Origin of the sequence: Haladaptatus pallidirubidus, assembly GCF_020700235.1 — an archaeon.
In the GTDB taxonomy this organism is placed as follows: Archaea; Halobacteriota; Halobacteria; order Halobacteriales; family Haladaptataceae; genus Haladaptatus; species Haladaptatus pallidirubidus.
Genome location: NZ_CP085305.1, coordinates 55,718 through 171,060, shown reverse-complemented (window position 1 = coordinate 171,060; position 115,343 = coordinate 55,718). Strand labels below are relative to the sequence as shown.

Annotated in this window: 109 protein-coding genes and 6 pseudogenes (1 of these 115 cut by a window edge); 58 read left to right on the top strand and 57 right to left on the bottom strand. The window is 52.5% G+C overall.

All coding sequences use genetic code 11. The annotated features are described in order from the left end of the window. From LIX15_RS27725 to LIX15_RS27715, 3 genes are all read right to left on the bottom strand, one after another. A protein-coding gene (locus LIX15_RS27725; RefSeq protein ID WP_227778455.1) for a hypothetical protein crosses the window boundary here: on the bottom strand, nucleotides 1-18 show its 5' end (the start). It extends 570 nt beyond the left edge of the window; the window shows 18 of its 588 coding nt (coding positions 1-18); it begins with the start codon at nucleotides 16-18; its stop codon lies off the left edge, out of view. Between the two features lie 115 nt (nucleotides 19-133). Further along, a complete protein-coding gene (locus tag LIX15_RS27720) occupies nucleotides 134-1,186 on the bottom strand; it encodes a Bug family tripartite tricarboxylate transporter substrate binding protein (RefSeq protein ID WP_227778454.1) in 1,053 nt (350 codons plus the stop codon). A 126-nt stretch (nucleotides 1,187-1,312) separates the two neighbouring features. Continuing rightward, complete coding sequence (locus LIX15_RS27715) at nucleotides 1,313-2,290, bottom strand: aminopeptidase (RefSeq protein ID WP_227778453.1); 978 nt, start codon at nucleotides 2,288-2,290, stop codon at nucleotides 1,313-1,315. Between the two features lie 160 nt (nucleotides 2,291-2,450). Here LIX15_RS27715 and tcuA point away from each other — a divergent pair, with 160 nt between their 5' ends. The 4 genes from tcuA (at nucleotide 2,451) to LIX15_RS27695 (ending at nucleotide 7,218) form a co-directional block, all read left to right on the top strand. After that, the gene (gene tcuA, locus LIX15_RS27710) at nucleotides 2,451-3,860 is read left to right on the top strand and encodes an FAD-dependent tricarballylate dehydrogenase TcuA (RefSeq protein ID WP_227778452.1); all 1,410 of its coding nucleotides are present in this window, start codon (nucleotides 2,451-2,453) and stop codon (nucleotides 3,858-3,860) included. Continuing rightward, a complete protein-coding gene (locus tag LIX15_RS27705; protein WP_227778451.1) occupies nucleotides 3,860-5,017 on the top strand; it encodes a 2-methylaconitate cis-trans isomerase PrpF family protein in 1,158 nt (385 codons plus the stop codon). The genes tcuA and LIX15_RS27705 overlap by 1 nt, the downstream gene beginning before the upstream one ends. A gap of 80 nt (nucleotides 5,018-5,097) precedes the next feature. After that, a complete protein-coding gene (locus LIX15_RS27700) occupies nucleotides 5,098-6,084 on the top strand; it encodes an aminopeptidase (protein WP_227778450.1) in 987 nt (328 codons plus the stop codon). Nucleotides 6,085-6,453: 369 nt separating this feature from the next. Then, entirely contained in the window at nucleotides 6,454-7,218 is a 765-nt protein-coding gene (locus LIX15_RS27695) for an IclR family transcriptional regulator (protein WP_227778449.1), read from the top strand. Between the two features lie 791 nt (nucleotides 7,219-8,009). On the opposite strand, the gene LIX15_RS27690 is transcribed toward LIX15_RS27695, so the two are convergent. Together LIX15_RS27690 and LIX15_RS27685 are read right to left on the bottom strand one after the other, a co-directional pair. Then, nucleotides 8,010-8,825, bottom strand: coding sequence for an IclR family transcriptional regulator (locus tag LIX15_RS27690; protein ID WP_227778448.1), 816 nt, complete (start codon nucleotides 8,823-8,825; stop codon nucleotides 8,010-8,012). A 351-nt stretch (nucleotides 8,826-9,176) separates the two neighbouring features. Then, nucleotides 9,177-10,427, bottom strand: coding sequence for a Zn-dependent hydrolase (locus LIX15_RS27685; protein WP_227778447.1), 1,251 nt, complete (start codon nucleotides 10,425-10,427; stop codon nucleotides 9,177-9,179). A 191-nt stretch (nucleotides 10,428-10,618) separates the two neighbouring features. Here LIX15_RS27685 and LIX15_RS27680 point away from each other — a divergent pair, with 191 nt between their 5' ends. Both LIX15_RS27680 and LIX15_RS27675 read left to right on the top strand, forming a co-directional pair. Next, nucleotides 10,619-12,142, top strand: a complete 1,524-nt coding sequence (locus LIX15_RS27680) for a sodium:solute symporter family protein (protein ID WP_227778446.1) — start codon at nucleotides 10,619-10,621, stop codon at nucleotides 12,140-12,142. Between the two features lie 204 nt (nucleotides 12,143-12,346). Continuing rightward, complete coding sequence (locus LIX15_RS27675; protein ID WP_345411335.1) at nucleotides 12,347-12,838, top strand: M20/M25/M40 family metallo-hydrolase; 492 nt, start codon at nucleotides 12,347-12,349, stop codon at nucleotides 12,836-12,838. A 703-nt stretch (nucleotides 12,839-13,541) separates the two neighbouring features. Here the strand turns inward: LIX15_RS27675 and xacF are convergent. Further along, nucleotides 13,542-14,990: a 2,5-dioxovalerate dehydrogenase gene (gene xacF, locus LIX15_RS27670; protein ID WP_227778445.1), complete on the bottom strand. Its 1,449-nt coding sequence runs from the start codon at nucleotides 14,988-14,990 to the stop codon at nucleotides 13,542-13,544. A gap of 308 nt (nucleotides 14,991-15,298) precedes the next feature. Between xacF and LIX15_RS27665 the strand changes: the two genes are divergently transcribed. From LIX15_RS27665 to LIX15_RS27655, 3 genes are all read left to right on the top strand, one after another. Then, nucleotides 15,299-16,531 carry a mandelate racemase/muconate lactonizing enzyme family protein gene (locus LIX15_RS27665; RefSeq protein ID WP_227778444.1) on the top strand — a complete coding sequence of 411 codons (1,233 nt, stop codon included), beginning with the start codon at nucleotides 15,299-15,301 and terminating at the stop codon, nucleotides 16,529-16,531. 81 nt (nucleotides 16,532-16,612) lie between these two features. Then, entirely contained in the window at nucleotides 16,613-17,494 is an 882-nt protein-coding gene (locus tag LIX15_RS27660; protein ID WP_227778443.1) for a fumarylacetoacetate hydrolase family protein, read from the top strand. A gap of 139 nt (nucleotides 17,495-17,633) precedes the next feature. Beyond that, nucleotides 17,634-18,404, top strand: coding sequence for an HpcH/HpaI aldolase family protein (locus LIX15_RS27655; protein WP_227778442.1), 771 nt, complete (start codon nucleotides 17,634-17,636; stop codon nucleotides 18,402-18,404). 272 nt (nucleotides 18,405-18,676) lie between these two features. On the opposite strand, the gene LIX15_RS27650 is transcribed toward LIX15_RS27655, so the two are convergent. Together LIX15_RS27650 and LIX15_RS33040 are read right to left on the bottom strand one after the other, a co-directional pair. Next, a complete protein-coding gene (locus tag LIX15_RS27650) occupies nucleotides 18,677-19,534 on the bottom strand; it encodes a mandelate racemase/muconate lactonizing enzyme family protein (RefSeq protein ID WP_265338466.1) in 858 nt (285 codons plus the stop codon). Continuing rightward, nucleotides 19,529-19,783 (bottom strand): annotated as a pseudogene (locus tag LIX15_RS33040) (mandelate racemase/muconate lactonizing enzyme family protein); the annotation flags it as partial. The pseudogene LIX15_RS33040 and the gene LIX15_RS27650, both read right to left, overlap by 6 nt. 229 nt (nucleotides 19,784-20,012) lie before the next feature. Between LIX15_RS33040 and LIX15_RS27645 the strand changes: the two are divergent. Further along, entirely contained in the window at nucleotides 20,013-21,107 is a 1,095-nt protein-coding gene (locus LIX15_RS27645; protein WP_227778441.1) for a Gfo/Idh/MocA family protein, read from the top strand. A gap of 159 nt (nucleotides 21,108-21,266) precedes the next feature. Beyond that, entirely contained in the window at nucleotides 21,267-21,998 is a 732-nt protein-coding gene (locus LIX15_RS27640; protein ID WP_227778440.1) for a fumarylacetoacetate hydrolase family protein, read from the top strand. Nucleotides 21,999-23,186: 1,188 nt separating this feature from the next. On the opposite strand, the gene LIX15_RS27635 is transcribed toward LIX15_RS27640, so the two are convergent. From LIX15_RS27635 to LIX15_RS27600, 8 genes are all read right to left on the bottom strand, one after another. Further along, nucleotides 23,187-24,638, bottom strand: coding sequence for an Nramp family divalent metal transporter (locus LIX15_RS27635; RefSeq protein ID WP_390185206.1), 1,452 nt, complete (start codon nucleotides 24,636-24,638; stop codon nucleotides 23,187-23,189). 196 nt (nucleotides 24,639-24,834) lie between these two features. Continuing rightward, nucleotides 24,835-26,058, bottom strand: a complete 1,224-nt coding sequence (locus tag LIX15_RS27630; protein WP_227778438.1) for an MFS transporter — start codon at nucleotides 26,056-26,058, stop codon at nucleotides 24,835-24,837. Between the two features lie 99 nt (nucleotides 26,059-26,157). Further along, entirely contained in the window at nucleotides 26,158-27,252 is a 1,095-nt protein-coding gene (locus LIX15_RS27625; protein ID WP_227778437.1) for a UxaA family hydrolase, read from the bottom strand. Then, nucleotides 27,249-27,554, bottom strand: coding sequence for a UxaA family hydrolase (locus LIX15_RS27620; RefSeq protein ID WP_227778436.1), 306 nt, complete (start codon nucleotides 27,552-27,554; stop codon nucleotides 27,249-27,251). The genes LIX15_RS27625 and LIX15_RS27620 overlap by 4 nt, the downstream gene beginning before the upstream one ends. After that, nucleotides 27,551-28,732, bottom strand: a complete 1,182-nt coding sequence (locus LIX15_RS27615; RefSeq protein WP_227778435.1) for a UxaA family hydrolase — start codon at nucleotides 28,730-28,732, stop codon at nucleotides 27,551-27,553. The genes LIX15_RS27620 and LIX15_RS27615 overlap by 4 nt, the downstream gene beginning before the upstream one ends. A 156-nt stretch (nucleotides 28,733-28,888) precedes the next feature. Next, nucleotides 28,889-31,093 carry an LUD domain-containing protein gene (locus LIX15_RS27610; RefSeq protein ID WP_227778434.1) on the bottom strand — a complete coding sequence of 735 codons (2,205 nt, stop codon included), beginning with the start codon at nucleotides 31,091-31,093 and terminating at the stop codon, nucleotides 28,889-28,891. Continuing rightward, nucleotides 31,094-31,405 (bottom strand): LUD domain-containing protein, encoded by a 312-nt coding sequence (locus LIX15_RS33480; protein WP_345411337.1) that lies wholly within the window; start codon nucleotides 31,403-31,405, stop codon nucleotides 31,094-31,096. Between the two features lie 1,400 nt (nucleotides 31,406-32,805). Further along, nucleotides 32,806-33,981, bottom strand: coding sequence for a mandelate racemase family protein (locus tag LIX15_RS27600; protein WP_227778433.1), 1,176 nt, complete (start codon nucleotides 33,979-33,981; stop codon nucleotides 32,806-32,808). 255 nt (nucleotides 33,982-34,236) lie between these two features. Between LIX15_RS27600 and LIX15_RS27595 the strand changes: the two genes are divergently transcribed. Next, on the top strand, nucleotides 34,237-35,001 hold the full coding sequence (locus LIX15_RS27595; RefSeq protein WP_227778432.1) for an IclR family transcriptional regulator: 765 nt from the start codon (nucleotides 34,237-34,239) through the stop codon (nucleotides 34,999-35,001). A gap of 780 nt (nucleotides 35,002-35,781) precedes the next feature. Beyond that, nucleotides 35,782-36,000, top strand: a pseudogene (locus LIX15_RS27590) (ATP-binding protein); the annotation flags it as partial. A 541-nt stretch (nucleotides 36,001-36,541) separates the two neighbouring features. Here LIX15_RS27590 and LIX15_RS27585 read toward each other — a convergent pair. The 6 genes and pseudogenes from LIX15_RS27585 to LIX15_RS27560 all read right to left on the bottom strand — a co-directional run bounded on the left by LIX15_RS27585 (nucleotide 36,542) and on the right by LIX15_RS27560 (nucleotide 42,767). Further along, nucleotides 36,542-38,500: an archaea-specific SMC-related protein gene (locus LIX15_RS27585; protein WP_227778431.1), complete on the bottom strand. Its 1,959-nt coding sequence runs from the start codon at nucleotides 38,498-38,500 to the stop codon at nucleotides 36,542-36,544. Nucleotides 38,501-38,657: 157 nt separating this feature from the next. Beyond that, nucleotides 38,658-39,278 carry a rod-determining factor RdfA gene (gene rdfA, locus LIX15_RS27580; RefSeq protein WP_345411338.1) on the bottom strand — a complete coding sequence of 207 codons (621 nt, stop codon included), beginning with the start codon at nucleotides 39,276-39,278 and terminating at the stop codon, nucleotides 38,658-38,660. A 1,151-nt stretch (nucleotides 39,279-40,429) separates the two neighbouring features. Next, a complete protein-coding gene (locus tag LIX15_RS27575) occupies nucleotides 40,430-40,813 on the bottom strand; it encodes a hypothetical protein (protein WP_227778429.1) in 384 nt (127 codons plus the stop codon). After that, complete coding sequence (locus LIX15_RS27570) at nucleotides 40,773-41,675, bottom strand: enolase-like domain-containing protein (RefSeq protein ID WP_227778428.1); 903 nt, start codon at nucleotides 41,673-41,675, stop codon at nucleotides 40,773-40,775. Before LIX15_RS27570 ends, LIX15_RS27575 begins: the two co-directional genes overlap by 41 nt. A gap of 12 nt (nucleotides 41,676-41,687) precedes the next feature. Next, a complete protein-coding gene (locus LIX15_RS27565; RefSeq protein ID WP_227778427.1) occupies nucleotides 41,688-41,870 on the bottom strand; it encodes a hypothetical protein in 183 nt (60 codons plus the stop codon). Between the two features lie 56 nt (nucleotides 41,871-41,926). Continuing rightward, nucleotides 41,927-42,767 (bottom strand): annotated as a pseudogene (locus LIX15_RS27560) (fumarylacetoacetate hydrolase family protein). A gap of 144 nt (nucleotides 42,768-42,911) precedes the next feature. Here LIX15_RS27560 and LIX15_RS27555 point away from each other — a divergent pair. Beyond that, entirely contained in the window at nucleotides 42,912-44,282 is a 1,371-nt protein-coding gene (locus LIX15_RS27555; RefSeq protein WP_227778426.1) for a nickel pincer cofactor-dependent isomerase, group 22, read from the top strand. Between the two features lie 63 nt (nucleotides 44,283-44,345). Here LIX15_RS27555 and LIX15_RS27550 read toward each other — a convergent pair whose 3' ends face one another. Continuing rightward, nucleotides 44,346-45,494 carry a Gfo/Idh/MocA family protein gene (locus tag LIX15_RS27550; protein ID WP_227778425.1) on the bottom strand — a complete coding sequence of 383 codons (1,149 nt, stop codon included), beginning with the start codon at nucleotides 45,492-45,494 and terminating at the stop codon, nucleotides 44,346-44,348. A gap of 157 nt (nucleotides 45,495-45,651) precedes the next feature. Between LIX15_RS27550 and LIX15_RS27545 the strand changes: the two genes are divergently transcribed. The 8 genes and pseudogenes from LIX15_RS27545 to LIX15_RS27510 all read left to right on the top strand — a co-directional run bounded on the left by LIX15_RS27545 (nucleotide 45,652) and on the right by LIX15_RS27510 (nucleotide 54,555). Beyond that, nucleotides 45,652-46,758 (top strand): Gfo/Idh/MocA family protein, encoded by a 1,107-nt coding sequence (locus LIX15_RS27545; RefSeq protein ID WP_227778424.1) that lies wholly within the window; start codon nucleotides 45,652-45,654, stop codon nucleotides 46,756-46,758. A gap of 185 nt (nucleotides 46,759-46,943) precedes the next feature. Continuing rightward, on the top strand, nucleotides 46,944-47,711 hold the full coding sequence (locus LIX15_RS27540; RefSeq protein WP_227778423.1) for an IclR family transcriptional regulator: 768 nt from the start codon (nucleotides 46,944-46,946) through the stop codon (nucleotides 47,709-47,711). A gap of 286 nt (nucleotides 47,712-47,997) precedes the next feature. Then, nucleotides 47,998-49,230: an ABC transporter substrate-binding protein gene (locus LIX15_RS27535; protein WP_227778422.1), complete on the top strand. Its 1,233-nt coding sequence runs from the start codon at nucleotides 47,998-48,000 to the stop codon at nucleotides 49,228-49,230. Nucleotides 49,231-49,408: 178 nt separating this feature from the next. Next, nucleotides 49,409-50,251, top strand: a complete 843-nt coding sequence (locus LIX15_RS27530; RefSeq protein ID WP_227778421.1) for an ABC transporter ATP-binding protein — start codon at nucleotides 49,409-49,411, stop codon at nucleotides 50,249-50,251. Continuing rightward, the gene (locus tag LIX15_RS27525; RefSeq protein WP_227778420.1) at nucleotides 50,248-51,096 is read left to right on the top strand and encodes an ABC transporter permease; all 849 of its coding nucleotides are present in this window, start codon (nucleotides 50,248-50,250) and stop codon (nucleotides 51,094-51,096) included. Before LIX15_RS27530 ends, LIX15_RS27525 begins: the two co-directional genes overlap by 4 nt. A gap of 1 nt (nucleotide 51,097) precedes the next feature. After that, on the top strand, nucleotides 51,098-51,967 hold the full coding sequence (locus LIX15_RS27520; RefSeq protein WP_227778419.1) for an ABC transporter permease: 870 nt from the start codon (nucleotides 51,098-51,100) through the stop codon (nucleotides 51,965-51,967). Nucleotides 51,968-52,144: 177 nt separating this feature from the next. After that, a pseudogene (locus tag LIX15_RS27515) lies at nucleotides 52,145-53,413 on the top strand (glycerate kinase type-2 family protein). A gap of 131 nt (nucleotides 53,414-53,544) precedes the next feature. Continuing rightward, nucleotides 53,545-54,555 (top strand): amidohydrolase family protein, encoded by a 1,011-nt coding sequence (locus LIX15_RS27510; RefSeq protein WP_227778418.1) that lies wholly within the window; start codon nucleotides 53,545-53,547, stop codon nucleotides 54,553-54,555. A 986-nt stretch (nucleotides 54,556-55,541) separates the two neighbouring features. Here LIX15_RS27510 and LIX15_RS27505 read toward each other — a convergent pair. Beyond that, nucleotides 55,542-56,048, bottom strand: a complete 507-nt coding sequence (locus tag LIX15_RS27505) for a DUF6788 family protein (RefSeq protein WP_227778417.1) — start codon at nucleotides 56,046-56,048, stop codon at nucleotides 55,542-55,544. 276 nt (nucleotides 56,049-56,324) lie between these two features. On the opposite strand from LIX15_RS27505, the gene LIX15_RS27500 reads away from it, so the two are divergent. The 3 genes and pseudogenes from LIX15_RS27500 to LIX15_RS27490 all read left to right on the top strand — a co-directional run. Then, nucleotides 56,325-56,732 (top strand): PPC domain-containing DNA-binding protein, encoded by a 408-nt coding sequence (locus tag LIX15_RS27500; protein WP_227778416.1) that lies wholly within the window; start codon nucleotides 56,325-56,327, stop codon nucleotides 56,730-56,732. A 388-nt stretch (nucleotides 56,733-57,120) separates the two neighbouring features. Continuing rightward, a pseudogene (locus LIX15_RS27495) lies at nucleotides 57,121-57,408 on the top strand (FAD-dependent oxidoreductase); the annotation flags it as partial. Nucleotides 57,409-57,546: 138 nt separating this feature from the next. Beyond that, nucleotides 57,547-57,797, top strand: a pseudogene (locus tag LIX15_RS27490) (glutathione S-transferase N-terminal domain-containing protein); the annotation flags it as partial. A 264-nt stretch (nucleotides 57,798-58,061) separates the two neighbouring features. Here LIX15_RS27490 and LIX15_RS27485 read toward each other — a convergent pair. Further along, nucleotides 58,062-58,688 (bottom strand): helix-turn-helix domain-containing protein, encoded by a 627-nt coding sequence (locus LIX15_RS27485; RefSeq protein WP_227778415.1) that lies wholly within the window; start codon nucleotides 58,686-58,688, stop codon nucleotides 58,062-58,064. Between the two features lie 116 nt (nucleotides 58,689-58,804). On the opposite strand from LIX15_RS27485, the gene LIX15_RS27480 reads away from it, so the two are divergent. Further along, nucleotides 58,805-59,173 (top strand): DoxX family protein, encoded by a 369-nt coding sequence (locus LIX15_RS27480; RefSeq protein ID WP_227778414.1) that lies wholly within the window; start codon nucleotides 58,805-58,807, stop codon nucleotides 59,171-59,173. A 376-nt stretch (nucleotides 59,174-59,549) separates the two neighbouring features. Here LIX15_RS27480 and LIX15_RS27475 read toward each other — a convergent pair whose 3' ends face one another. Beyond that, nucleotides 59,550-59,750 carry a hypothetical protein gene (locus tag LIX15_RS27475; RefSeq protein ID WP_227778413.1) on the bottom strand — a complete coding sequence of 67 codons (201 nt, stop codon included), beginning with the start codon at nucleotides 59,748-59,750 and terminating at the stop codon, nucleotides 59,550-59,552. Here LIX15_RS27475 and LIX15_RS34060 point away from each other — a divergent pair. From LIX15_RS34060 to LIX15_RS27455, 5 genes are all read left to right on the top strand, one after another. After that, nucleotides 59,679-59,876 (top strand): hypothetical protein, encoded by a 198-nt coding sequence (locus LIX15_RS34060; RefSeq protein WP_486327122.1) that lies wholly within the window; start codon nucleotides 59,679-59,681, stop codon nucleotides 59,874-59,876. The genes LIX15_RS27475 and LIX15_RS34060 overlap by 72 nt on opposite strands. Then, nucleotides 59,876-60,148, top strand: coding sequence for a hypothetical protein (locus tag LIX15_RS27470; protein WP_227778412.1), 273 nt, complete (start codon nucleotides 59,876-59,878; stop codon nucleotides 60,146-60,148). Before LIX15_RS34060 ends, LIX15_RS27470 begins: the two co-directional genes overlap by 1 nt. Continuing rightward, the gene (locus LIX15_RS27465; RefSeq protein ID WP_486327123.1) at nucleotides 60,126-60,728 is read left to right on the top strand and encodes a DUF8128 domain-containing protein; all 603 of its coding nucleotides are present in this window, start codon (nucleotides 60,126-60,128) and stop codon (nucleotides 60,726-60,728) included. The genes LIX15_RS27470 and LIX15_RS27465 overlap by 23 nt, the downstream gene beginning before the upstream one ends. Then, complete coding sequence (locus tag LIX15_RS27460) at nucleotides 60,728-61,885, top strand: type IV secretory system conjugative DNA transfer family protein (RefSeq protein WP_227778410.1); 1,158 nt, start codon at nucleotides 60,728-60,730, stop codon at nucleotides 61,883-61,885. The genes LIX15_RS27465 and LIX15_RS27460 overlap by 1 nt, the downstream gene beginning before the upstream one ends. A 68-nt stretch (nucleotides 61,886-61,953) precedes the next feature. After that, nucleotides 61,954-62,121 (top strand): BBE domain-containing protein, encoded by a 168-nt coding sequence (locus LIX15_RS27455; RefSeq protein ID WP_227778409.1) that lies wholly within the window; start codon nucleotides 61,954-61,956, stop codon nucleotides 62,119-62,121. A gap of 136 nt (nucleotides 62,122-62,257) precedes the next feature. Here the strand turns inward: LIX15_RS27455 and LIX15_RS27450 are convergent, their stop codons facing one another. Further along, nucleotides 62,258-62,647, bottom strand: coding sequence for a hypothetical protein (locus LIX15_RS27450; RefSeq protein WP_227778408.1), 390 nt, complete (start codon nucleotides 62,645-62,647; stop codon nucleotides 62,258-62,260). A gap of 783 nt (nucleotides 62,648-63,430) precedes the next feature. Here LIX15_RS27450 and LIX15_RS27445 point away from each other — a divergent pair. Together LIX15_RS27445 and LIX15_RS27440 are read left to right on the top strand one after the other, a co-directional pair. Next, nucleotides 63,431-64,429 (top strand): phosphotransferase family protein, encoded by a 999-nt coding sequence (locus LIX15_RS27445; protein WP_227778407.1) that lies wholly within the window; start codon nucleotides 63,431-63,433, stop codon nucleotides 64,427-64,429. Nucleotides 64,430-64,561: 132 nt separating this feature from the next. Beyond that, nucleotides 64,562-65,569 (top strand): thermonuclease family protein, encoded by a 1,008-nt coding sequence (locus LIX15_RS27440; protein WP_227778406.1) that lies wholly within the window; start codon nucleotides 64,562-64,564, stop codon nucleotides 65,567-65,569. Between the two features lie 6 nt (nucleotides 65,570-65,575). Here the strand turns inward: LIX15_RS27440 and LIX15_RS27435 are convergent, their stop codons facing one another. Together LIX15_RS27435 and LIX15_RS27430 are read right to left on the bottom strand one after the other, a co-directional pair. Further along, the gene (locus LIX15_RS27435; protein WP_227778405.1) at nucleotides 65,576-65,842 is read right to left on the bottom strand and encodes a hypothetical protein; all 267 of its coding nucleotides are present in this window, start codon (nucleotides 65,840-65,842) and stop codon (nucleotides 65,576-65,578) included. Between the two features lie 893 nt (nucleotides 65,843-66,735). Then, a complete protein-coding gene (locus tag LIX15_RS27430) occupies nucleotides 66,736-67,659 on the bottom strand; it encodes a manganese-dependent inorganic pyrophosphatase (RefSeq protein WP_227778404.1) in 924 nt (307 codons plus the stop codon). Between the two features lie 548 nt (nucleotides 67,660-68,207). Between LIX15_RS27430 and LIX15_RS27425 the strand changes: the two genes are divergently transcribed. The 8 genes from LIX15_RS27425 (at nucleotide 68,208) to LIX15_RS27390 (ending at nucleotide 73,295) form a co-directional block, all read left to right on the top strand. After that, on the top strand, nucleotides 68,208-68,741 hold the full coding sequence (locus tag LIX15_RS27425; RefSeq protein WP_227778403.1) for an Rrf2 family transcriptional regulator: 534 nt from the start codon (nucleotides 68,208-68,210) through the stop codon (nucleotides 68,739-68,741). Between the two features lie 376 nt (nucleotides 68,742-69,117). Further along, nucleotides 69,118-69,369, top strand: coding sequence for a hypothetical protein (locus LIX15_RS27420; RefSeq protein WP_227778402.1), 252 nt, complete (start codon nucleotides 69,118-69,120; stop codon nucleotides 69,367-69,369). A gap of 556 nt (nucleotides 69,370-69,925) precedes the next feature. After that, nucleotides 69,926-70,732: a helix-turn-helix transcriptional regulator gene (locus tag LIX15_RS27415; protein WP_227778401.1), complete on the top strand. Its 807-nt coding sequence runs from the start codon at nucleotides 69,926-69,928 to the stop codon at nucleotides 70,730-70,732. Between the two features lie 269 nt (nucleotides 70,733-71,001). Beyond that, on the top strand, nucleotides 71,002-71,175 hold the full coding sequence (locus LIX15_RS27410; RefSeq protein WP_227778400.1) for a DUF1059 domain-containing protein: 174 nt from the start codon (nucleotides 71,002-71,004) through the stop codon (nucleotides 71,173-71,175). A gap of 3 nt (nucleotides 71,176-71,178) precedes the next feature. Further along, a complete protein-coding gene (locus LIX15_RS27405; protein WP_227778399.1) occupies nucleotides 71,179-71,784 on the top strand; it encodes an OsmC family protein in 606 nt (201 codons plus the stop codon). A 14-nt stretch (nucleotides 71,785-71,798) separates the two neighbouring features. Then, nucleotides 71,799-72,566 carry a methyltransferase domain-containing protein gene (locus LIX15_RS27400; protein ID WP_227778398.1) on the top strand — a complete coding sequence of 256 codons (768 nt, stop codon included), beginning with the start codon at nucleotides 71,799-71,801 and terminating at the stop codon, nucleotides 72,564-72,566. Nucleotides 72,567-72,571: 5 nt separating this feature from the next. Next, complete coding sequence (locus LIX15_RS27395; RefSeq protein WP_227778397.1) at nucleotides 72,572-73,075, top strand: hypothetical protein; 504 nt, start codon at nucleotides 72,572-72,574, stop codon at nucleotides 73,073-73,075. 22 nt (nucleotides 73,076-73,097) lie between these two features. Further along, on the top strand, nucleotides 73,098-73,295 hold the full coding sequence (locus LIX15_RS27390) for a hypothetical protein (protein WP_227778396.1): 198 nt from the start codon (nucleotides 73,098-73,100) through the stop codon (nucleotides 73,293-73,295). Nucleotides 73,296-73,566: 271 nt separating this feature from the next. Here the strand turns inward: LIX15_RS27390 and LIX15_RS27385 are convergent, their stop codons facing one another. The 7 genes from LIX15_RS27385 to LIX15_RS27355 all read right to left on the bottom strand — a co-directional run bounded on the left by LIX15_RS27385 (nucleotide 73,567) and on the right by LIX15_RS27355 (nucleotide 80,046). Beyond that, a complete protein-coding gene (locus tag LIX15_RS27385; protein WP_227778395.1) occupies nucleotides 73,567-74,181 on the bottom strand; it encodes a DNA polymerase domain-containing protein in 615 nt (204 codons plus the stop codon). Between the two features lie 1,847 nt (nucleotides 74,182-76,028). Continuing rightward, nucleotides 76,029-76,463 carry a hypothetical protein gene (locus tag LIX15_RS27380; protein ID WP_227778394.1) on the bottom strand — a complete coding sequence of 145 codons (435 nt, stop codon included), beginning with the start codon at nucleotides 76,461-76,463 and terminating at the stop codon, nucleotides 76,029-76,031. A gap of 224 nt (nucleotides 76,464-76,687) precedes the next feature. Then, on the bottom strand, nucleotides 76,688-77,035 hold the full coding sequence (locus LIX15_RS27375) for a DUF6176 family protein (RefSeq protein ID WP_227778393.1): 348 nt from the start codon (nucleotides 77,033-77,035) through the stop codon (nucleotides 76,688-76,690). Nucleotides 77,036-77,418: 383 nt separating this feature from the next. After that, on the bottom strand, nucleotides 77,419-77,688 hold the full coding sequence (locus LIX15_RS27370) for a hypothetical protein (protein ID WP_227778392.1): 270 nt from the start codon (nucleotides 77,686-77,688) through the stop codon (nucleotides 77,419-77,421). Nucleotides 77,689-77,746: 58 nt separating this feature from the next. Next, the gene (locus LIX15_RS27365; protein ID WP_227778391.1) at nucleotides 77,747-78,112 is read right to left on the bottom strand and encodes a glycosyltransferase family 2 protein; all 366 of its coding nucleotides are present in this window, start codon (nucleotides 78,110-78,112) and stop codon (nucleotides 77,747-77,749) included. Between the two features lie 393 nt (nucleotides 78,113-78,505). Further along, a complete protein-coding gene (locus tag LIX15_RS27360) occupies nucleotides 78,506-78,700 on the bottom strand; it encodes a hypothetical protein (RefSeq protein ID WP_227778390.1) in 195 nt (64 codons plus the stop codon). Nucleotides 78,701-78,762: 62 nt separating this feature from the next. After that, nucleotides 78,763-80,046: a TIGR00341 family protein gene (locus LIX15_RS27355; protein WP_227778389.1), complete on the bottom strand. Its 1,284-nt coding sequence runs from the start codon at nucleotides 80,044-80,046 to the stop codon at nucleotides 78,763-78,765. A gap of 1,398 nt (nucleotides 80,047-81,444) precedes the next feature. Between LIX15_RS27355 and LIX15_RS27350 the strand changes: the two genes are divergently transcribed. The 4 genes from LIX15_RS27350 (at nucleotide 81,445) to LIX15_RS27335 (ending at nucleotide 85,378) form a co-directional block, all read left to right on the top strand. Next, a complete protein-coding gene (locus tag LIX15_RS27350; protein WP_227778388.1) occupies nucleotides 81,445-82,245 on the top strand; it encodes a YihY/virulence factor BrkB family protein in 801 nt (266 codons plus the stop codon). Between the two features lie 286 nt (nucleotides 82,246-82,531). After that, nucleotides 82,532-83,713: an AI-2E family transporter gene (locus LIX15_RS27345; RefSeq protein WP_227778387.1), complete on the top strand. Its 1,182-nt coding sequence runs from the start codon at nucleotides 82,532-82,534 to the stop codon at nucleotides 83,711-83,713. A 123-nt stretch (nucleotides 83,714-83,836) separates the two neighbouring features. Continuing rightward, entirely contained in the window at nucleotides 83,837-84,316 is a 480-nt protein-coding gene (locus tag LIX15_RS27340; RefSeq protein ID WP_227778386.1) for an AI-2E family transporter, read from the top strand. Nucleotides 84,317-84,760: 444 nt separating this feature from the next. Beyond that, on the top strand, nucleotides 84,761-85,378 hold the full coding sequence (locus LIX15_RS27335) for a GAP family protein (RefSeq protein WP_227778385.1): 618 nt from the start codon (nucleotides 84,761-84,763) through the stop codon (nucleotides 85,376-85,378). 216 nt (nucleotides 85,379-85,594) lie between these two features. On the opposite strand, the gene LIX15_RS27330 is transcribed toward LIX15_RS27335, so the two are convergent. The 3 genes from LIX15_RS27330 to LIX15_RS27320 all read right to left on the bottom strand — a co-directional run bounded on the left by LIX15_RS27330 (nucleotide 85,595) and on the right by LIX15_RS27320 (nucleotide 89,050). Continuing rightward, nucleotides 85,595-86,257, bottom strand: coding sequence for a DUF2238 domain-containing protein (locus tag LIX15_RS27330; RefSeq protein ID WP_227778384.1), 663 nt, complete (start codon nucleotides 86,255-86,257; stop codon nucleotides 85,595-85,597). After that, a complete protein-coding gene (locus tag LIX15_RS27325; RefSeq protein ID WP_227778383.1) occupies nucleotides 86,254-86,850 on the bottom strand; it encodes a hypothetical protein in 597 nt (198 codons plus the stop codon). Before LIX15_RS27325 ends, LIX15_RS27330 begins: the two co-directional genes overlap by 4 nt. 1,048 nt (nucleotides 86,851-87,898) lie before the next feature. Next, nucleotides 87,899-89,050, bottom strand: coding sequence for a S8 family peptidase (locus tag LIX15_RS27320; RefSeq protein ID WP_390185071.1), 1,152 nt, complete (start codon nucleotides 89,048-89,050; stop codon nucleotides 87,899-87,901). A gap of 168 nt (nucleotides 89,051-89,218) precedes the next feature. On the opposite strand from LIX15_RS27320, the gene LIX15_RS27315 reads away from it, so the two are divergent. From LIX15_RS27315 to LIX15_RS27305, 3 genes are all read left to right on the top strand, one after another. After that, nucleotides 89,219-89,932 carry a phosphoglycerol geranylgeranyltransferase gene (locus tag LIX15_RS27315; RefSeq protein ID WP_227778382.1) on the top strand — a complete coding sequence of 238 codons (714 nt, stop codon included), beginning with the start codon at nucleotides 89,219-89,221 and terminating at the stop codon, nucleotides 89,930-89,932. 135 nt (nucleotides 89,933-90,067) lie between these two features. Further along, nucleotides 90,068-90,304: a hypothetical protein gene (locus LIX15_RS27310; protein WP_227778381.1), complete on the top strand. Its 237-nt coding sequence runs from the start codon at nucleotides 90,068-90,070 to the stop codon at nucleotides 90,302-90,304. Between the two features lie 395 nt (nucleotides 90,305-90,699). Further along, nucleotides 90,700-91,824: a hypothetical protein gene (locus tag LIX15_RS27305; RefSeq protein WP_227778380.1), complete on the top strand. Its 1,125-nt coding sequence runs from the start codon at nucleotides 90,700-90,702 to the stop codon at nucleotides 91,822-91,824. A gap of 10 nt (nucleotides 91,825-91,834) precedes the next feature. Here LIX15_RS27305 and LIX15_RS27300 read toward each other — a convergent pair whose 3' ends face one another. Both LIX15_RS27300 and LIX15_RS27295 read right to left on the bottom strand, forming a co-directional pair. After that, nucleotides 91,835-92,122 carry a hypothetical protein gene (locus tag LIX15_RS27300; protein ID WP_227778379.1) on the bottom strand — a complete coding sequence of 96 codons (288 nt, stop codon included), beginning with the start codon at nucleotides 92,120-92,122 and terminating at the stop codon, nucleotides 91,835-91,837. A 4-nt stretch (nucleotides 92,123-92,126) separates the two neighbouring features. Beyond that, nucleotides 92,127-92,348 carry a helix-turn-helix transcriptional regulator gene (locus tag LIX15_RS27295; protein ID WP_227778378.1) on the bottom strand — a complete coding sequence of 74 codons (222 nt, stop codon included), beginning with the start codon at nucleotides 92,346-92,348 and terminating at the stop codon, nucleotides 92,127-92,129. Nucleotides 92,349-92,646: 298 nt separating this feature from the next. Here LIX15_RS27295 and LIX15_RS27290 point away from each other — a divergent pair, with 298 nt between their 5' ends. The 4 genes from LIX15_RS27290 to LIX15_RS27280 all read left to right on the top strand — a co-directional run bounded on the left by LIX15_RS27290 (nucleotide 92,647) and on the right by LIX15_RS27280 (nucleotide 97,145). Continuing rightward, nucleotides 92,647-92,988, top strand: a complete 342-nt coding sequence (locus LIX15_RS27290; protein WP_227778377.1) for a hypothetical protein — start codon at nucleotides 92,647-92,649, stop codon at nucleotides 92,986-92,988. A 24-nt stretch (nucleotides 92,989-93,012) separates the two neighbouring features. Continuing rightward, nucleotides 93,013-94,269 carry a TrbL/VirB6 family protein gene (locus LIX15_RS27285; protein WP_227778376.1) on the top strand — a complete coding sequence of 419 codons (1,257 nt, stop codon included), beginning with the start codon at nucleotides 93,013-93,015 and terminating at the stop codon, nucleotides 94,267-94,269. Next, on the top strand, nucleotides 94,260-94,382 hold the full coding sequence (locus tag LIX15_RS33035; protein WP_265338462.1) for a hypothetical protein: 123 nt from the start codon (nucleotides 94,260-94,262) through the stop codon (nucleotides 94,380-94,382). The genes LIX15_RS27285 and LIX15_RS33035 overlap by 10 nt, the downstream gene beginning before the upstream one ends. Before the next feature lie 612 nt (nucleotides 94,383-94,994). Next, on the top strand, nucleotides 94,995-97,145 hold the full coding sequence (locus LIX15_RS27280) for a multicopper oxidase domain-containing protein (protein ID WP_227778375.1): 2,151 nt from the start codon (nucleotides 94,995-94,997) through the stop codon (nucleotides 97,143-97,145). A 97-nt stretch (nucleotides 97,146-97,242) separates the two neighbouring features. Here LIX15_RS27280 and LIX15_RS27275 read toward each other — a convergent pair whose 3' ends face one another. Beyond that, nucleotides 97,243-97,956, bottom strand: a complete 714-nt coding sequence (locus tag LIX15_RS27275; protein WP_227778374.1) for a phosphatase PAP2 family protein — start codon at nucleotides 97,954-97,956, stop codon at nucleotides 97,243-97,245. Nucleotides 97,957-98,365: 409 nt separating this feature from the next. On the opposite strand from LIX15_RS27275, the gene LIX15_RS27270 reads away from it, so the two are divergent. Next, nucleotides 98,366-98,722 carry a hypothetical protein gene (locus tag LIX15_RS27270; RefSeq protein ID WP_227778373.1) on the top strand — a complete coding sequence of 119 codons (357 nt, stop codon included), beginning with the start codon at nucleotides 98,366-98,368 and terminating at the stop codon, nucleotides 98,720-98,722. Nucleotides 98,723-98,798: 76 nt separating this feature from the next. On the opposite strand, the gene LIX15_RS27265 is transcribed toward LIX15_RS27270, so the two are convergent. The 5 genes from LIX15_RS27265 to LIX15_RS27245 form a co-directional block, all read right to left on the bottom strand. After that, a complete protein-coding gene (locus LIX15_RS27265; protein ID WP_227778372.1) occupies nucleotides 98,799-101,186 on the bottom strand; it encodes an amino acid permease in 2,388 nt (795 codons plus the stop codon). Beyond that, on the bottom strand, nucleotides 101,176-101,373 hold the full coding sequence (locus tag LIX15_RS27260; RefSeq protein WP_227778371.1) for a hypothetical protein: 198 nt from the start codon (nucleotides 101,371-101,373) through the stop codon (nucleotides 101,176-101,178). Before LIX15_RS27260 ends, LIX15_RS27265 begins: the two co-directional genes overlap by 11 nt. 145 nt (nucleotides 101,374-101,518) lie before the next feature. Then, nucleotides 101,519-103,240, bottom strand: coding sequence for a SulP family inorganic anion transporter (locus tag LIX15_RS27255; protein WP_227778370.1), 1,722 nt, complete (start codon nucleotides 103,238-103,240; stop codon nucleotides 101,519-101,521). A 464-nt stretch (nucleotides 103,241-103,704) separates the two neighbouring features. Continuing rightward, nucleotides 103,705-103,962 carry a bacteriophage holin gene (locus LIX15_RS27250; protein ID WP_227778369.1) on the bottom strand — a complete coding sequence of 86 codons (258 nt, stop codon included), beginning with the start codon at nucleotides 103,960-103,962 and terminating at the stop codon, nucleotides 103,705-103,707. A 669-nt stretch (nucleotides 103,963-104,631) separates the two neighbouring features. After that, nucleotides 104,632-104,967, bottom strand: a complete 336-nt coding sequence (locus LIX15_RS27245) for a hypothetical protein (RefSeq protein ID WP_227778368.1) — start codon at nucleotides 104,965-104,967, stop codon at nucleotides 104,632-104,634. Nucleotides 104,968-105,321: 354 nt separating this feature from the next. Between LIX15_RS27245 and LIX15_RS27240 the strand changes: the two genes are divergently transcribed. From LIX15_RS27240 to LIX15_RS27230, 3 genes are all read left to right on the top strand, one after another. Then, nucleotides 105,322-105,831, top strand: coding sequence for a hypothetical protein (locus tag LIX15_RS27240; protein WP_227778544.1), 510 nt, complete (start codon nucleotides 105,322-105,324; stop codon nucleotides 105,829-105,831). Further along, entirely contained in the window at nucleotides 105,828-107,006 is a 1,179-nt protein-coding gene (locus LIX15_RS27235; RefSeq protein WP_227778367.1) for an inorganic phosphate transporter, read from the top strand. The genes LIX15_RS27240 and LIX15_RS27235 overlap by 4 nt, the downstream gene beginning before the upstream one ends. Before the next feature lie 393 nt (nucleotides 107,007-107,399). After that, a complete protein-coding gene (locus tag LIX15_RS27230; RefSeq protein WP_227778366.1) occupies nucleotides 107,400-107,936 on the top strand; it encodes a hypothetical protein in 537 nt (178 codons plus the stop codon). Between the two features lie 480 nt (nucleotides 107,937-108,416). Here LIX15_RS27230 and LIX15_RS27225 read toward each other — a convergent pair whose 3' ends face one another. The 8 genes from LIX15_RS27225 to LIX15_RS27190 all read right to left on the bottom strand — a co-directional run bounded on the left by LIX15_RS27225 (nucleotide 108,417) and on the right by LIX15_RS27190 (nucleotide 112,879). Continuing rightward, entirely contained in the window at nucleotides 108,417-108,599 is a 183-nt protein-coding gene (locus LIX15_RS27225) for a hypothetical protein (protein WP_227778365.1), read from the bottom strand. Then, complete coding sequence (locus tag LIX15_RS27220) at nucleotides 108,526-108,738, bottom strand: SprT-like domain-containing protein (protein ID WP_265338465.1); 213 nt, start codon at nucleotides 108,736-108,738, stop codon at nucleotides 108,526-108,528. The genes LIX15_RS27225 and LIX15_RS27220 overlap by 74 nt, the downstream gene beginning before the upstream one ends. Before the next feature lie 123 nt (nucleotides 108,739-108,861). Next, nucleotides 108,862-109,302, bottom strand: coding sequence for an NUDIX domain-containing protein (locus LIX15_RS27215; RefSeq protein ID WP_227778364.1), 441 nt, complete (start codon nucleotides 109,300-109,302; stop codon nucleotides 108,862-108,864). A 182-nt stretch (nucleotides 109,303-109,484) separates the two neighbouring features. Further along, the gene (locus LIX15_RS27210) at nucleotides 109,485-109,748 is read right to left on the bottom strand and encodes a DUF8118 domain-containing protein (RefSeq protein ID WP_227778363.1); all 264 of its coding nucleotides are present in this window, start codon (nucleotides 109,746-109,748) and stop codon (nucleotides 109,485-109,487) included. A gap of 149 nt (nucleotides 109,749-109,897) precedes the next feature. Continuing rightward, the gene (locus LIX15_RS27205; protein WP_227778362.1) at nucleotides 109,898-111,091 is read right to left on the bottom strand and encodes an inorganic phosphate transporter; all 1,194 of its coding nucleotides are present in this window, start codon (nucleotides 111,089-111,091) and stop codon (nucleotides 109,898-109,900) included. A 293-nt stretch (nucleotides 111,092-111,384) separates the two neighbouring features. Continuing rightward, the gene (locus LIX15_RS27200; RefSeq protein ID WP_227778361.1) at nucleotides 111,385-112,404 is read right to left on the bottom strand and encodes a DUF7972 family membrane protein; all 1,020 of its coding nucleotides are present in this window, start codon (nucleotides 112,402-112,404) and stop codon (nucleotides 111,385-111,387) included. Continuing rightward, nucleotides 112,405-112,611, bottom strand: a complete 207-nt coding sequence (gene sp36, locus LIX15_RS27195; RefSeq protein ID WP_227778360.1) for a Sp36 family protein — start codon at nucleotides 112,609-112,611, stop codon at nucleotides 112,405-112,407. A gap of 121 nt (nucleotides 112,612-112,732) precedes the next feature. Continuing rightward, nucleotides 112,733-112,879 carry a DUF1328 domain-containing protein gene (locus LIX15_RS27190; protein WP_227778521.1) on the bottom strand — a complete coding sequence of 49 codons (147 nt, stop codon included), beginning with the start codon at nucleotides 112,877-112,879 and terminating at the stop codon, nucleotides 112,733-112,735. Between the two features lie 231 nt (nucleotides 112,880-113,110). On the opposite strand from LIX15_RS27190, the gene LIX15_RS27185 reads away from it, so the two are divergent. Continuing rightward, nucleotides 113,111-113,815: a DUF2270 domain-containing protein gene (locus LIX15_RS27185; RefSeq protein WP_227778359.1), complete on the top strand. Its 705-nt coding sequence runs from the start codon at nucleotides 113,111-113,113 to the stop codon at nucleotides 113,813-113,815. A gap of 168 nt (nucleotides 113,816-113,983) precedes the next feature. Here the strand turns inward: LIX15_RS27185 and LIX15_RS27180 are convergent, their stop codons facing one another. After that, complete coding sequence (locus LIX15_RS27180; protein WP_227778358.1) at nucleotides 113,984-114,376, bottom strand: SWIM zinc finger family protein; 393 nt, start codon at nucleotides 114,374-114,376, stop codon at nucleotides 113,984-113,986. 175 nt (nucleotides 114,377-114,551) lie between these two features. Between LIX15_RS27180 and LIX15_RS27175 the strand changes: the two genes are divergently transcribed. After that, the gene (locus tag LIX15_RS27175; RefSeq protein WP_227778357.1) at nucleotides 114,552-114,791 is read left to right on the top strand and encodes a hypothetical protein; all 240 of its coding nucleotides are present in this window, start codon (nucleotides 114,552-114,554) and stop codon (nucleotides 114,789-114,791) included. A gap of 78 nt (nucleotides 114,792-114,869) precedes the next feature. Here LIX15_RS27175 and LIX15_RS27170 read toward each other — a convergent pair whose 3' ends face one another. Continuing rightward, entirely contained in the window at nucleotides 114,870-115,037 is a 168-nt protein-coding gene (locus tag LIX15_RS27170; RefSeq protein WP_227778356.1) for a DUF1931 domain-containing protein, read from the bottom strand. Nucleotides 115,038-115,343 lie beyond the last annotated feature (306 nt).

Below are 115,343 nucleotides of genomic sequence, written 5' to 3'. Positions count from 1 at the left end.
TAACTCCTGTACAGTCATGATAAACCTCGATATTTAATATATGACTTCATTGTTATTGTCCCTCATACCTAATCGTTGTGTTCTCCGCTAACCGCTATAAATGTAGTCCCCTCTGCAGACCACCGCTCTTAGCCTAAGCTTCATTGCGAACCTTTTCAAGATCCACGTTCTTGGGGACTTGCTCGAAGGCATCCTTGACCGCCTTCTCAGCAGCATCAGGCGAACCATATTCGACGACGTTACCAGTATTTTCGGACCATTTCTGGACGCGGTCGGTTTGGAGAGCTGTCTTGAGTGCCTCCGTGAGCGTCTGAACGACATCGTCCGAAGTCTCGGGAGGAAGGAACATGCCGCGGCTGAGCTGACCGAGGAAGTCAATATTCGGGAACCCTTGGTCACTAACTTTCGCAAGTTCAGGGAAGACACTGGTTCCTTCGCTGGAGAGACACACGATAGTGTCGACGCGATCGTCAGAAGCAGCGGCCTCAGCAGCGGTATCCGTACTGATCGAGATCGGGATCTCATCAGAGACGACCGCCTGCACGGCTGGCCCAGAGCCGTCGTATCCAACATACTGGTTCCAGGCAAGGTTGTAATCGGAATTACCTTTCATCAAGAGGGCCAGGACGTGATCGACGCCACCCCTTTCCTTCCCGCCGAATTTCTTGAGATCTCCGTTCTGGTATCGACTGATGAGATCGGAGAAATCCTTGATCTCGTATTTAGGGTTGGCGACGATGACGAACGGCGTCCGTGCATAAGTACCGACGCCGACGAGTTTCTTCATGTCATAGTCGGGCGGATTGACCATTGCCGAAACTGGCGTAGAGGGTGGATTGAATCCACCGAACGTCTGACCATCGGGCTTAGAGTGGTAAAGTTGGCCGGTTCCTCGGAGGGATGCCGCACCAGGAATGTTTTCGATTGCGATGTTGACGCCGAGTTCATTCGCCATTTCGGGAATAACCTGTCGAGCGTATGTGTCTGTCCCGCCACCTTCAGAGAACGGTACGATATAGGTAAGATCACCGGAAGGGTACGAACCATCCGATCCAGAGTTATTTCCACCAATGCCGGTGAGGCCGGAACAGCCAGCTAGGCCGCTGAGCGCCATTGTCGATGCTACCCCTGAATACTTCAGAACCGACCGTCGAGTCACGGAGCGGTCATTGTTTCCATTTGGCATACATGGGAAACCGATATTGCCCAACGTTATTAATCTTGCGCAACAATTATACAGATTGTCAATTAAAGAGTGTAGTTTAACAGTGGATAGACATATAGATATTCGAAAGTAGGGAGGAAAGACGCTCTAGAAGAACGTGAACTCGCCGTCCGTGAGCACGATCTCACCGTCCAGTTCAAGCGTTGGCTCAGCCATCATCGCATCGAAGTGAACGGGAGCGCGTGTTGTCCCACCAAGGTTGCTCGACGTCCCGATACCGAAGTGAACGTTGCCGTACCGTCCATGGTCGTTTGAGAACCATCCGTTAAATTCGGGGCACTCGGGGTTCATGCCGACCGCAAGCTGCGCGATATTGTACACCGCGGGGTCGTCATGCTCGGCCCAGACGTTCGCAATGCGCTCTGCCTCGCGTCCACCCTCAACTGACGTGACGGCACCGTCCTCGATCTCCATCTCGACCGGCGTCTCCAGCACGCCAATGTCGAGGTTTGGGATTGCTCCATCGAAGATGACTGTTCCGTCAGTTGTACCCTCGACCGGGGCGATGTTCGACTCGATATGCACAAGTGCGGTAAATTCACCTGGCTCGTCAGCGATACCAGGGTGAGCATTGCCGTCGCGGTCTTCGAGACCAACGGTCACGTCAGTTCCCTGCGGGGAAGTAATGCGGGCCTCGCTGGCCTGAGAGAACTTCCGTGCCATTTCCTCACAGTGCGGTCGCATCCCTCGATAGTCGGCATAGAGACCTCCACGGATCAGCTGTTCGCTCGTGAATTTCACCATGCTAATGACACGAGCCCCCTGCTCCTTTGCACGTGCGACGGCGCTAGAGTGAGTGATTGAACGGTGAACGGGCGTAATAATGACGTCGGCTTCCATCATTGCAGCGGCGACAGTTTCCTCGGGCTCGTTTCCGTCGTACTTGCGTGGATCCATGAGGATCATCGACACGTTCGCATCACGTTCCTTTGCAGCAGCGGTGACGCGCTCGGCAACATTCGCGACCTGCCAATCGGAGACGACGAGAACGTCCTCTCCGGGTTCGATAGCAGCACACGTTTCAACGACGATACTCGCACCTTTCATCTCCTGAACGGAGTTCATGTCCTTTAGACAAGGTTCATCGGGGTATATATTCGTTTCTCAGTACCACAATAATTCTCCGTTCTGCAACTTCTTTTCCATCCCGTATTGTAGGTTCCAGCAATTCTATCCAGGCTGCGAAACAGATATGTATTCGAGGCCACTCGAGAGTAAACGAACGATGAAGACAGTTAGAGATCACGACGTCATAGTCGTGGGTTGCGGAATGGCCGGACTCTCTGCCTCGAACCGTGCATCCCAGCTAGGTTACGACGTTGGGGTTCTTGAGAAGTCACCGAAAGAACACCGGGGCGGTCACACCCGCTTCAGCGAGTCGTTTCGCGTCCCCTCGGCAGACGTGGATTTTGAGAAGTATGGCTACGAGTTCACGATAGACGATTACACCGCAGACGAGTTTTACGACGACATCATGAAGCAGACGGATGGTCGTGCGAATCCAGCCCTCGCGCGCACTCTCGTGGACAACGCAGGCGAGACCGTCGAGTGGCTCACGGAACGCGGTGTCTCGTGGGACATGGAACCCTTGAACGTCGGATACACAGTTGCTCGAACGTTCTTCGACGGCGAGGAACTCGTCGCCGATCTCGTCGATGCTGCGGAGGAAGACGGCACGACCTTCTACTACGAAACGGAGGCCTGTGAGCTGGTCTTCGAGGACGACGGCAAGGTCGCTGGCGTACACGCCCGAACTGGCGATGGCCTAGTCGAGTACTTTGCCGACGCCATAATCGTTGGCGCGGGCGGGTACGAATCCAACCCGGAGAAGCGAACCAAATACTACGGCAGCGACTACGACGCGATGAAGGTCCGTGGAAGCCGGTATAACACGGGAGAGGCCATCGAGATGGTCGCTGATGCCGGCGGCAACACGGTCGGCCAGTGGGGTGGTGCACACATGGCCCTTATCGACAGCGAGTCGCCCGACGTCGAAGGCGGCGCAAACCGCGTAGATGGGTATCAGTATGGCGTCCTGATCAACAACGAGGGCAAACGGTTCTTCGACGAGGGCGAGGACGCCCGGGCCCACACCTACGCGAAACTTGGCCGCATCATATTCGAGCAACCGGGACATACCGCTTACATTGTGGTAGACGAGCCGTTGAAAGATCTCATGCGTGCCACTGGCCCTGGCGACCGAGTGAAAGCGGACAGCGTCGAGAAACTCCTTGACACACTTGGCTGTGAGAATCCCGAACGGGGCGCCGAAACCATCGAGACGTTTAACGAAGCATGCGATCCAGACGAGTTCGACCCTGATAGCCTTGATGGAAATGACACGGAGGGTCTGAACCTCGAGAAATCCAACTGGGCACTGCCGATCGACGAACCGCCGTACTACGGCTACAGCGTGACCGGCGGTATCACGTTCGGTTTCGGCGGCATTGAGACCGATACCGACGGCCGCGCGATCGACACAGTCGGACGTGCTATCCCAGGGCTGTACGTCGCGGGGAACACGACCGGTGGACTGTTCTTCGAGAACTATCCAGGCGGAACCGGCCTCCAGAATGCCGCCGTCTACGGCAAGCTCGCGGCCGAACACGCAGACGGGTACTTGAAAGGAGAATGATGGATCAGCAAACTCTTCGCTGTGCGATCGTCCGTGGTGGAACAAGCAAAGGCGTCTTCATCCCCCGATTGGAGGTTCCCGAAGAGGACACCGATGCGGCGATCCTCTCGCTGTTCGGCAGTCCCGACGACCGCCAAATTGACGGCCTGGGTGGTGCGACCTCAACGACGTCCAAGCTCATGATCATTGGTCCTCCCGACCAAGAGCCAGTCCCTAAGGATGTCGAGGTCAAAGCGATCCCCGACGACGTGGACGTCACGTACACATTTGGTCAGGTTGCAGTTGACGAAGCGGTCATTGATTACGGCGGCAACTGTGGCAACCTTACTTGTGCGATTGGTTCGTTTGCGGTTGACGAGGGCATGGTTGACGTTCCAGATGGAGCTGAAACGGCGGAACTCCGCCTCTACAACATCAATACAGATTCGGTGGTTGACCAACACGTCCCGCTCCATGAGGGAAAATCAGCAACAAAGGGTGATTTCAAGGTTCACGGTGTCCCTGGAACTGGTGCTCGTATCGACACCACCTTCCGTGATCCAGCAGGTTCCGTCACGGACGAACTCTACCCGCTCGGCGGCCCGACCATCGAGATGGACATTGAGGGGGAATCCTTGGAAATGACCATCCTGGACGTCACGACGCCGATTGCCTTTGTGCGTGCGGCCGATGTCGGCCTGACCGCGACCGAAGGTCGGGAGGAGATCGACAGTAACCCGGAACTTCTCGAACGACTCGAACGAATTCGCGGAACGGTCTGTGCGGAACTCGAACTCGTCGACGACCCAAATCGTGCGTCCGTAGAATCGCCGGGGTATCCGAAGCTCGTATTCGTGGCATCGCCGACCGATTACACGACGCCGGAAGGGGGCGACGTTGCAGCGGACGAGGTAAACCTCGTCGCCAGATACATGAGCATGCAAAAGCTCCATCCCGTCTACGCGGTCACTGGGGTCTCGTGCACCGCGGCAGCGGCGCTCCTGCCAGGAACCATCCCGCACGAGGTCGCCGAACTAAACGGCGAAACGGTGACGCTCGGCCACCCGAAAGGAACGATGTCCGCGACGGTCGAGGTCAATAAGGAGCACGTCGATGCGGTGACCGTCTATCGGACGCAACGTCGCTTGATGGACGGAACCGGCTACTACACACAATAGTCGATTCGTTCGAACCACTAGATCATTATATCAGAATTAATTACTAAATTATATAGTAGCGGAGCGATCATTGTGAAGTGATGGCACAGGATTTAGTCGACCTAGAGATGGCCAGTGCCTCACAGGCCATTGTCAAGAAGTGTATGAGCGTAGAGCCAGGAGAGGAAGTACTAGTGATCACGGATCCGAAAACTTTCGGCGTCGGGCGGAGCATTGCGACGGCCGCGAACGGCCTCGGTGCGGACGTAGTGACGTCAGTCATGCCACTCCTTGACAGTCACGGTAACGAACCGCTCGACGTTGTTGCCGAGGGAATGGCGACAGCGGATGTCGCGTTCACCTGCACAACTCACGCGATTACCCATACACGAGCCCGTCTTCGAGCTGCTCGCGAGGGAACGCGTATCGGAGTTCTCCGCGGAGTCACGGAGGAGATGATGATCGAGGGTGCAATGTCCGTCGACTTCGAGGAACTCCGCCGCCGCACGGAGGCTCTCGCTGAGATCATCACTCAGGCCGATCGGGCACACGTCACTTCCAAGCAAGGAACGGACATCGACTTTAGCATCGAAGATTGCCAATCGTTTTCGCTCGACGGCTACTTCCACGAAGAGTACGGATTCGCGACCCTCCCCCCTGGAGAGGCGCCGACCCATCCTAAAGAGGGAACTGCAAATGGGACTATCGTGGTCGACGTGTCAATGGACAATCTCGGACAGGTTGATGAGCCTATTGAACTCACCTTAGAAGACGGATTCGTCACCGACGTCACGGGCGGCACGCAGGCCGAGGATCTCGAAGAAACGTTCGAACAGCACGGTCAGAATGCACGGAATCTCGCGGAGTTCGCCATCGGAACTAACCCCGAAGCGAAGCTGATTGGAAATCTCGCAGAGGACAAAAAACGCGAGGGAACGGTTCACTTTGCCGTCGGTGATAACGAGTCCTTAGGTGGAACGACGAAGAGCGACATCCACCTCGATGGAGTTCTCCGAAGACCGACGGTCGAACTCGACGATACGGTCATTGTAGAAAATGGTGAGCTGCGTCGTAAACTTCTCGAGTAAATTCCGACCCGGTTTTTGTTTCTAATAAGTATCTAACTCTATTAGCCGCCGGTCAGTCCTATCTAGTGCGATACCAAAAATCCCGTATAATAGGATGTTTGTCATTCCGGGGTGAAACTACGAATAAACACCTGGTTGTCAATAAATATCGCGATTTTATCCTAAAATATCCCGATATACATTCATTTCCATTTCAAACACTATTACAATATCGATTAAAGGAGTATTCACTTCCGAATCCATAGATACGACGGTAGTAGGAGCGATCGACGGATGCTCATCGTCTGCATCCGTGTGAATTGGATGAAAACCGTCGATCATTATCCCATAATACGGGATTTTATATAGGATTAATACATCTCATTGACCATGAGTCGTATAACGAACAAATCAACTGTTTCGACGCTCAATACCGCACTGGCTATTATACACACACTTCAAGAGAAGAAAAGTGCGAGCATTGAGGAACTCGCAACCGAACTCGACCTCGCACAGAGTACGGTACACCGTCACCTCTTCACCCTCCGAAAGCAAGGATACATCGTGAAGAACGATGACTACCAACTCGGTATGCGGTTTCTCACGCTCGGCGGTCATGTCCAGTCAAACAATCCGAGTTACAATCTCGCCGTGGAAAAAGTGGATCAAGTTGCAAGGAAGACTGAAGAACGCGTTCAGTTTATCGTCGAGGAACACGGACGTCGATACTATCTCTACACGCAGACCGGCAAGAACGCCGTTCAAACAGATGCGACCATTGGGAAGTACGGATATCTACATGCCAGCGCGGCGGGAAAGGCAATTTTAGCTGCATTTCCAGACGATCGCGTAAACGAGATACTTGACGAACACGGTATGCCGGCATCAACTGTCAACACCATCACTGACAGGGACGAGTTGTTCACCGAACTCGAGGAAGTGCGTGAAACGGGGGTTGCATTCAACGAAGAAGAATCTACCATTGGGCTGCGCGCGGTTGGAACGGGAGTATGTGGAACAAATGGCCTTCCAGTCGGCGCTTTGAGCATTTCTGGTCCGGCACATCGATTTAAAGGGGAGAAGTTCCATAAGAAACTCCCAAACCTCATCCTCGGTACCGCAAATGAACTCGAGCTCAAACTACAGTTTGAGTGAGCGGCGCTATATTATTCTGCAAAGAACGAAAACAAGCGAAGCGTCGAATGAGTTTTCGGTTGTCGAATTATGATTTCTGAATCAAACAGCGCGAGATCGGACGGTTGAATTACGTACTAAGAACTTCGTAGTTTCTCGATGTTTCAATATTAGCATCCCCTTCGATGAAATTCATCATACATAGTTTCAGTTGATTATTTTAACTCCCGGAGTTTGAATCATAATCGGTCAATAATTCTATCGTGTTCTGAGCGTGTGCTCATCTTATTATCAATCAATTCGACTAAACGGATTCAAATTTAATTACATTAGCAGTCATGTAACGACCTCTTATTACAGTTCTAGATATGTAATGGGTATTGAGTCATAGTTGACAATTTGGATCACAAGCAGAAAAATAAGACAGGAAGACGGAAAGTTAGAAACCAAGTCAAATTTAACTGCTAGATCGGCAATTGCTCGTCGGCTGATCAACGATCGACTCCAGCCGGATTGCACCAATGGTCGAATACTTCCGTGAGTACTCATGCCATCTCGTGGCTGTGCTATTGAAAGAGGATGTCGCGATTCTCAACGATTCCTGTGAGCGCGTGGCTGAAATTTGACTGTTTCTCCACCGACACCGTCGTTTCCAATATTCAGATCGAGGCACCTGACGAATTATGCGTCCAGCTGCCGTTAGCCGAGAGAATAAAACCCATCAAAGTACCGACCGAAGGTGCGCGCCACACAGAATATCCCAGCCGTGTAGATACAACGAAATACATTACAATTCTAGTCTTGTAATGATTCTATAATGGCCCAGTATCCGAGGAGCGTTCGACCATGTTTAGGTTCACTTCGATGACGTTCGCTGTACGCATAACCAATTCTGGAACGTGCTCGTGGAACTGATCACCGCTTAGTCGCGTTTTCGGTGCTGAAACGCTCAACGCACCGAGAACAGATCCGTTCCGGTCGTGAATTGGAGCACCAACGGCACGGAGACCTTCAACTTCCTCACCGTCATTGACAGCGTAACCTTGTTCCCGGATCTCTCTGAGTGATTCAAACAACGTTTCACGATCAGTGACCGTCGAATCAGTCATCTCCGGAAGTCCGTATCGGTCAATAATCCACTCTACTCTCTCTTCCTGAAGGAATGCAAGAATAGCTTTTCCCGTTGCCATCGGATGAAGATAGTTCGCACGCTGCTTTTTCGCAATCTGATAATCGTTCCCGACGGCATGTTCACCGCGAATCTTACAGAGGTTGATTCCGAGTCCGTGTTGCTCCGTCGTCAAATGTGTGTATTCACCCGTCTCGTCCGCTAATTTCTCTATCTCCGGCTTGCCGATGCGGAAAAGTGGACTCTGGTTTCGAACGTGTTCTCCTAGAAGGAGGAATTGAAGGCTAAGTCGATAATCGCTGCCATCCTTCACGACGTATTTTCGCTCCTTCAGCGTGTGGAGGTGTTTGTACACTGCACTCTTAGAAAGATCAAGATGATCGGCTAACTCCGTCACACCTGTACCGCCAAGTGTCTCGAGTGCGTCGATTACATCGAGGGTTGTGGTGACGGTTTGAAGGCTTTGTGTTGACCGCGTATCCTTGGGTTCATTTGTCATATTCACACACAATACACGCTAGAAACATAGTCGTTTCCATATTGTGGAATTCGATGATTTTGAGATGAGTAGTATTGAGCAGTCTACGGTACGAATGGATATATTCGAAATCGCCGTGGTACCAATATTGTAGCAGATATTGGCATAGAACGCTGATAGACTAAGTATGATTTATTTCCCAAACGTGGAACCACCGAAGCGGCTGGAAATGGGGTGTTTCGAACCGATCGACGCAGATAGAAGGGAAAATCCGTGTTGTAAACGTTTCCGAGGTAGATAGTTCTGGAGGAACAATCACAATGTGATACCGAGGATTCAATCGCAAAAAGGTATTACCTGTAACTGGTGGAGCTATTCGTTCGAGAGGCTGAAAAGCGAGCTAGCGAGTACGCTGGTACACTTGGCACAATCTTCCCAATCGGTCCATTCGAGTGGATTATGAGAGATACCGTTCTCTGACGGTGCGAACAGTAGCCCGACATCGGTCAACGGCTCTAACCGCATCGTGTCGTGAGCTGCTCCGGAATGAAGATCGGTGGCGGAAATTCCGGCATCCATTGCCGCCTCGTGAACCGCCCGGCGACACCGTTCGCTCATCTTCCTGGGCTTCCGATGTCGAGGCAAAGAAAACGACGTTTCGACGCCGCGTTCGGTCTCTACCCGCTTCAAACTTGCACGAACCTGGTCAACGAGTTCCGTCATTGACTCGCGAGAGACGTCCCGGATGTCCACAGTAAAATCGACTCGTCCGGGGACAACGTTCGGTGCATTCGGCGAAACATCGAGCGAACCCACAGTCGCTACGGCCGTCGGTGCGTCGTTCTCGGAAAGTTGAATCGCCGCCGACTCGATGTCATGAACGACGGTGTTCGCCGCGGCGAGTGCGTCAGTTCGCTCGGTCATCAACGTTGTACCCGCGTGATTCGCTTCGCCAACGATGCTGACGGTACATCGTGCAATTCCCGTTATTGTTGTTACAACTCCGACCGATAGGCCCTCGGATTCGAGCCGTGTATCCTGCTCGATGTGAAGTTCCAGCCACGAATCCCACTCTTCCGGACGGATTCGTCCTCCACCGAGGAATCCGATCGAATCGAGCGCGGTTTCGAGCGTCGTCCCGTGTTCGTCGGTGAGCGCGTGTGCATCATCGATGGAGAGTGATTCCGTCGCGACGGCTGACCCTAATGCACCGACGCCAAATCGTTGACCTTCTTCTTCCGTGAAACAGACAATTTCAATTGGACGGCGGGCGGGGAGGTTTGCGTCCTGTATCGCACGAACCGCTTCGAGACCGGCATAGACGCCGAGTGGGCCATCGAAGATACCACCCTCGGGAACGGAATCGAGGTGACTCCCAGTCACGACGGGTTTTGAATCAGGATTTGCGGTTTCTGGAACCCATTGTCCGATTATATTTCCGACTGCGTCGAATCGAACATCCATTTCCGCCTCACGAAGACGACTCACAAAATACTCACGAGCGCGTTTGTCCGCATCGGTTCCCGTCAGCACCGTGCGTGCGTGTCCGTCATCGACATCAACCAAACCGAACTGTGCGTTCCTCTCCAGGTCGTACTGGAGGCGTTCCGCATCAATCTGCATAGTCCAAGGGACAAAGGGTGTGTATTTGTGTCTTTCCCATACTGACCAAAACTACAATATTCGAGAATAGTTCAGCCGGTGGGAAATAATGATTCTAATTATATATATGGTTGTTATTCTAGGACGAATAACTCATTATCGATGAGAAAGAAAAATATAAATAGTGAGGGTGAGGCCGTTTTTCTATAGGCATGCTACGGTCATACATAGCAGGTATTGTCGTTGCGTACATCATCGGGATGTTGGGCATCGGCGTGTACTTCCACAAAAAAGGGATGAAAGACCTCGAAGATTTCTTCCTCGCGGGGAAAGGCGCACCATGGTACCTCGTCGCGCTGTCGTTCTTTGCGACAGCAATCGGTGCAGGAGGAACCATCGGTCTATCGGCATCGACGTATGATGGACAGAGTATTACTGCGTTCTGGAGCTTTGGTATATCTCTCGCGAGCTTTTTCGTCGTCGCGGTGCTCCTCGGACACAAACTCCCGAAGACGACGAATATTACGATACCAGCGATGCTGGAGGATCGCTACGACGGGAAGACGCGGTTCATTGCTTTACCGTTTTACATCCTCCGATTCGTCAGTACGCTCGGGGCACAATGGTTGGCGGCAGGAACTATCATCAGCTTCCTTCTCGGCGATATCATCACCATTCAGCAGGCGGCGATTCTCGGTGCACTCGTCATCACCGCCTATACCATCCTCGGTGGGATGGCCGCCGTTATGTGGACAGACTTCGTCCAGGGAATCATTCTCTTCGTCGGGCTTTGGATGTTGGCGATACTCGGCATCTTCGAATTCGGTGGCGTTCCCGCGATGACCTCCGAAGTAACCCAGCGCGCACCACAGGCATTCGACCTATTTGCGATGAAATGGACACTCATCGCAGGATATGTTGTGACGCTTGTTCCGAGCATGCTTGTCCGGCAGGGATACCTCCAACGAGTGATGTCGGCACGTAGCCCCCGTGATGGCTTCATTGGAACGACTCTCAACGGCATTATCGGGTTCGCTTACATTCCGGTTCCACTGATTGTCGGTGCGATGGGTATCGTGATGTACCCCTCGATTGCCGACTCTCAACTCTTAATGCCGACGATGGCTGTCGATATCCTGCCGACGTGGCTCGCCGGAGTTCTCCTCGCGGCACTCGCGGCTGCGGTCATGAGCAGCGGCGACAGCTTTCTGCTCTCGGGTGCATCGAATTTCGTCGAGGACATCTACATTCGGTATATGAACCCGGACGCTGACAGCGAAAAGCAACAACAAGCGTCACGGGTGGCCGTCCTCGGACTGATGATACTCTCATTGGCGCTTGCACTTGTAGTCCCCGGAATCATCGACCTCATCGTCTTCGGTGCAGTTGCACTGACCGGTGGTGTTCTCGTACCGTGGCTCGCAGCATTTTACTGGCCGCGCGGGACGTCCGACGCCGCATTTTGGAGTATCGCCTTCGGTGCTGGCCTCACGGTTGCGTGGTGGTGGGCAGGATGGTTTTCAGACACCGCCGAGTTCATGGGACTGCACCCAATCTTCGTCGGACTCCCGGTTTCGATCCTCCTGTTCTTCGGGATTTCGCTCGTGCAAGAGCCCGAGTATGACAAAGTGCTGGCGGCCGCGGATAAACACAATCTCGATAGTCTCAAACAGAAGACCCAACAGGCCGTGAACGAACAACCGTCGAACGATGATGCCGTGGTGAACTTAGACTGATGGCCGGTTTCAACGAAAACATCTGCTCACGGAAACGATAATAGTAGAATACGACGATTCAGTGTGGAACGGCCTCGCTTGTAGAGATTCGGCGAGACTTGCACGCACATCCGGAAGCCGGATGGAAAGAGTTCCGAACCACCGCACTCGCCGCAACAGAGCTCGATCGACTGGATTTCACACTCAACCTGGGAGGCGTTGGCAGTGGACAAAGGACTCGGCGTTCCGGATGAGCATGAACTCGCCACAGTGCGTGCCCGTGCTCGCGATGAAGGTGTCCCCGAGGAAATGTTGGGAGAAATGGGCGACGTCACCGGCCTCGTCGCAGGGCGAATTTACGGCGATGGTACTGAACCAGTGGTTGGCGTTCGCGTCGAATCGGGCGCGCTTGAACAGATGGAAGCTCGCGACGAGTCGCATATTCCGATGCGTGATGGGTTCGTCAGCCGCCATTCGGAGGAGATGCACGCCTGCGGGCACGATGAACACACGGCCGTTGGAATCGGCCGTGAACGCGAATTAGATGAGTCCGTTTTCAACGGGACGCTAAAGCTGTTCTTCCAACCTGCGGAGGAAGGCGGTCGTGGCACAATTCCCATGAGTAAGAGCGGCGTGGATGATCTCGACGCCACACTACGGCTCGGTCTCGATAACCGAACCGGGAGTCATTGCAGGATACGATCGTCCCCGGTGTAATTGCAAGCTTCTCGTTCGATTTACTGGGCAATCCGCACACGCCGAAAATGCACCACAGGAAGGTTCAAACGCACTACGAGCGGCGACGAAAAAGTTCGTGCTGCGGTTCATGGAGTCATCCCCCAAATCATAGATAATATATTAGAAATAGCTAACCAGATAAGCGTTCTCTAATAAGGAACGAATAATGCAAATATACATTAAATACCAAGTGAAGATATTTGTGCCAACACCACTCTAATGTCCCGGAATCGGCTAGGAGGGACATCTACAATACATTACCTGGTAGATGATTTGGTCAAACAATGTTCTGTATCATACTATCGTCTCCCGCACTCACGATACCAATGAACCACTCGATAGGTTGCCGGATTTATCCCCTCTACATGAGTGTTGTGACTATTCATACCTGAAATTTGCAGTAATATCGATCTAAGACGACAGCTGAAATCATAGCGCGGAGACTGAGCTCCGCTAGCTAAATCGATTATCGAACGGGAAAATCGAAATTATTCGCAATTCCATTCTGTAATGCAGAACGTATGAGTTGAGTTTGAAACGCCATCAGTGAACCCTTTCCAGTTTGAAATCCGTCGACGAACATTTGCTATCAAATCAGACAGTGTGGAAAGAGAAGAAACGGGTACTACCGCTACAAGAAAGCAACAGTCCCAAACATCATGTCAGAACTGATTAATTTCAGTCAGTAACTGTCGTACACAGTTTTTTGGATCGTGTAGAAGTCCAGTCCTGCATCACCTTGTTCGCGCCACGTCTCGCTGGAGGAACGCTTAAACCCGCCAAATGGGACGTGAAGCTCCAGACCAGTTGTCTTGTCGTTGACCTTCACGACACCAGCCTCCACCTCGTCGATAAAGCGATTGGCTTCCGTGTGGTCGTCGGTGACAATGCTCGCTGAAAGTCCGTAAGGTACGTCGTTTGCCACTGTAACTGCTTCGTCGAAGTCACTCACCTTGATGACCGCGATGACTGGACCGAAGACCTCCTCCTGTGCGATGCGCATATCGGAGTCCACATCGGTGAATACAGTCGGTTCAACAAAGTATCCCGACTCGACTTCTGAACCTTCGGGGACGCTGCCACCTGCTGCGAGCGTGGCTCCCTCGCGCTCAGCGATCTCGATATACTCAAGCGTCGAATCGAGTTCGTCAGCGCTGACTTGTGGACCCATTTCGTGATCTGAACCAGGACCGATGTCGGTAGATTCAGCCCGGTCGACGAGTTCGGCGACAAATTCATTATAAATATCCTCATGAACGATCGCACGGGAACAAGCCGTACACGATTGACCGGTTGTTCCGAACCCACCGTTTGCGATGATATTGGCTGCCTCTGCCGCATTAGCCGAATTCGAGACTACTGTCGGGTTCTTCCCACCAAGTTCTGTCTGAACACGCTTTCCGGCGTCAGTCGCCTGTTCGTATACCATCTGACCAACCTCGCTACTGCCGGTGAACGAAACTGCGTCTACCGCATCGTGTCGGATGAATTCACCGCCCACGGTGCTTCCTGACCCCGTAACGACGTTCAGAACTCCGTCTGGGAGTCCGGCTTCATCAAGCGCTCGGGCGATTTCGATAGCAACACCGGGTGCAGCCGACGCCGGTTTGAGAACGACCGCATTACCAGCGGCAAGTGCCGGTGCAAGTTTCCACGCTGGAATGGCTATCGGATAATTCCACGGCGTGATGAGGGAGGTGACGCCGACTGGTTCTTCGATGGTGTAAAGATTCTGGTTGGTGGCACTTGAACCTTTGACAGTTCCGCCGAGGTCAGCAGCCTTTCCGGAAAAATAATGGAAGATATCGATCGCACGCTGCACCTCGCCGTTTGCTTCGCCATATGCCTTGCCCTCTTCGGCAACGAGGAGATCGGTCAGCTCTTCTTTACGCTCGGTAAGCAGGGTTCCAGTTTCACGGAGGATTCGACCACGCTCCGGGCCGGGCGTCGCTGCCCAGCCGTCTGCTGCGGCAGCAGCGGCTTCGACGGCAGCGGTTGCGTCCTCCGCATTGGAACTCTGGTAGCTTGCGACGACTTCGCTTGGATTCGCGGGGTTTTCGACTTCGATGACGTCGCCGGTCTCCGATTCGACCCACTCACCATTCACGTAGTTTTGGTTTATTTCCGACATCGTGTGTTTGTTCTCAGTTTACCCATACGACTCTTACGGTACATCGAAAAATTGACAGCACTGAACCAGGCGTGAACCGCTCCAGGGTCAGACATCAAGGCACGTCGCTTCGTAACTCCGTAGAGATTGTGCTTTCATTTTTGGGTCGATCCTGTCCTCGGAGGTACTGCACAATCACGTTATGAGACGGCAATCCCAAATACGAATTCGTCAAAATCGGTGAAGCAACAAGCACAGAATCGTTTTGTGTTGTCTGAACCATGAAATCCGTAACGTTTACTACATCCCATCTGAATCTTGTTGATGCAATGGTTGATTATGCGAAGATTCGCGATCCGAACGCGGAGTATACGATGCGCGATCTCTCGGCCGAAACGATGGGAGTCTCCAATCGCCGTGGTGGCATTCGCGACGCGGAAATCACCGACGTTCAGACGACGATGGTTGACGGAAACTATCCGTGGATTCTCGTACGTGTGTACACTGATGCCGGCGTCATAGGAACTGGTGAAGCATACTGGGGTGGTGGTGACACGGCAATTATCGAACGGATGAAACCCTTTATACTTGGTGAAAATCCACTTGATATTGACCGACTATATGAACATCTCGTCCAGAAGATGTCCGGCGAGGGCTCCATCTCTGGGAAAACAATTTCTGCAATTTCTGGCATAGAAATCGCGCTTCATGACGTTGCTGGAAAACTCCTTGAAATTCCGGCGTATCAGCTTGTCGGTGGAAAATACCGTGACGAAGTTCGCATCTACTGTGACTGTCATGCCGGCGATGAATCTGAACCCGAATCCAATGCGGCCGAGGCCGAGCGCGTTGTCTCTGAACTTGGTTACGACGCGATTAAGTTCGATCTCGACGTTCCATCGGGACACGAAAAGGATCGTGCGAACCGCCATCTCCGAGGTCCCGAAATCGATCACAAGGTCGAAATCGTCAAACGGGTCTGTGAGACAGTCGGTGACCGCGCAGATGTGGCGTTCGATTGTCATTGGTCGTTCACTGGTGGCAGTGCAAAGCGCCTCGCCGCCGCGATTGAAGATTATGACGTTTGGTGGCTCGAAGACCCAGTGCCGCCAGAGAATCACGACGTCCAGGAAGAGATCACCAAATCGACGACGACACCTGTTGGCGTCGGCGAAAACGTGTATCGGAAGTATGGCCAACGGACGTTGCTCGAACCACAAGCAGTTGACATCATCGCACCAGACCTGCCTCGTGTAGGTGGTATGCGAGAAACACGAAAGATTGCTGACCTCGCGGATCTTTACTACATTCCGGTTGCGATGCACAACGTTTCCTCGCCGATTGGGACGATGGCTTCTGCCCACGTCGCAGCTGCAATACCGAACAGTCTGGCCGTTGAATATCACTCCTACCAACTCGGTTGGTGGGAGGACCTCGTTGAAGAGAACGATCTTATCGAAGAGGGTCGGATGGAAATCCCCGAAAAACCTGGTCTCGGCCTCACGCTTGACCTTGATGCCGTCGAAGAACACATGGTCGAAGGAGAGACACTCTTTGACTAATTAATAATTGTATACGGCATTATATTTTACCAATCTTTGATGGCGATACATTTTTAACGGTATCAACTCACTATTTATGTAATGCGCTATTACCGACTCCCAGGTGGAGAGCGTTCAGCTACGGATATCCTCATTGTCGAAGATGAGGACGGAACCGCATACGACTTGACTTTTGCATCACCCGACTTAGCCTCGTTCAAAGCACTCGCACGAGTGGCAAACGCAACCAACGAGGCGATAGATGATGTTGCACGCAAACGCCTAGATGACGCTGACCAGGTTGATCTTGATACAGTTGATGGGAAACCTCTTCAACCAGTCATCGCCGACGAAGTTTGGGCAGCCGGTGTTACGTATCAAATCAGTGAAGAAGCGCGCGAAGCAGAGAGTGGAAAGCCCGAAGTGTACATCGATGTTTATGATAATGAACGCCCTGAGCTATTCTTGAAGGCGACACCGTCGCGAACGGTCGGTCCGTCGGAAGATGTCGGTGTACGTGGTGATTCGGACTGGGACGTTCCAGAACCGGAACTTGGCGTCGTCCTACATCGAGGCGAAACCGTCGGCTACACTATCGGCAACGATGTTTCCAGCAGGGATATTGAAGGCGAAAACCCATTGTATCTTCCGCAGGCGAAGGTGTACGACCGCTGTTGTTCGATCGGTCCCTGTATCGCTACGGCGGAGACCATCGAGGATCCACATGATCTCGAAATGTCGTTGACGATCGAGCGTGATGGAGAAATCATGTATGAGGAATCGACCTCAACGAGTGAGATGGCGACCACGTGTGATGAACTCGTATCCTATCTGGATCGACACAACGCCCTTCCTGAAACGCTCGTCTTACTCACCGGGACGGCACTCGTGCCGCCCGAGTCATTCACCCTCACTGAAGGCGACCAAGTTACGATCGATATCGACAACATTGGAAGTCTCGTGAACGGTACCGTTACGGTATAAACGGACAGCACGCTCGTAATCAGTAGTGAACCGCCTCGAGGAAAATCTCCAAGACATTCGATCTACCCCTATGTCGTTTTTCTCGAAAATCAGGCGTCCGCACACAATATTTATTACATAAGGATGGGCATCTGTTAATATGTCTGCAAACTCGTTTCGAGACAGACTGCTTGATGGCGAAACGTCCGTCGGTACGTTTCAGTTACTAGACTCAGCCATGGTTTCAGAGATGATCGGCGTTGCGGGAATGGATTTCGTAATCTATGATCAAGAACACGGTCCGTTAACTGCTGAAACAACGCTCAAGCTGACAGCTTCGGCACAGAACAAAGATCTCGCGCCAATCGTTCGCGTTCGTGAGAACCGGGAAGCTGAAATCCAACGTGCCCTCGACTTAGGTGCGGCGGGCGTGCAGGTTCCACAGATCGAGACGCGATCAGACGCCGAAGCGGCAGTCGAAGCGGCCCGTTTTGACCCACTCGGAAGTCGGGGACTCTCGCAGTACGTTCGTGCCGGTGAGTATACCGGAAGCGAGAGCTACACGCAAGAGCAAAACGAAGAGCGACTTCTGGTAATTCAGGTTGAAGGAAAGCGTGGAGTCGAAAACATCGACGAGATTCTTGAAGTCGAAGGTATCGACGTTGTGTTTCTGGGACCATATGACCTTTCACAGTCTCTCGGAATCCCCGGAGAGGTAACCCACGAACGTGTTGAAAAACTCATGCAGCGCGTTTGTGAGAGTGGTGTCGAAACGGATACCATTGTAGGTGCGTTCGCAGACAATGCCGAAATCGCGAATAAATGGATCAATGCTGGCGTCCAGTATCTCACAGTCGGTGTAGAGGCCGCTCATTTCACCAAATATCTCGAAAATCTCGTCGAGGATATTGATATCCCTTCAACTGGATGAGCGACCAACGATTGCCGACTCAACAGCTTAGGATATAACCCGGTTGCACCCTCCGATTGTCAATTAATTGCTTTGATGGCTGGTGGTCGTTAGGGTCTACTCGTCGCTCAGGTACAGATCCACGCCAGAGAGCATATGACCGGCGGGATAATACCTTTCTTGTTCGCGTTAAGAGGATATTACTCATATACTAATATATAGACTGCTGCAAACAATCTGTTATTTAATAGTTAACTGTTCTATTTCAATAGATCTGAATTGGTGAAAGTCGCTCAGTCGACTAATGAACGGGTTTCCCAATCTTTCTCGAAAAGGTTGATCGTGTGTACCTCGTCTTTAACACTAGAGTATGAATGTTCCACGACGACGTCTTTGTCGAGTTCAACCCCAAGACCGGGACGCTGTGGGATTTCAATATGACCGTCTTCGACGACGATTGGATCCACTAGCAGGTCGTTGACCCACTCTACATCATACATTTGTAAAATATCTTGAATCATAAAGTTAGGCACTGCAGCGTCCACATGTGCGGAAATCGCCGTCGCGACAGGGCCCTGTGGATTGTGTGGAGCAAAGCTCACGTGTTCTGCCTCGGCTTGTGCGGCAAATTTCTTTGCTTCAGTTATCCCACCAGTATTCATAATAACCGGTTGAATAATATCGACATCTGTATTCGCAAGAAGATCGCGGAACTCGTACTTGGACACCAATCGCTCACCGGTTGCGATAGGAATCGGAGATTTGTTCGCGACTTTTCCGAGACTGTTGATGGAGTCTGGCGGGCAAGGCTCCTCAAACCAAGTTGGATGGTACTCAGAGAGCGCGTTCGCGACTTCAAGGGCTTGTCCAGCAGTAAATCGACCATGTCCCTCAATGAGGAGATCCACGTCAGGACCGACGGCTTCCCGCACTGCACGGACAATATCAACCGAATGATTGAATTTTTCGCGATCCATCCGTTGCCACGATTTTCCGAACGGATCGAATTTCATCGCGTCGTATCCATCGTCAACGACTTGCTCTGCTGCTTTCTGCCACGTCGCTGGATCGTCGGTCGTTTCCGTATACCATCCGTTGGCATATGCTCGAATCGTGTCGCCATGGACGTTCCCTCCGATGAGTTCGTACACCGGTCGGTCCTGCGTCTTGCCTTTGATATCCCAACACGCCATATCAACGGCTGAGATAACAGTCGTATTAACGACGTTCTTCGAAAACCATTCATCGCGGTACATCTCCAGCCACAAACGCTCAGTTGCGAATGGATCCTCCCCGATGAAGAAGTCGCTCATCTCCTCGATGGCGGCAGCAACAGTCTCTGGTTTACTATGCGTTTTCGCCTCGGCAAGTCCCTGAATTCCCTTATTGGTGTCTAACTGAACGAAAACCCAAGGTTACCATGGATTCGCTACGATATACGTCTCTACGCCGGCAATACGCAAGTCCGACATAGTTATCTATTTCTCAAAGGATGTAATAATACTTCTTGTTAAGTCAGATAGTGTCTCAAAATTAGATGATGATGATGGCGGCATTTATTCTGACTTAAGATATATATCTAAACCGAACCACCGAATTACTCAAGTGCATAGGATTACGTCTAATCATATGGTCTTTAGAGCAGGAATTATCGGAACCGGCGGAATCGCTGGGATGGGAATCCTTGGAATGCACGAGGAAGCAGATATTGGTCGGAAGAAATTCAAAGCCAGTCACGCAGGAGGCTATGAGGAAACGGAGGGAATCAAGCTCGTCGCTATCGCGGATGTAGACGACTCAAAACTCAAGCGGTTCGGCGAAGCGTGGGACATTCCTGAGAAGCATCGCTATAAGGGACACGAAGCGATGCTTGAGTCGGAAAACTTGGACGTCATCTCTGTTTGTACTCCATCGTATCTCCACCGAGAACACGTAGTATCAGCCGCACGTTCATCGTCCGATCCCTCTGTCATCTGGTGTGAGAAGCCGATCGCAGCGAGTGTTGCTGAAGCTGAAGAGATGAGTAGTATCTGTACGAACACAGATACCAAATTAGTTGTCAACCACTCATTTCGATTCACTGAAAAGGTACAACAGCTTCGGCGTGCGATTACTGACGGCATCATCGGGGAACCAAAATCGATTTCTGCTAATTTTCGACGGGAGTTGATGCGTAACTCGACACATCTACTTGATCTTCTGATATATCTACTTGACGCTAAAGCCACGCAGGTTAGCGGTTATATCAACGAAGAGAATGACGCTGTCGATGCACTTGGAGGAACCCAAGAAGTAACTGACTCCGGCGGTGGTGGTCACGTTCTCCTCGACGATGGTACGTTTGCTACCATTGACTGTACCGTAGCCCGCGATATTTCTTCCATGTGTCTCCAATTTATTGGAACAGAGGGGAAACTGTATCTGAACAATGATGATGGTGAGTGGCGATACTGGGCGCTTGAAGATGGTGTTCACATCGAGGAACAGGTTCCAGGTGTTTCCGGGGCGTGGTCATGGGATGTGGATTATGAACGAGCATTTCCGAATGCCGCTAACCACATCGTCGACCTGTTGGACGGTGATGCAGAAAACCGCTCTCCAGGTATCGAAGCGACTCGGTCGCTGGAAATCATCATTAGCTTCTATATCTCCCATTACACCGGTAGTCACGTTGACTTGCCACTCGAAACGCCACTCAAAAATGTTTGTATAACCTCGTGGTAACAACCAAATGTATCGCGTTCTCTTTTTGACCGCAGGGGTTTAAAAAGTAATTTGACAATCGACATCGATCCTACTCTAAAAGACGGGGCTTTCTCCTCGAATCTCTATATCTCTGCCGCAACGGTAACTGTTTTTAGTGCTGCTCAGAATTCTGAGTACATGTCACACGTAAGATTTCGTGACGCAGCAGGCTATATTCGTGACGGTCTTTGGACAGACAATAGCATCACCTTTGCCGCCGATACTTACGACCCTACCGAGGTAGATATCCTCCCACCAACGGAACCAACCAAGGTCGTCTGTGTCGGACTCAATTATGCAGACCACGCGGAAGAATCAGGGATGGAAATTCCGAATCGCCCATTGCTATTTTTGAAACCACCGAATTCAGTAGCTGGGCACGGTGATACGGTTACGCTCCCTGCAGGGAAAGAGCAAGTCGAATATGAGGCCGAACTCGGCGTTGTTATTGGGCGACAATGTCGAAACGTCGCTGCAGCGGACGCCGAAGCAGTCATCAAGGGGTATACGTGTGTCAACGATATCTCAAACCGTGACGACCAGATGATCGAACAGAACTGGATTCGAGGAAAAGCGTTTGATGGGTCAGCTCCTATCGGACCAGTTGTTGCCCCACCAGAGGCGGTACCAGACGATGCAACTGTTGAACTTCGGTTAAATGGAGAGGTTAAACAACGATCGTCTCGCTCGGAGTTCATTTTCTCTGTTCCAGAAATTATCGAGGAAATCACCGCTTACCTCACGCTCGAACCAGGAGATGTTATAATCACTGGCACGCCCGCGGGTGTTGGTCCACTCTCCGATGGAGACCAAGTCGAAGTTGAGATAGAGGGTATCGGAACCCTCAAACACGATGTCACCACGGATTAGAAATCCCGACATCGGATTTTTTAGGTCCATACGACCGAGTCGACCAATAAAATCGACCTACACGGTGAATTTATTGCGTATACCGACGACAATTCCTATGATCAAACCCTCTAACGTCGCCGATTACCGGTGTCACACTGGAGAGAATCCGCTCTGGCAGCCAATCGAAGAATACCTATACTGGGCCGACATCCCGAATGGGATTTTACCATTCGAGAACGCTGACACAATCGAAACGTGAGAAAAATGGGGTGGCACAAACTGTCGTAGAGAAAATCGAGGCCGAACGAAATTCACGACTCAACGACGTTATTGCCGACCCACAAGGAAGGTGTTCTGTGGGACACTGCCCTCGATGACCGCCTCGGTTGTCTGTACCGTTTCGATGTAAATAGAACATTATTAGAATCACAGAGGGTATTGACATTCCGAATGGGAAGGGATTCATGCCGTATCAAGATAATTGATATTCTGCTTAAATTAATGTCGGCATAATTTATCGTTCCGACTACGAAGCAGCGACCGGAGAATTCACCAATCGGACGGTATTCATCGACACAGCTGTTGTGAAGGCAGGTCGCAGCCCATTTATTGACCACCCTTCGAAGGTATTCGTTCAAAAATTTCGCTCGTTCGATCAAAACACTAATTTGGTGCTCGGTGTGTGTATGTGTGTATGTCACACGCGAAATCGAACGGACGCAACTCTGAATTGCTCTGGGGATCGCTCGCTATTGGCGCGTTTTCAATCACTATCTTGGTATATCTTCGGGTGGGATTCGCCGAGAGTTTCCTGCCACTACTCATTGGGATCTTCTCATTGCGACGCTCTATGGCACAGCGCATGAGAGATGGGCAGGAGAATCAACAGCCAAGAGATCGATTGGTCGAGAAATACGGCATACCAAAAGATGGAGCTGTCACACAGAAAGAGCGGATAGATATCCTCACTGATATCCACTCTTCATTCAGAAAAAAACGAGCGCTCTGGGGCGTACTTGGAATCGTTTCGGTAATTCTCGCGTACGTGTTCATTTCGATTACGGCGCTCGTGACACTTACCAGTATGATCGTCGGAGTATACTGTTTCTACAGTTTCTACCAAGCGCACAAGACACTCCGGTATCTCGACCGAGTTATTTCCGAGTTGTCTACATAGCTGTCGACAAATAAACGTACGCAGGTCGTTTAGAACGACACGAGGCCGAGATATTCGATGATGGAAATAAACCCAGCACCGGTCAGGAACACCCCAGCAATGACGAGTCCGACGGTGAATTTCCAACCACTACGAAGTTCTTCAGGAAGTGCTGTTCGTTCGGTCCAAAGCATCGCCCAACACCATAGTCCGCATCCAAACACACCGCCCAGTATGGATGCCGGAGTAACGATCGCGACAGCTGATAGATCTGACCACATCAAAACCAGTCCAATCCCACCAGCATATGCCATAGTTAGCAAGCGCGCCGTTCCCATCCGATTGCGTTCCAAATTTCGTGCAATTTTCGAGAAGGGCTTGAACGTTTCCAACCACGTCCAGGTGTATCCTTCCCACGTCGCGTAGAGCGTTCCGAAAATCGCAAAGAACACACCGATCTTCCAAAGGATCGTTAGCCCTGGATGGATAGCAGCGAACCACTGTGCTTGAAACGTGTAAAGATCGAGATCTGAAGGGATGAGCTGCGCCTCATGGAGGCTCTGAGCGCCTAATACCATCGCGGCCGAGGTAAAGAAGGTGATTGCCGCAAACGAAATCAGCACGTCGATCTGCGGAGCTTTCAACCACGATTTTGCACGTTGAAGATTCCCCTCGCTTACGTCAAGCGGAATCTCCTTTCCAGGTGCAAGCTCGCGAACGAGGTTAGAAACGTTTTCGGAATCAGAGCGTCGAAGTATGCCCCAGCGACGTTTTTTCGAATAACCGACGTAGCCGATGTAGTCGTATATACCACCGCCGACTGCACCCATATAAGTAACAACTTCGATCCAGACGGATCGGCTTGCTACAGTCGGATATTTATCATAGACAAACGGTGCGTAATCAGAAGGCATGGACGGAACCAACCCACCGAGTACACCGAACAGCGATGGCTGAGCAGCAATCGCAAGCACGGCAATGGTCGCCGAGAGGAAGGCGACAATGACGATCTGTGCGCGCTCGACATATTCGTAACCACCCACGAAGACCAGTCCGGCGGTCGCGACCATCAATATGGTTCCGATCGACGCGAACATAGTATCGTTCATTGGGAGTCCGAAAATCCACGCCGTGATTTGCCCGAGCATTTTCGCCAATCCACCGACCCATGACGGGAAGGCAACGATTGCAATCCCACCCATCAAGAGCGTGAACCATCCTCGGGGCCCTGGTAGCTTCGCCCAGCGGGACATCACATGCTCGCCGGTAAGAGTGTAATATCGTACTCCAGAATACGTCATGATTCCCTTTACGAGTCCTGCCCAGACCAGTGCCCAGATGATTGATAAACCGAATATAGCACCTCCGCGCGGGGCGAACAACGTTTCACCTGAGCCGAGTGTGACGGATGCAACGATCGCACCCGGACCAAAGTATGCGAGTAATTTCTTCCAGTCTCGAGAACCCGACTGGAGTTCAGCCGGTGGTTCTGGAAACGAAATTCCATCTTGACTCGGTGAGACGGTTTCTTCAACCGTACTGTGCTCTGTTTGTGGTGGTTCTTGCTCTACCTTAGCGCACATATTCTAGCCTCTACAACCTTGTTAGGTAAACCCATACATGATTAATAAACATTTCTATTCCGAAGGTGAAACTAATATTTTTGTTTCTATATTTTTAACCAGTATATTATATCATTTACATTCCAGTGTCAACACGTCGGAGTCGCTCTGAGACGATAGCTGCGACGACGGCAAGCACTGCCAGAACGACGAAGAGCCACGAAAAGCTTGCCTTTGTGAGGATGTATCCAGCGATAGTCGCACCCAACGCTCCAACGCCAAAGACACCAACGTACGTATATCCATAACTCAATCCGCGTGTGTCGGAAGATGAATAGTCCGCGACGGTAGCCTGCATGAGCGGCTGCTCACCGAAGAGAAACACGCCAAGAAGAATACTCAGAAGGATAAGATTCCACACACTTGGTTGCGTGATAGCTGCAAACATGGTCGATATACCGGCCAACCCAAGAAAAACGAAAACGAGTCCACGGACAGGACTGACTCGATCGACAAGCCATCCGCCAACGTACTGGCCAAAGACGCCGACGAGCAGTAATCCGCTATATAAGTACTGAGATGATCCACGAAACAAGTCCGTTGTGATCGCCGTCTCCGATGTGACTGCCGTATCGAAGACGTCAGGGAGAAAGGTCAGGACACCTCGATAAAACAACCCTTCTAAAACGACCAATAGGAATATTACGGCGAACCCACGAGCGAAGAGCCGTTTCGATGAGGCACCGAACTCGGTAATCGAGAAGCTCTCTTGTGAATCCACAGCCACACCCCCATCGCTATCACGCGAAGACTTCTCTATAGGAACAAGAAGTGTAAATATACCCACTAATACAGCCGGAATGACAAGAAGTGAAGCGACGTATCGCCATGACAATTCCAAGAGTAAAACTGAAACGGCGAGTGGGCCAACAGCAGTTCCCAAGTTACCCGCCACACCATGAAACGCGAAACCACGGCCACGTTCCGAAACGGTGCGACTAATCAGCGAGAGCCCAGTTGGATGATAAATACTCGCCGCCCCACCCCAGATAATTAGACCGGCAGTGAGAGCAAAAATGTTCGGTGCGAGACTTACAACGACGAAGCCAACACCCATTCCCAAAACACTGATAGCTATGAGTTTGCGGGTATCATACCTATCGGCGAGAATACCGCTCGGAAGTGCTCCGATGCCAAACAGCACGTAACCGACAGTGACCACGAATCCTATCACTGCCGTATCAACGGCGAATGTCATCATCCAGATCGGAATGAGGAGTGGAATTGTGAGTTCGTATGTATGCACTAAGCCGTGTGCAAACGATGCAACAGCGACGGTTCGTCGGTCGTTGCTGTTCATCGTGAATACCGTCTCCTGATGGCAACACGGATGTGATGAATCGAGCAGCGACCAGAAGTCGTGATCGATGGCTTGATATGCATAAATATCATAAATAGATCACATCGAGGGACCGACCCGAGTAATCGCAAATTCCGTCAAACCATGCTTGCCTGCCGCACAGGGACGTCCGTCCCCGACGTTTCGAATCCGCGCCAGTAGGTCGTTTTTCGTATCAGTTGTTGCGTCGATATCGATGTCCTCGGCAAGTGCCGTAACTGTCGACTCTTCTCCGGAGACCTTGATAACGGGGGCTATCGGATGTCCGGCCGGAATACCGTCCGCTGTGAGGTGGATGAGGATGTTCGCGCCGGCGGCGACCAGTCCGGTTGCTGCCTCTTCGAAACGTGATGGTGCATTGACAATCCCAACACCGGTATCATGGGATGCAGCAGATCCGTACTCTAAAATTTCTTTGATATCGCTCGATCCCCATTCACGAGTTATCTCGTCGAAATCGCCCGCGGTGGCACGCATCCCGACGTGCGTCGCCCGTGGTGGCTTTTCTCGATGGCGGGAAAGCAACGCATCAAGGAGAGAATGAGCTTTTGGGACAGTTCGAGTGCGTGCGGTTTCCGGATGCGCGACGAGAGGCTCGATTCCTGCGACGACAACCCGAACATCCATCCCGACTAATTTATCGACTACGTCACCGACGAGGGGTGCTGCGACCTCGTGAGTACTCTCACGAAGGTCGCTCGAAATCACGCCGATCGTCAGTTCTCCGAATGAGACTGATTTCTCGCGTACGTCTGCCTGCATCCATAGCTCTCGAGCCAGTTTGATACCCCGCTCGACACACGCTTCAGTGCCTCCGATATCCTGAATCGAAACTTCGCGGATGGGAATCCCTCGTCTGGAAAGAGAGGCGGCGACCTCGGTACTCTGCACCTCTTCACAGCCGAGCCCGACCACGACGACACCTGCGACATTCGGATTGGTCCCGATACCAACAAGCGTCCGTGATGTTTGCTCGTTGTCTGCACCAAGCTGTGCGCAACCGTGGTCGTGGGGGGTCGCACGAGCGTACGGAAGTTGTGCTGCAATTCGGTCGGCAACGTGATGAGAACAGATAACCGTTGGAACGATGAGAACGTGGTTGCGTATCCCAATATCTCCGTTTGGACGTTCGTATCCTTGGATAGACTCTTTCATTGTTCTGCCTCCTGTCGGTCACCCCGACCACGAGTACTTTCACAGTTATGTGTATGTACCCAAGCACCCGAAGGAACGTTTGTCGTTGCACGGCCGATAACGGCTCCGTATTTGTAAATCTCCTTTCCGCACTCTACCGAGTCGAGTGCAAATTTGTGTCCAAACGGGATCTGGTCGGTGAGCACCACTTCCCGACTGTCAAACTCGAGCACCCGACCGGCGTCGAGGTCTTCAAGTGCGGTCGCAACGGAGTCCCGACGATCCATGAGAAGGGCAGTACCCTCAATCACATCTCCTTTCATATCGCGCCCTCCAATTCTTTTGGTTGAATCTCGTTAATTGCGAATTCCTGAAGCTGTCGTCGTTCCGCGTCCGTTTGTTGTCCGTTTGCGACAGCTCTGATGGTCTTGTATACTCGTTCACCGACTGCGTCGATCCCTTCTCCTTGAATAATTGTCGAGGCGTCCACGTCCATGTTATCCTGCATTTTCTTCCACGTACCTGGATTACCCGTGACTTTGATGACCGGTGCAATCGGATTGCCTGTTGTTGACCCTCGACCGGTTGTAAACACAACAATCTGCGCTCCACCAGCAACTTTTGCGACGACGCTCTCAACATCGTACCCGGGTGTATCCATAAGAATGAGACCGCTGCCTGTTGGTAATCTTTCTCCATAGTCGACAATGCCTCGTATTGGGGTTGTTCCACCCTTAGCAATTGCTCCGAGGCTCTTTTCTTCGATTGTCGTCAGCCCGCCTTCCTGATTGCCGGGGGTAGGTTGTGCCCCCCGTAGGTCAACACCCATCAATTTCGCTTGTCTCTCACGCGCTTCGACGCGTTCTAGAAGACGTTCACGAGTCTCTTCGTCAGCACAACGCTCGGCGAGAATATGTTCTGCTCCGATGAACTCCGGCGTCTCGCTAAAACAAACCGTTCCCCCCGCGGAGATGAGCCGGTCTACGGCGTTTCCTACCGCGGGATTGGCCGCTATTCCGCTTGTTGCGTCACTACCGCCACATTCTACGCCGTAGATTAGCTCAGACATGTCCGCATCCTCTCTTCGTGCCTCCGAAATACTCTCATACAGGCTCTCGATAAGATCTTGGCCGGCACTGAGCGCTCCCTTTATCCCTCCACAGTCACGAATCGAGAGCGTTTCAACTGGCTTGCCACTTGTCGCAATCTGATCGGCGAGCGATTCGGCGTCGATATCTTCGGTACCGAGCTCGAGTACTACGGCAGCACCGACGTTAGGATTTCGACCGACACCGGCCAAGACGCGCTCGGTTTGCTTGTGTGCTGGTTCGGGTTGCGTTGTCCCCATTTGATGGGGTGTGGCACGTACCCACGCTTCAGATTCGGCCGCAATATGGCGGGCAACGGGACTGGCCGCTACAGATGTTGGAATAATGGCGACGTAATTACGGACGCCGACCTGGCCGTCGTCTCGGCGATACCCGCGAAATGTTGTACACATACGACTTCTTCATTCTCAGCGTGGTGCAATAGGTTTTACTCCGCAAGATAGGAAAATGGGGCTGGAACCTTATCTGAAGAGAGTAATATAATTACTCCCTTTTCCTGATTAACGTTATTTTCTATCATTTAAATTCGAGTTAAAAGAGTAATCGCGTCAGGGTTCGTCGGATGCAAGTATTTCAACCGGGTGTTTCACACCACTACCCAGGAGGTCAGTGAGTTGTTCAGTACACGAGGTTCCAGAGGCAACAATCGTTCGGTCTGTCTCTTCGGTAAACTGGTCAGCGAGAGTTGAACCCACGTCCATACTCAATTCGTAGTACTCTGATTTATACCCAAAGCTACCGGCCATGCCACAACATTCGACGTCGGACGTGATAACATCGTAACCGAGGCGATCAAAGACTGCTTCGGTGTACGCATCGAGTCCTAACGTCCGTTGCTGGCAATGACTATGGTAGGCAAGTCTCGAGTCAGCACTGGAGAGGGATTCCGCATCGGCACCATTTTCCAACAGGCCGAAGACGTACTCAAGGATCTCATAGCTGTTTTCAGAGAGTATATTGAACGCATGCATAGGGAGCAACTTTTCGTAATCATAGCGGAACATCACAAGATCGCTTGGCTCGATGACAACCACATCAGTACCTGCGTCAATATAGCTTCGGAGCTGATCAAAAACTTGCCTGGCTTTTGATTCGGCGGTGTCGATCATTCCTTGTGAAAGCGGTGCGCGTCCACTTCCAGAAATATTCGGGATAATAACCTCGACACCGAGTGATTCGAGAACTTTAACGGCATCCTTCCCACGCTCTACAAGAACATAGTTCGTGTAAACATCCGGGTAGAGTACGGCAGTACGGTTGGCGCTACAAACTCTACTGCCTCCCCGAGCCTCGAACCAGTCGACGAGTGACTCGCGCTGGAATGAAGGAAATTTGCGACGCTGGTCGATACCCACAAACCGGCTCAGCACGTCTCTGACAAGGGACGAATCAAGCATCCAGTTCGAAATAGGCGCCGTTTGACTCGCGACCTTCGCCATTGTTTCGAAGTTACCAAACGCTCGTTTCTGGAGATCGAGCCCCGCAGGTTCTTCGTCAGGAGTTAATCCTTCGACGAGAAAATCGTATTCCGCACGATCATGATCATGATTGATCCGGTTGCGAACGACCGTGTTGATCCACGGAATGTCGATTTTCACTGGACAGGCGGTCACGCAGCGCGAACACCCTGTACAAAGATCATTGAACTCGGTCGAACTTTCAATGCCGTGAACGCCCGTCTCCCAACCGGTGGCGATACCGCCAGTGTAGGTTTCCCCGCCGAAGGCATGGCCGCCAACGTGCTGGAAGTTTGCACAGGAGTTCGCGCAGGCACCACACCGGATACAATATAGCGTCTCTCGCAACTGCTCGTCCTCTCGCATCTTCAACCGGCCGTTATCGATGAGAACAAGGTGGAACGAGCGATCTTTATTCGATCCGAATACCGGCTCGTCGGCGTTCTTGAAATCCAGCGTGGGAGATTCAGTTGGCGGGCTGAACAGCGACACGTACTGAGAGATGTCCTGCCCGGTGGCTGAACGTGCAATGAGTTCAATAAACGGTCCAAGGTCGGAAAGTGACGGAATGATTTTCTCGACACCGGTGACTGCAATATGAGTATCAGGTGTCACAGCACATTTTCGCGCATTTCCCTCATTGGTAACGAGCGTAATCGTGCCCGAATCAGCGAGTACGAAGTTTGCGCCAGTCATCCCGACATCAGCGGCTCGGATCCGATCACCAAGATAATCCCGCGCAAACTCCGTAAGCTGTTCTGCCGTCTCGAATGGTTCCTCAGGGTCGAAATATCGGTTGAAGAGGTCGGCTACATCATCAGTAGTCCGATGTAGCGATGGCCCAACGAGGTGCGATGGTGCTTCGTCTGCAACTTGGAGGACAAACTCCCCAAGATCCGTTTCCCAGACATCAACACCGTCTGCTTCCAGTGCCTCATTCACCTCGATTTCCTCTGTCGTCATCGACTTACTCTTCACGACGGAGTCTCCACCGACTTCACCGACGACATCTCGGATATACGCATTGGCATCTACAGCGTCATCAGCGATGTACAGATTGCCACCATTTTCTTCGATAGAATCACGAAGCGTTTCTACGAGTTCTGGAAGTTGCTCAATGGCATTCTCCTTGATCGCGCGAGCCTCCGTACGAACCGCCTCGTAGTTATCGAACTCTTCGACAGCATCGTATCGTTCTTCGTTGAAGTGAGTCGTGTTCTCTTGAACGCTTTCGCCTTCAGTCTCTAGAAGATGGCGGATTTTTGTCGCCTTCCGACGGCGAGTATCGCTGCTCATCTATCTATCCTCCACGATAATGACACAGGTGGCTGCTGGACCGTGAACACCTTCAACAAGTGCACCCATATCGCCAGTAGCGCTGACACCAGTTGCGAAGACGGCGGATCGCCGTCCGTCGGCGAATTCATCATCTAACCATTCGAGTGCGTTCCGAATATCCGGAACAATGTCGCTTTCACGAACTACGGCAACGTGACGGGGTGGATAGAGACTAACTGGTTCAGTACCCTTGGGCGAAGATTGTAAAAGTAGACTGCCCTGGGCTGCAACACCGAGTGCGGCGGGAGTAATGCCGGTTTTTGCGTTCATGAGTTGCTCCGATGACGGAGAAAGTGTCACACTTATTTTTTCGAATGAGATATCGTCAATATCTAGTGGAACGCCCACAGCAGGCGGTTCAATAGATTCACTGAGTGCTTCGGTAAACCCATCGGGGGTCGTCCTTGTACACCGAATATTGAGATTCCGCAACGACGATTCGAATGTTGCGACCGAGTTTGTTGCCATACATTCAAATTGTGAATAGAACGTGATAATCATTTCTTATCGTATTGAGTGACGTTCACACTGTTTGTATCATCAAATTCACCACCAGAAGAGGAAATAGTCACCGAGTCATGGGCTAAACGCATGTCGTCGCGATCGCGAGCAGCTTTGATAAGCGGTTCAGAGTCTAATAGATAGCGAAGGTGGCTCGTGTCTGTTGTCCGAATCAAACGTGCTTGCTCGGAAGGAACAACACCAATTGTTGAGAGGCAGGCGAGTAATTCTGCAGCGTCGTTTTCAACAGTCAGGGAAATCCGAATTGAACGCGGAGAAGTTGCTGTAAGTACGTTGATAAAGGTTTTTGCGAATCAATCGCTGCCAGGAGATCAGCATGGGTAGAATCGGCAGATCCGATACCGTGCGACGCTTCGGTCAATTTGCGAACGAATATTCATTGATTTCTGATGCTTTCAGTTCAAGTTCGGTGAGACCGTACACGAGCCGACCGATAACATTTGTATCCATTCTTACACCCGAGATATCCTTGTCTATACAACCAACACTAATATATCGAAATCGTCGAACGGTAACATCGGTAATAGATCGTAAGAATGCTCTAATAGCTGAGCTTCACGCTCGAGAAAGCTGCTTGCCGATACCCTTTCGATTATTGCGGTATCATCATTCTGGTCTTTGACGAGAGCAATCCCCCGATAACTGATAGCGCTTCGATCAAAAGTGCAGACAATTCAGGAATCACCCGCCGTGACTACCCACTGCAGGAAAAATAAACGGATTGTAGTCGCGCTTTTTCAACTCTGAAATTATTTCTGCCACAATTATCAGTATATTTGGTATACCAAAGCCCAACACTGACGGCGACTGCGCTGCAAGCCGCGGGGAAATCAAGTGAATCAACCGCATTAGCTGCATGGTTCTGAATGTCTGTTTCGGGGATTGGATCCGTGTTCCAGAGCTGCTCGATGGCTTTCATTTATGGAACCGATTTATCAATGCATGCATTATGTATCGTCGTCTCAAAAATAACAATATTTGGCGTAGAATCGCGAACCATACTATACCCATTCAAATTGCCTACTTAAATATGGGGGGGAAAACCTCTATTCGAATTGTAACGTGAATACACATCCACTAACGCGCTTACTCGGAAATCCCGGTAATGGGTTTTCAAAAATCAGAGAGGGAAATATTGCGGCAGTCGTTCACTCGTAAGTGTGGACACTTCCAGTAGTATTTGACTCGATGTAGTCCCAATCATACTCTACACCGAGACCGGGTTCATCCGGAACCGGGATCGTCCCGTTACTGTCAATTGCGTCTATCATATCGGAGTAATTTCCGTGATACACGGGGGGCTGCGTGTTTTGACACTTCGGATGAACGAGAGCGAGTTCGTAGTAGTTCGAGTTCCGTGTCGCCGCGATACAATGCCGCTGGGCAGGGCCGGGTGCATGAAATTCGACGTCAAGTCCAAACCCTTCTGCCACTCTGGCACGCTTCATTGCACCAGTGATACCACCATCGTACTCAGGATCTGCTCGTACGAAATCGGTTGCCTCGTTTGCAACGAAGTCAGTGGCGATCTCGAGACCGCGGACATGCTCAGTCTGTAGAATTGGAGTATCGAGCGCCTGTCGAAGCTTTCGATGTGCATGTTGAGAAATTCCACCATCGCGGAACGGGTCTTCGTACCAGAAAAACTCTTCTTCATCAAGCGCACGTCCTAATTTGAGTGCATCTCCGAAGGTCTCTAACTCACAGGCTGGGTCGTGCATAAGATCCATCTCATCACCGATGCGTTTACCAACTGCGTGTACGGCTGCTATTTCGCGGTTGAGATCCCGGGCTGTATCACCGCCTCCCCAGCCATGAATTTTGTATCCAGGGAAACCACGATCATAGCATTCTTCAGCGAAATCGGCGAATGCTTCTGGGGAATCTAGCCCGCCGTTTTCGTCTCCGTGATAGGTAGATGCGTAGACTGGTATTCGCTCTCTATATGTTCCAAGCAGTTCGTGAATCGGTGCGTCGTAATATTTTCCTGCGAAATCCCAGAGTGCGATATCGATTGGGCCGATTCCCATCCGATCGTACTTTCTAAGAGCACGTTTGACCTCACTCCAGTGTTTTTCACGTTTCAGTGGGTTCTTACCGATGAGATAATCAGCGACGGTATTGTACTGAGCGGCCCCTGGTGAGTTGCCACCAATATACTCTCCAGTGATACCGGTATCAGTCTGAACCTTAATAGCGAACAATTTTCGCTCGGTGGTTGCTCCCGGTTCGTATACGAGATTGAAACCATGTGTATCAGTACCAACATCTTCTAACGGATACTTGAATTCCGTGCTCTCTATCTTCGTTATTTCTGGTGCCACAGTAACGGATTCTGATGCCACAGTATAAATTTTTCTGGATGTGACTACTCTCGCGTATGACTATGAAATGACTACAATCGACGTTTTAGCTCGAACTGATGGGTTTCGTTCTCATTACGAGAATATGAAGAGTGGAAAAAGGGGATAAACAAAGCGACAATACATGGCAAATACGAATTGTGTCCATATTTTTATTAGCTAACCTGTTCTCTATATCAGAATAAAATTTTAGTGTTTGCCATGATAGGGCACATCATGGAAAAAACAGCAAAACACCCGGTGCAAACTACCGAAAAAACGATCCGGCTCGTCGAAGAACTCAAAAACAGCGGTAGTTGTGGAATTACTGAACTCGCAAACCGCCTAGATATGGGTAAAAGTGCAGTACACAACCATTTGGCTACGCTAGAACAACATGGCTACGTAGTTAGTGAGGCTGGAACGTATCGACTAGGTTTGAAATTCCTGGATATCGGTGGTTACACCCGGAACCAGATGGAATTGTACAAAACCGCGGAATCACAAGTGAAGCTGTTGGCAACGGAGACCGGCGAGCGGGCAAACTTACTGACCGAGGAACATGGTATGGGAATCTACCTATATCGTGCAAACGGAGACCAAGCGGTTGATTTGGATACTTATACTGGCGTTCGAACTTATCTTCATACCAGTGCGCTTGGAAAGGCGATTCTTGCAACACTACCTGAAGAGAATGTCGAAGCTATCCTCGATCAGCATGGGCTTCCGGCAACCACTCCAGGGTGTGTAACTGATCGCAGCGAATTATACGACGAATTAGAAACGGTTCGTGATCAAGGCTTTGCGATCGATGATGAGGAACGTATGGAGGGTCTCCGCTGTATTGCGATGCCAATAACATCAACGAAGGGGAATCCATTGGGAGCTATCAGTATCTCCGCGCCATCCAGCCGAATGAAAGGAGAGCGGTTTCAAGAGGAAATTCCAGAACTGCTACGTGGTGCAGTAAACATGATTGAACTTAATCTCAACTACTCCTAGCCACGGATATTCTCTATTCTATTCGACTTAGAATTGGTATTACTGGGGAGAAAAACCCCTCTATAATAAGAACAAAACCCTATTCGATACTAATACTCGTTCTCTATTTCGTGAGCGGTTCGAGGAATGTCATTGGTCAAACTCAGCTTGTGGTACCATCAAACGTGTTCGATCCTATTCGGTGATCCGGCCTTAGTTGTTTGCTGTACTTGCCTTCTTCAAGATTGAGCCTAATCTTCGAGGATATAGACGACTGGTCGCTAATCATGATAGTTTTCACACAAGTAAGAGAATTCCACATATTTAAGACAATTATAGTTCTGGCGTTGTAATATAAGCAATGTAATTGATACCGCAATTGCTACTGAAAACCAGCAAAAGTTATATTATATGTTTGGAACAGTCATGGAAGAACTCAAGCAAAGTCAAACGAGTGAGTCGTAAATATGGATTAGACGGAATGGGTGAGACACTCGAGACCTATTGAATCGGTGAGGCAGGAGGTTGTGATTGCATGATGTAAATCTAACCACGCTCGCCACGTAGCTAAGCGATCGAGTCTCGGTTAAAGTGATGTCGGCAAAAAATCGGTCGAATTCACGGCTGCACATCACTGAGAAACATAATATCTTGATTGAATCTTGATGCAATAAATGTCGATTGGAAATTAGCAGAATTGCTGCCTACACTAATGGCTAATCAGCCTCCGTTACGATCCTGCTATCGTGATAGTGGATGTAGTAAGGAAATTCCTTTATTCTCATGGCAGATGTGATTTATATGAAACCATCACAGAAGAATTCGCACCAGATCCAGTTAACTACAACCAACATCGGAGACATCCATCAGTCCAAAGTTACATTTTCTCCTGGTGTTACTATTCTTACCGGCCAAAACGCAACCAATCGAACCTCGTTTCCCCAAGCGATCACGGCTGCTCTTGGCAGCGACCAAGCTACGCTCAAGGGCGATGCGGAAGAAGGATCAGTAGAACTCACAATTGTCCCTAGAGTTATTATCCCTTCGTTAGGAAGCGTTACAATCCTATATATGTAACAACCTCATGATCCATGGACGGTCATCGAATCGTTGCTAGTCGGATACTCGAAGTATGAGTTGGAAGCGATGGCTCGAAAACCGAGACAACCGCGGTTTCACAAGTCAATCGGGAATCAGCAATGAGAAGAATCGTAATGCAGAGAGTATAGTCCGACCACACCTATGAGTTTTTGTCGCCGATGTCAGCAGATGTGGCTTCCGACTTGACGATGGGCGGAGTGAACAGAATATTAAGCAAATTCTATGGAATAAACTCGAGAAAGCAGAGAGGAAAATAGAAGCTGACAACAGAATATAGCAATTGGCATTCTCAGAATTTATTGAGTGTAAATGGTTTCACGGAGTTAAATGCGAAAATATGACTTTTATTAATTTGATAATTTCAAATTATTATTCCACTATCTGAAATATCATTATAATACATCAAAAATTAGAACTATTCTTCATAGCTAAAAAATGCTAGAGAATCTCGCCAAGTTCTCTAGATTTCTGTCACTCGCTCGTACTCATCATCAAGCGCAGCAGCATCCTCAGGCAACAAGGCAGCAACAAGATAGCCAGCATAGTCACTAAAGTACTCTACCAATGTCGCAATTCGATCCGAATCGATCGCTTCGAGCGAATCTAAGAGGATAAATGGCACGCGGTCATAGACATCGTGAACGAGATAGCCTGCGAGTGCAAACACGAGTCCAGTGACTTCTCGCTCACTTTCACTCAGATGGTCGATCGTATCTTCATAGGTCGACGCTGAGTCGGTCGTGCGAATCACATGCAAATTGAACATGCTTTTTGTGACTTTCCGACGACCCTCGCGAACCTCCTGTTCCGTGCGTTCGATCCAGATTCGATCGAGATTTGCATAGTCAAGCAGCTCCAGCATGCTCGCCATGTGCTCGTTGAACTGTTCGACAGCGTTGGCCTCGATTTGATCAATCCGTGTCCGGAGATCTGCTAGTTCGTCTTGGATCTCCGCTCGCTTGTTTTCGAGTTGCTCTTGTTCGGCCAATTGGTCTTCTATGTCCGAAATTTCGGCTTCGACGTCGTCGAGATCGGTTTCAAGCCGCTCCAGCTCGAACTCGAGCTGATTTGCTTCGCGGTGGAGGTCAAGTACTTCGCTGTAGTCCTCTTGCTCGAGTTCCTCTACGTCTTGTTCGAGAGTATCGATGTCATCGGTTATTGCGGCGCGTTCATCACGCAGGTCATCGAGTTTGGCGGTTCGATCGTCAAGTTCAGTTTCGAGCTGCTGAAGACGCTGTTCGATCCGCTGACGTTCTTGTTGTTTGGCCTTAAGTTCAGATTTCTCCTCTTCGAGTTCCCGCATCTCGGCATTTAGCTCACTTCGTTCATCGAGTTTTTCCTGCCGAAGCGATCGTAACTGATCGAGCGTCGACTCGATTTTCTGTTTCTCGACTTCGGTTCCACATGTCCAGCAGACAACAGTCTCTGTATCGGCAACAAGTTGATCCGTAAGCGACCCATCTGAATCTGATTCAGTCGTCGATTGGAGTGCGGTGCGAATATTAGGGCTGGTGCCCTCAAGCATTTCTTCGTTGAACTGAACGATTGTTTGCAGTTCGTTCACCGTCGAATCGAGCTGTTGCTTTCGTTCGCGCAACGCCTGAAGCTCTTGCTCGAAGTCCGTCGTTGGGTCAGTTGAAACATCTGGAAGCTCCGCCTGCTCGTTCTCTAGATCCTCAAGTTCATCCTGCAAGGCTTCGATACTATCCTCTTCAGTGCTGATCTTGAATCTGACATCCTCGAGGGTTGATCGTGTCTCTCGCAATTCATCCAACTTTTCTTCAAGCTCATTTTTTTCTTTACGGGTTTCACTAACGTCAGAATCAGCCTCTTCGAGTTCAGTCTCTTTTGTTTCGAGCGCTGCTCGTTTCTCCTCTATTTCGCTTTCTAAGCGGGTTCGCTTTTCTTCGAGATTAGGAAGCTTTTGTTTGAGAGATTTGAGTTCTTCCAATTCGCTATCGATCTGGCGTTTTTCTGTAGTAAGTTGCTTAATGTCGGCCTGGATCGCTTCGGTATCGACAGGGCGCATGATCAGATCTCGTAAATCATCTCCTCGAGCGACTGCGCGCCGGGCTTCATTCGATTCGAGCAAGAACGCGAACAAATCCGCCAACTCTGGATCATCGAGATATGGGTCACCGCTTGTTGCAACAGTTCCGTTCTGCCGTGTGAGCGTGCGGGTGTACGTCTCGTCGCCGATGGAGAGTTCGACTGAACCCTCGGTGGCATCACCTTTGAGCGAGGCTCGTTCACTACCGAGTGCCGCCATGATTGCCTGAAGAAATGAGGTTCGGTTGGTTGCGTTTCGGCCAGTGAGAACGGTGACTCCTGGAGAAAACGTAACGCTGGTTTGGTCGATTCCACCGATATTAGTAGCTGAAAGCTCAACTGGAGTTCGATTTCGTTGCGTTGATTCCATATCACCTCTTTTGATTGCGAGGTTATAAATGAATTTCCATATTGTGTCCAATCGTGTTTTGAGTGTTACATTATACGCGTTATTTTCTTATCAGAGATCAAATATCCGCTCAATATGAACTTCCTAATGTAAAAATAATTTTAGTTCACTTATAGTGTTACATCATGCAATCACAGCCACCCATTTCGAGAAGTTCAACTATTGGGTAGGACTGACCACATTCGTTACAGACGACTCGAACGTCGTTGATCACCTCGAAGTCCGCCAGTTCGATTCGATCCGTATTACGAAGATTAGTGAGCGTCGTTTCAGCAACTGCAACCACCCGGTTCTGGAGACGGCGGATAGTATTTGTTCCTTTTTCGATCTGTGTCTTGGTATTATCCACTTTTGATTTGTGGGATACTTCTCGATACTTAGTGAGGTAGGTATAGATCGCCTGGTGAGACACAAAATCCTTCTTGAGTTGCTCTACGTCAATTCCATCACGAGCGAGCGAATTTTCAGTCTCTATCTGGATCCCACTACTAACCGTCTCATCAGTGAGCAGTCGATAGGTATTTTCAACCTCCCCTTCCAGTTGGTTGGCATTTTTTTGATTTAGCTCGGCCCCTAGCACTGCTTGATTGAAAAAATCAGCGAGATCACGAAGACTATATTGCTCTTCAGTTTCACCAGTCCAGTAGGCTTCAAGCGTCTCTCCCATATCGCCTAATCCATACTCTCGAATCACTCGCTCGACTTTGCTTGTCGTCTCTCGCGAAGTATTATCAGACATTTTATATCAGTCCTGTTTTAATATGCCGCATCTGTTACAGAAGTAGTATTGTAATTTATTTAAGTGTGACGGTTCTCAATGAGCACTGTACTAACCCCCATAATCTAAAATTATTTAGCCATGCTCTCCGAAATTTGTGTTCGATTTTGAACTGATTCGTTGATTACGCTCAACGGAGCGATTGTTTTCCTAAATATTCCCATCGTATTAAATTGTACATCTGGTAACTCGTCCTGTTCGGTCTTGAGTTCGGACAGCTCATCCTGAAGTGCCTCAATACTATCTTCTCCGGAGTTGAGTTAGATTCGCACGCGTGTTCGCCGGAGACAATAGCGGGAAGCCGACCCGAGGTTTTTCTTCGCCTCGCAGGTGACGCGTCCTGGGCAGGTACTGTACCGGTGTACCCTTTCACCCCACTTCGAAAACCTGCTCGTCCCAGTGCCACTATTTGCGACTCATGTCGGCTACGGAACTATACGACTGGCCCGACGTGCTGCACATTGATGAATCCGCCGGTTGCGCTGCTAGTTTGGCGCTTGGATCGAGTATCTCCTTTATTCTAAAAATATTGAAAATTTTTAAAAGCGGTAGCTCAATACTAGTATTATGGTTATTTTTTAAATGAGTATGACATGAGTGATTGATCCATTGAAGCAAAAGCGATCCAACTCTTGGAGTCGAAGGGATATTTCGACTCGTACGACGTTATTCCCGAGGAGCCACTAACGACCGAACTTGCTGGTCGGTAGGCTATAATTACTGAAACACTATTTACCGATAGAACTGTAATTATCACTACTAATTTCACGTACTTTGATAATTATTTAGATAAATATATTCAAAAAGGCAAACTATTGGAGTTATTTGATCGAATTAACCACATAGGAAGTAACGATAGTATATTGCTAATTAGTTATTATATCCATCGAATGGATCCTTACACACACATATTTGGATAACTATATTATCTTAGGCTAGCGAATGTATCGACGTCACCAATTTTCCCGTTCGGAGCTTTCTCCGATGATTTCGGAAGCAGCACTGGATTCAGCGCTGCCACTTGTTACTGAGATGCCATCGGTGAGAGTCCTTCTAGGTTAATTACTACTCCTGAATAGCCCTGATTTGTGAATACAACCACTTGTGTTCGTTCATCGAGTGATTGATACCCATTCGATCAGCGGCGTGAACTGACATATGTCGAGAAGGGGAGCGACACCGAACGGAGCGTTGATAATCGTATCGAGGTCGAGCGTCCCGTCTTCTATTTGGAGCGTGACGAAGTCGCCGTCATGGCATCGGTATAAGTCAGGGTGTGCTGAGAGGATCTTCTGTTGTACTTCCTCTGGAAACGCGCGCAGTCCCTGGAAGTAGTGGTGACCATTCCGCTCTATGTGGTCGGCGCCGATGGTCGCCGCAACTGCGAGGTCCTGGAGAAACTCGACAGGACCGACCGTAGTCAAATCCTTGGCACTGATGACGTACTCACGGTCATCAGCGTTTTGATTGTAGTAGGTGACCAGACAGGCATTCACGATGCCCTTGAACACCCTTACAGTTTTTATGACTCATGCCGGCGTAGCCGTGCGAGAGTGCAGTACCGGTGCTATCGATGCGATTATCGGATTCATCAATGATGATGAGCGGCGCGTCGTCCCAGGTCGTGAATACCTCCTGGGTCTTCGAGGTGAGCGCTTCGTCCCGCGGGAGGGGCTGTTCGACGTTGACGAGTTGGTCGAACAGGCCGGCGCAGTCGGAGTTCGTCTGAAGGACCTCCCATTGGCGTTTGAACTGTCCGGCAGAGTCGTAGCCCTCGTTGGCATCCACGGTGCAGCGGTCCTCTTCGACATCCAGATCGGCGAGCACGTTATCGATCCGGCTGAGCCGAGCCGCATCCACTTCGCGGTCGGCGGCGAGTTTGATCTTGAAGTGGTTCACGCCGGCCTCATGGACATATTCGGTGAGAGCCAGTGGGAGGACATCGTCGGGTCGCTCGCCGGTGACGTCCGCGTCCGTGAGTGGGTCGTCGAGGCCAACAGTGTGCCTGATTGTTGTGCTGTGTTTCGGCTCAGTCGGCAACAAGTCGGCAGGTTCGTAGGGGGCCAGTTCGTCGTACACCGCACCGAGGTCGATTCCTAGCAGATTCTCTCGGACGGCTGTCGGGAAGGACACACCCTTCGCGCGACAGACGGCATCGATCAGTGCCTGCTCGACGAGGCTGACGCCGTATGACCACAATAGGGCAGGGTGATTCGTATCGTCGGCCCTCTCGCGCTGGCGCTCGTAGAGCGACCACCAGAACGCGAACGCCGTCGGCTTCGTGTCAAGGCTCTTCGCGATGTCCGCGGCCGACCGAAACACATCGACCATGTTCCGGTAGCCCGTTTCGAGACGCATCTTCGGATCCTTTTAGAACCAACCGGGAATCAGTCCGCCCATCGCGATTCCAATCTGTTGTGCCCCGTCGACGTCGACTTCGAGCCGGAGGAACAACTTCGGAATCTCAGTAACTTCGACGTTCCCGAAGTGGAAAGGGAGTCGCGTCTCAAGGTCGATGACGTGGAATACTGCGTGTGAAACTCCGACCGTCATGGCGCTTCAAACACTCGCCAACCTCAAATGGCTTTCCCGCGATCACTTGCAGCCGTTCACTCTGCCACGACGTGGTTCGTGAGTGTGCCGATGCCAGCTATTTCGGCCTCGCACGTTTGGCCCGGTTCGAGCAGGTCGACAGGATAACGGAAAATGCCGACGCCGCCCGGCGTACCGGTCGAGATGACGTCGCCGGGCTGGAGCGTCATGTTCGCGCTAATGTAGGACACCAACTCGTGGACGTTGAAGATGAACTGGTCGGTGTTCGAGGACTGCTTGGTCTCTCCGTCGACGCGCAGCGCGACATCGACGGCGTTGGGATCGAAATCACCGCCCGTTGTGAGCGTTGGGCCCATAGGCGAGAAGGTGTCGTAGCTCTTTCCCCTGAAGAACTGGCCGTCGGAGAATTGGGCATCTCGGCCGCTCACGTCGTTGAGAACCGTGTAACCAGCAACATGTTCCAGAACTTCATCCTCGTCTATATCTTTGGCCATGCGGCCGACGACGACTGCGAGTTCGACCTCGTAGTCGACCTGCTCGCCCTCTGGGTGGACGAATGGATCGTTTGGGTTCGTGACCGTGGTCGGAGCTTTCGCGAACAAGAGTGGTTCGTCGGGGATCTCCTCGTCTTGTTCTTCGGCGTGGTCGCGGTAGTTGAGGCCAGCGCAAACGATCTTTGGTGGCCGGGGAACCGGCGCGAGGAAACTCGCTTCGTCAGCGTCGATGGCCGTGAGGGACTCGTGCTCGACGGCACGTTCCACTTTTACTATATCTGTGGTTCGTCAAGTCTTGGTAAGACGGTTCGCCCGCTGGGAAGTCGGCAAGTGTGCGAATATCGTTGTCGGTTCTGACGCCCCACGCGGGGCCGCCGCCGCTGTTGTATCGAACGAACTGCATCGAATGAAGAAGGTAGCGCATACACAATAAATATTAAGATAGTCAGTCTGACCGCTGTCAACGACTGGCCATTTGACAGTCTCCGTCGTGGTTGCCATATCTAGCGGGGGTATATTTATCAGGAGACACGCCCAGCGTACTGGTATGAACGCGAATTCTTCGAGAAGTTCGCTCGCAGTCCCGGAAGAAGCGATACTTGAAGCGTGTGGTGAGACTCCGTTTCCAAAACTTGGACTCATCGAACAGGTCTGGGAGACAAATCCAATTCCACGAAAGAAAATCAGCGATAGAGCAGCGGAGGCCTTCGGATCGCTTCGTCTCGAAGACGTTCCCGACGGAGGTGAGATCGCACTCGGCGTTGGCAGCCGCGGTATTGCGAACCTCTCGCGTATTGTCACTGGGGTGGTCGCCGAAGCGGAAGACCGCGGTTACGAACCGTTCGTATTCCCGGCGATGGGCAGTCACGGCGGCGCGACTGCAGACGGCCAACGCGAGATGCTGGCAGAACTCGGCGTGACCGAAGACGAAGTCGGCTGTGAAATCCGGTCGAGCATGAACGTGGTTGAGGTTGGTCGTACCGCTGACCGCGACGTACCCGTCGTCGCTGACGCGAACGCGGTCGCGGCCGACGCCATTGTACCGATAAACCGCATCAAGCCACACACGGACTTCGACGGCACAGTCGAGAGCGGCCTCTCGAAGATGCTCGTTATCGGGATGGGAAAACAGCGCGGCGCAAAGATCGCGCATGACTGGGCGGTCGATTGGTCGCTTCGAAACATGATTCCGGAGATAACCGACCAGCTGCTCGACGCCTTACCGGTTGTTGGGGGTGTCGCCATTCTGGAAGACCAGCGCGACGAGACCGCGCTCCTCGAAGGAGTTCCACCGGAGGGGTTCCTTGACCGGGAGGCCGAACTCCTTGAGCAGGCCTACGACGTCATGCCGACGCTCCCATTCGACGACATCGATGTGTTAGTCCTCGACCGCCAAGGGAAAGACATCAGCGGTCAGGGGATGGATACGAACGTCATTGGTCGCCGACCATTCGCGATACAAGAACCGGAACCCGAGATGCCCGACATCAAGCGAATTTACACCCGCGGGGTCACTGACGTGACGCATGGCAATGCCATGGGGATGGGCTCGGCTGACTTCGTCCATCGCAACCTCCTTGTCGCGGTGGACATGCCGACGACGCTCATCAACGCGCTAACTGCAAGCACCACAAGAGGGGTGCGCCTCCCACCGGTAGTCGAAACGGATCGCGCGGGCCTTGTCGCTGCGCTTTCGACGATCGGTATCGTTAGCCCTGAGGAGGTTCGGATCCTCCACGCGGCCGATACCATGCATCTCCAGCGCTTGTACGCCTCTACCGCGCTCATCGAGGAGGCGCGCGAGCGCAGCGACCTCCGGGTCGTCGAGGAACCGTCACCTATCGACTTCGATTCCGGTGACTTTGTCGCCCCGACCCCACATGTGGCGGGCGGAGGTGGCGAATCGACCAACAACTAACCTCCTTTTTACTCCCCTCTGTAACGCGATCCGTCGCTTCGCTGATCCCTAGGCATTAGGTTGTTAGATTTCTAGATCGTCAATGGCGACCCGTCGTCCTTCATCCGAGGACTGGTAACTTGCTTCGGTGAGCTGGACGCCTCGAGCGCCAGCGGCGAAGTCCCATGGGAACGGCTCGTCGGCCACGATGTGGCTGATAAACTTCTCCCATTGGAGCTTGAATGCGTTTTCGAATTCCTGGTTGTTGGGAACCTGTTCCCAGTCTTCGGTGAAGTCGTTCTCTTTCGGTGTGTCGGGATTCCATTCGGGCTTAGGCGTATTGGAGTGGTGTTGGACTTTGCAGTCTCGCAGACCGGCGACGGCGCTACCTTCGGTTCCGTCGACCTGGATTTCGAGTAGGTCGTCGCGGTTCACACGAACTGTCCACGACGAGTTGAGTTGTGCGACGATGTCATCTTCGAGTTCCATGATGGCGTATGCCGCGTCGTCGGCCGTCGCTTCGTATGTGTCCCCGTTTTCGTCGACGCGTTCGGGAACGTGGGTCTTCTCGAGACACTGGACGGTCTCAACACGCCCAAAGAGGTTCTCCAGGACGTAGCTCCAATGAGAGAACATGTCGTCAATGATTCCACCTCCGTCCTCTGCGCGGTAGTTCCATGAGGGGCGCTGTGCGGGCTGGATATGTCCGGTAAACACCCAATATCCGAACTCGACGCGAACCGAGAGGATGTCGCCGAAGAAGTCCTGGTCGATGAGTCGTTGGAGTTTCATCAACCCGGGGAGCCAGAGCTTGTCTTGAACGATGCCGTGCTTGACACCACTTTGCTCTGCCGCTTGGGCTACCTCGATCGCGGTGTCGAGGTTGCCTGCCAGCGGTTTCTCACAGTAGACATCCTTCCCGGCTTGGATAGCTTTCAGGAGGGCTCCGGGCCGCCGTGGGGTGATCTGGGAGTCAAAGTAGATCTCGTCGTCGCCGTCGAGACAGGTCTCCAGATCGGGATCGGCGATCCAGCGCTCGACACCGTGTTCCTCGCTTAGCCTGCGGAGTTTGCGTTCGTCCCGGCCAACTAACATCGGATCCGGCAATACCTGTTCCCCGTTGGGGAGTTCGACCCCGCCGTTCTCGCGTATCGCCAGAATCGAGCGGATGAGGTGCTGGTTTGTTCCCATTCGACCGGTCACGCCGTTCATAATTATGCCAATCTCTTGCATGAGGCTAGTACGTCATAGGAAACTCCTATTTCAACCTATAAGAATATTTTGGTCACCAGCTAGATTGATCGTTAGCTGTGGTTTGTTTTCGTTAATTCGATCTCCCGATATCGCCTACAACCGCAACTTTTTATAATGAGTTGCTTGACACGGATGTATGGGTGTGAACATCGGTTACGTCGGTATTGACCACCACCACCGCGACCCGTACTTCGCCGTCGCAAGTGAACTAGACGCCACTATCACAGCAGTCTGTGAACCTGGACGTCAAGTGGATATCAACAGCATCACCGCCATGGATGAGCGACCTGACGAAGTCACCACGGAGGGACAGAACATGACTGACCTCGTGGCCGGCGCGACGGTCTATGAAGATCCGCACGAACTCGTTGCCGACAACGGCGTTGACGTCGTCTGGATAACGTATCGGAGCGACAAGACACCAGCAATCATCGAAAGCGCTGTCGAGAACGGCGTCCACGTGATTAGCGAGAAGCCGATAGCACGGACGGCCGCAGACCTCGAAGACATCGCTCAGCGGGCGAACGATGAGGACGTTACCGTCTCACCAACGATGTACTACCGGCAGAACCCGGTCGCAATGGAACTTCGCGACAACGTTCGAGACGGCTTCTTCGGTGACGTGTGGACAGTCGACGGTCGGTTCAACGCCAGTCAGCTCTCCTATCGAAACACCGATCACTACATCTATGACCGAGCAACGAGCCGTGGCGGTGCCCTCCAGTGGATCGGTCCCCACTGGGTCGATATCATACCGTGGATTCTCGATGACCCCATCGAACGGGTAAACGCCGAGTTCCATGAGGCGGCGGAGGCCGATGTCGAGGCCGGGGCGGTACTCCAGTTTGAGACGCGCGACGGAACCCTCGGCACCTACCACACCGGCTACTACTTGAACGACCGTGGCAAGGACACTCATCTCGGGGTATATGGAACCGACGCTCAGGCGCTGACGCCGCTTCACCATGACTCCCTCCAGCATGAACCAACAGTGCCACTCGAAATAACGTCGGATAACACGGATTGGACGGCCGCCCCAACGCGAACCACTGAATTCGAATTCTCCTACGATCGCTTCCCGGCCTGGGGTGACTTCGTCCAAGACTACTTCGATGCATACTTCGAGGGTTACGAGACCGGTGACGTCCCCGCGACGGTCGACGACGCCGTCCAACTGCTCCGGGTTCTCGACGCAGCGTACGAGTCCGGCGAACGCGGCGATTGGGTCGAGGTCGCGAACTGAATCCACTACAAGTTCGCTAACCATCGAGCTATTTTTCCAACGTTATCTCGCAGGATTGGGACGTAATCTATCGTTGCGTCGTACTCATCGAGCCTTCGAACTATGGCTATCGTGATCATTCGTCCTGCCGACGCTAAGTGTTCGTCTATGCTGAACTTTATATAGACAGCCGTAAATTACCACGTATGTCAGGCAAAGACGGGTCGGACACGCTTCAGACAACTACGACCTCGATAGAGATACTCAAATTCCTTGAAAAGGTTGACGGTGCAAGAGTCTCGGAGATTGCAGAGGGGATGAACCGACCCAAGAGCACGGTATACGGTCACCTCGCCACGCTGGAGAAGAATGAGTTCGTGATACAGCGCGGCGATTTTTACTTGCTCGGCCCCGAACTTCTCCGGCTGGGCAACCACGTTCGAACGCGCGAAGACGGATTCGTTCTAGCGCGCGAATTCACCGAGCAACTATTCGAGGAGGTTAGACTCCGATCCATCTTCGCCGTTGAGATGGGTGGTAAAGCCGTCTTTATCCACACCGCATCAGGGAACAAGATAGGCTGGACTCACGAACGATTGGGAAACCGTCTTCACCTGCACAACACCGCGGTCGGAAAGGCGATACTCGCCGAATTGCCGGACTTGCAAGTTGAACGAATAATAGATAAATGGGGGCTGCCGAAGGAGACGAAGAACACGATCACAGACCGGGAATCTTTGTTCGCGGAGATTGAAGAAATACGCGAACAGGGATATGCCGTTAACAATGCGGAGAATTTCAAGGAATTGCATGCCATCGGAGTGGCAGCGACCAGGCAGTCAGGCGGCATCATTGGCGGGTTCAGCGTCACTGGACCAGAACACTCGATTACGGGTGGAGAGCGGGAGACTGAACTCGCAGATGCAGTGAAGAAGATAGTCAGCGAATTCGAACTAGAACTTGCACTTGCGTAGCTTCCATGCGGGTATCTCTCATGGCTAACTGTTCGATATGTTCGAATCTTATGCTTCATAGCCCTACGTTACAGAGTTAGGTTTGTAATGCTGTATTCGTTATTCACATGCTGAGCGGGTTGGTGATAGATATCCGTTCGACATAGCCGAATTATTTATACTCTAATTTAGATTGACTTGCAGAGAAAAGAACAGCGGATGAGAGCCACAAGAAAATAAGATGTATAGAAAATATATTATTATATACACAATCATTTTTATACAATGAGCCTGAATGAGGTTCCGTATGTCCGACCGAGAACCGAGTGCAGCAGAAGAACAGATAGTTGACAATCTCGACAACATCCTCCCAGGAGGTGTTGATCGCCGGAAATTCCTGCATGGGTCACTGAGTTCGCTCGGTGCCATGATGCTGGCCGGCTGTACCGGTGGCGGAGGAAGCAACCAGTCTACCACGGCTGGAGAAGGGTCAGCCAGCGGCAGTGGAAAGGCTACCTTCACGACGCCCTGGAAGAAGGAGCCTTCGTGGGGACACACCCACGTAGCTGCAGGCAGGGGATACTGGAAAAACGCCGGCGTCCCAAACATTAACGGGACGCGGGGAAACGGTTCAGACACAGAGGCACAGAACATCGGTGTTGGAAACAAGGCTATGGGAATCAGTTCCCTGACGACCGCGCTGAGCGTCTACCCGAAGACGCAGGATACCGAGGCGCTGAACATGTCCATTATGGGGCTGGCTCGGGGACGACCGCTCCTATCGCTCATCTGGCGGAAGGATCAGATGAAGGATAGAACAGATCTCGCTGGAAAGACGATTCTAGCGGCCTCGGGATTCGCGGCGGCGACCTCGGAGGTCTATCCGAATCTCGTTGGTGTCGACCCGAGCAAGGTGACCATCGAAGAGGGGACAGAGGAGGTTGCCGCCCCGAAACTCGCCAATAACCAGGTACAGGCTATCTGGGGATCTATCGATCTGTTCCCCACTTACCAAGAGCAAGTCGACGCCGAACTCGGCGTGACTCCGTTGACTGCCTTTGGCGCGTTTCCGGGGTTCCCAATCTGGGTCAACAACAAATGGTTTGAGAACAAGGAGAACAACGTTGAGTTCATGTCTAATGTGCTAACTGGATATTTCAAGGCTCTGAAGTGGGGTCTGTTGAACCAGTCTGAGTATCTCGACTACCTCAAGTCGGAGGTAAACCCCAATCTTCGGACTTGGACTGAGGAGGAACTTGTAGGCCAGCATTCGGTCAATTGTGCTCAGGCAGTCACGCTGGACATGAAGGACAACGGACTCGGTTACTTCACCGAGGGCGGCATCTCCTTCGTGCTTGATAACGCCGCTTCTGCGCTGGTTGACAATCCTAACGCGCTTCCGAGTGCGAGTGACCTTGTCGACACACGCGCCTACGAACAATCAGAAAAGGTAAAATTCACCAATAAGGAATGGAACCAGCTGGGTGAGAACGCGGGCGAGATCTGGTCCATTTTCAAAAAAGCCGAGTCCAGTAATTGAACAATTCCCATTGACATCAGACTACCAGTTGGTACCGGGCTAACCCGCCCTTGTGGGATGTGTACAAGCCACTGGCGGGGGAACACACTGTAGCGTCGCAAACAGCGCCATAAAATATAATGTATTTTACCTTAACAGGTACGTTTAATAATTCGGAATCCAACGTCATTGATAGAGAATGAGTAACAACATAGCGCGGGACTCCGCAGATAGCGGGAGAACTGCCTCGAAACGCATGATAACTTACGACGATGTTCAAAAAGTGTACGGGACCGACCCGGCCGAAGAATCAGTGACGGCGCTCCAGGACATCGACCTCAACATCGAGCACGGAGAATTCGTTTCCGTCGTCGGTCCGTCGGGCTGCGGGAAGTCGACACTACTACACCTCGCCGCTGGAATTTTAGAACCCACGGACGGCTCTATCAAGATAAACGGCACAAGCGTCCAGAGCACACAACACCAGCGAAAAGAGGTCGGGCTTGTCTTCCAGCACCCCGTCGCACTTGAGTGGCGCACCGTCCGAAAGAACATCATGCTCCCCGTCCAGATCCTGAAAGAGAACGGGGCGATCGACGGTGACATGGACGAGTATCGAGAGCGTGCCGACGAACTTATTTCGCTCGTAGGTCTCAAGGGATTCGGCGATTCATACCCGAACGAACTCTCTGGCGGGATGCAACAGCGCGTGACGATTAGCCAAGCGCTAATCTACAACCCGTCGGTTCTCCTAATGGACGAGCCCTTTGGGTCACTGGATGCGATGACGAAGGACGAGTTGAATCTCGAATTACTACGGATTTGGCGAGAGACCGAGAAGACTATTCTGTTCATTACCCACGACCTCGACGAAGCTGTTTTCCTTTCAGACCGGGTCGTTGTTCTCTCGCCGCGTCCGGGAGAGGTGGTCGATGAAATCGAGATAGACCTCGAACGGCCGCGAAACGAGGAGACCAGAGCGACCGAACGCTTCGTCGAACTGTCCACGAAGCTCCACCAGCACTTCAAGAGCCTGAAATGATCGGGAACGTAGTTCGGAAACTGGGACTGAACGCCTCGGACAGAAGGTGGTACAGCATCGATAACACTCGGGCGACACGCTGGTGCCTGTCAGGATTAGGCATTGTCCTCTTGCTCGTGTTTTGGGAGGGAGCGACAACGCTCCTGGCGCTCAATCCGAAGTACTTTCCGGGGCCGATCGATGTCGTGAATGAATTAACGCGCATCTGGTCAGCGATCACATTTGTACTGCCTAAAACACTCTCGGCGGCCTTCGTCGGGTATTTCATCGCTCTGGGATTATCGATCGTTATCGCTATCCCACTGGTGGCGAACGAGCGGTTGTTGAACGCCCTCATGCCGTTCATCGTGGGTATCAACACCGTCCCCCGGATAGCACTGACACCGCTAGTTATCTATTGGGTGAGTTTCGTCACCGTCTCCGGGCTGTCGACGGCGAACTACGTCATGGCCGTTTGGGTTGCCTTCTTCCCCATGTTAATCGCCGCTATCGACGGATTCAGCGATGTCGACGAGTCGACGAAGAATATGCTTGAGATCTACGGGTCGACAACATGGCAGGAATTCAAGTACGTCCGATTACGAAAGGGATTACCATTCATCTTCGACGGAATGAAGATTGGATTCATACTGGCTATGATCGGGGCCGTCGTCGGTGAATTCGTCAGCGGAACGCCAGGAATCGGATCGATGGCAGCCTCGGCAATCGGCCGCACAAGCATTTCGCGCGCGTTTGCCATTGTCCTCATACTGGGATTCATCAGCACTGGCGTCGTGCTCGCCGTGTATCTCATCGAGAGCAGGATCATTTTCTGGAAGAAATCCTCGATAATGGGGGATAACTAATATGTCGATACGTTCGGATCAGCGGCTCTGGCAAGCACAACGGTGGATCAAGCGACGGCTTCCGACTGTCGCCGCGGGACTCTTGATGCTCCTCTGCTGGGAGGGAATCGCTCGCATTATCGATAACAACCGCATCTTCGCCAGCACCTCATATACGAGACAGCAACTAATGGCCCAAATCGACACTGTCTCCATCAAGATAACCGAGACGTTCACGTCAGTCGTCGTTGCCTTCATCCTCGCTACCATAGTGGGAATCATCCTTGGGGTCGTCATCGCCGAAGTATTCACTGTTCGACAGATGTCGATGCCGTTGATTATCTTCGCATACGCGGTGCCCCATCCGGTACTAGCACCGATGTTCGTCATCTGGTTCCTCGTCGGTAGCGACATTGTGCTGTTCACCTTCACGGGCCCATCGGCCTATCTCTTCGGGTCGGTCACAGCAGAGCAGGCCCAACAGGCCATCGCAATTAACGGCGTCACGGCGTTCGGAGCCTGGGTCGGATTTTTCCCGGTGTTCATCAACACCATCACAGGGATGAACGAACTCGAGGACCGATTCGAGCACCTCGGCATCGTACTCGGAGCCACGCGGTGGCAGATGGTCAAGTACTTCCGGTTCTGGCGGGGGCTTCCAAACATCGCGAGCAGCATGAAATCGACCGTCCAGCTCTCCATTGTGGGAGTCATCGTTGCGGAGTTCATTGCTTCCTCACAAGGCATTGGCTACCAGATTGTTCTTGCCTGGAAGAACGCTGACCTCGGCTACATGTTCGGCGTCGTTCTTGTCATCATGCTGGGCTCTTACATCTTCTACCAGACCGTCGTGTGGGCGTTGAAGGTCGTGACACCACCAGGATCGGTTTGATCTAACCCACCTTTGACAGACCGAAACAGAAAACACCTACCAACTTCGAACGACAGGACAAATAAACTGGATGGATCAGAGACTCAAGACAACTCCGTACGGAAGCAACCATGACACGGACATGATACCAGACGCCAACGACGTCGATGACCCGCCCGGACGACTCCCCTTGAGTGCGTGGCCGCAGGAATCGAAGCCGCACAGCCCTTAAATGTGGTCGCCGAGAGGTTGGGACTTGACAGAACTGAGCTGGTCGTTGGCGACGAACGGTACGACCTCGACACTTACAGCGACGTGATCTTTATCGGTGGCGGTAACGCGGCCGCTACCGCGGCGAGCGCGCTTGAAGACGTTCTAATTGACCAGATTGACCGCGGCGTGGTCGTTACCGATAACCCTGTCGAGACTGAACGAATAGAATTCCTCCCTGGCGACTATTCCGTCCTCAGCGAGCGGTCCGTCGGGATCGCACGTACACAGTGCTGGCAACCGCCAAGTCGGCCGGAGTCGACGACCTCGTCGTCGGAGTCGTCACCGGCGGCGGAAGTGCGCTCTACCTGCCCCAGCCGACGGCATTGACCTTTCCGACCTGCAGTCAACAACCGAGGGACTGCTCGCGAGCGGAGCAACCATCGGGGAGATAAACGCTGCTCGTAAACACTGCTCAGACCTCAAGGGAGGTCAGCTCGCCGCGGCGGCATCGCCTGCGACAGTCGTCGGGCTGGTGTTTAGCGACGTCGTAGGCAATCGATTCGACGTCATCGTTAGCGGCCCGTTGACTCCCGACGAGTCGACCTATCCGGATGTACTGGAGGTCCTCAAGTGCTATGAAGTCGACGTCCCTGACCCGGTCGAAACGCGGCTTCGCCGGGGCAGCGATGGGATATATCCGGAAACACTCGGCCCCGCCGATGACGTGTTTGCGACTGTATCCCAGCACGTGCTCGCAGACGGGACTACCGCACTTGACGCAGCCGCTGCAGTGGCACATACCTTCGGTTACAAACCGCTCGTATTGAGTTCATGAATCCGTGGAGAGGCCTGGGAGGCGGCTAAAGTTCTGTCCGGCTTGCGGAATCATGTGCTGCCACCGGCGTGCCGACTGAAGCACCAGCAGTCCTGCTATCGGGCGGCGAGACGATCGTAACGATTCAGGGTGACGGCGTCGGCGGTCCCAATCAAGAGTTCGCGTTGAGCGCAGCCCTTGAACTGACCAATTCAGACATAGTCGTCGCCAGCGTCGATACCGACGGCATCGACGGCAACTCCGAGGTCGCCGGTGGTATTGCAACCCGAGAAACAGCCGACACCATATCTAAGGCCCGCGAGGCGCTCGAGAACAACGACGCCGGGCGATTCCTCGACTGCCGCGACGAGTTGAATGTCATCGAGGCGACTGGGACGAACGTCAACGACCTCCAAGTGTTCGTCGTGCCCGGACGGTGAAAACCGGACGTCGAGTGCCAGATTCTAGGGGACTAGTGGTAGTACCACGTCCAGTTGTCGAACGGCAGTCCGATGGTTGGTTTGAACACCCCCGCGATACCTTTATCACGGCGCGAAAGGTGACCATTTCTATGAGGATTGATGTCCACAACCACCTCTTACCGGAGCCATACGTCGATCTCCTCCTAGAATGGGACACGCCCGTCGGTCTGGAATCCAAAGGCGATCGGCTATACATGATCCACCAGCGCTCTGGCACGGTCAGCGTGGCCGAGGGCAACCAGATTCCCGTAAACGAGGGATTCACTGATGTAGATGCCAGATTTGAGTGGATGAACCAATATGATGTTGAGCGGACTTTGGTGTCCGTATCCACCCCGAATCCGATTGACGAAGCGTTCACTCCCGAGCAATCGACGGAGTTAATTCGAACCATCAACGATGGCTTTGCTGACCTACAGTCACAGCACCCCGACCGCATTGCTGGCCTCGGGATGCTTCCGCTCCGAGAGCCAGAGGAAGCAGTCACCGAAGTCGACCGGATCGTCGACGACCTGAACCTCCATGGCATCGCACTCCCCACATCGGTTAATGGGCGAAAGCTGTCCAGGTCGGAGTTGGTGCCCGTCTTTGACCGCATCGATGACACTAGACTGACAGCCTTCGTCCACCCTCACGGAAATGTCCTCAGTGACGAACTTGGCGCCGACGAATCATTTTTCAACCCACTGATTGTTTTCCCCACAGAGACAACATTCCAGATCGCTCGATTGATCTACGACGGTTTCTTCGACGACCACGACTTTGACGTCGTCCTCTCACACATGGGCGGTGCCCTCCTCCAGTTAGTTGGCCGACTTGAGCAGGGCCGCGACGAGATAGACGACCCAGCGTCGCGGCCCGATAGACCGATCCGTGAGTACCTCAGGGGGTTCTACTACGACTGCATATCCTTCCACCGTCCCGCGCTCGCTGCCGACCTTGACACCGTCGGAATCGACCAATTCGTGTTCGGAACCGACTTCCCGTTCGACGAGGAGGACACCCAAGTCATCGTCTCCGATGTCGAGGCGACCGTTGAGTCCGAGGCTGACTTGGAACGGCTCATGTACTCGAATGCTGCCGAACTCTTCGACATATGATCTGGACATGATGTTTCTATTCCCGAAGTTTCTTCGTTCTGCCTTTTAAGTGTCCTGTCCTCGGCTGCTTTCGCGACTTGCTACCCGGGCAACGCTCTATCGAATAGCCCTCGCCAAGGGCGATGTTTTATTCTGGTAGATGATAACGTATGGACATGAAACGACGAATTCATGTCGAAGAGAGTGGTACCATTCCTGAAGACACGATTGTGTTTCACTACGACGAACTTTATGCCGATCTCAAACACAGTTTCTAACGTTGATAGAACGCACTTCGTTAGGAGGATGTTCGCTGTCAGAGTGCGATACCGCCGACGAATTCTACGTGAAGTTCACCGACTACTACCGGCTTACCTGCCGGTAACCGATTTCCAATTAGTGACCGTTCCAGTAAGATATCCATCGGCAAGCACATTGCAGGCGGTTCGAAGCGAATTTCTCTGATCCGTCATCAATCTTGTTCTATAACTCCCGGATGAGTCCCACGTCTATGTTCAGACCGCTTCACCAGCGAACGATAGGCCGAGTTACTTGGTGGTGTGATAAGTGCAAAATCTGCATCACGAACCAAAGATTAACTTCGATTCCCTCAGCTAGGGATACGGGTCGAAAGTAACAAACTGCTCTGTAGGGCAGTCAGATAATCACTCATTCGTACTTCCGAACTTTCTTTAACGTGCATTTGTAGTTGCCAGCTACGTCGCGAAGAGCCTCAAGGCATTGGAACACATCAACGTTTGCTGTTCGTGATTTTGTACGAATAAAGTGTCGTACGCACCACAATTAAGCGGCCGACCAGTCTCAGTCATTGTCATCTGTTTCCTTTTTTGTATGAGACGAGAATATTCCAGCCTCGGTGCGTTTATACGCTGTCTCCTCACTTTAACCTACAGTATTGTTCAAAACCAGTGGTGTTGGTTAACCAGTGGTATCTCTCCTACTATGACTAGTAGTGTGACGTTGCCCTTCCAACTAGTCGTCAATCGTTATTTTGGACTCACAGGAGCGAGATATTCTGATCTAATCCGGTCGCCTTCTCGCCATTGGAAGTAGTAATACTCGTTATCGTTGATTGTCTTCCTCACGATTGATGCTTTCGCGGGAACTCCTTTTTCGAAAATCGTGCTCCAGTCTGCGATATCTTCGGGAATTCCTTTTGCATGTGCTTTGGCGGCGAGTTCCTCGGCTGTCGCCTGTTCAATCTGATGAGTGTTGGCAGCTGCTGTGCGCTCAGCCTCCGCTCGCGCGGCGCGATAGACGCGGAGTTCTTGGGCATAGTGCGCGATAGCCTGCAATGTTTCACTGTCTTGTTTTTGGAGCCCTTCGACGAGGTATTTCGGTAGTAGATCAGAAGGTTGGGGCTTCGTTGGTTCTGACATCAGTGTTGTATTTCTTAACCAACAATATAGATCCGGTATAATATAGTTATGTTGGTTAACCAGTTCAGATAGCCATGTTTTCAAGTAGCAGAGAAGCAGAATGGCGACTGCCATACCAATTTTATACATTATATGTTGAATATATAATTATACAAAGAGTTATATCTATTGGTAAAAACGGAACGCTGTGGCGAACTGAGCCATCAGCATGTTCGGTTAACACTGTCATCCAACATAGTAAGTTGCGTCGTTGCACCCGACGTGGTTCATGGACACACCGAGCATGACTACACCATATAATTGATGTATCCTCAGAAGTTGAAGATTAATTAGGAACGTCATTATAGAGAATGTTAAGTGAAAAGCAACCGTAGTAGCGCACATAGAATCATGGAGTATGTAGACGAAGAGAATCAGTACATTGTTCGACTCGATCCAGGAGACCAAGTGCTCGATTCTCTTGACCAACTTAGAGAAACAGCATCTATTGAGAGTGCCTTCTTTACGGGGATTGGAGCCGTCGACGAGGTAACACTCGGACACTATGATGTCGAGCGTCAGCAGTACCACGAAGAGACATTCGAAGGCGAGTTTGAGGTAACCAATTTCACCGGAAATATTGGACCAGACAAAATCCATGCGCACATCCAATTAGGCAAGCGTAATTTCGAATCGATTGGCGGCCACTGTAGTGGTGCTCGCGTCTCAGGCACCTTTGAACTCATTGTTCAGAAGGGTGAAACGCTGTTACGGCATCAGCTTGACGAACGAACTGGACTCGACGTGTTTGATTTCTAACTCTCCTGGGTTCCAATTGTTCAAGATGTTTTGTCAGAAACAGAGAGACAGATTATAGAGTGATCACTTGAAGATCACATATTGGTCGAAATTAAAAACGTATGTTGACTACTTCGCCGTCACAATATCAATTTTTGGGCGTGCTCTGAAACTCGGGAAATGCAAATTATTGATAATTTTTAAGTTCTTATTCTTTCTCCTGGCGAATAGGTGACAATTTCCCAAGCCTTCTTAGGATTCTAAGTGGAAGTGGATTCGAGTAGGTTGCCGCCCTCAAGGAAGCATGAAATTTGTCCCTGCCAGCAATAGCTTCGTTTCCGATCAAGCCACTGATTTGAAACAAATAGCAACAACGAATCCACTGTAGTTAGAATAATATACTAACAAAAATCAGACTATCACTGCGTCATCGCTATCCGGATATTACCCAAGTGCCGCGGAGACAACTGTCACGTTAACAGTCGATAGAAGGATACACCAGCTGCTCGGTGGCAGTATCGTCGGTACTGACCGCGCTGCAATCCACACCGATACGCTTGCCACTGCATTAGATACTGGCCAGACAATATCGGAATTGGAGCGATTAGACCTCTCATATGCCCCGCCGTTTAGCCCCGTTTGGGATCCGGTCTTAGTCGCTGCAAAAGTGCTTCATGGGTCGCTTGAAACAACGTAAGGTTGGCAATTGTAGTGGCTACCACTGACGATTGTGACAATCAAATATCCTCGATCTCTAGGTTCACGATCACCTATGTAAGCTGGTGGCAACAAAGCGCTCACCTGTCTCTTGCCCTAATTGTGTACTGAGATATCCATGAGTAACTCAGGTATCACCGACGACCCGTCGATTACGTTGAATCGGCTTTCAGGCCTGTCCGTTGTGTGAGCGCGTCGTCCGCGTCCTCAATGAGTACGATCTCAACGACCAATCGCGGTTTGTCGAGGCGGTACATTCCGAGCGCAATGCCGTTAAGCGTCTTAGTGGCAAGTATCATGCCAGCTATTATCGACGAGAACACCGGGGTCACGATGTCTGAGAGCGCCAATATCGTCGAGTATCTCGAAACACCTCCGCGAACGGAGCGTAAGAGAATGGATCTGGATTTCGATGTCGTTGAACTCGGGGACGCGGAAATCCTTGTTCGCCACGGTGAGCGCTTCGGAGGCCGGTTTCGAGGCCGTGAAGGTGGGAAATTTCGCGGAGGTGCTGTAGGCAGCCAGGTTAGATACAATCGCTTGGATTGGCGAGAAATCATTTGATGCCAAGTTATTATGGTTAAAGATTGACTTCACTCTCGGCTCCCTCGATTTGTCTATCTCTGCAGTCGCCTATGAGATGAACTTCTTGATAATTCGGCCTTCACCCCGATGTAGAATGCCACTAGCCGCTGATTGATTGACCCCGAATGTTTCTGCAAGCTCGATGAGCGTACAGTCACGGGGACTGTCGTAGTAGCCACGTTCAACCGCTTCAGTAATGAATTCCCGTTGGCGCTCGGTCAGGAGTCCGCTCGCCTCGTATGATTGAGTGAACGACATGATTTCATAGGGGATGTCAGCCGCCGCTAACTCGGTAGTGAATTCTGACAACTGCTCCTGTGAGCCGATTAGTTCACTCGATAACCACCCGTCTCGGATGATAAGGGGAAATTGCGGAAGGTTCCCCGTCGCGCGCCTCGCTTCATACGATGATGGCATCGGAAATACCAACTGGATCAGTACCATCTCCTCGTCGGAATGGAGCACTTCGTAGGAGTGCACCTCCGGTGCGTCGTCGAACCGGCGAACGATGGTGTCCCTGTCCGGTGTTGTTACTTCGACTATTTCGAGCACACCATCGTCTGTGGGAGTGCTCGCCAGGATCTTGAACCCGGCATCCGAGAAGTCGGTCGAGACGCCAGCCAGCCAATTGTCGTCGTCTGCTCCAATCTTGGTTTTCAGGCGTACACGAGGCATAGCACGCTAGAGTTGGCTGGTGAGTGGCTTAACAGACTCGTAGGGTGGTTTAAAAAGGTGAATCTATTCACGCGTGAATCTGTGGTCTCGCCCAGCGTAGCAAGTAGAGAACATCTATGAGCACAATTGAAACGGCTATCCCCATCGTGCAAGGGCTACTCGGACTCATTATGGTGGGTGCGGGCAGCGCGAAGATAATCGGCATTGACATCGCGAAAAAGGATTTCGAGCGGTACGGCTATCCAGAGTGGTTCCGATTCGTTACCGGTGGCATCGAAGCTGTTGGGGGTCTCGGGTTGCTCGTCGGTCTCGTGTTCGCTCCAATTCTCGCTGTTTTCGGCGGAATGTTAATTATCGCCACGATGATCGGGGCCATCCTGACGCATCTCTTCCGGGTTGACGATCCACTCTGGAGATCAGTCGGGCCAGCGATCTACCTCATAGCTGGACTCTTCGTCACGAGTTTCCCGCTACTCTCACTCTAGACATAAGAAGTACGAGCAGTAGCTACTCCCTGTTTACAGGTAGCGCCTCAGGGTAATCGGCGCGGCAACACCCCAGTATCGAGATGTAAATGTCGCGCAGGATGACATCGACCTCATGCCGCCTAAAATCGTAAGCGGAAGTGAAAACAGCCACCCCCACGCCCTCCGGTAAGCTTGTGTCGTCTGCTCGAACTACTCACCTTCTTCAGAACGGCGATTCCCCGATCATTTCCCCCTGATTGTGATCGGAACAATCAAGATTGCGAGCTCGTAATCGGTCACCGCCGGCTAGTAGCATATACTAACGTTCCGACCGCTCTATTTTATCGACTCTCAGTCGCAACTCGAATCTATGAGTGAATCTGTCATGACACGCCTATCGGTTCAGGATCGGGTGATCGACACCGAAGAAGACAATTGCAGACTGGGTATTTTCGACTGATGAAGAGACGAAGACGACCGTCTCAGCGACTCCGACGTCCAGGCAATCCCCGCGTTGCAAGAGGTGGTCGAGACTTACCGTGACGAACTTCCACGAGAGTTCGAACAGCGGGACACGAGTATTCACCAGTACCATATTCTGGTTGAAGTGAGCCAACTGGAACTACCCTCTTTCGGGACCTCTACCGCGACCCGAAGCGCGGAACCCTGCCGACCTACAGCTTCAGTCTCCTCTACGAGGAGCACTCTGTGCGGGTGCTGATGAGTTCACCCGAACCCGAACGCATTCGCGGCCACGTCTCCGGCACGTATCCAAATCCGACCGTGAACGACGTCGATCCAGCCGACGCGTTCCCGACAATGTACGACGGTGAATACGTTGCTGAAATTCGGTTTGATCTCGAAGAGGACTGTTGCTTCCGCTTCGACGTCGAGGATCGAAGGTCGATTCCATCTCTGGGGACCGTACACGTCGCTCTTGCCGAAAGTTATCGCGAACGATGGCGAGCGCATGATCGTGAAAGTGACGTTTGAGCCGGTCAATGATATGAGGTTCCGACGCGGGAAAGTTGGCAGCACGAGCGACGAGGTGGCCGATGCAATGCAAGATGGCCGTCTTGTCGGCGAGATCAACCCGCACGTTGTGGAGTCCAAACGCGACCGCCACATTGCGACCGACATCCAGAATCAGCGGGGCCGATCCGCATTCTACGCGAGTTTGCGTGTGATTGCGGTTGGTCCGACTGCGAAGGCTGCCGAGACGCGTGCCCAGTCTATTGTCGAGTTCTTCACGACGACATTCAGCCATCCCGATGGTCAATCGCTCGTCCCGACACCCCTCACATCAAGTGATACGATGCAGAATGCCATCGAGGTCACGTCCACTCGTCATCTCTGGTTGCGTGGCCAGCAGCCGGGCCCTGCGCGAAGTTGGTTGACGGTCACGCAAAGTGTGTTGACAGACCAAGAGTTGGCGGTGCTGGCGCATATTCCCTCCCAAAACGATGTTCACGCGCCAGATTTGGACTGGAATCGGATGCAGTCGGGAACGGATGCGCCCGCCGATTCAACCCAACACGTCCCCGATATGGACCGGCAGGACGGTGAGTGGTGATGTTCGACGCAATTCGCAACACCCTCTCGCTTGGCGGCCAACAATCCGAGGCTGACGACGAAAGCGAGGACAGCGACGAGTGGTTGTATGAGTACCAGCAGGACGACGTAGAGATGGTCGAGGGTCAACCGATGATCGCTCGCGATGACGAGCAGGATGAACTGTTCGCGGGCCCGCTCTCACGAAGCATGATGGAGGGGCCACGGACGAATCCGGAGCAGCCATTGTTCGTTGGGGTTGGCACTCGTCGCGGGCGACATGCAGGCATCGAGCAGGAGGATTTGCTCAAGCACACGGTGCTGTTGGGACCGACCGGCTACGGCAAGTCCACACTGATGGACAATATGATTCGGTCGCAAGTTGAGGCAGACTTCCCGGTCGTCTTTATCAAGCCAAAGGGCGACGACAGCCCAAAGCTCATCGACATTCTGCCTGAACATCGCATCGAGAACGATGCTCTCGTCTGGTTAGAGCCGGGGGGAAATTGGACTGCTACTGTGGGGCTGAATATCCTCGATTCGGGGGTTGGTTCTGCCGACCCGATGTTTGATACGGCAGTCGAAAATCTGGTCGAAGACCTCACGAAGATGATCGGGATCGACGAGTATTGGGGGCCGCGCATGGACGGAATTACGAAGACGATGGTTCGGGCAACCGCCCGCCTCGACTACGAGTTCACCCTGCTCGACCTCGCCGATATCATCGAAGAGCGCAAAATCCTCGTCGTGCGGATGGGACCAGAACGCGACGAATTGAAACAGATGGTGAGTATGGCGATTATCCGTCGTTTGTGGTCGCACGTTCGGGCACGCGCCGAAATGCGGGAGATCGACTGCATTCCCTGCAATCTCTTCATTGACGAGTTCGACTATGTCGCCCACCAGGACAGTGCGTTGCCGACCATGCTCTCGAAAGCCCGGTCGCTTGGGCTTGGCTTCGGTGACAGTAGCGACGACACTACAACCACAACCACCGGGCCACAGCCACAGACAGAATCCCCAGCAACGACTACAGCGCCGGTAACGACCAGTACGACCCGCACGACAACAGCAACCCAGACGACCAGCACGGCAACTCAAGCAACAACAGTGCCAACACGGTGGATCCATCCGCGACCGCCTTCCCGCATAGAGATGCGGCGTTTTCGTTTACGGTAGCACCCAAATGGACGGATCCCGGACGGGATGACGAACTCATCTCGTGGGCCCGAGAGTTCCACGAGGCCATGAGTCCCTATGCTGCTGACGGCGTCTACGTGAACTACCTCGACGACGAGGAAGACAGAGTCCGGACAGCTTACGGCGAGCGGTATGAACGGTTGGTCGATCTCAAGAACGAGTGGGATCCCGCGAACCTTTTCCGCATGAACCAGGACATCAAGCTGACTGTTTGAACTGCGCCGCGCTCATTCTCATTTGTGTCCCAACGGTACGTTTCCACAGTCGAACACCGATCATGACTCGACTCGATCCCCGCCGAAGGAGGATCGCTCGTCCACCAGTCGGCTGCTGAATACTTCCTCAACGAATTCAGTCTGCCGTGACGTGGTCGAATCCCTCGTGGAAGTCGTGTATCGAAACACGTCCGGTTCCCAAGGTCGTCGCCTTCTCACGTAACCGCTGGACAATTTCCTCACCAGGGTCACCATACACGTCAATCGATTCGAGCTCGATGAACTCACCGATCGGGGAGAATTTGGGGCCAGCAACGTCCATGTGATATTCCAGCGTTGCTGGATCGTCGTGCATGTGGACGACCGTCATTTGTTCCCCATCGCTGCTGGAGTAGACGTCGTACGACAGGATGTCTGGCTCGTTGGCTTCGACGAAGTCGGCCAGCTCTGCCATGTCCGGCTTGAGCTCGTCCAGTTTCCCATCATGCACCGATGATTGGTCAACGTAGAGGATGAGATCAGTCATTCTGGCACCACCGGCGGGATACGATCCGTGGATCGGTGCGTGTCATGTGTAACCACCGATCAGGTTTCGACAGGCTAACTAATAATTCCACCTGCACGCAGTGATCGCTATGCGTGCGGCAGATGGTCAGCAGGATGAGTTTAGCAAGGAACCGTGAGGACGTGCGATGATGCGACAGGGAAAAGTACTGTTGGAGTTTAATCGGGATGAAATACAAGTAATGCGACCAGGGTTCAGCATGGCCGTTCTATCAGCACTGGATACGTACCCACTGTTAGCTACATCATCTGTAGATCCCGCTCTGCTGCATTCAGCCTCTTTATTTAGCACACCATTCTAGTCACGCTCTAAGAGCTTCAGCAGAACCATGTTGGCTAGTATAGTATACTAGCCTATGTTAGTACCTGTACCAACCAGAAACGAACAAATGAAAGAGTGAAGGAGAGCCGAAAGCGTCAGCAGGAGTCAGTGAGATTCAGCAATGAATTACACGGTTATCATGGATATTGTATAATGGATCTTCGCTGGTTGGTACCAACCGTAGATCTCGTTGGCATGTGTGTCCTCCAAGACGATTGCAAGCTCACTGTCGAGCGTATCGAACAGGGGCATCTCGGGAGGACTCGCCGTAAGCAGTTGCCAGCCAAGGCGGAAGCAATGATACAGGGAACAGAATAGTCAAAATTATTACTTCCGATCGGTGCGGACAGATCGTCTCAAGGAAACTCACCTTTATACAGATCTAGGTGTCTGGGATAGTTACTGGAGTGCAAAAACACAGATATGCTCTCACAGACAACGATCACCGAACTCGTACATGGAGTCTATCCCCAGTGGACTGTTACAGCAGTAGACGCTGTCGATCAAGGCCTTAATCAGATATATATCCTCCAAATTACTGCTGACGAACAAGTCCCGCAGCAAATCGATCGCGACGAATTTCCCGTCATTCTAAAATACTGTACTACGACAGATCCAGATATTTTCCGACAAGAGCCACAGATACTCACTCAAATCGCTTCGGCCACTGATATCCCGGTTCCACAAATATTTGGAACCGGGAGCACTATCGACGAAACACCGTTCTTTCTCATGGAGTACTGCGATGGTGAAAACTACGAAGGAAATATGACCACTCTCTCATCAGACATTCAATACCATCTCGCACATACAGCTGGTCAACATCTCGCAGAGTTACATCAAAGTTGGAAATTTTCTCATTTTGGAACGATAATCGCTGACAGAGATATGCTTTCAGTCAAAGAAAACGACCGAGGTTGGCCAGAGTATTTCTCCACGCTCGTAGAACATCCACTCGCTTCTCTTGAGAACGAAGAGCCATTTGCCGATCTTGTGCCGGAACTTCGAAGAACACTCACCAACTCAATCAAGAGTCTCGCTGGGAATTTTCAAGCTAAATTTGCGCATAATGACTATCGACTTGGAAATTTCCTTATCGAACCGGAAACGGGCCGCATCCGAACTGTCCTTGATTGGGAAAGTGCAATCGCAGCACCACCGGAATACGATCTCGTCAAAACGGAACAGCTCCTCTGTAATTACGGATCACACGATTCAGAATTTCGCACTCGAATCCGGAACGGACTCCAAGACGGGTATACCCGTAATTCGACATGGCCAACTCGGTTAGAAAAGCAGCGAGATGTGTATTTGTTAGGGACACGTCTACCTGCGATGCAGTGGATGACTCAGTGGTATACAGGAAGTGAACGCAACACTGCCGAGACTCGACATCGACAGGCATTGGCCAACCTTCTCTGAAGTGAAGACATGAATATTAATATAATATGTTAGTTTGCGCTAGCATCTGTACCGTTTGAAAACGTCCGAATGAAAGAATGGGAAGGCCGATACCGTCAGTGGGGTGGCCATCAGATTTGGCGAGAAATTCCGTTGCCCACACATCAGGGCGTGGTGGGTGCAGATCGCCCATTTCAAGCACTTCGTCGGGAGTGGCGACCCGATACCCGCACGGACTTAGGTAGACCCGCGACGGGCCAGCCGCCGTCATCATCCCAACAAGCCGCTGACAGCGCGGACAGCGGTATTCGTGCCTCATTCGGTGGCCTCCTCGACGCGGAGCGATCCGCCGCAATCGCCGCAACTGTACCTCTCAAGATGTTTGACTACTTTCGAGCGTTCGGCGCATTTCCTGTCGCTCGCTATCGAGCATCATCCGGCAGTCACAACGTTAAAATAAATACAGCAACCACCACTAGTATGCATCGCGCCCTCCCCTTTCTCGGCCTTACCCTACTCATCATCCTCGCCGGCTGTTTCGGTGGGCTCGGCCTCGGTGGCAGTGACGAGACTTCAACGACAACGACGACTCCGACGAGCATAGCGACAGAGACACACTCACAGACGGCCCCAGTCGCTAGCACGACAACCACACCGACAGAAGCGACTAGGGCAACCACAACGACGACGGAAACTCGGTCGGAAACACGGACACAGACGACATCTCTGCGGCAATCGACAACAGCAGACATTGGTACCCCTGAGGACAGCGAGCGCTTCCAAGCGCGTATACTCAAGATCATCGATCCGACGACGCTCAAGATCAAGCACGGTGAAACTATCCAAATTGTCAAGTTGATCGGCGTGAACGTTCCCGAGGATGGTACGACTCAACAGCAGGCTATCCGCGATGCAAACTCACAATTCAATCAGCAACTTGTGACAGTCGTCTCTGATCCCTTAGTGAGTGCAACAGAGAACGGCCATCTGCAAGCATATGTTTACATCGGCAACACCATGGTGAACACGGAATTGATTCGCCGCGGCTACGCTCGCGTACCAGACATGCAGTTCAGCAAACGCCAGGAGTTCATGCGCAAACAGCAGCAGGCTAAACAACACGGCTACGGTCGCTGGAACACAACCACGACAACTGCCTAACCCCTCTCATTCAACCCAATATTCTGCATCGAGTACCAATCGATAGCGCGGATGAGCCCAGTCAAAATACTCCTTGCCAAGCTGTTGCACTGATTCGAGCACCTGCCCTTCCGTCCGCCGATGGTCGATCTGCCGACACCCATTCCCATCTAGACTATCATGCTCGATCGGTGTTCGGGTGATCGAATTCATCAGCCGATTGTAGGTAAGAACCGCTGTTGCCCCCTCAGTGAGGCCGATCAGCAGCCATGTATCCTTGTCATTTTCGAGCACCCGCGTCGAAGCCGCTCAGCGTTAATCTCGTCTCATGTCTTGTCCAACACGATAGCAAGCTCACTCTGGAGCGCATCGAACAGAGCCGTCTCACGAAGCATATGCAGTCACTTCGCTAGATCGTACCGTAAACAATCGCCAGCCAGACCGGAAGTGAATACGTCGAGATTAGTATAGTATAATTAGTTACAGTCGAGGATGCCGTCCTGTCGGAGGCAACCCCAGTCACGAGAGCAACGGACAACACAGCCGGGATGACGAAGGACACCACAGACACGGAGGGCGTTACGACAGCGTAACGCCCTCCCACGGACGGGCGTAACACCACCGCCTCACAGTGTCCGCGGTGATGAGGAACGGACACAAATTGCGTCCGTTCTGATGCGTAATTATCGGTCGACTACTGTGGGATGTAACGAATTCTTCTTTTCTCCTCGGGTGTTCGAGATGAAAGAATATCTCGTTGTGCATTACATTATCCGTTCGGTGTGCGTTACGACAGTGTAACGCGAGAGCTGTTCACCGAGTATGAGTATGATGGGTACGAGTTTAGAAGAAAACAGCTGTAGAGACTCAAAAACACTGAGATAACTCGATTTGCTATACCTGTTGGGCAACAAATCACGTTCACATGAATGGACAGCCAAATTATCCTTGAGCCTCAACGACCAGTATAATGACTCGGTACGGTGAGCAAAACGACGGAATGCTTAGGGAAGAGCTAAGCGAGAAACGAGCAACGGTGCGATGAATAACCTTCCTGGGTAACCAGGGAGGCGGTGAATTCGTTCACAGCTCCCGATAGATTACATCTATAGAGAACTCAGACCGAGTACCTCGAAACGTGATCTCGCGCTAATTCACCATTTGTAGCTAAATTGAATGATTCTAGATTAATTAAAGGCGTCTTCAAGTGGTGGCACCACTTGTTTTTTTCTTGACATTACACCAGGTAAGAACGCCTCTTGTTCCGTGAACGTTGTATCGAGACCATCTTCGACTGTGTCTATCTGGGCACCGGCGATCAGCGCAGTGGATTCCTCTTCAAGGAGATCCGTAACGAGCAACAGGAACACAGTGTAGTTTCGCTCTGCAGCAACGTCGTCCATTGCGGCGAGCACTGCCTCACGTTGCTCCAGCACTACTTCCGGTTCGACTGTTTCTACTTGTCCGATCCCGACCTGATGCGACCCAAATTCAAACTCCTTGAAATCGCTTAGAACCATCTCTCGGGGGCTTTTTTCCCCAATTTTACTCTTCTGTTGGAGGAGTTCCTTGCCATACTCCTCTATATCTACACCCGCTATGTCCGCAAGTCGGTCAGCAGTACTCCGGTCTTGGTCGGTCGTTGTTGGAGAGCGAAGCACCACGGTATCGCTCAGCAAGCCACTGAGGAGAAGCCCAGCAGTTTGGGCGTCGATCGTTTTATTTGCCTCATTATACAGTTGTGTGAGGATAGTAGCGGTAGAACCAACGGGTTCATTCCGGAAGTAGATTGAATCACTGGTTTCTATGTCGCCGATTCGGTGGTGATCTACAACCTCAACAATCTTTGCATCTTGTGCACCGGATGTAGCTTGACTGTACTCGTTGTGATCGACGAGAATCAGCTGTTCTCCCGCAGCATCGTCAAGTAGGGACGGACTCTCGGTATCCCAGCGATCCAAGACGAACTGCGTTTCTGGATTTACCTTACCGGCCCGTGCTGGCGTTGCATCGACGCCTTGAGCCTGCTTTAATCGTGCATACGCGAGTGCAGAGCAGATCGTATCCGTATCCGGTTGTTGGTGCCCGATAACGTGGAGTGACGATGGCATATCGGTTCATCACACGCTGACTGTATGAACTCTTTTATTTAGAAAACGAATGGTATACGATAACAGAGCAGATGCGAGTCTCACACGTATCAGGATACGAGTACCGAGGTTGGGAAAGAGTTACGTCTACCCAGCTGACACACCTCAGTGGCGAGGATAAAGGCAACAAGGACGAGCAGTGCCACAAATGTATATCATGGATCGATTTCAATGTCACTGCAAAGGACTGAAATCAAGCTATTTGGTATTCTAACCAACCGAAAACAGGAGATATAGATCTGAAGCTATGTGCACTTCTGACGGTACGGGACACGTTATAAGAGTAAACTCGCGGAGAGACAAACTCATGTCGGCGCGACTAATTGTAAGTTCTGATTGATATAATGAATTTAGATTAAGAGAAGCAGCAAATATAACTGGCCTATCGCCAGAAAAACTCCGACAATTAAGCATAATAACTTGCCCAAATAAGGAAAGTAGGGGAGTATAATTTTGTATACAGATCGGGAAGAGCAGGATTTAAACAACGAGAAATTATATTTTTGGGTATGTCATCAATCGAGCTGACAGCAAGTCAGAAGACGATTCTCACCGCACTCGTCAATCTTCACAGCGAGACCGACGAAGCAGTGAAAGGTGAAGAGATCGCAAGCGAAGTCAATCGCAATCCAGGGACGATCCGCAATCAGATGCAATCACTGAAAGCACTCCAACTCGTCGAAGGAGTACCTGGACCGAAAGGTGGGTACAAACCGACGTCAACTGCTTTTAATGCTCTTGATGTACAGACGTTGGATGAGGCTGCGAAGGTACCGCTGGTTCACAATGAGGAACCAGTGGAGAATGCAAACGTCGAACAGATTTCTTTGAGCAGTGTTCATCATCCAGATCTCTGCCGTGCCGAGATCCATATTCAGGGGTCACTGAGTGACTTCCACAATGGTGATTTAGTGCGTGTTGGGCCGACACCACTTTCAGATCTGGTTATTGAGGGAGAACTCGATAGTACGGATACGACGAACAATATTCTCATCCTCAAAATCCAAGCGATGGAAGCAACGGCCGACAAATCAAATCACTAGCATCGACGAATCCCTTTGAGCCGCATTGTCCCTTTCAGTGACTGTTGCCCGCCCTGACACATGGGCAAGAGTCACCGTATTTGAGTATCATTGAGATATCGTACCCAGCAGTGATGCTGCGTCTCTCATTCGGGCATCTCAATAAAGTAATATATTTATTACTGACATTTTCGTTGAACGTGGAAGCAATCTGTTGCAATTGAATTACGAATAAGCCTCGAATGCAGATCACCAGCTCTTCGAGACAGTCTGGTGCTCTGAACGGAACATCGAACTAGTCAACTTCCCCGAGAAGCGTACCGAGAGTCAGCAAGTCGAGGATAAATACCTCAATGCGCTTGAGCACGCAAAGAACGTCGCCAAGACGAACGACGTAATGGTCGCACGGTTAGGCTATCGAGAAGTCGCGACGCATTACGGTTGTGCGTACAAGAACGACGGCTATCGAGTGATGGAAGAGATGGCCGAGCGTGTACCCGGCGTGAGCTACAAAGAGTCACGGACGCTGTCGGTTGACGACGCGATGGGCGTTGGTGGCCATCACATCGAGATCACGTTCGCCCATCCCGACTTAGCCGGGTGGATGCGTGCCCACGAAGCGAACGCGGAACGAAACGGAGGGCGCTAATTATAGCGTTGTAATCATGGGGGTTCGCAGAACCCCCTTTCGAACCAAGCCACCACCCGAGATTCACACCGCGTTGCCGGTGACACATGGTGGTAGTAATAGGTTGGTTACGGTGGAATGCGCTATTTTCTGCGAAACGGAGGAGGTCGCTCTCACGATCGCCCGATATTACAACGTTATAACCGATTAGTCTCACTAGCGACAGTCGAGGACGGCCTGATTGAAAACGTGCCGAAGTGATCCGAGATTTCGAGCCAGCAGTTGACAGTCATATTCCAATCAATTGTTAAGAACAGAATGCCAGATAGAGAGTAGCTATGCAGCAAAGCGTTACCTCTCGACAAGACACGTACCGCCGGGGTTGTAATTTCGGCCGACAGCCTCGGTGTACTGATTGGATTGCTAACAATTTTTGCGAAAATCGATCACTGATAACCTAATATCTCTTTGGAAATCGGAAATGAAGTTAGTAGGACAATACCCTCTTGTGTACCGTCGAAGGGAACCGACTCACTGGAAAGCGAATAGTTATTACAGAACCATGTGAACTAGTGGCATGGGATCGACCACGGGATCACCAATTGACGACATTGCGTACCTCGCACGATCCGAACACCGTGCTCCGACGCTTGTCGCTCTGACTGTCCGTCCCCGTAGCCGATCCGAGCTCTGGGAGATGACTGGGGTCTCGTCATCTACGATCCGACGGACGCTGAGCGAGTTCGAAGAACGCAACTGGATTCGGAGGAATGAGTACCAATACGAAGCGACACCGCTGGGCGCGTTTATCGCGTCCGCGGTGGCAGAGCTGATCGAGCGAGTCGAAATTGAGCGGAAGCTCCGTAACATCTGGCAATGGCTCCCGGACGAGGAGAGCGGGTTCACGATCGAAATGTGCTCCGATGCGGTCGTGACGGTCGCCGAAGCAGACAACCCATACGCCCCCATAAATCGCTTCCTCTTGCTGATCAAGGAAACCGACCAGTTCCGGTTCGTCGGATCCGACCTCCCTCTCCTTGAGCCATGTCGGGACGAGTTTTGCCAACGGGTCATCGATGGCATGCAAGCGGAGATTATCGACCCACCGAGCGTCGCCAAGTATATCCGCTCAACCTATCCAAAGCTATCCGCGGAGACCCTCGCGAGCGGTAATCTCACCATCTGGTTACACGACGATTTACCGCACTATGGAATCGGTATCTTCGACCACCGGGTTGCGATATGCGGCCACGATTCCGACAACGTAATGGTTCGTGTATTGGTCGACACCGACTCGCAGGAAGCACGCGAGTGGGCAGAGTCGAAATACTCGTTCTACCAGCGCCAGACTCCGACAGTTCCACTCGAGACATTCATGGACTAACGAGACGGACGTGTCGAGGTCGATCGAGCACACCCTCGATTCCGCCTAGTCGCCGCATCACCATGGGTTCAAGGTCGTATGTCCAGAGAAACCAGCATGTGGCTCCCCCTTCCTCTAATCAGTGACGATCATTCATCGTCTGCACGGGCGTCAGTCGCTGCAGGATAGTCACTGCGTGGGCATGGCGTCAGCCGCTAACGGTGTGTCACAAGTTAGCTATCTAACGTTTGAGCTCGAACCGTCTTTCGCTGGGAGGCAGTGAAACCACCATGGCATCAGCACACAAACTCGATTGTGAAGCGGCAGCAGCCGATTGCCGGTTCATTATCCAATCAGAGAACGAAGTCGAAGCGCTCGAACTGGCCAAGAATCATATGAAAGAAGTCCACGAGCAAGAGTACACAGACGAAGAACTCCGGAAGGAACACCTTCAAGTCGTGTAAACCATGGCTACCGATCCGCAAGTCAACCACGGTGTTGACATCGAACAACTAGAAGGATTCGCCGAATTCGCCGCCGAAAACTCCGACGAGGTGCAGCTCGGGCTCAGTGCTCGTTCGACCTACGAGGGAACGTGCGCTCACAGCTTGGCGAAGATGGACAGTTACACGCTTGGTGGCAAGACGATCGCGCGCGATACCCGGGAGTACACCATTCCCTATGGTGGCTGGAAGGAAGTACTGGACGCAGGTGGCTGGGTTGGGGCGACCGACCGGATGGAGCCGATTGAGGTCGCGCTCTCCGCGCTCGCCTCGTGCATCAACGTGGGTATCACCATCAACGCCGTCGCCAACGGCGTCGACATCGAGCATCTCCAGACTCGTGTCCGAACCAATTGCGATCCGAGCGTCCTCTTTAGTCTCAGGGATCTCGGAGAGGCCGACACCGTTTTCGAGAACCTGACCGCCGAAATCGAAATCGAGAGCCCAAACCTCGATAAGGATCAGGTCGACGAATGGGCGCGACGCGCACCGGTCTATACACTCGTCTCACTCGCTCAGGACATCCAACTCACGGTGAACACCCCGGCCGAAATGACGGCCGACGACTGACGAGGTGACGACGAATGGCAAATTCACTCGACGTTGAACGCCTCGAGCGGGCAGTCAAAAGCGTCTATCAAGACGTCGCAGAGGAGCCAGACGAGGAGTATCACTTCGAGATGGGTCGCGAGTTAGCCGAAAGGCTCGGATACCCGGCAAGCGATCTCGACCGAATTCCCGCACGGGCCCTGGAGTCGTTCGCGGGCGTGGGGTACTACTTCGACCTCGCCGACCTCCAGGAGGGGGACGACGTGCTCGACCTGGGGAGTGGTTCCGGGACGGACGTGTTCGTTGCGGCGTTACAGGTCGGGGATTCCGGGAGTGTGACCGGATTGGACATGACCGACGAACAACTCACGAAGGCGCGGCAGCTACGCGACGAAGCAGGGATGGACAACGTCTCCTTCGAGCAGGGATACATCGAGGACGTCCCCTTCGATGATGGGGCATTCGACGTCGTGATCTCGAACGGGGTTATCAACCTCTCGCCGGACAAAGAGCAGGTGTTCGAGGAGGCGAACCGAGTCCTCGCAGCAGGTGGACGGCTCGCTATCTCCGACATCATCAGCGAGAAACTGATGCCCGAGAGCATCAAGAACGACGAGGATCTGTGGGCGGCCTGTATCGGTGGGGCTGAGCAGGTCGACCGCTACACGTCTATCATCGAAGATACCGGATTCGATGTAACGGACGTCCGAGAGAACACACAGTACGAGTTCATCTCGGAGCAGGCAGCGAACGCGTGTCAGAAGTACGGCGTGAAGAGCATCTCGCTCAGCGCCCACAAGTGATTACAATGGCAACAAAACAATCGGTCGCAGACGAACGGGAAGAACAGGTCGAGCTCGGGTTACAGCTTCGGAACGGATCCACGTTGATGGCGCTCGCAGGCGTCGCGTTCATCGGCTATGGAATCGTATTCCTCGTATTGAACTTCGTGGGAAGCGGCTTCGAACTCGGAGTCAGTACCCTGGACGGGATGACGAAAGCCGATCTGAACCCAACAGTCGCGTACTACATCAGCCACCTCCACGTTGCCACCGCCGCATTCATCATTTCGACGGGAATAGCAGTCACCGCCTTATCGTGGTACGGTGTACGTCAGCGGCTCACCTGGGCGTGGGCGACGGCGGTCGTTGCTGCCGTCACCGGCCTGGCGCTCGCGTTACCGATGCACTACACGGCGGATGCGTTCGCCCACGACTGGATGGTCCATCTCGGCCCCATCTACGTGGCGACGATTGTCTTCGTCGTTGGCGTCGTAATGGCATATCGTGGTTTGAACGCGGCCGAACAGTAGTGTATGCCCAACCGGATCACAAATGGCCCCCACATCCTTCGTCATTTTGCACGGCGGCTCCGTCCTTGAGATTACGTTGATAGAATACCTGTTCCGCCTTGTTCTTTACCTGTTTGTCTTCGGTGGTATCGCTATCATCGTTTTCTGGGGGCTAGAAGTTGTCAGCGTCATTTCTTCCGAGGTCGTGAAAAAATGGAGCGGTGCGAAGAACGACCCGTAATCATAGGTCAATCGCGACGGATTATCGAGGGGAATCCTCAAGCCTTTTCTGCACATGCAATTTCATCAATTATTGAATGTCAATTTTCGAGGTCTAATATCTACGCGGGTTAGAGCATCCCGAATTGCTACCATCTGACGCACAAGATATGCACCCTATGTTCAGCACGACCGCTGGTACCCATCACTGATTGAGAGTTTCAAAAGGTCGTGGCTCTTGGTTCTATAGAGGCGCAGATGGACAACAGATCCCTCCTCTAAACGTGTTATCGTTAGAGAAATGACTTGATGCTGATTTCGTCATGGCTTGAGAGGAATTGCTCAATGCGCTTCTCACGCCATCCCAACGGTGATAGCACACTCGCTTCGGCACGAACCAATAACTCCCGATAGAACCCAACATCATACTCGTCCAACTCCTCACTCGCCAACATCACCCGTTCACGCGACCGCTTCGCATTATCGACTACTACATACGACACCCTCTGTCCAGGCGCACGTCTCAACCCTAGATCTGCCGCCCGCTCTGATGCCCCAACAGTCCGCGTCGATTGTGTGTAGTCCTCCCGCTTTTTCGAAACCTGATTCGTAATCACCAATTCGTTCGGATCGACCGCCCCACGCTCCAGGCGATTAACCCACGACCGCAATTCCTCACACACCGCTTCCGGATCACTATACGCATCCAGCGCTCGAATCAACGCTTTCTGCGCATCGTCGATATACGACGGCGTACTTCGCTGGCGACACTCGATACCTCGATACTTGTACTCGTCCTCACCTGCAATCTTCCCGAAGTACTTCGTCAACGCACCAGCATCCGAATCACGCAGCGGGACGAACGATATCCAGTCGTAGTAGGTTTCGTGTTCGAGCCGAATCTCCACTTGTGCAGAAATTTCCGTTGCAAGCGCAGACAGCGGCGTGGTTCCTCTCCCTCGATCGGCGTCACCCAGGCGCTATCAACGATGCCGTGCACAATCCGCTACCTATTTGCTTTGAGTATCATTTTCATCTCCAAGAATTCCAATTCTGGAGCATCACTTCCTGTTCCCCTCTTCGGGAGCGGCTTATCATCTGTATACACTGAACAATATCAGTATAATTCAGAAATATTTAAATAGTGATCCCGATATTGATTTTACACGTTATCCATCTGGTGGACAATCGCCAGATGTCACACGGTGACGCGCAGAAAGAAGAACAACTATGACCTATCCATCACACCGGATATTCGCTCTCAAGCACGACAGCAGGACGTCTGTCTCCGGAACGCATCTGCCGCTCCTCTGGAATCGCATCCAGGCTGGGGTTGGCAAAGTGCCTGCGTGTGGTGGGTGGGTTATATCGATTCCTGCGCCTCACCCTCACGCTCAGCCTCTCCCTGCTTTCGCCGCATAGGATATACGCTTCGGAGGCGGCCTTGGGCTGGGTTTCAGGTTTCGATCTTCGTCCGTTCGAAGCTTCGAGGCGAACCCTATTTCCCCAACAGCAGGTCACTATCGTGAAACCCTGAGCGTGAGCACAGGTTTCTTGATACACTCTGTCTGTTGACACCGCTTCCAATGTGCATCCTATACTGGTGAGTCAATGGAAAGGCTCGCGTTTGGTGACGGAACGCCCCACATCGTAGGCCATCGCCGATCGTGTGGAGGCCAGATCATGAATTTAGGATCTCCCCTCGGTTCACTGGCTCATCGAACTCAACTCCAACCCATAGCGGTACTCGCTATGGAGGTACGCACCTCCCTGAAGACCGACCTGCAACATCGGTCTTGGAGGCAACCGTCTTCGCCCAGTAACCGGCGAAAGCGCTGCCTTCGAGATGGATTCATAGCGTCTTCGTAGAGGCATCGCTGCTCCAGGAAGAGTATTCGCTGTATCGCCCGCAAACCGACTCAATCGACTACACAGCTATGAGACAACCACCCCCAAAACGATCGTCATACGACCAGAGTCAACATACTACCAGCCGGTCACCCCTAGCCATCATGACCAGATACACCCAGTTGTTGTGATCCTGCTTGGACTACCTGTGCTCATAGTGTTTGGTTCATGGTAAGCACTGCTCCCGTCCTTGCGGCAATGATCGTAGCCCTCGCTGGTATATCAATCCTTTCAGTCGTTGGGCCCTACATCGTCGTCCGACTCGTCACTACAGTGCTTGAGCGACGGGATCCAAGCCGTCGGGTGATACCAAGTATCACTCAGCCAAGCACGAACTCCGAGTCTGATCAAACCGACAACTGAATCACGCATGAAGGAGATGGCCGAACGGGTGCCCGGTGTGATCTACAAAACATCACGAACGTTGTCAGTTGACGATGCGATGGGTGTCGGTGGGCATCACATTGAAATCTCGTTCGCCCATCCTGATCTGGCCGGGTGGATGCGTGCCCACGAAGCTAACGCGGGAGGGAACTAACCACAAATGAGCGGATTATACCGTTGTAATCACGGGGGTTCCGGGAACCCCGTCTGTGGCGGCTCCACCACAAGAAATTCACACCGCGTTCCGGTGAAACACGGTGGTAACGGTTGTACGGCTACTGTGGAGTGCGCCTGTTTCTGCGAAACGAGGGGGGTTGGCCGGGACAACCCCCTTATTACAACGTCATAATTGACCGTACCCAACCCCCATAGACAACTTCGCTACCAATTCGATGTTCATCTTCTGTAGAAGGCAATGGTTTGGACAGCGACTGCGAGATAGTCGAATGGAACCAGTGGATAGTTATCGGCCAAGGATCCGTGCCAACAGGCCGCTGGAGTCGGTATCAGCGGATTCTGCGGGTCGCAATGCAGTTTCCTCCCGTGCCTTGTTCGCGTACTTCTGTGCTTTCTGCGCTTCGGAGAGACGTGCATTCAGGGTTTGTTTGTCAGCTTGGATTTCTTCGATCCGCTCGTCTTTTTCATCGATTAGCTCTTGTTTGCTCTCTAGCTTTCCTTCTAACCTTTCAGCACGTCGAAGATGTTCCTCCCGTTCCTCCCGCATTTGCTCAAGAAGTCCGTTTTTATTGTCAGATTCGGATCGATTCGGTTCCGATGCGGATTCCGCTTCGATCAGTTTCTCTCTGACGACTTTGTTTATCGAAATTTCCCGTTTTACAGCCTCCTTTCGGATGTTCTCGGCCCGTTCGTCTTCGATTCGGATCGTAAGCGGTTCCATTCGCTATCCGATTCGGATGGTCGCTTCTTTAAAATATGGTCACTGGCTTGTCTATTGGTGCTCAAATTGTCCTAACGGGCATAATTCTCCATCGCTACTCCAAGCCAGAAATTGTGACTGGTGCGCTCAATGCATATTGGTAGGTCTGTCCACGTTCTACATAGTCATCTTACAACGAAATGATTGTTATGTAGAACTTCGAACTAAGCAGCAACGTCTGATGATTACCGTAGGAAAGGGTTTGTGAAGTGACCAACCGTTTCGAGTTCCTCCCATTCGCCAGTTAGCGTTTCCCGAAGAAGCTCGTGATGTTTCTCGTCATTATCGTATTCTTCGTTATCCCCGGCCTCATCCGCCTCTTTGAGGTCTTCGGCCTCCATATATAGATAGAGGTATGCTGCGTGGTCAAGCGACTGGATGAATGCTGTTTCGGGGTATACCCCCTCATGTTGAAGGGTCTCAATAACGTCGGACTCACGTTCGTGCAACTCCTCAAACCACGCTCGAAGTCGGTCTATCTTCCCGGGGCAAATTCGAGCACGAGCCAACAATACTTCTGACATGGTTGCCATCTTACTCCACGTGCTATAAAATGGACTGGCATCAGTTAGGAATCGTGTTCCGAGGCAGTGAACACGAGTGGTCAGCGGTAGCTTTGGTCCGAACCATCGCTATTCCGTGAAAGGTTGGAATAGTAATTAGAACCGAGTTCTGAGGCTCTGTTTGAAGCGTCCGCAGATGGTTAATCGGCTAAATTCGTGCACTTTGGGGTGTCTATAACCTGTGTAATCTCATCTTCCGGGGCTTGTGCAGAAGTTGCGATTGCTACTCGCAGTGCATCGATGACTGCAGAATGAGATTTGCAAAGTCCACTGCTCAGAAAGATTTGAATGATCTGTGATGGGGTTCTCCGATGTTTTGTTCGAAGAACAACTCTGAGACCTGGTTTTAGCCTTTAAATCTGATAGCCGCGGATCTCAGTGTCCTCGCCGTGCTTGTCTTTGAGTTCTTCTTTGCCAGCTTTGACTCGTGCACTATCGCCAGTTTGGCTGTCTCTTCGTCGATGATAGACGAAAAGCGGATCTGGGATATAATATCCAGTCAGACCAGCGTTGAGATATTGGAGGAGAAGGTCATACTCTGCGAATATCATCTCTGGGTCATAGAGATTGAATCGTCGGAGGTGGTCTGCTCGATGCATCATGCCGACCTTGACCGTATTCATGATATCATCGCCAGTCCGAACGGTCTCCCGACTTCCGTCTGGAAATTGCTCGTAGTAGTCAGGGTAAACGAAATCGATGTCGGTTGTGAGTAGCGAGAATATTAACTTCCCGCTCCACCAATGACGGGAGAAATTCATCATCAGAATCGAGTATAACTATGTACTCTCCTTCTGCTTGCTCAATCCCTTGGTTGCAGGAGACTGTCCCATCCCCACTATTTTGCTCGTTTTTGACGAGGTGCACATACGACGCACCGAATGATTCGACAATTTCTGCTGTTCGGTCAGTAGAGCCATCATCTACCACGATATGTTCGATGCGGGATTTATTGATGGTCTGCTGCTGAACGCTTTCAAGAGTCCGCTTGATGTAATTTGCTGAGTTGTATGCTGCAGTAACAATTGAGATCTCTGGTGCAGTCATTCTCACTTCTACTCAGTTTAAATAATCGGTGAGATAAGAAATTAGTTGTTCTTTACAATAGTAACGATTTGGGTATGATGGATTAAAAGCGGTGCCTCAGTAGAAGAGCTAAGGATTTGATATGCTCGACTTAGAATTGGTGCCATCAACATCTACCTCCCGACGTGCTGTTTTCCGAACTATCGCGGCGAAATCATACCACAGTTGGCCTTCTTATAATACATTGCAATACACCTGTGAGACCGGTAGATTTGGGAAGTGCTCAGCAGCGACGCCCACTGCGTGTATTTTCGTACGGTCGAGCAGGGCTGTCGGTGTTTCGGAGGTATCGTTGGTTACTTTATCGGCTCTCTCCACGAGGGGTCACTGATCGATAATATCTGAAAATATTTATTAATTTTTTGTTGATAGAAGAACTGGAGCAAGGGACTGTTCGGCAGTGCGTTGCGTGCAGTTTTCAAGAACTTCCAGCACGGGAAGTCCTAAGGCCGAAACAGTCGCAATCGTCTGACTCAGCAGCGTCTTCGTCGTTTCCGAGAGGAAAGCGTCCCACGTGCTGTCGTCGGTCGCATGTTCGATAGCGGCCATGTGCTTACAGAACGCAGTGCAGTAGATAACCGCAATCAGGGAGAGTATAGACGTACTTCAGGTCAGGCTGAACTCTGTCCTCGCACGAATTCGACGTCGATGACGACGTCTTCTCCCGTTGTTCTCGTCAGACGGTCGTCAATACGTTGTGCTATGTCGGGTGGCATCTGCGCGTTTGGCCCGTGCGCCACGACGACAGTCACATCAGCTGGGTTGCCAAAGAGAACGTCGTTGACATCGTAGTCGACGGTGACCGTCTCGAACTCCAGCTCACCGAATTGACCACTGTCGACCATCGCTTCAACCTCTGTGTTTGCACCGGTCTCAACGGTTCCGACTTCGAAGGATGCCCAGGTGACGGCGCCGAGGACGACTGACAGCAGAACGAGACCAAGAACGATGGTCGCGATTCGGATGCGGACTGCTCGGAGTGCCTGTGTCGCATGCTCTCCTTTCTCGGGGCGGTAGCCGGCAGCCCACAATAAAATGAGTGCCGAGAGGTTGATAGCGAGCAGGTTCACCAGTACGAGGATGCCAGCAGTGATAACGACGTCGGGATATCCCCACGCGAGGCCGAGACCTGCGGTAGCGGCAGGCGGGATGAGTGCCACTGCGATGGCGACCCCAATGAGTGACGACCCAGCTCCCCTGATGATGCTTACAGCACCGGCAATACCCGATCCGAGTGCCAGGAAGAGCGCGAGGAAATTCGGAGACGTTCGTTCGAGGACTTGTGGAATCGTTCGGATGTCGACCGGCGGTAAGAGGACGGTCTCTTTCAACAGCAGGCCGAGGACGGCGGCCGTCACGACTGCGGCGAGCAGGCCGGTCACCTGAAGTGTCACACCACGCGATGTCATGTCGGTGTCCGCGAGAACCGCTCCAACACTGGCCGAGATGGCCGGTCCCATCAGCGGCGCAATGACCATTGCCCCGATGATGGTTGCCGCCGAATCAAGGAGTAACCCCGTCGTGGCGATGAGCGTGCTCACCACGAGGAAAATGAAAAATGTTGAGGACGCGGGAGCGAGATCCTCGGCATGTGCAACAAGTTCATCACGCGAGATACGGTACCCCCGGTATCGATCTTTTAGTGCCCCGATACGCTCAGAGACGACTGTCTCTGTCGGCATGACGATGGTATAGGAATTTTCCTTGATGCCTACCGCATGCAGCTTATCGAGGACGGGTTCGACACCAGAGGCGGGTACCGGAAAGGAGACCAGCGCTTCGAAATCCCCACGGCCAGTCTCCTTCCAGACGGCGTAATCAATCTCTTCTTCATCGAGTACCGCGAGAATATCTTCTCGGTCACCCTCCGGAATGAGCAACTGGATGAGACGCATGCGGATAATACGTGGTACTATTATAAAAAATATTATATATTTTTCTTTATTGGTCGTTGTTTAGATAAGCGTTGAAGATGAAAATGAGTCACTAGGTGCTTCTCTTTCCAATGGAAAATTGTCGATTTATAGAGTGAATTGGAAACCACTGAGGGTTACAAAGACAAGCAAAGCGAGTTCAATACTGCTTTAATCTCCAACTGGTCGTTCACACCACTCAATTCGAGCGAATCGGCGTAATTATGCAGTGATAGTGCTTCTGATAATCGTGCAGAATCGAACTGGGAGCAAGGGGAGGACTTTCGCTATTTGCTACGCCTCCGAGAATATTATAAGCCTGTTGTAGGGATAAGTGGATATTTGGAACCTGATAACTGGATACCGACGGGTGAGAAAATGCGTGGAGTGGCGGAGATACTGGATCTAACGGTACAATTGTTCGAGAAATACATCAACATTTTACGATAATTGTTGAATGTGAACTAAGCCTCAAAATATGAAGGAAGTATCTCTCTGGCTTAACGATGCCGTTTGAAATCAACTGAAATTAGCGGCAGAAGTCTGGATATTCTTCTATAACCGATAAATGTTCATTAGCTGCTCCATAATTCTGTAAGCGGAAGTGGACATCCCCCGGGACCCCCGAATCGATCCATGCGCAATCCGTGGTACGGATTTACTGCTCACTCGATCCATTCGGCGAGAAGATTCTATGGTGGATAAGAATACTATTGGCGAGATCGAGAGTTTCGCGGGGAGATCACGATATTTCACATATGTGGGTTAGGGGGAGGGGGTAGATATTAGCGTTGAGAGAGCGCATGACTAAAATGACTAACTAATCATCCTACAGGTGCACGAAAGAAATACCCTTGGCGGCGAGTACACGTATCAAGCGATACCCGCGTTCGACTACCTCACTATGTCATTAGGCTTCCTGGCTTCTTTCCTCCACTGGCATCTCTTCTCGTGCGACTCGCCGATTTGCCATTCCGAGTATGAACATCGAGAGACCTATAGCGAGCAAATTTAGGCCGAACAGGACGCCCACTGCACTGTGGGCGGTGGCCGGGAACCCAATCCAGAGCGGGCCAGTGACGACCAGCGATAGGGTGCCGCTGCGGAAACACTGTTACGAGAGTTAATTGTGCTAGTGATAACTGATGTCGATACCGATATAATGGTAAATAATATTGATTGAGAGAGCGAAATCACTTTCCGATGTGGTATCTGTCTGCGAACCACTTGCCGCTCAACCCTAATCAGGGATGGGCAGCCCGCTAGCAGAATTAAGGCGAATGACGATGTACCACATTATCTATCCGACAGGTACGGTTGTACCGTTGATAAGTCGCTCTGTCATGGTCCACAGATGCAAGAGGACAAATCAGAACTAGCATGGACGTAGAAAGTACCACTTGGCAGTTCATCGCGCTCATCCGTGAGAACGAGCTTGGTTTCTTGGCCGCTAGCTTCGCATACTACACCTTCGTCTCGATACTCCCGCTATTACTGTTGATCTTTCTGGTTGTCTCCACGATTGCGGGCGAAGAACTGGCCCGGACTGTACTCCAACAGGTGGCACTCACCGGAATTCTCACTTCGGATGGTCAGGAACTTGTCCGAGATGCGCTCATCTACCCGGCGGCTCATTCAGAGGCCTCACTCCTCGGTATCGGTCTCCTGTTCTGGAGCGGCCTGAAGATCTTCCGGAGTCTAGTGTTCGCGTTTTCACAGATATACGATGTCCCATTCGAAGGCAGCCCAATCACTTCGATCCGAAACGGGGGCATCGTCATCGTCGCGCTGATCATTTCGGTCGTAATTCAGCTCGCTGTCTCGCTTCCTGCTGCAATGTTTCGGGCACAATTGCCTTTATTTGGCGAAATAGGGAGGCTTGAACAGTTCATTTTCCTCTGTCTCATGTTGTTCCCACTGTATTATCTCCTTCCCCCAATAGCACATCGGGTTTGGGATGCCCTTCCAGGGACGGTTCTCACAGCCAGCGGGTGGATTGTTCTTGAGTTCGGGTTTGGAGTCTACACGCAGTACTTCTCGAATGTCTCCGTGTTCGGGGTGTTCGGTACATTCATCATTTTCATTCTCTGGCTCTACTTCGTTGGTCTGCTCATCCTCCTAGGTGCCTGTCTCAACGTTGTTCTCTCAAGTGGTCATTCCTCGTCGGGGTCGAGCGTCTAGGTTGTTCAGTGCAGATAATACTGATGTCAAATCGCTCTATCAACCGCGCGAGCCAATTCGCAACAGGAGCTATCAGTTCCCCGAGGCCCAGCCGGTCGAGTGAGGCGAGCGCAGAGATAGAATTAGAAATATCGACTACTAACTGGTTACCGACATAATATCTGAATTTTTATTTCCTGAATTCAGCCCCTCTATCGCCACTCTCCTTGCGATAATTCTTCCGCCCCAAGACCATATCTCCATTCCCAACGACAACGCTAACCCTCTCAATGGTGTATGGTAGCATATGGTGGGGGAAGGGGAGAATCCGGAAGCGACGCGAATCCGTATCGTGCGACCAGATCTAAAGTGGTGGATTGCTGGTCTATTAGTGTTCAGCATCGTTGCTGCCGTCGTGTTCACGTTTCTACCATGGGTCGTTCTCGGATTGTTCATTTATTATGTCGCTCGTCCAATCAACCGACGGCTTCGAACTCGAATTGGGAGGCTCTCTCCTGCGGTCTCACTGCTCCTCATCGTCGTGCCAGTTGTGATTTTCTTGGGCGTGTTTCTCGCAGTTGCGATTGGACAACTCGCCGCCTTCGCGAGCTCTGGCATGGCGGCACGATTCCTCGAACAATCACCGGTCGACGTCGGGACGATACCGAACGATCCCGATCAGTTGGTCAACGCAGTAACGACAACGCTCCAAAATCCATCAGTGCAATCGGTGATCGCCGAAGTGCAGGCTATTGTTGGCGGTGCCGCAGCCAGTCTCTCCATGATGTTTCTCTCGGTGTTGTTCGCGTTCTTCCTGCTGAGTGAGGATCGGCGTCTCGCACGATGGGGGAGAAAGTATGTGCTCGGAGATGACGCGCTGTCCATCAGCTATCTCGAAGCAGTCGATGAGGGTCTGACCTCCGTGTATTTTGGGTACACGCTGACCATCTTCGCCATCATGATTCTAACCGCTATCATCTACAACGTGTTCAATCTATTCGCACCGGGAAATCTCCTCATCCCCGCAACCATACTGCTGGCGGTCATCACGGGCATCTTCACACTCGTGCCGATAGTTGGTCGATCCATCATTTATTTCGCTATCGCCGCGATTCTCGCGGTCGGGGCGATCCAAAGTAACCCGACGTTCATCTGGTATCCGATTGTCTTCTTCCTGTTCATGGCACTAGCGTTCGATAATGTTGTCCGAACCTACATCCGACCGTACCTCTCCGGGAAGATGTTCCACCTCTCGCTCGTCATGTTTGCCTATCTGCTCGGCCCAAGCCTGTTCGGGTGGTACGGCATCTTTCTTGGCCCGCTCCTGATGGTCATTGTCGTTCAGTTCCTCCAAGTCGCTGTCCCCCAATTTCGTGGTGAGGAACCCATGTCTGACATTGAGATCGGGCCAACAGCAACCCAAGAAACGGATGAGAGCCGTGACGACGCGATGGAGGGCGGCGAAGCAACCGACGGTGGTCAGGAGTGAAAAGCCGGGATGTTTCAGTTCGTCGTACTGAAGTGAGAGTATTCACGGTGCTATCCCACTCGTCGTTCGTATTGAGAGCAGTTCGTCACCTGGGTTCGAACAGCCGCTCCGTTTGACCCAGACGTGACGACCAAACTGATCGCACGCACTGACGACCTCCTGTGGGCCGCAGTAGTCGGCAACGTCATCGTTGCCGGCGTGCAGGCGATACTGACAGTCCTTGGGTTCCTCGTCATCGGATTCGACAACCTCGTCTTCTGGGGCGTGGTCACGTTCGTCCTGTCGCTACTCTCAGTGATTGGGGCCTCATTCGTCTGGATTCCGGCCGTGGTTTATCTCCTCTTCGTTGGCAGCATTCCAGAAGCGCTGGGACTACTCGTGTACGGTTCCCTCGCCATTAGCGGGTCGGACAACTTCATTAGACCACTTGCGATGCAACGCGGTGCGCGCCTCAACTCTGGACTCCTCATCTTAGGCATCTTCGGTGGTGTGGCCGTCTTCGGGTTCCTCGGTCTCTTTGTCGGTTCCGTCTTGATCGGATTGTCCAAGAAAATCGTTGATTTACTGATCGAAGAACGCGGCGAGCTCAGTCACTCGGGGTGATTCCCTGCAATGGGGATCGGCGCAGTTTTCCCGATTCTCCCATTCAAGCACGGCTCAAACACGAGGTGGCATTTGTGAACTGTCCCTACCATAATTGGACGTAAGTATTGCCTACCACGTGCTCTCGCCGCCAAGGATATTTCTTTCATTCGACTACAGGACAATAATAAATCCCTTTGTTTATTTGTCAAAGCACAGGTAATGACTGTATTTTCCCGATAATTGTAGGTTGGAGGGACACGGAAGAGCAAGATTTCTATGAACAATCTATCATTTTTTGTACTATTCATTGACCACCACTGCGACGGCATGAGGAGTAGTGAGAAAGCGTCCAATTATCGTCGTGTATGACGTAGAGATACGGAGACTGCGAAATGACCGCCACAATTCGATTCGTGATGAGCTGCCCATCACAAAATTTGGGGAGTAGGTAGAGAGATCACTATGAGCTTTCTCGATGTTCTTCCACTGGCGTTTGTGATGGTCGCGGGGCCACAGATTCTCAGCGCCATCTTCCTCGCGACGAGTGAAAACTGGCGACAGAACTCCGCCGCATACGTCCTCGGTGCCGCAATCTCGATCTCCCTGGTCGTGACTCTCGTCTACTTCGCTGGTGATATCGCACTTGGACAAGGCACAACGAACAATACACTCTATGGTATCATTCTCGTCCTGCTCCTGGTGGCGATGGTAAACGTCTTCCGGACGAGAGGGGAGACAGAGCCGCCAAAATGGATGGCGAAGCTCACATCGGCAAACCCACGGTTCTCGTTCAGGCTTGGATTCCTCCTGATGGGATTTTTCCCGAGTGATCTCCTCACGTCCGCCGCCGTCGGTTCATATCTCGCGGCGCAAGAGGCACCCTGGACAGATGCCCTCCCGTTTATCGGACTTACACTCTTGATTCTGGCGATCCCATCACTAATCTTGCTCGCATTTGGTGACCGGGCAGAGGCGTCCCTGCCGAAAGCGCGTGACTGGATGGAAACGAACTCCTGGATCATCAACGAGGTTGTCCTCCTGTTTTTCATCGCTATCACGATCAACAACCTCACGGGGTGATCGAAGAAAGCCACCCCGACGGTCGCGATCTTGGACGTTCACGGTGAGTGACGAACCGAGAGTATGCCGACGAGCACTATTCTGGCGGTATATCCAATAATGTATAACCCCGATACCTACTGGCCACCGTCGGTAGGCTACTGCGGTAGACCGATGGACGAACCAAGAAAATAGCACACCGAAGATCATTGGGAACGCTTCTCCTCGCACTAACTGTTATTGATCTGTGGATTCCATTCGCATCCGAAGTTGGTCAGCGAGATCAGTCAGGTATGCTGTGCCAAGAATCGCAACGAGCAATCCACCGATTGAATTGTAGATCAGGTCGAGAATTGTATCGTCCAGTCCATACTGGGTGAGAATCTTCTCGCCGCCGATGAGAGTCGACACAACACCGATATAGAATTCAATGAGCTCCCAGATAACGCCGAACGCCATGACGAAGAGCAACATATAGACGAACATGAACTTCGGTGGCATCTCAACGTACTCTGTGTGCTCCTCGAGCGCTCGCGTCACTGCGTACGCCGCTCCAGCGACCAGCGATGACGAGAGCGCGTGGGTCATGTGATCCCACCACCACGTCGACTGGTACGGGCTCAGGAACCCCAGTGCAGGCAACGATAACGTCCCGAACGCGTGCAGGAACATCGCGACCGTGATCCAGAGCACAATGCCGACACTCATCGTGATGTGGTAATTGCGTTCCAACAGTGCAGGGAGGAACGTAACGAGCAGGCCGACACCAGCGTTGACCGCGATACCGCTGTTTCCGCGCAATAGGCCGATGACTAGGATGCCAGCCATTGCCAGTTGAAGGAATCGAACCAGTTGTCCTTCCCGGCGACCTGAGACATGGACACGGGTGCGAAAACTCATGCCGTCACCTCTGGTGGTTGTTCAACGTTTGCGGCGAGTCGACGGCGGAAATACCACCGGAAGAGGAGTCCAGTAAGTACTCCTGCAACGAGCATTTCGGTGAAAATCACCATGAGTTCGTCGTTCGTCTTGATGAACTCTGTGCCGAGATACGCCGCCGAAACCGCCGACCCCACAGCCCAGAATCCAGCGGTCGCGAGTGTTGCAATAACGGTGAAAACCACCGCGAACCGTGGCGTCATTCGAACCGCCGACGTCAGTTCAAGTGCGACGACGATGAGCATCGCAAGAGTCGCAACACTCACGCCGGTCACGAGTTCGCTGAACGTTGTCGGCTGAACCGTTCTAACTAGGAGCGGAAGTGACGCAACGAGCAACAGTGGCCAGGGCACGGTCCGCGTCCACGACCGGTAGACAACAGCGGGTGAGATGGCGACGAAGGCTGCAAGAGCAGCCATCACCATCTCAACGAACAGTATCTGCAAGAAACTCACGATGGCGATCGCAACGAAAATGACGGCGAAAATCCATGCAACCGCTGCATTCACTCGTGTATCCTTGATAAACCACTCCTCTGGAAGTGAGTAACTCATTCCCTTTTCCCCTCTTCAGGGTACAACTCGCTGGGGGTAGAACCTATTGTTAATACTTTCAAACATAATTATGCGATTGGTATCTACGTGACTTCTAACGATTACACACCTGGGAGCGAAGTCAACTGACGGAAAATCATACTATCGCGTGTGGAAATATTCTACGCCAACGCGACATCGACCAGCAGGAACGTAACAATGAGGATGACAGCAATTATCAGAAATCCTATAACTATTGATATGCCGCCGGGTTCGAGATCAAGCCGCTGTCGTTCCGACGAGAACTGAGGCGAGGAAGTTTACACCGATAGCAGCGATCCAGAGTTCAATGAAGAGAGATTCGGGGAGCAAGAGCACTTCGATAGCGGTACAAAAGAGTCCCACTGGGTAACAACAACATCAGCGAATCCATCAAGTGGGGACTGATTGTCCGGAGCCACGGCCATGATGGCCATTCCTATCAAAAAAGTATATGCCGCTAAAGAGTAACGCAGCGTCCGAAAAAGCCCGTTATCTATCGTCTTCGTATCTGGTATGTTTCGGTTATTACTAGTAGCGCGGAGTGTCTCATGGCCTTCGACGTGATATCGTAAACGAGGTTACCAAGTGCGATTTGCCACATCCTAACACGACTATTCAGCATGAAGCGGATCCTCTACCGCCTAAATCCGTAAGCAGAAGTGGAAACAGCTATCACTACGCCCTCTGGGAAGCAGATTTCGTCCGCTCAATCTGCCAGCACCGTTTGAACGACGATTTCTCCTACTCCAGTAGTCTCAAACGGAGACGGGCGTATACAACCTCGAATACTGGTGGCTACGAACAGTCCGATCAGCGTCGTTTGGGTATTGTGAGTCTTCTAAGTCACATCGAAACCAAAGAAATCAGTGACAAGTGAGGGATCTGGGAGTTAGTTGTCGTCAGGAGAACTAACCTCGATTCTTCAATTGGGTGTGTTTGTAAAGTTGTAGAACTACAAAGGATGCTAAGTGGAGCAATGCTTAGTTGGAGTACCCGATAAGGGAGAATAAAGATAGTAAGCTTGGGGCTAGTTATCGCTGGAGTCGTATCCGAGTGCGGCTGCAACGTCAAGGAACCCAGCACCAGACTCGTTCTCCGAGAGACCGATGTCTTCTGCCGAGTTCTTCAACGTATCACGAGCCTGTGTATTCGAAGCGCCGTTGGCCATCAGCTGCCCTGCAGCACCGGCGACGTGTGGGCAGGCCATCGAGGTGCCCGAGAACGTGTCGTAGCCACCAGGGATTGTCGAGTAAATGCTCGAACCAGGGGCAGCGATCTCGACTTCCGAACCGGTCGAAGAGAACGACGAGAGACCGTCACTGTCATTCGCTGAACTGACAGCCATGACTTCAGGATAGGCCGCAGGATAGCCAACGCAATCCGAACACGGACCCGAGTTACCCGCCGCGGCCACGAGGAAGACACCGTTATCCACGGCATACTGACAGGCATCGCGGAGTGTGGCGGACCCCGACGATGCGCCAAGGCTCATGCTACCGACGTCCCAGCCCTGCTCGGCGACGTACTCGACACCGGCGGCGATGTCGGAGAACGATCCGCTGCCGCGCTTGTCGAGAACTTTGACCGCGTGGAGCGTTGCGTCCGTAGAGACACCAACGATGCCTTGGTTGTTGTCCACGGCATCCGCGATACCAGCACAGTGGGTACCGTGATCATTGTCGTCGTCCCACGAGGTAACACAGCTTCCACCCCGACAACTGACGAACGCTTTGCCTGAGCCGAGGTTGGCTTCGAGATCCGGGTGGTCGGCATCGATACCCGTGTCAAGGATCGCGATGTCCGCTCCTGTTCCGGTGTCACCATTTGAATGAGCGGTTTCTGCATCAACACGGTTGATGCCCCATGGGAGGGTTTGAGCGAGCGCGTGCATCCGACCGTTTTCCTCGACGTAGCGTACGTTCGGGTTGTTTTGAAGCCCTGAGACTGCTTTCTTTGGGATTCGAATTGTCACCGCATTGATTGAGTTGAAATCACGAACGACATCATTCGCGGCGCTGAGCGCCGCGTTGCGACCACGTTGGCTTTTGAACCCGATGTTGACTTCCACCTTATCGGTCGGGGCCGCGGAGGCGAGACCGGTCGTTCCAGCCATTGCCAGTGAACCGCCGGTGAGTTTGAGTACATTTCGTCGCGAAACGCCAGTGGCTTTCCTTACCATACCAACCCACACTATCAAGTATGAATTTAAATAATTTACTATGTGAAATAGACAAAATATTAACTAATAAATATTTAACTGAACTAGGAATATTGAGGGCGTTATTCGCGAATAATTTGAGTATAGCGGAGAGAAAACGGTTTGCGTGTGATGGCACTACAGTGAACTATGACGGGCGTGTGGGAGCAGTGGGATCACGTCAAGAAGATCGATCCAGCCAAAACACTCCACAATAGGGATTCCTACGCTGGCATCGCGAGCACAGGAACAGATGCAATCATTCTTGGTGGTACCACGAACGTCACAGAGTCCAGCGTTCGGTCAATCCTCGATGCACTCGTCTCCGTCGAGATTCCCGTCTTTGTCGAACCAACCTACCACCCAACCAAGTTTCATCATGATACTCTTACCGGGTATCTGATTCCAATTGTCCTGAATGCCGGTGACAGAACGTGGGTAACAGGGGCTCACCATGAGTGGGTACGCTCGACAGAGACGATCGACTGGGAACTGACGCATACCGTAGCGTACATTGTTTTAAATTCGGAGTCGTCAGTCGCGACCTATACGCAAGCGGGCTGTGACCTTGATGTCGATGACGTCGTTGCCTATGCTGAACTCGCCGAACAGATCCTCGGTCAGCAGATCGTCTATCTCGAGTATTCCGGCACCCTCGGAAATTCAGCTATCGTGGCTGCCGCACGCGATGCACTTTCATCAGCACAGCTTTTCTATGGTGGCGGAATTCACGACTACGAGTCGGCCTGCGAGATGGCAAGTGTCGCTGATACAATTGTTGTCGACAATGTGCTCCATGAGGCTGGTATTGAGGCAGTTGAGGCAACCGTACGAGGAGCAACAGATGCGCACCACGAGTCATAATCGTGCTCTCTCCCATCGACGTGGTGATCGCGTCGATCGAGAGTATGCGCCTGCAAGCAGTCATTAGTGGGTTAGTATGCACTACTAACTACTATCGCCCACCGATTTAACGCCGTTCGGGCACTACCACTTGATATGAGCGAGAATGCTGCAATCGTCGCTCGGATTATCGAACATAATACGGGCGGGCAAAACCGTGCGACAATTGATCGCGACCACATTGATGTGATTGCAACCCAGCATGGTCGCTTTGATGGCGATATCGATGATTCGATAGCTGAGGCTCTTGCAGAAGGATACATCGAAGAACAAGATAGCGAGTATGTCGCGACGGAGAAAGTCTGGGATCTCGTTCCCAGTACCACTCGATAGCTAGTCGTTCGGTCTAAGTGCATTTTGTACTCTTTTTGACTCATTTCTAAACACCAATATGTATAAACTAAATATCCCACGAAAAACTTATCTATATGGGTTAAATAACATATCCTAGGAACAACGCCTGCACTGAACCACGAGTGATTCCCCCTATGACACCACCTCCAACCGTTGACACAGGTAACCGCGAATCGCACAGCTGACGGGCATTTCTCGCGACAGGCGCAAGTGTTGGAGCGACAGCACTATCGGGCTGTCTCCTCCCAACAGGCGCAAGTGGCGGAAGTGCTCCGTCTACAGGCCCGACAAACAACAGCACGAACGCAACGAATGGTAATTTCGGATCAATCGATCCCACACCATGGCGTGGCGAGTTCCGCAATGTGGTGAACATGGCGAAGGCAGGCGCGGACCCGACTGGTGATGAGGACGCTTCGCCCGTCATCCAGCGCGAGATCGGGAATGATACGCTCCTCTATTTCCCACCCGGACGCTACAAAATGAACAGACAGGTTCGGCGCGTCGGGCTTCGTAACCTCGGCATTATCGGGCAGAACGCGACGCTCGTCCACGGGAAAGTGGATGCAATCAAAGGCTTCGATGTCTCGGCGGGTGAGTTCCACGGTCCTGCCCAGCACTTCAAAATCGGGATTCCAGACAATCCGCATCGGGGGAAGTTCCTGTTCGGCGGGTTTACCCTCGATTGGCGCGGGGATAACCAAGGAATGCAGGTGTTGAACCACCATACAGCGGGAACATCAGACATTCGCTCGCTTCGCCAGGTTGGCCTCCATTCGCTCGGCTGTCAGGGACCACTTCGAGTCCACCCAGCAACGGAGAACGCCCGAGCCCGCGTAAGTAACGTTGATTTTCGCTTTGGTGGCCTCACCTACCAGAAGACGATTAACACCCGGGACACGTACGACGGCGGCCCGTACGCGGGCCGTTCATGGGCGACGTCGGGAATCACGATGCATCCGAAGGCGCAAGGATATCTCCGTGTCGAGAACTCACTGTTCGGTGGGTGGCCGGATAACGGTATTTACGTGATTGGTGGGCATCCTGGAACGGGCAACGGGACGGTCGAAGTGATCAACTGTATTGCGGCGAACAGCCAGGCGTCGAATATCCGAATTGGCGGCGATAACTCACGAATCCACAACTGTGTAGTTGTGACCGATCGCTCGTTTGGCGGGGAGTTCTACTACGAGCAGCGCCCGATTCACATCGACGATGGCACGTGTACGGTCTCGAATACGAAAATTGTCCAGAAGAAGCCGACCGGATGGTCGCTCACAGCGTTGCACGGTGTTGAGAAAGCAGTGATCCAAAATGTGGAGGTGACGATCAAGAACACACCAATGAAGGCACTGGTCGTCGACGAAGGCGTCGACCAGGCGACGGTCAAAGACTTCGTGATCAACACGCCCGGGTGGCATGCGACGAAAGCCCGGGTCATTCGGAACGGAGGCGCAACGCTCACGAACGTGTTTCTCGACGGCGAAAAAATCGCGTGAGCTCTGCGTTTCAGATCCGGGTGAACTGGTCGGCGTTCGCAGGGAAGATGTTCCGCCCATAGAGTTTGATGAAATACGCGGCAAGGAACCATGAGAGGATTACCATCCAGCCAGTGGCAGTGCTGGAGTAGTGGAGTACATGACGACCAAGCGCCCACGCACAGGCGAGGACGATGATCTGAATAATGCTGCCGACGAGAACGACCTTCAGGAGGCCGATGAATATCGCGAAATGTCGGCGCATTGCTTCCCGTGCGGTTTCGTTTCGCGGCTTGATCGATAACGGTGGAATTTGCATGGCCTCATCCTCCATTCTCCTCGTCCGCAAGCGGATCATCCACTAACTCATACAATGCCGTCTTCGCGTGAATGTTCTCAAGATAGCCAGCAGCAGCGAGGATACCCAAACGATTGTGGATGTATTGGCGCGAACGACCCGTTTCATCGACGATATACGATTGCGTGGCGCGTCCTTCTCGAAGGAGTTCGAGAATTTCTTTGTCGACATCTGTGAGCGAGACCATGCTACTGGGTTTGTATAGGAGCATGTAAAACAGCCCTATTCCGGACTACTAGTAATTTACGGACACACAAACAATGTTCGGTAATACAAAGCAAACCACTGTGTCCGTAAAGTATTTATCTAGAGATCTAGATCTCATAGTGAACACGATGATTGAACAAAAGCCGAACTCGGATGAAAAAACCAACTCAAGCCGGTTTCAACAATTCAAAGGCTACTCACCACAGAGCGATCGCTCTTGGAAATCCGCACTCGACGAAGCGTGTGATGTTCTCTCCACGCATTCCGTTCGGAAGAGCGTGAGCACAATCGCCCTCTTGTCTGTGTTTTCGGTGCCGGTCGCAGCACAGGCGACCAACGAAGCAAGCGACGTGATGTGTTCATCGGGGCTCGGTCCCGTGATTACGCTTGCGTTCGGGATGATCACGCTCGGGATGATTCTGCTCTCGGCGTTCCGCGGAGCTATCGCCGTCAACAAGATGGGAAGCGCCCGATCGGACAAAAAGAAAGAGGGCCGCGAAGCGCTCAAGGGGGCGATTATCACGTTCCTTGGCGCCTGGTTCTTCCCGCTGTTCGCGGTCGTGATCGATAAAGCGGGTGTGAGCACGCTCTCGTGCGTGAATTTCTCGAACATTATGTGAGCCACATGGCTCACTTTCCTGACCATGATATGGAATCGTAACACCAGCTGGCTGTCGGTGCTCTGTCTCGCCGCAGTAGTTGTACTACTCGCCACTCCCGTCGGCGCCCAATCAGTCGCGGCGAACAATTCGACCACCGAGCAGCATCACTGGATTGGTATGCCGGGTGCTGGGCAAACGTCCCCGCCAGCCAACGCGACGACAACGACGCCACCAACGAGCGGTAACAACTCGACGAACGGCGGGAATGGCAAGAACGGCGGCGGGGGCCTTGTCGACGACATCCTTGGCGGCGGTGGCGGTGGGCTTGTCCCATCGATTAACCCGGTCGACATGGCGAAGGGACAGCTCAAAGCGATTGCCGGGATCTTCCTCGGCATCGGCAAGGGCATCGCGAATACGGTTCGTGATAGCGTCGCTGCAGTGCCAGCGCCCGGGCAAGCAGACAAACCGAGTACGTGGGTCAATCCACAAAATGGGCTGTGGCCCGGTGTGTATACGGCCGCTCGGTGGACGTCTGGCCTCGCTGCAGTGGCGCTCATGGCCGGGTTCGGCATGTCGTTCTACCGCTCGGACCCGTACGAGAAGCGCCAGGCCTGGAAGCGTGTCGGAATCGCGTTTCTCATGGTCGCAACGACGTGGATCATTCCCCCGCTCATCCTCCACCTCGCGAATGAAACAGCGATGTCCGTCGCACCTGACGGTGCTGAGTTCATTCGGACGAACTCGAAACTCGCGAAGCTGGGCGTCGGGATTGGTGTCGGTGCGCTCCTCGGATTGATGCAATCGGGGACGATCGCGGTCGGAATTCTCGTCCTCGGCCTTGAGCGTGCACTCATCTATGTGTGCGTGTTCCTGTGGCCGCTCGCCTGGGCGTGTCGGTGTTTCTCCGGGTTCCTGAAGAGCATCGGCGACACGTTCGTCTACCTCTTCGGGGTCGTGATCGTCACGAAGCTCTTTCAGACACTCGTCCTTCGGTTGCTCGCCGACTTGCCCTGGACGTCAGGAGCGCTCGGTATCCTGGAGACGTTCGCCCTCGTTGTTGGCGGCCTCGTCTTCGCCTTGCTCATTCTCCCGAAAGAGATGCTCGCTCACGCGAACGACGCCGCCTCGGTTGCGCTCGGCACTTCCGCGGCGAACCAGCGGAAGGCGGGCGAATACGTCGACAAACCCGGCGAGCGCGTCGGGCACGCGGTTCACGAGAAGTACCAGGACTATCGCAGCGACGATGGGACTCACCGGATCCATCTCCCGACAATTGGACGAAGCACATGGCTGTAGTTGAAAACACAACCGACAACGGGATGCTCGATACCTTCCCCACAGTGGTCGACGAAGACGAAATTGAGCCTGAGGAGTTCGACTGTGACGACCTGGGTGGCTTTCCGTGCTAGCCGTGTATGCAAGTAGATCGCAGAAAACCGCTGAACTAACCTGTACATTCCCTTTTGTTCATATGTCGGCAACAAGTACTGATGGTCGTGGCCGAACGGTGAACGCTCACTACGCAGAGCCACCTAACAATTATCGATTAAATAGTATACTGACAGTGATCTGCCTCATTACCCAGCCAAGGAGTCTATAACAAATAGAGACGACATCGAAAAACAAGATGTAGGACACAGTATAAATCGAAAAAGCAACACCAACCACAGACTTCCCAAACAGGTTGCCCATTCACACCTTGTCCGCTTGTCTCTCAGTCATAGTATCACCACGAACGGGTTGCTCGCTGGTATGAGTACCACCAAATACGAGATCTGAATCTGACTTGCACCGGATTGGTTCTCTGTTTGGTGGTGGCCAAACGGCCCTGGTGGTTCGAATCCATCCCCGTTCATTCACTTCTTTGTGTCCTATCTCATCATATATTCGGTGCATTTTAATGATTGACAATTTCATTTCAAAGAGTAGATCCAACTTATATTTTAATTAGCCATTACCATAATTTCGCGCTAGTCAGGGAGTGTATAACAAATGGGGTTTCTCGCAATTCTCGTCTTGTAATGTCGCGAAACCAATCCGGTGCAAATGAAGAACAATCGGCAAACGATGCTGAATCAAACGATCGAACAACTTCCCGACGTTCAGTCCTCCACGGAATGGGCGCACTCGGCGCCACAGGCCTGCTTAGCAAGGCTGGGCTCTCGGAGGCCTCGAATGGCGCAATCGGGAACGTGCCGACGCAAGTCGCTGACGTAAACCAAACCTCACCCGAACTCGAAAAATGGGTGGACGAAGTGCCACGTCCAAGCGTCCTGAAACCGGATGGCCGAAAGAAGGGGAAGTCCTATTACGAAGTGGACATGCGACAGGTGGAACAACAACTCCACCGCGACCTGCCACCCACGACTGTATGGGGCTACGAAGGGCAGTATCCTGGCCCGACGATCGAAACCAAACGAGGAGAAGATGTCTACGTCAAGTGGAAGAACAACCTTCCAGAGGAGCACTTGTTGCCGGTCGACGAGACGCTCCACGGTACTGGTCCGGATGTCCCGGATGTGCGCACGGTCACACACCTGCACGGTGCGAACGTTGAACCCGAGAGTGACGGTGGCCCTGAAGCCTGGTTTACACAAAACTTCGAGGAAGTTGGGCCGACGTTCGAGAAAAAGACATACTGGTATGCCAACGAACAGCCATCTACCTCACTCTGGTATCACGACCACGCGCTCGGGATTACTCGACTGAACGTCTACGCGGGGCTTGCAGGCTTTTATTTCATTCGTGGGAAGCACGAACGCGCCTTGGACCTCCCGGACGGAAAGTACGAGATTCCCCTCGTTTTCCAGGATCGGACGTTCAACGACGACGGCTCATTGTTCTACCCGAGTGGACCGGACGAGGATGAGGGCGAGCCGAACCCCGATCCGAGCGTTGTTCCCGAGTTCTTCGGCGACACGTCGGTCGTGAATGGGAAAGCCTGGCCGCGACTCACAGTCAAACCGCGCAAATACCGCTTCCGCATGCTCGCTGGGGGGAACAGCCGGTTCTTCAACCTCAAGCTCTTCCAGTACGACGAGGAAACGCAGACGATCGGCGATCCTGGTCCGACGATGACCCAAATTGGCAGCGACGGCGGGTTCCTCGAGAAACCTGTAGAGATCAGCGACCGATTGCTCCTTGGACCGGCGTTCCGAGCTGACATCATCATCGACTTCTCCGAGTATGAAGGCCAGTCGCTGCTTCTGCATAACAATGCGCCATCCCCGTTCAGCGGTGTGGCTGGCGAGGATCCCGATGACGTGCAGCCACTTCCGGAGATTATGCTCTTTGATGTCCAGGAGAAGGGCTGTAAGCGCGACAAAAGTTGCATACCCAAACGGCTCGCTCGCGTCCCGGAAATCAACCCAGACAACGCCGTTGAGGAACGTGAACTGCCCCTCGTTGAAGGCGTAGACGAGTATGATCGGCTCAAACTCCTGTTGGGCACACGTGAATCCCCGAATGGGCTGAATTGGGATGCTCCCATCACCGAAGATCCCAAGGTCGGAACGACGGAAATCTGGGATCTGATCAACACGACTGTCGACACACATCCGATCCACCTGCATCTAGTGCAGTTCCAGGTATTGGGTCGTCGGCCGTTCAACGTCGATCAATACAACGCCGATCGAGAAAGTGGCAGTGTTGGACCGATTAGCGACTACTGCACGGGAGAGCTTGAACCACCGGCGGCGAACAACCGTGGATGGAAAGATACCATCGACGCTGATCCCGGCTATGTGACGCAGGTCATCGCGCACTTCGGGAAGTTCAAAGGGCTGTTCAAGGACTTCACTGGAGAGTACCCGTGGCACTGCCACATCCTCGAGCACGAAGACCATGAGATGATGCGCCCCTACGAAGTGCTACCGCGAGAAGATGGCGACAATCTCTTCCCCAATCCATTGGTGGCGAAGAAGAGTGGACGAACCCTGTTCAAGATTGGTCCGCCACAGGATCTCGATGGAGATTGTCTGTATGAAGACGTCAACGGAGACGATGAGTTCGACATCGAGGATGCGATTGCTCTTGGTCAGGTCGCGTGGGCATACGAGAACAGCTATCTCGAACTCTCTGACGAGCAAGTTGCCGCTCTGGATGCGAATGGTGATGGTGAATTGACGACCCAGGACGCGATTGCCCTCGGTCGGATGGCACTGTTCGGCTAACGAATCTTCGAAGTAGCATTCTTCTTTCTCTCTCGATGAGAGGGCTATGGCTACTGGCCCTGTCCGATTCTAGGATGCTGTTTACTCTGTTTTACCCTCAGCTCAGCCATTTACCGATGATTGGTGCCCCGACAGCCGTTCCGACAGCGATAGCTGTGCCGAGAAATGTGAAGGGATACGGTATGTCAAGGATGTATACTGCACCAAAGATTCCATTGGCAATCACACCCACGAAGAGTGCAACGATGACTTCTCGTCTAGTTGATGGCTGGTTTGGGATCACTTCAGTAACAGTTCGCCAGACGACCCAACCGCCAAATGCCCCTCCAATGGCGACCACACTTTCGAACGTCAGGTTCACGAGCAATCCGACACTCCCAATCACAACTGCAGTAAGTAGTACCCGTTCCGGGTGCGTTCCATTCTCGGCCAGCCAGTAGAGGCTCCCGAAGACAACTATCCCGAGGAGAATCCCAGCGAGGACATCGACGAAATAGTGGACGCCGAGGACAAGTCGTGACAGTGAGACAAGTGCAACGACCACTCCGGCGATCCCGAATCGCACTCGGTACGATCCACGGTCGATGATGAGCGCCAGGCCACCCCAGACCATCGTCGCCCCCAGTGCATGCCCACTCGGAAATCCTGGTCCTTTAGCTGTCGTTATAATGATGAACAGGTTCGCAAATATCGACGGAATCCATCGGAGTGGTGGCGGGTCGTTCGCTCCAGGTGGTCGTGGGAGCAGCAACACACCTTTTAGAATCCCAATAAGCGCGACATACGTGAGTACAAGTCCTATAATGAACATCCCTCGACGTCGTTCGATTCCCACGTATGGAACGTATTTACCGCCGACATACAGAACACCGCTGAGGAGGAAAAGAAACCAGACATCACCCAGCTGAGTGATTAGTGCGAACAATAGAATAACTACCCAGGGTGCCTGGCCGCCCAGCAGGCCAGGAAGAGTACTCTCATACCAAACTACAAAAATGTTCATTCCCCATTCTCTATCTCAGATATCTTGTACTGTGAGTTCGGCGATTAACCTCGGTTGCATGTCTGTACACGCAGAACTACGCAAGATTGATCCATAAATTCTGCTTCCCCAAAGGTGGCGACCCACCGGATCCCACTGCCGCTTATGATCTAGAATTGGGGTCACGCTCGCCGAGAAACGGTGTGATAACTAAGGCATCATGGAGCGAAGGGTGCGTATGAATGATTCTGGAAACATGCCGAATCCTCCGACCGACTTCCCGGCCGACATTGCTTCGGCACTTCAGCAGCTGAGTGTCCACGACCTTAGGGAGACGATCGTTTACGCTCAGGAACTTCTCCAATTTTATCATGAGCCGACGGATCAAATTGAGCCAGCACCGGGCGAGGAGGTTGTCGAACTCACAGAACACCTTGGTTATACAGAAGTAATAAAGCGGGAACCCTGTGGGGATAATTGTGTAGAATGTCCTCATGGACCATATGTGTATCATGTAACACGTGAGAAGCATCCGAATGGAGAAAGCAAGTTACATTGGAATTTAATTGGGAGAAAATATTCAGATGATTTCTAGCGACGGAATACAGCAGATGCAAGCCAAACTCATCGACGGATTCTTTGACTGGCGTGAGGGCTCAAAGCCCTGACAATCAGTCCTCGGATCGTCGCCGTCCGAGCCACTTCTGAACCCACTGTCGGAGCAACGAGCGAATCGGCGAGTGTTTTTTCACCATCACGACGCGGCCGTCGAACTGCTCGCCCACTCGTTCGGAAATATCCCCGAAGAGAACTCGGCTCAGTATTCCCTCTCGTGCCGCGCCCACGACGATGGTATCGACCCCTTCCTCGGCAGCATAGGACAGAATCGAGTCAGTAATGTCATCCCCGGTCACGGAGGCGGTCGAAACGGTGACGTCCTCCTCCGCGATTACTTCTCGTCGGTCGGCCATGACTGGTTCGAAATCGTTCGACCCCGGTTCGGCCACGTGGAGCAACGTTACGTTTGCGTTCCAATACCGGGCGAACGACGTAGCGACGTCGGCGGCGAACGCCGCATGGGAGCTACGCGTAATTGGAACCAGAATCTCCCGTGGCTCCGTCGCTGGCGCGAGTTTCGCAACTGCGACGTCGCACGGCGGGTTCTCGACGACGGTGTCGATGGTCGAGCCGAGTGCGAACTCCGAGGAGCGCCGACGCCGTCCGCGCCAGCCGAGCAAGATGAGTTCACTGTCACGCTGATAGGCGATGTTCGTGATGCTTCGACCCACGCCACGACCGAGTGTCACTGTCCGGTGTATCGGCACGTCGTCCGGCGCGTACTGCATCGCGTCTTCGAGCATTTGGGGTTCGTCCTCGACGAACTGCAGGCCGTCTTCCAGCGGCGTTTGAACGGGAATCGTTACGACGCTTGTCAGGAGAACCTCCCCGTCGTTGCGGCGTGCAATCGCGCTCGCCAGTTCGACCAGCGGTTTCGCACTTTCGGGGTTCACGATGGGTACGAGAACCTGATAGGGCCGCTCGGTCGGGCGGCGCTCTTCGGAAACGACTCTGGTCTCACGTCGAATCTCGGTGCGGCGGATACGGCCACGGGAATAGACGAGAAACACGCCGAAACCGACGAGAATCCACGCGATGGCAATGTACCATGCGAGCGGGCTGTAGTTGAAGAAGTAGACCGCCAGAAATAACTTTGTCAGAATGCCCACGATGGGGATGTAGGGAAAGAACGGCGAGATGTAGCCGTATTCGAGTCGGTCGCCGTACTCGCGTCGAAGTCGAATCATCGAGTAATTCACTTGGAGAAACAACAGGAGGAACATGAGGTCGGTCGCGGCGGCGACCTGTGCCAACGGAAGCGAGACGGCCATCACCGCGATGAGGGTGCCACTGAGGAGCACTGAAATGTGAGGTGTTTGGTGGTCGGGGTGGATGCGACTGAAGGGATCGGGAAACACGCGGTCGTTGCCGAGCGCGTAGCCGACACGCGAACTCGAAAAGGTCGTCGCGTTGAGCGCGGCCAACGCCGAGAGGATGCCCGTGAGTAAGATGACGAGCGTCCCGTACGGAAGGAGTTGACCGGCGGCCTGTGCGAGGCCGAATTCGCCGAGGTGACCGAGGACTTGCCAAAGTGCCGGGTTCGCTGGAAGGTCTGCGACCGTGCTTCCGCCAATACTATCGGTCTGGCGGGCCGTTTCGAGCAGCGCTGGCGTCACATCAACGGCACCGAGCAGGATGATACCAACGAGGATGTAAATGGTGACGACGACGAACATCGAGTAGAAGACTGCTTTTGGGATGTTTTCGCGGGGATTGACGACCTCTCGCCCCGATTGGACGATGATTTCGTAGCCTTCGAATGCGATGAACGTCAGTCCCATGGCGAGGAAGACGCCGCCAACGCCGTTCGGCAAGAATGGTTCGAACCGAACGGTCGTATTCGACTGGCCAGCGATGGTCCAGAGACCGGCGACGATGAACACAGCGAGGATGAACAACTGGAGCATCGTGACGACGTTCTCGGCGCGACTCGTCTCCTTCGCACCGCGGTAATTGATGTATGTAAAGACGGCCGCCGCTGCGACGGCGAACAGTTTCTGGAGATCGACCAGCGAGAATCCAAAGGTCGGTGCTTGGAAGAATTCGGTGAGAATGAGTGTGACGAACGACCCGAAACTGAGGATGTATAGCGAGCCAGCGACGGCGTGGGCGAACCAACTCATCCATCCCGAAATGAACGCCTGTGACCGACCGAGGGCTTCCCTAACCCAGAGATAGCCACCGCCTGGTTCCGGGAATGCACTGCCGAGTTCGGCGTACACCATCCCGGTGAAGATGGTGATGAAGCCGTTGAGTGCGAATGCTAAGACGAGTGCTGGCCCGGATTCCCCTGCGGCGAGTCCTGTGAGGACGAAGATGCTCCCGCCGATCATCGCGCCGATACCGATGACGATGATGTCGAACAGCGAAAGTTCGCGGGCGAAGTCCGCGCCGTCCGCCGAAACGTCAAGTCCGCCGAGCGGTGAGTCGCTATCGCTCATGCTGTTCTGATTTCTCGGCCTCGTCAGCCGGGGTGTTCTGGTACGTGCCCGCAGCGATTCGCTCAACGACGTACCGGCCGTGGAGGACGACGACCAGAAGGCCACCCCACGCGAGGACGGTCAACAGGAGTCCGAGTTCCAAGACGAACGTGGACGGTTGGAGAAGAACCACCACCACGGCTACCACGCTCTCGATAATAGTTCAAATGGATGAAATCGTGGGTGGGTACAGAGAATTTTGCATGAATTCGTTAATTCGGGAGGCAGATACCACGAACGAGACGAGGAACTGTGGAGTGCTGTGACTCAACCGAAGCGGCGCTTCGAAACGGTCATTCATCGGTTCCCGTTGCAGTCTCGTCTCGCCACTCCTCAATGACCGTGATAACTCGTTCGTTGAGTGTTGTCTGCCCGAGCGAATGATCCGGCTGGACCTCGTTGAGAACGTCGCGGACGGCACCGTCTGCTTCGGCGAGACGAATATCAATGCCGCGCTGTGCGAGGTCGTCAGCGATGGTGAAGAGCGTGTCGGCGGCTGTCACATCAATCGTCGGTGACGAACGGAGGTCGAACACGACCAGTTCGACAGGTGATGGGCGGGCGTCGAGTCTGTCGAGGAGGTTCCGTCGGACGGTCGGTGCGTTTGCGAAGAACAGTTCCGCATCGACTCGATACACGAGAACGCCCGGAATCGTCTCGTTCGCGGGGTGACGCAACAGGTCGCTGAACTCCTCTGACTCTGGGACTCGTCCCAGTTCGGCCGTGTGGGAATACGTCGCCCGGCCGACGACTACGAAGATGGAGACGAGGACGCCGATGAAGACGCCGTAGAGGATGCCGAAGACGAGGACGCCAGCGAACGCGGAGCTAGCTGTGGCGAACTCCAACGTGTCGATGCGATAGAGTCGGCGCAACGCGGGGACATCAATGAGGTCGGTGACAGCGACGATGACGACAGCAGCCAGAATCGTCTCCGGGAGAGCGGTGAAGAGGCCGGTCAAGAAGACGAGGACGCCAACGAGGACGAGGGCGATGACAGCATTCGTCAGTTGTGTCTTTCCACCGACAGCATCGTTCAGTGCCGACCGAGACATACTGCCACCGACGACGAATCCCTGCCCGAGTCCTGCAGCGATATTTGCGACGCCGGTCGCCAGCAGTTCTTGGTTCGCGTCCGCTCGATAGTCGTTGCGCTGGGCGAACGTCTCGACGGCCCCCATGCCTTCCACGTACGAGAGCAAGAACAGCGCGAGCGCGATCGGGAACAGTCCGATGACTATGTTCGGAGCGAACTGTGGCACGGCAGGTGAGGGCAGTCCACTCGGTATCGGATCGACGACGGCGACGCCCCGAGCGGCGAGATTCGTCGCCGTCGCAAACGCAATTGACAGTAGCACGACGACGAGCGCAGTCGGTACGCGCGGGAGGTACTTCCTGCCGAGAACGAGGAGGACGATTCCGGTGATACCAACCGCTGCGGTGAGTGGGTGGACGCCCGAAAGATGGGTGAGGACGAACCAGACGCGGTCGTAGAACGGGCCAGAAGGACCGGCGATGCCGACTAGTTTGTCGAGCTGAGTCGAGATGATGAACAGGGCGGCTCCCGCCGAGAATCCGGTCAAGACGGATTCGGAGATGAAGTTCACGAGGAATCCGAGGCGAAGCAGCCACGCGATGACGGCGATTCCACCAACGAGTAGTGTCGTCACTGCAACAATCGTCGCGTAATCAGATGCCGTAGTGGTCGTCCCGAGTCCGGTAGCTTGTGCGGCGAGGAGGACTGCGAGTGCGGAGGTCGGACCGTAGATGACCTGTTTCGACGTGCCGAAGAAGAGATACGTGGAAACAGCGAAAAGACTCGCGTACAGGCCCGTCTCTGGTGGGAGACCGGCGAGTGATGCGTACGCCATGCTTTCGGGGATGACTGCTGCAGCAACCGTAATTCCCGCGAATACGTCCGATCGAAGCCACGATCGGTCGTAGCGGCGAAGCCACTCGACGATTGGAAAAAGGCTAAACGATGATGAACGCTGATCCGAAGATTCCGTTCCCATTGTCCAGGGTGCCACTGTGTTCACGGCAGCAGTTTTCAAAAAGCTAGCTCTCGACCCGGAGCGTGAGAACGATTTACTCATACCTCTTCTTTGTGAAAGTTATCTATACTCTCGAATGCAGACGTAGAGCACACCGACGAGAATCCCCGAAATCGCTGCCACCCCCGACGTTTCCACCGAGTAGATAGCTTGCGAGAGTACTCCCAAAGGCAAACGCAAGGACGAGTAATAGCCGGTCAATGTTCGGGTGGTCATCGAAGAACGCGCTCATTTTCGTGCCTGCACGAGAGAGTTGACAGGATCACATCTTCGTTCAGAAACACCGTCAGCGGCAGGCAAAGATTCGTTTGCAGTAGATGAGATCCATCTTGTCGTCTATCGTAACAACCCCTCTAATGAAAATTCTGTGCCGACATCGTACATTTCGTTCATTCGATGAGGCGGTCGGCGTGACAGTATGGACATTACTGACGGAGGCGATTGTACAATAGAGCAAAGGTGTAACTACCGATGAACGCGTCGAAAAACCCCCAGACTGCTCCGAGAGCGAGTCCAGCGGTGGTTTCGTTGTAGCCACGATACACGTCGGCGAGGAGTCGTTCCCACCGTTTTCCCCATCCGACTCGGGCGGTGAGGCCGAGAACGACGACGCTCCCTGCCCAGAGCAGTCCGCACGCCCAGCCGAACGCCCACGAGTCGAGTCGTAGTGTCTCTGAAGTCATCGACAAGGATGCGACGACAAGAAGAATAAAATTGGGGACCATTCGGTGTGACTCGATGAGAAGACACAGTTCGGGAAGAGGCGATTAACACCGGGCGGAAAGAAAGAGTCATGCTGGCACTCGAAACCGCTTTCACGGATACGAGAGGTTTTGTGCTTCCCCGAGGGCGGTGACCCGGCTGATTTCACTGCCGCTTATACTGCCCACAGGAAGTCAACCGCCCAAAATCGGGCAATGCGGGAAAGTCATCTCGCTGCCGTCGTACGTTCTACTTCGGTTATAGAATCAATCACGCATCTTAAAACGCGCCGAAATCCCAGGAAACAGACTACTTCTCCCCGATTGTTCGGAGCTGCCGAATCCGATCGCGAATGCAATGACGTCTTCTTCGACACCGACGTCGAGAGTGTCACTCGAGTTCCGGCAGTTCTTCCAAATGAATCACAAACTCCGTTATAGGCTAGCAAACACTGTTCTATTTTATTTTCCATATTACCACAAAGTATTTATTGATTCGTGCTAAACGGTAGCATGTGTCGAGGGCGCTTTGACATCACCGGATCTGGCGCCATCACTCCTGATCCACCTCCCTCGATCCACCCCTCATTCCTCCAGAGTTCTTTTAGGATATAATCACCGCTCGGTACGGTCAGTAGCTTCTCAATGCTATCATCTTCGATTGCACTCAGTCAAAATATGCCCGTCCAAGCTATTGGACTGATTCAAGTACTTGCCTTCCGTCCGTTGCCGGTCGATATGCTGACTCCTGTTGCCAGCCAATCTGTCAGTCTCAATCGGCGTTCGCGTGATCGAGTTCATCAGTCGGTTGTAAGTGAGAACCGCTGGTGCCCCCTCAACGAGGCCGATCAGCAGCCATGAATCCCCATCATTTTCGAGTATTCGCGTGGTAAGTCGATCAGCGCTGAGCTCTTTGTCCTGCGTCTCCTCCAGGACGATCGCAAGCTCGCTGTGGAGCGTATCAAACAGGGCCGTTTCACGGAGCATACACGGAGGTTTTGCTCCGAATCAGTGTAAACAGTCGCCAGCCAGAGCGAAAGTAGATACGCCAGGATTAGTATAGTTTACTAACATGGCCTTGTTGAAACCCTCAAGAGGTGATAGATTCTAGCGGTTGTACTGAATACAGGGCGCGTGTTCAGCACCTCACAATACCGTCAGCCGGAAGGAATTCTCTCTGGTCAGACTTACAATCGATCACGCTCAAATACCGGTATCCGGGCAAAATGTTTTTGCCAAATTACTTGAACGAGGGATGTGTAGAATCTGTATGTGCTCTCTCACATCTATTGATTCCAGATTAGTTCTACCCATACCGGTGGCCTTCGGACTGGGTGAGTCGTGAACCCGAACCGCGTCGACTCTCTCATCGATCTGACCTACGGCCTGTTGATCGCGGTCTCGGTCGGACTGATCGTCATCGCCGGGACCGCTGTCGGGTTGGCATTCGGATTTGGGGTACTGGTCTCTTATGTCCTCCACGTCGTCTGGAAGATGGCCCGTTTCGATCCGAACTGGATGACGACGGCGGTCAAGGAGACCGTCGAAGAGACGGTCAACGAGACGGTCGGAGAAACCGTTGACGAGACAGTCGAAGAGACAGTTGAGAAGACGGTCGAGGAGCAGGTGGGCGAGACAGTGGAAAGGACGGTGGACGAGAAGGTTGGAGAGACGATAGAGGAGACGGTCGGTGAAACCGTCGAAAAAACAGTTGGGGAGACAGTAGAGAAGACTGTCGAAGAGAAAGTAGGCGAGACAATGGAGACGACCCTCGAAGAACAGCGTGCGGCCGAGAGCGCGAACGGCGAGACAGGCGAGGCCGCCGAAGACGGCGAGACAGAGGACCGATGACCAGCCTCCTGCTCATCGCTGGCGTCCTCGTCGCGATGTTCGTCGCCTACAACATCGGGGGATCAACCACGGGGCCGGCGTTCGGGCCGGCCGTCGGTGCCGACGCCATCTCCAAGCCTGTCGCCGCGGCGCTCATGGGCGTGTTCTTTTTCATCGGTGCCTGGACGCTGGGGCGGAATGTCGTGACGAAACTCGGTACCGAACTGGTCGTCAACACCGGTGTCTTCACGCTCGAATCCTCCATCGCCGTGCTGTTTTTCATTGGGCTCGCACTGCTGATCGGGAACCTCTTCGGCGTCCCGGCCTCAACCTCGATGACCGCTGTGGGGGCAATCGCCGGCCTCGCACTGGCCGCTGGCGTGCTGGATTTTGCCGTGATGGGACAGATCGTCGTTTGGTGGGTCGTCTCGCCCATCATCGGCTTCTGGGTCTCGCTGGTCATCGGCCGGTATTTTTACGCGCGGCTGAACAGACTGATCGCGATAGAGCGCAGTACGGGGCCCCTGTTCGATCTTGACCGGTCCGGTGTCGTCCCCATCCCACAAGTCCACAAGACGACCAATCGTCGGGAGCTGGTCGGGACGGTTACTGTCGTCGCGATTGGCTGTCTGATGGCCTTCGCTTCGGGCACCTCGAACATCGCCAACGCCGTTGCACCGCTGGTTGGCAGCGGCGAACTGGCGATGAACCCGGCGATCATCTTCGGTGGGATCGCCGTTGCCATCGGCTCGTTCACCATCGCTCGACGAACCCTGGAGACGATGGGGAGTGACCTCACGGAACTTCCCCTCACTGCGGCCATCGTCGTCGCGTCGGTCTCCTCGACGCTGGTCGTCTTCCTCTCGGCGCTCGGCATCCCTGCGAGCTTCGTCATCATCGCGACGATGTCTATCGTCGGGCTGGGTTGGGGCCGAGCGACCCGACCGAGGACCGCCCCCGAAATAGTCACTGGCAACGGAGGGCCTCCGGTCACGGTCGACGCGCTGGCGGCCGACAAGGAGGGCGAGACGCTCCCTCCAATCGGCGCGGAGGACGTCGAGGACATCCCCGATCCGGGGGCGTTATTCAACCCCGTGATGACCGCGCGAGTCGTCCTGATGCAGAACGTCGTGCCCGCCATCGCGACGGTCGGTGCCTATCTCACGTTCCGGTTCGTCCCAATATTCGGGTTCTGAGCCGGAGCCGACTTTAACTGCGTTACCGTTGCCGTCTCGGACGGTGTCATCCCTCGTGAACACGAGGGAATATCGGCGGCTCGATGGTGTTACCGGTCAGTATGAACCTCGTTCCTGTTGTTCCATTATACTATTCGGTAGCACAGCTGTTGTCTCAGTGGTCCGCCAACCGTAGACTTGTGGGTTCGTATCCCCACGAACGTACCTGTTTCATATTAGATAGTGCTACTGACGCGTACAAGATGGAGAGCGCGAATCGGTCACCGGTCCCCCTCGTCTGGTGAGGAGTCGGGTTAGTAGCGACAGACGAGCGAATTATCCATATCCAACCGTTGTTTCTATAACGTTACGAGATGCGCCTTCTAAGCACCGCCCGTCGGAACAAATCAACCTATGCCAACTCTAGAAATTCACACCTTCGAAACGTATGACAGCTTTGCCGGGGAGTGGCATTCGGAGACGCTCTCCGATACAGACATCTCCCTCGAGGACGCCCGCGACCGGAGGCTGCTCAACGAACAGGGTACTCGCCAGTTATGGCAGTTACTGGGCTTGCTCGACGACGAGGAACTAGTGATCCAACTCCCCGAGTGGTTAGCCGATGAGAAAGGCGATTTCACGAAGAAGGCCACCCCCACGATGTTCGTCGGACGCGTCACCCGCGAAACCGAGAAAGCTGTCCTCTTCGAGGACTCAGCGGTGGTCCGTTCCCTGATGTCGCTCGCCCATCAAATCCACTCATTAGAAAACGGGCTCTCGCGCACTGGTGACGATGACGACCGTCACGACCAGTTAGAGAGCCGTTTACGGGAGAAGCAGGCGGCGTTCAGAAAACGTGAGGAGATGGTTGGCTTCCGGGACGAATGGATTCCGAAATCGCAAATCCAACTCGCATTTCAACGGGAGGGAACGGGTACTCATCGACCGTAGTCTGCGGTCCTATCGAGGTGGCCAACTGAATCGGCCAACCACTAGGCTCCTGATGTGGGCAGCGATAACCATGCACAGCTAGCTACCAACTGTTTCATTGCGGAGGGACTGAAATGAACGCTGACCGTCTACTGTATCCATCCTCTGTATTCAGCACATCATTCCTGTCTCGCTCGGAGATCTTCAGCAGAACCGTGTAGATTAGTATACTATACTAACCTACGTTAGCCCCTGTATCTGCATCTCATTCGTTCGTTTTTGAATGAGGGAGAGCCAAAAGCATTCGGGGGAGTTTGTGAGGGTCAGCGAGGAAATCCGTCAGCCACACATCAGGGCGTGGTGGGTACAAATCGCCCATTGCAAGCAATCCATCAGGGCCAGCAATCCGATGCCTGCACGGACTCAAATGGACCCGCGACGGGGCAGCCACCGTCATCGTCCCAACAACCCGCTGACAGCGGTGACACCGATACTCCGCCGTCATTGGCCTGCACTCTCCCCAACGCGGAGCGACCCGCCGTAATCGCCGCAATTGTGCGTCTCAGGGTGTTTCACGACTTTCGAGCGTTGGTAGCGCACGAGTCTGCCGTCACAGTCTTCGCAAATCACCCACCAGTTCGGCGATGTGAACCGCTCGGCAGTGCTGCGTTGTGTCGAGTACATCGGTCCAGCGGGCGAACGTTCGCCCGTGATCCGCGTCGCCGAACTCGTGATACTGCCATGCGTGGATCAATTCGTGGCGTACGGTCGAACTGAATTGTTCCCACCCGTGTTTCTCGTAGGCCGCCCATGTGAGCGCAATCGTGATCGCCTCCGTTGTAGGGTCGTACTTCGTGACGCCTACCGGTGGGCTTGGTGTGAGACCTCCCAGTCGATTGCTTCGACCGGTAGATCCGGGAAGTGTTCGGCAGATCTCAAACGGCTCTTACTCGGAATTGCGAAGCTCTTCGGTGCAGTCTACAAAATGTTCGACGAACTCCGGAATGTCAGTTCGGGTTTTGATTTTATCATAGGAAACCCAATGCACTGCAGCAACTTCGTCGGGAGCTCGAGGATGAGCATCACCCGCCACGTACTCACAAAGGACAACAATATTGAGACAGTTAGTACCGTCGTCGGCCTCGAACGTTGTGCTACAAACATACTCGACATCGCCGATGTCGACACCGACTTCCTCATAGAGTTCTCGGGTGGCTGTCTTCTCAAGTGTTTCCGTGCTTCCAGGCGGTTGTTCGACTTTACCTCCCGGGAACGACAATAAACCGGCAGCGTGGTCTTCACTTTCGCCGCGTTCGATGAACAGGTACTCATCGTCTTTGACAACGACACCATCAACGTTCACGACGTACCCATATTCTTCAAGCATTATCGACAAAATAGTAATAAGACTCAATAAATATACTGCTTACTTCGTACGTTTAGCTAATGGCTGATTTTGAGCAATATTCAGAGGGTTATCAGTCGTTGCATCTGCGCACTCGGTCAGCGTTCGCTGAGCAACATCGGACAGCGTCGTTTGGCGTGACAGAAATGAGAAGAGTAGGAGGGTTAGCAACAGTCGGTAAGTGCGCTCTTCCAGATGGCTTCCGCGCCACATCCGTCACACTGCCAAAACGTGTGATCGACGTTGCTGTACTTGTCGTAGCCGGTGTATGGGGCACTGATACGCTCGTCGTCCGATGGGAACGCCTCAAGGGTGCCGTCAGCCGTTGCGATTTCGACGCCCGCCATGTGCTTACAGAACGCGCTCCGGTGAACGTGGTGCGGGCACGTACAAGCCATCACGTCGCCGGTCACGTCGTCCAGCGTCACGACGTATTGGTGGTCAGCAGGTTCTCGTGGCTCTCGATGGTGACGTCGATGAGTCCAGGGGCTTGGATGTCGAAGGAGAACTGTTCTGCCTATGCGCGTTTCTGTGCTGTTTCGTCAGCGTCACGGGCGGGAATGTTCAAATTAAAGTGTCAAAATACTACTTGAACTAGCCACATTGTCCCATAGCCAAGACCAATTGCAAGCACTAGTGAACCGAGCCACGCCAGCACAGTATAGAGCATCTTCTGTGTGCTCATACCTGCACCACCAACCACAAACCCACTCCCCACAACTGCGCTGACGATGACTTCGTTAAACGACACTGGTATCCCAAACAAGACTGCTGTCTGAGCAATTGCAAACGAGGGAATCAACGCGGCAATCGACCGACGTGGACCCAGTGATGAATAATCCTGTGCGATTGCTTTAATCATTCGAGGAGCACCCATCCACGAGCCTGCTAACAACCCAATACCGCCGAATACCAGTAGTGTTATTAGTGGTATTGTGATCGAGAGCGATGCATCATTGAATGCCGCAAGTAAGGGACCAACGGCAAGTCCAACCTGACTACCACCTGCCGAAAATGCGACAAGCCCGCCGAGTGCTAAAAGAAAATGTTGTTGAGCCGCTTCGACGTCAGAGTTGAGGTCCCACCGAAGAAGGATTGTGAGAAAGAGCGCAAAAAGAAATGAAACAACTACTGTTCCGATGGTCGGTGCCACTGGAATTCGCGTTGCAATAGTCGCGGCAATCGATGCACCACTCGGAGCAGATCCCAGAAGGGTAAACGGAATATTTGCCAGAATAAGGCCAACAATGCCACCGAGAACGGGAATACTATAGCGCTCCGGGATATTCTCATTTCGCAATAGTCGAGCTGTGAGGTATGCGATACCACCACCGACGAACGGAATGAGTACCCACAAGGTCGCAATCTCGATATACGCAGGCCAAACAGGGGTCCCACCAAGGGCTAATCCGACGCCAATGACAGCACCGGTAACCGTGAACGCTGTTGCAATCGGATAACCTGTGAAGATACCAATCACAACGAGGCCTGCTGCGAGTAAGAGAAGAATTGTCGCTGCTGATGCAGTGAGTGAAATACCACCAACTAGGCCAGTCCCAACTGCATCTGCGACATTTGCCCCTTGAAGCACGGCACCAGCGAATCCAAGAATACCGACAATAAATCCAGCTCGCATTACGGAAATAGCACGAGCCCCGACTGCGGGTGCAAATGGAGTTGATCCCGACGAACCTGCGCCAATCGTCCACGCCATAATAAAGCTTGCACCACTAGCAATAATGAGAAGTAGTAATTGTCCGGGATCGACCATATCCAAATTATCCGTTCACTGATGAAGAGTATTTGGTTTGCGCCCGAAGGCAAAAAGAAATATTGGTCTGTATGTTGTATACCTGTCGGATGCTATGAAATTGCAATTGGTAGGAGAAAGACGTAGAGGAAATGAAATGGGAGTTGTGCGGATTCACCTGCTGCTTTTTGTTCTGGCTGTTCCCTCATTACTTCTTGACTTTTACCCATCATTCCGAATATAGTGACTATCGACAGTTAGTTAACTATAGTGGCAATTTATTTCGCAATATTACTTAGATGATTTGTGAGCTATTATCGTTGAGATTCACGAAGGATAAGCGGGCCAATAGCAAGTGTTCGTTTCGCTACCGGTGCAATCCGAAGGATATAGGAGGTAAAGAGGAGGAATGGAATGAGTGTCACTGTAAACGCTCCGCTCACGACCCATGTAATAGTGGGAATCGCAAGGAATGTACCGCTGAAAGTTTCCGCTCCAACGAAGGTCAGCATACCACCGGAAACGATGAGCGCTGGAATCGCTGCATAAAGAATATATTGGGAGAGGTTAACGAGCGCCCACTGGAAGTACAGCGTCTTAATGTGTTCTCGGGCTGGACCGAACATAGCCAGAGCTGTTTCCAGATCATCGAAGGCCAGTTGTTGGTTATCGCTCAGTGAATCGGCAAATTCGTCAGTCATTCGTTCAACTTGGTAGATCTTCCATCCATAGTTGAAATTCAATGCCGAAAATAGAACATCAAAAGTTCCAAACTGGGCTCCCTCGAGTTCATCTTGGACTTCTTTCGCGTTTCCATGCAGACTATCGACGAACTCGGAAACTTGGCGGATTAGTTCATCATCGTCGTTCTCCCCGACCAAGCGATCGAGAACCTCTGCTCGTCGCTCAGTTTCATTCACGAGTTGACCAAGAAATTTCGAAGGATCGGCTGGGACGACAGAGTTGAACAAGTCTCTGGTGTAGGTGCGAAAGTCCATCGCATCACTCATCCGCTTACGCTGGTCACCTAATGGCCCGTTTTCTTGTGAGAGAACAAGCTGGCTGATTGTAATGACCAACGTTGTTCCGGTGACGATGACACCGATCATCGCAGAAAAAATCGTTTCAATTGTGTCGGTTGATTTGATTTCGCTCGGAAGCGATGGATTGAGCGTGAGACTGAAGACGAGAAATGACAGGAAGACAAGAAGGGCAAGTAATCCAGTCAGAAGAAACCGGTTCATCCGAAAGAGGATCCATATTTTGAGCCGACTCTCTTCGGACCGTCCTCGCATCGTATTTGCAGTCCCAATATCGCTCTCGTTGTTACTCATTTATTCCTCCATATCAGCGTCCAGCGGTCGTTTTAGAACGAGGTACTTCGTGCCACCGCCCTCATACTCAATCGTTCCGACGAACTCCCATCCGTCAGCTCCAAGTTCGTTGAGTTGGTCTGTGGGATCACTCGCTTCCTTCTGTGTTTCCTCACGTGGTGGTCTAAGGCTGCGGTACTCCCAGTGAGTAGCGTTCTGGGCACACATTAGCATACTCTTCGATCTTTTATCATATTAGCTTCATTCAGAAGTCACCATCATGAAGAAGACCGTATTCAACAACGTAGGATAATATTATCAAATGGACAATTTATAAATTTCCCAATGTCTATAGTAAAAATGACAATATTGCAAGAACAACGAAAATGATCACGAGCCATTTTGCCACCTCCATCGACAGGCCAGCAACACCTCTCGCTCCGAGGACACCGGCGATGATTGCGAGGACAAAAAACGCGATTGCAAGTTCTATGATTGCCATAGATAGTATATAAGATATCCAAGTAGTTAACCATCTCGCCAAGACCGAGAACAAGCACCAATAGACAGTAGAATGTGTATCATTCCAAAGGAGAGAGTGAGGGAGTAACTCGGTGAATCGCAGCACAGAAGATAGATGAATACAGCAAGGACACTACGATTAGGTGTATATATTTGGGTTCTGGTAACGCTGGTTAAGCCAGTGGATAGCTTCTAGACGGATGTTATGGGGGAAGAAACAGACGAGTTCAAACCAGAGGGGAAAGAGGAACGCGATGTGGCTGAAAAAGCGGCATACGATCGCTCTGAGCTGCTTTCGCTACTCCAGCAGTACTATCGTGGCGAGATGTCTCAGTCAGCAACCTTTCTTGGCCGACTCGATTTGACTGTTGATTGGGCGATTGCGGTTGTTACAGCGATTCTTGCGTTATCATTCGAAAGCAGAGGGTCTTATTTGCTTCTGATTGGAATGGTTGCTCTCACAATGTTTCTGATTTTTGACGTACGCCGGTATCGTATGTATGATGCCTATCGGGCACGAGTCCGTCTTATCGAAGAAAACGTCCTTGCGAACGCATTCGACCCGGAAGGATTACCACTTACGAATTGGCGCGAAGAGATCGCTAACGATCTAAAACATCCCACGTATAAAGTGTCATATTTAGAAACACTAGCTCGTCGCCTCAAACGGATTTATCTGCCATTGTTGGTGCTGCTTGGTCTCGCCTGGCTCTTCCGTATCACCATCTTTGTCCCTGATGAGACATGGAACGAAACAGCAGCAATCCCTGGGATTCCCGGTGAAATTGTCGTCAGTATTGTCGGAGCTTTTTATTTAGTCTTATTTGCGCTGGCGTTCTGGCCGCGTGAGCGGAAAGCGAAAGGGGAGTTCCATGGGCAAGCGTCAGACGCGTGGAAAAAAGCAGACTGACTCTTCTATTCCAACATTCATAGTAAATAGATATGAGATGCACTTTTTCTCGAGTGAGGATTCACGTTCGCTGGTTGCTGTATCCCCACGTTCCACAAACATTCGCTGGTCGGTGAGATCCGAGAACGTTAATCTGCATACCTGGGATAAAAAGGGCTGAAGCGGTGGTTAGTTCGGCAGTTCCTTCCGTCCTGTTCGCACACACGGCCAGCACGGGAAGCCACCGAGGCCATCGCAGTCACAGTCTTCGGGTTCGGCATTGTCTTCGTAGTCCTCTGACGGGAACGCATCAAGTGTTCCGTTGTCGGTTGCGTTTTCGACCGCAGCCATGTGCTTACAGAACGCGCTTCGGTGGACGTGGTGCGGGCAGGTACACGCCATCGCATCGCCCGCCACGTTGTCCAGCGTTACGACGTATTGGTGGTCAGCGGGGTTCTCGTGACTCTCGTTGGTCACTTCAACCATTCCGGGGGATTCGACGCGGAAGCCGAATTGTACCCACTGCGCGCGTTTCTGTGCCGTCTCGTCAGCTTCAAGTTCACTAGGCGATTTCGTACTCATGGTCTTTCCAGACTGCATTTTGGAAGACCGGTGCCGGGTGTTACAGCACCCGGCGCGTTTCCACACGCCCGAGGGCACCGTTTTTCCTACCTATTCCTTATGGGGCATGGGTAATGAAACCACCGTATTCCTTGCAAGGAATAAGATTATATTGTGCGAAAATGAAAGAGTAGATATGACAGAGAACGATGAGAGGGCGCGTAATGAGAGCGGGGAATATGTCCAAGAACACACTGAAGAGGCCGTCTTGGAGATCATGAAACCGCTCGAACCCTACATGACGAGCGAGATTGCGGACGAGCTTGGATGGTCACGGCGGTCAGCCTATAACGTTCTTACTCGACTGCATGAGAGCGACGAAATTCGAAAGAAGAAGCCTGAAGCACGGCGCGTGATCTGGATTCGATCGGAATAGTAGTCCGTCAGTAGGGAAATGAGTGCTGTGTAGCGACGAGCGAAAAACAGGTTGATGCTACAGTGAAGCGGTGAACCGCTACAAATCGCGCGGTTGGACGGTCTTGCGATCGTTTTCCTCGGCTCGTCGGGCAGCGTCGTCGAGAATGGAGGCGACTTCGTCATCAAGTGCATCGTAGAAGTCACTCGCCACATTCTGGTCTTCAAGCTGGTCTTTCACTGCCGCTTTGACAATCAAATCGACCATACAAGCGCCCAGAGGGGATAATACTACAAAAGACCAGTGGCGGAATAGTTGAAAAAGGACCAGTAATTCGGATCACTGATGACGATATTCTTGGAGTGATTCGTGAGGCCGAGTTTCCAGCTGTGACTGCTCGGTGGGTCGCAGATACGGTTGCAATGGAACGGTGGCCAGTACATCAGCGGCTCGAGGGGCTGCATGAACAGGATGCATTGTAATGTGGGAAATTGAGTCCGCGGATGGTTATCTGGTGGATTCCGGAGGAGGAATGAATAGATTTCCCGGTTCACGAAGTACGTCGAAAAACGT

Excerpts from the sequence above, each read along its gene's own strand:
- LIX15_RS27720 (WP_227778454.1), bottom strand. The coding sequence starts at position 1,186 with ATGCCAAATGGAAACAATGACCGCTCCGTGACTCGACGGTCGGTTCTG.
- LIX15_RS27715 (WP_227778453.1), bottom strand. The coding sequence starts at position 2,290 with ATGAACTCCGTTCAGGAGATGAAAGGTGCGAGTATCGTCGTTGAAACG.
- tcuA (WP_227778452.1), top strand. The coding sequence starts at position 2,451 with ATGAAGACAGTTAGAGATCACGACGTCATAGTCGTGGGTTGCGGAATG.
- LIX15_RS27705 (WP_227778451.1), top strand. The coding sequence starts at position 3,860 with ATGGATCAGCAAACTCTTCGCTGTGCGATCGTCCGTGGTGGAACAAGC.
- LIX15_RS27700 (WP_227778450.1), top strand. The coding sequence starts at position 5,098 with ATGGCACAGGATTTAGTCGACCTAGAGATGGCCAGTGCCTCACAGGCC.
- LIX15_RS27695 (WP_227778449.1), top strand. The coding sequence starts at position 6,454 with ATGAGTCGTATAACGAACAAATCAACTGTTTCGACGCTCAATACCGCA.
- LIX15_RS27690 (WP_227778448.1), bottom strand. The coding sequence starts at position 8,825 with ATGACAAATGAACCCAAGGATACGCGGTCAACACAAAGCCTTCAAACC.
- LIX15_RS27685 (WP_227778447.1), bottom strand. The coding sequence starts at position 10,427 with ATGCAGATTGATGCGGAACGCCTCCAGTACGACCTGGAGAGGAACGCA.
- LIX15_RS27680 (WP_227778446.1), top strand. The coding sequence starts at position 10,619 with ATGCTACGGTCATACATAGCAGGTATTGTCGTTGCGTACATCATCGGG.
- xacF (WP_227778445.1), bottom strand. The coding sequence starts at position 14,990 with ATGTCGGAAATAAACCAAAACTACGTGAATGGTGAGTGGGTCGAATCG.
- LIX15_RS27665 (WP_227778444.1), top strand. The coding sequence starts at position 15,299 with ATGGTTGATTATGCGAAGATTCGCGATCCGAACGCGGAGTATACGATG.
- LIX15_RS27660 (WP_227778443.1), top strand. The coding sequence starts at position 16,613 with ATGCGCTATTACCGACTCCCAGGTGGAGAGCGTTCAGCTACGGATATC.
- LIX15_RS27655 (WP_227778442.1), top strand. The coding sequence starts at position 17,634 with ATGTCTGCAAACTCGTTTCGAGACAGACTGCTTGATGGCGAAACGTCC.
- LIX15_RS27645 (WP_227778441.1), top strand. The coding sequence starts at position 20,013 with ATGGTCTTTAGAGCAGGAATTATCGGAACCGGCGGAATCGCTGGGATG.
- LIX15_RS27640 (WP_227778440.1), top strand. The coding sequence starts at position 21,267 with ATGTCACACGTAAGATTTCGTGACGCAGCAGGCTATATTCGTGACGGT.
- LIX15_RS27630 (WP_227778438.1), bottom strand. The coding sequence starts at position 26,058 with ATGAACAGCAACGACCGACGAACCGTCGCTGTTGCATCGTTTGCACAC.
- LIX15_RS27625 (WP_227778437.1), bottom strand. The coding sequence starts at position 27,252 with ATGAAAGAGTCTATCCAAGGATACGAACGTCCAAACGGAGATATTGGG.
- LIX15_RS27620 (WP_227778436.1), bottom strand. The coding sequence starts at position 27,554 with ATGAAAGGAGATGTGATTGAGGGTACTGCCCTTCTCATGGATCGTCGG.
- LIX15_RS27615 (WP_227778435.1), bottom strand. The coding sequence starts at position 28,732 with ATGTGTACAACATTTCGCGGGTATCGCCGAGACGACGGCCAGGTCGGC.
- LIX15_RS27610 (WP_227778434.1), bottom strand. The coding sequence starts at position 31,093 with ATGAGCAGCGATACTCGCCGTCGGAAGGCGACAAAAATCCGCCATCTT.
- LIX15_RS33480 (WP_345411337.1), bottom strand. The coding sequence starts at position 31,405 with ATGAACGCAAAAACCGGCATTACTCCCGCCGCACTCGGTGTTGCAGCC.
- LIX15_RS27595 (WP_227778432.1), top strand. The coding sequence starts at position 34,237 with ATGGAAAAAACAGCAAAACACCCGGTGCAAACTACCGAAAAAACGATC.
- LIX15_RS27585 (WP_227778431.1), bottom strand. The coding sequence starts at position 38,500 with ATGGAATCAACGCAACGAAATCGAACTCCAGTTGAGCTTTCAGCTACT.
- rdfA (WP_345411338.1), bottom strand. The coding sequence starts at position 39,278 with ATGTCTGATAATACTTCGCGAGAGACGACAAGCAAAGTCGAGCGAGTG.
- LIX15_RS27570 (WP_227778428.1), bottom strand. The coding sequence starts at position 41,675 with ATGCGTCTCGAAACGGGCTACCGGAACATGGTCGATGTGTTTCGGTCG.
- LIX15_RS27565 (WP_227778427.1), bottom strand. The coding sequence starts at position 41,870 with ATGACGGTCGGAGTTTCACACGCAGTATTCCACGTCATCGACCTTGAG.
- LIX15_RS27555 (WP_227778426.1), top strand. The coding sequence starts at position 42,912 with ATGAACGCGAATTCTTCGAGAAGTTCGCTCGCAGTCCCGGAAGAAGCG.
- LIX15_RS27550 (WP_227778425.1), bottom strand. The coding sequence starts at position 45,494 with ATGCAAGAGATTGGCATAATTATGAACGGCGTGACCGGTCGAATGGGA.
- LIX15_RS27545 (WP_227778424.1), top strand. The coding sequence starts at position 45,652 with ATGGGTGTGAACATCGGTTACGTCGGTATTGACCACCACCACCGCGAC.
- LIX15_RS27540 (WP_227778423.1), top strand. The coding sequence starts at position 46,944 with ATGTCAGGCAAAGACGGGTCGGACACGCTTCAGACAACTACGACCTCG.
- LIX15_RS27535 (WP_227778422.1), top strand. The coding sequence starts at position 47,998 with ATGTCCGACCGAGAACCGAGTGCAGCAGAAGAACAGATAGTTGACAAT.
- LIX15_RS27530 (WP_227778421.1), top strand. The coding sequence starts at position 49,409 with ATGAGTAACAACATAGCGCGGGACTCCGCAGATAGCGGGAGAACTGCC.
- LIX15_RS27525 (WP_227778420.1), top strand. The coding sequence starts at position 50,248 with ATGATCGGGAACGTAGTTCGGAAACTGGGACTGAACGCCTCGGACAGA.
- LIX15_RS27520 (WP_227778419.1), top strand. The coding sequence starts at position 51,098 with ATGTCGATACGTTCGGATCAGCGGCTCTGGCAAGCACAACGGTGGATC.
- LIX15_RS27510 (WP_227778418.1), top strand. The coding sequence starts at position 53,545 with ATGAGGATTGATGTCCACAACCACCTCTTACCGGAGCCATACGTCGAT.
- LIX15_RS27505 (WP_227778417.1), bottom strand. The coding sequence starts at position 56,048 with ATGGCAGTCGCCATTCTGCTTCTCTGCTACTTGAAAACATGGCTATCT.
- LIX15_RS27500 (WP_227778416.1), top strand. The coding sequence starts at position 56,325 with ATGGAGTATGTAGACGAAGAGAATCAGTACATTGTTCGACTCGATCCA.
- LIX15_RS27485 (WP_227778415.1), bottom strand. The coding sequence starts at position 58,688 with ATGCCTCGTGTACGCCTGAAAACCAAGATTGGAGCAGACGACGACAAT.
- LIX15_RS27480 (WP_227778414.1), top strand. The coding sequence starts at position 58,805 with ATGAGCACAATTGAAACGGCTATCCCCATCGTGCAAGGGCTACTCGGA.
- LIX15_RS27475 (WP_227778413.1), bottom strand. The coding sequence starts at position 59,750 with ATGGTACTGGTGAATACTCGTGTCCCGCTGTTCGAACTCTCGTGGAAG.
- LIX15_RS27470 (WP_227778412.1), top strand. The coding sequence starts at position 59,876 with ATGAGTTCACCCGAACCCGAACGCATTCGCGGCCACGTCTCCGGCACG.
- LIX15_RS27465 (WP_486327123.1), top strand. The coding sequence starts at position 60,126 with ATGATCGTGAAAGTGACGTTTGAGCCGGTCAATGATATGAGGTTCCGA.
- LIX15_RS27460 (WP_227778410.1), top strand. The coding sequence starts at position 60,728 with ATGTTCGACGCAATTCGCAACACCCTCTCGCTTGGCGGCCAACAATCC.
- LIX15_RS27455 (WP_227778409.1), top strand. The coding sequence starts at position 61,954 with ATGAGTCCCTATGCTGCTGACGGCGTCTACGTGAACTACCTCGACGAC.
- LIX15_RS27450 (WP_227778408.1), bottom strand. The coding sequence starts at position 62,647 with ATGACTGATCTCATCCTCTACGTTGACCAATCATCGGTGCATGATGGG.
- LIX15_RS27445 (WP_227778407.1), top strand. The coding sequence starts at position 63,431 with ATGCTCTCACAGACAACGATCACCGAACTCGTACATGGAGTCTATCCC.
- LIX15_RS27430 (WP_227778404.1), bottom strand. The coding sequence starts at position 67,659 with ATGCCATCGTCACTCCACGTTATCGGGCACCAACAACCGGATACGGAT.
- LIX15_RS27425 (WP_227778403.1), top strand. The coding sequence starts at position 68,208 with ATGTCATCAATCGAGCTGACAGCAAGTCAGAAGACGATTCTCACCGCA.
- LIX15_RS27420 (WP_227778402.1), top strand. The coding sequence starts at position 69,118 with ATGGTCGCACGGTTAGGCTATCGAGAAGTCGCGACGCATTACGGTTGT.
- LIX15_RS27415 (WP_227778401.1), top strand. The coding sequence starts at position 69,926 with ATGGGATCGACCACGGGATCACCAATTGACGACATTGCGTACCTCGCA.
- LIX15_RS27410 (WP_227778400.1), top strand. The coding sequence starts at position 71,002 with ATGGCATCAGCACACAAACTCGATTGTGAAGCGGCAGCAGCCGATTGC.
- LIX15_RS27405 (WP_227778399.1), top strand. The coding sequence starts at position 71,179 with ATGGCTACCGATCCGCAAGTCAACCACGGTGTTGACATCGAACAACTA.
- LIX15_RS27400 (WP_227778398.1), top strand. The coding sequence starts at position 71,799 with ATGGCAAATTCACTCGACGTTGAACGCCTCGAGCGGGCAGTCAAAAGC.
- LIX15_RS27395 (WP_227778397.1), top strand. The coding sequence starts at position 72,572 with ATGGCAACAAAACAATCGGTCGCAGACGAACGGGAAGAACAGGTCGAG.
- LIX15_RS27390 (WP_227778396.1), top strand. The coding sequence starts at position 73,098 with ATGGCCCCCACATCCTTCGTCATTTTGCACGGCGGCTCCGTCCTTGAG.
- LIX15_RS27380 (WP_227778394.1), bottom strand. The coding sequence starts at position 76,463 with ATGGAACCGCTTACGATCCGAATCGAAGACGAACGGGCCGAGAACATC.
- LIX15_RS27375 (WP_227778393.1), bottom strand. The coding sequence starts at position 77,035 with ATGGCAACCATGTCAGAAGTATTGTTGGCTCGTGCTCGAATTTGCCCC.
- LIX15_RS27370 (WP_227778392.1), bottom strand. The coding sequence starts at position 77,688 with ATGAATACGGTCAAGGTCGGCATGATGCATCGAGCAGACCACCTCCGA.
- LIX15_RS27365 (WP_227778391.1), bottom strand. The coding sequence starts at position 78,112 with ATGACTGCACCAGAGATCTCAATTGTTACTGCAGCATACAACTCAGCA.
- LIX15_RS27360 (WP_227778390.1), bottom strand. The coding sequence starts at position 78,700 with ATGGCCGCTATCGAACATGCGACCGACGACAGCACGTGGGACGCTTTC.
- LIX15_RS27355 (WP_227778389.1), bottom strand. The coding sequence starts at position 80,046 with ATGCGTCTCATCCAGTTGCTCATTCCGGAGGGTGACCGAGAAGATATT.
- LIX15_RS27350 (WP_227778388.1), top strand. The coding sequence starts at position 81,445 with ATGGACGTAGAAAGTACCACTTGGCAGTTCATCGCGCTCATCCGTGAG.
- LIX15_RS27345 (WP_227778387.1), top strand. The coding sequence starts at position 82,532 with ATGGTGGGGGAAGGGGAGAATCCGGAAGCGACGCGAATCCGTATCGTG.
- LIX15_RS27335 (WP_227778385.1), top strand. The coding sequence starts at position 84,761 with ATGAGCTTTCTCGATGTTCTTCCACTGGCGTTTGTGATGGTCGCGGGG.
- LIX15_RS27330 (WP_227778384.1), bottom strand. The coding sequence starts at position 86,257 with ATGAGTTTTCGCACCCGTGTCCATGTCTCAGGTCGCCGGGAAGGACAA.
- LIX15_RS27325 (WP_227778383.1), bottom strand. The coding sequence starts at position 86,850 with ATGAGTTACTCACTTCCAGAGGAGTGGTTTATCAAGGATACACGAGTG.
- LIX15_RS27320 (WP_390185071.1), bottom strand. The coding sequence starts at position 89,050 with ATGGTAAGGAAAGCCACTGGCGTTTCGCGACGAAATGTACTCAAACTC.
- LIX15_RS27315 (WP_227778382.1), top strand. The coding sequence starts at position 89,219 with ATGACGGGCGTGTGGGAGCAGTGGGATCACGTCAAGAAGATCGATCCA.
- LIX15_RS27310 (WP_227778381.1), top strand. The coding sequence starts at position 90,068 with ATGAGCGAGAATGCTGCAATCGTCGCTCGGATTATCGAACATAATACG.
- LIX15_RS27305 (WP_227778380.1), top strand. The coding sequence starts at position 90,700 with ATGGCGAAGGCAGGCGCGGACCCGACTGGTGATGAGGACGCTTCGCCC.
- LIX15_RS27300 (WP_227778379.1), bottom strand. The coding sequence starts at position 92,122 with ATGCAAATTCCACCGTTATCGATCAAGCCGCGAAACGAAACCGCACGG.
- LIX15_RS27295 (WP_227778378.1), bottom strand. The coding sequence starts at position 92,348 with ATGGTCTCGCTCACAGATGTCGACAAAGAAATTCTCGAACTCCTTCGA.
- LIX15_RS27285 (WP_227778376.1), top strand. The coding sequence starts at position 93,013 with ATGATATGGAATCGTAACACCAGCTGGCTGTCGGTGCTCTGTCTCGCC.
- LIX15_RS33035 (WP_265338462.1), top strand. The coding sequence starts at position 94,260 with ATGGCTGTAGTTGAAAACACAACCGACAACGGGATGCTCGATACCTTC.
- LIX15_RS27280 (WP_227778375.1), top strand. The coding sequence starts at position 94,995 with ATGTCGCGAAACCAATCCGGTGCAAATGAAGAACAATCGGCAAACGAT.
- LIX15_RS27275 (WP_227778374.1), bottom strand. The coding sequence starts at position 97,956 with ATGTTCATTATAGGACTTGTACTCACGTATGTCGCGCTTATTGGGATT.
- LIX15_RS27270 (WP_227778373.1), top strand. The coding sequence starts at position 98,366 with ATGAATGATTCTGGAAACATGCCGAATCCTCCGACCGACTTCCCGGCC.
- LIX15_RS27265 (WP_227778372.1), bottom strand. The coding sequence starts at position 101,186 with ATGAGCGATAGCGACTCACCGCTCGGCGGACTTGACGTTTCGGCGGAC.
- LIX15_RS27255 (WP_227778370.1), bottom strand. The coding sequence starts at position 103,240 with ATGGGAACGGAATCTTCGGATCAGCGTTCATCATCGTTTAGCCTTTTT.
- LIX15_RS27250 (WP_227778369.1), bottom strand. The coding sequence starts at position 103,962 with ATGACTTCAGAGACACTACGACTCGACTCGTGGGCGTTCGGCTGGGCG.
- LIX15_RS27245 (WP_227778368.1), bottom strand. The coding sequence starts at position 104,967 with ATGCTCCGTGAAACGGCCCTGTTTGATACGCTCCACAGCGAGCTTGCG.
- LIX15_RS27235 (WP_227778367.1), top strand. The coding sequence starts at position 105,828 with ATGACCAGCCTCCTGCTCATCGCTGGCGTCCTCGTCGCGATGTTCGTC.
- LIX15_RS27230 (WP_227778366.1), top strand. The coding sequence starts at position 107,400 with ATGCCAACTCTAGAAATTCACACCTTCGAAACGTATGACAGCTTTGCC.
- LIX15_RS27225 (WP_227778365.1), bottom strand. The coding sequence starts at position 108,599 with ATGTACTCGACACAACGCAGCACTGCCGAGCGGTTCACATCGCCGAAC.
- LIX15_RS27215 (WP_227778364.1), bottom strand. The coding sequence starts at position 109,302 with ATGCTTGAAGAATATGGGTACGTCGTGAACGTTGATGGTGTCGTTGTC.
- LIX15_RS27205 (WP_227778362.1), bottom strand. The coding sequence starts at position 111,091 with ATGGTCGATCCCGGACAATTACTACTTCTCATTATTGCTAGTGGTGCA.
- LIX15_RS27200 (WP_227778361.1), bottom strand. The coding sequence starts at position 112,404 with ATGAGTAACAACGAGAGCGATATTGGGACTGCAAATACGATGCGAGGA.
- sp36 (WP_227778360.1), bottom strand. The coding sequence starts at position 112,611 with ATGTGTGCCCAGAACGCTACTCACTGGGAGTACCGCAGCCTTAGACCA.
- LIX15_RS27185 (WP_227778359.1), top strand. The coding sequence starts at position 113,111 with ATGGGGGAAGAAACAGACGAGTTCAAACCAGAGGGGAAAGAGGAACGC.
- LIX15_RS27180 (WP_227778358.1), bottom strand. The coding sequence starts at position 114,376 with ATGAGTACGAAATCGCCTAGTGAACTTGAAGCTGACGAGACGGCACAG.
- LIX15_RS27175 (WP_227778357.1), top strand. The coding sequence starts at position 114,552 with ATGACAGAGAACGATGAGAGGGCGCGTAATGAGAGCGGGGAATATGTC.
- LIX15_RS27170 (WP_227778356.1), bottom strand. The coding sequence starts at position 115,037 with ATGGTCGATTTGATTGTCAAAGCGGCAGTGAAAGACCAGCTTGAAGAC.